Source organism: Propionigenium maris DSM 9537 (assembly GCF_027925155.1).
GTDB lineage: Bacteria > Fusobacteriota > Fusobacteriia > Fusobacteriales > Fusobacteriaceae > Propionigenium > Propionigenium maris.
Map to the genome: position 1 here is coordinate 1 of NZ_BSDY01000004.1, position 115,343 is coordinate 115,343.

General features: G+C 41.5%; 109 protein-coding genes and 3 riboswitches (1 of these 112 running past the window's edge). Of the genes, 36 read left to right on the forward strand and 73 right to left on the reverse strand.

Annotation, left to right across the window (positions count from 1 at the left end; translation table 11 throughout):
* Positions 1 to 361: 361 nt before the first annotated feature.
* The 6 genes from lysS to mutL all read right to left on the reverse strand — a co-directional run bounded on the left by lysS (position 362) and on the right by mutL (position 6,753).
* Positions 362 to 1,858, reverse strand: coding sequence for a lysine--tRNA ligase (gene lysS / locus QMG11_RS04705; RefSeq protein ID WP_281833878.1), 1,497 nt, complete (start codon positions 1,856 to 1,858; stop codon positions 362 to 364).
* A 16-nt stretch (positions 1,859 to 1,874) separates the two neighbouring features.
* On the reverse strand, positions 1,875 to 3,407 hold the full coding sequence (locus tag QMG11_RS04710; protein WP_281833880.1) for a tetratricopeptide repeat protein: 1,533 nt from the start codon (positions 3,405 to 3,407) through the stop codon (positions 1,875 to 1,877).
* Positions 3,408 to 3,490: 83 nt separating this feature from the next.
* Positions 3,491 to 3,853, reverse strand: coding sequence for a DUF1934 family protein (locus QMG11_RS04715; RefSeq protein ID WP_281833882.1), 363 nt, complete (start codon positions 3,851 to 3,853; stop codon positions 3,491 to 3,493).
* Positions 3,854 to 3,867: 14 nt separating this feature from the next.
* Positions 3,868 to 4,251, reverse strand: a complete 384-nt coding sequence (locus tag QMG11_RS04720; RefSeq protein ID WP_281833884.1) for a hypothetical protein — start codon at positions 4,249 to 4,251, stop codon at positions 3,868 to 3,870.
* A 22-nt stretch (positions 4,252 to 4,273) separates the two neighbouring features.
* On the reverse strand, positions 4,274 to 4,762 hold the full coding sequence (locus tag QMG11_RS04725; protein WP_373877213.1) for a 23S rRNA (pseudouridine(1915)-N(3))-methyltransferase RlmH: 489 nt from the start codon (positions 4,760 to 4,762) through the stop codon (positions 4,274 to 4,276).
* Positions 4,763 to 4,800: 38 nt separating this feature from the next.
* Entirely contained in the window at positions 4,801 to 6,753 is a 1,953-nt protein-coding gene (gene mutL, locus QMG11_RS04730) for a DNA mismatch repair endonuclease MutL (RefSeq protein WP_281833886.1), read from the reverse strand.
* A gap of 419 nt (positions 6,754 to 7,172) precedes the next feature.
* Between mutL and QMG11_RS04735 the strand changes: the two genes are divergently transcribed.
* On the forward strand, positions 7,173 to 9,041 hold the full coding sequence (locus QMG11_RS04735; protein ID WP_281833888.1) for a transglycosylase SLT domain-containing protein: 1,869 nt from the start codon (positions 7,173 to 7,175) through the stop codon (positions 9,039 to 9,041).
* 33 nt (positions 9,042 to 9,074) lie between these two features.
* Here the strand turns inward: QMG11_RS04735 and QMG11_RS04740 are convergent, their stop codons facing one another.
* Positions 9,075 to 9,323 carry a metal-sensitive transcriptional regulator gene (locus QMG11_RS04740; RefSeq protein ID WP_281833891.1) on the reverse strand — a complete coding sequence of 83 codons (249 nt, stop codon included), beginning with the start codon at positions 9,321 to 9,323 and terminating at the stop codon, positions 9,075 to 9,077.
* 238 nt (positions 9,324 to 9,561) lie between these two features.
* Here QMG11_RS04740 and QMG11_RS04745 point away from each other — a divergent pair, with 238 nt between their 5' ends.
* Together QMG11_RS04745 and QMG11_RS04750 are read left to right on the forward strand one after the other, a co-directional pair.
* Positions 9,562 to 10,452, forward strand: a complete 891-nt coding sequence (locus tag QMG11_RS04745) for a 5'-nucleotidase (RefSeq protein ID WP_281833894.1) — start codon at positions 9,562 to 9,564, stop codon at positions 10,450 to 10,452.
* A gap of 129 nt (positions 10,453 to 10,581) precedes the next feature.
* Positions 10,582 to 10,863 carry a DUF1540 domain-containing protein gene (locus tag QMG11_RS04750; protein WP_281833896.1) on the forward strand — a complete coding sequence of 94 codons (282 nt, stop codon included), beginning with the start codon at positions 10,582 to 10,584 and terminating at the stop codon, positions 10,861 to 10,863.
* Between the two features lie 88 nt (positions 10,864 to 10,951).
* Here QMG11_RS04750 and QMG11_RS04755 read toward each other — a convergent pair whose 3' ends face one another.
* Positions 10,952 to 11,347 (reverse strand): carbohydrate-binding protein, encoded by a 396-nt coding sequence (locus QMG11_RS04755; protein WP_281833898.1) that lies wholly within the window; start codon positions 11,345 to 11,347, stop codon positions 10,952 to 10,954.
* 211 nt (positions 11,348 to 11,558) lie between these two features.
* Between QMG11_RS04755 and QMG11_RS04760 the strand changes: the two genes are divergently transcribed.
* A complete protein-coding gene (locus QMG11_RS04760) occupies positions 11,559 to 11,825 on the forward strand; it encodes a hypothetical protein (protein WP_281833900.1) in 267 nt (88 codons plus the stop codon).
* Positions 11,826 to 11,894: 69 nt separating this feature from the next.
* Here QMG11_RS04760 and QMG11_RS04765 read toward each other — a convergent pair whose 3' ends face one another.
* The gene (locus QMG11_RS04765) at positions 11,895 to 12,383 is read right to left on the reverse strand and encodes a prolyl-tRNA synthetase associated domain-containing protein (protein ID WP_281833902.1); all 489 of its coding nucleotides are present in this window, start codon (positions 12,381 to 12,383) and stop codon (positions 11,895 to 11,897) included.
* A gap of 178 nt (positions 12,384 to 12,561) precedes the next feature.
* Between QMG11_RS04765 and QMG11_RS04770 the strand changes: the two genes are divergently transcribed.
* Positions 12,562 to 12,825, forward strand: a complete 264-nt coding sequence (locus QMG11_RS04770; RefSeq protein ID WP_281833904.1) for a hypothetical protein — start codon at positions 12,562 to 12,564, stop codon at positions 12,823 to 12,825.
* A gap of 33 nt (positions 12,826 to 12,858) precedes the next feature.
* On the opposite strand, the gene amrB is transcribed toward QMG11_RS04770, so the two are convergent.
* From amrB to amrA, 3 genes are read right to left on the reverse strand one after another with little or no spacing between them, the layout of a single operon-like run.
* The gene (gene amrB / locus QMG11_RS04775) at positions 12,859 to 13,686 is read right to left on the reverse strand and encodes an AmmeMemoRadiSam system protein B (protein WP_281833906.1); all 828 of its coding nucleotides are present in this window, start codon (positions 13,684 to 13,686) and stop codon (positions 12,859 to 12,861) included.
* Entirely contained in the window at positions 13,679 to 14,692 is a 1,014-nt protein-coding gene (gene amrS, locus QMG11_RS04780) for an AmmeMemoRadiSam system radical SAM enzyme (RefSeq protein ID WP_281833909.1), read from the reverse strand. The genes amrB and amrS overlap by 8 nt, the downstream gene beginning before the upstream one ends.
* 9 nt (positions 14,693 to 14,701) lie before the next feature.
* Positions 14,702 to 15,223 (reverse strand): AmmeMemoRadiSam system protein A, encoded by a 522-nt coding sequence (gene amrA / locus QMG11_RS04785; protein ID WP_281833911.1) that lies wholly within the window; start codon positions 15,221 to 15,223, stop codon positions 14,702 to 14,704.
* Positions 15,224 to 15,391: 168 nt separating this feature from the next.
* Between amrA and recJ the strand changes: the two genes are divergently transcribed.
* Positions 15,392 to 17,965 (forward strand): single-stranded-DNA-specific exonuclease RecJ, encoded by a 2,574-nt coding sequence (gene recJ, locus QMG11_RS04790; protein WP_281833913.1) that lies wholly within the window; start codon positions 15,392 to 15,394, stop codon positions 17,963 to 17,965.
* Between the two features lie 43 nt (positions 17,966 to 18,008).
* On the opposite strand, the gene QMG11_RS04795 is transcribed toward recJ, so the two are convergent.
* From QMG11_RS04795 to ruvC, 9 genes are all read right to left on the reverse strand, one after another.
* The gene (locus QMG11_RS04795; RefSeq protein ID WP_281833915.1) at positions 18,009 to 18,590 is read right to left on the reverse strand and encodes a TetR/AcrR family transcriptional regulator; all 582 of its coding nucleotides are present in this window, start codon (positions 18,588 to 18,590) and stop codon (positions 18,009 to 18,011) included.
* A 149-nt stretch (positions 18,591 to 18,739) separates the two neighbouring features.
* A complete protein-coding gene (locus tag QMG11_RS04800) occupies positions 18,740 to 20,077 on the reverse strand; it encodes an OmpP1/FadL family transporter (RefSeq protein WP_281833917.1) in 1,338 nt (445 codons plus the stop codon).
* 224 nt (positions 20,078 to 20,301) lie between these two features.
* The gene (locus tag QMG11_RS04805; RefSeq protein WP_281833919.1) at positions 20,302 to 21,741 is read right to left on the reverse strand and encodes an OmpP1/FadL family transporter; all 1,440 of its coding nucleotides are present in this window, start codon (positions 21,739 to 21,741) and stop codon (positions 20,302 to 20,304) included.
* 399 nt (positions 21,742 to 22,140) lie between these two features.
* Positions 22,141 to 22,635, reverse strand: a complete 495-nt coding sequence (locus QMG11_RS04810; protein WP_309302084.1) for a dihydrofolate reductase — start codon at positions 22,633 to 22,635, stop codon at positions 22,141 to 22,143.
* The gene (gene hydG, locus QMG11_RS04815) at positions 22,598 to 24,016 is read right to left on the reverse strand and encodes a [FeFe] hydrogenase H-cluster radical SAM maturase HydG (RefSeq protein WP_281833921.1); all 1,419 of its coding nucleotides are present in this window, start codon (positions 24,014 to 24,016) and stop codon (positions 22,598 to 22,600) included. Before hydG ends, QMG11_RS04810 begins: the two co-directional genes overlap by 38 nt.
* Positions 24,017 to 24,179: 163 nt before the next feature.
* Positions 24,180 to 24,419, reverse strand: coding sequence for a TM1266 family iron-only hydrogenase system putative regulator (locus QMG11_RS04820; protein ID WP_281833923.1), 240 nt, complete (start codon positions 24,417 to 24,419; stop codon positions 24,180 to 24,182).
* Between the two features lie 3 nt (positions 24,420 to 24,422).
* On the reverse strand, positions 24,423 to 24,887 hold the full coding sequence (trmL, locus tag QMG11_RS04825) for a tRNA (uridine(34)/cytosine(34)/5-carboxymethylaminomethyluridine(34)-2'-O)-methyltransferase TrmL (protein ID WP_281833925.1): 465 nt from the start codon (positions 24,885 to 24,887) through the stop codon (positions 24,423 to 24,425).
* Positions 24,888 to 24,897: 10 nt separating this feature from the next.
* Positions 24,898 to 26,169: a sensor histidine kinase gene (locus QMG11_RS04830; RefSeq protein ID WP_281833927.1), complete on the reverse strand. Its 1,272-nt coding sequence runs from the start codon at positions 26,167 to 26,169 to the stop codon at positions 24,898 to 24,900.
* A 30-nt stretch (positions 26,170 to 26,199) separates the two neighbouring features.
* The gene (gene ruvC / locus QMG11_RS04835) at positions 26,200 to 26,772 is read right to left on the reverse strand and encodes a crossover junction endodeoxyribonuclease RuvC (protein ID WP_281833929.1); all 573 of its coding nucleotides are present in this window, start codon (positions 26,770 to 26,772) and stop codon (positions 26,200 to 26,202) included.
* A 138-nt stretch (positions 26,773 to 26,910) separates the two neighbouring features.
* Between ruvC and QMG11_RS04840 the strand changes: the two genes are divergently transcribed.
* Positions 26,911 to 27,699, forward strand: a complete 789-nt coding sequence (locus QMG11_RS04840) for a sigma-70 family RNA polymerase sigma factor (protein ID WP_281833931.1) — start codon at positions 26,911 to 26,913, stop codon at positions 27,697 to 27,699.
* Between the two features lie 38 nt (positions 27,700 to 27,737).
* Here QMG11_RS04840 and QMG11_RS04845 read toward each other — a convergent pair whose 3' ends face one another.
* From QMG11_RS04845 to QMG11_RS04855, 3 genes are all read right to left on the reverse strand, one after another.
* Entirely contained in the window at positions 27,738 to 28,667 is a 930-nt protein-coding gene (locus QMG11_RS04845) for an NAD(P)/FAD-dependent oxidoreductase (RefSeq protein WP_281833933.1), read from the reverse strand.
* Positions 28,668 to 28,787: 120 nt separating this feature from the next.
* Positions 28,788 to 29,057 (reverse strand): ArsR/SmtB family transcription factor, encoded by a 270-nt coding sequence (locus QMG11_RS04850; protein WP_281833935.1) that lies wholly within the window; start codon positions 29,055 to 29,057, stop codon positions 28,788 to 28,790.
* Positions 29,058 to 29,132: 75 nt separating this feature from the next.
* Positions 29,133 to 29,756, reverse strand: coding sequence for an MBL fold metallo-hydrolase (locus tag QMG11_RS04855; RefSeq protein WP_281833938.1), 624 nt, complete (start codon positions 29,754 to 29,756; stop codon positions 29,133 to 29,135).
* A 212-nt stretch (positions 29,757 to 29,968) separates the two neighbouring features.
* Here QMG11_RS04855 and hydF point away from each other — a divergent pair, with 212 nt between their 5' ends.
* Genes hydF through QMG11_RS04870 form a run of 3 tightly spaced genes read left to right on the forward strand, consistent with a single transcriptional unit; the run spans position 29,969 to position 32,980 of the window.
* Positions 29,969 to 31,216 (forward strand): [FeFe] hydrogenase H-cluster maturation GTPase HydF, encoded by a 1,248-nt coding sequence (gene hydF, locus QMG11_RS04860; protein WP_281833940.1) that lies wholly within the window; start codon positions 29,969 to 29,971, stop codon positions 31,214 to 31,216.
* Positions 31,209 to 32,564, forward strand: coding sequence for an aspartate ammonia-lyase (locus tag QMG11_RS04865; protein WP_281833942.1), 1,356 nt, complete (start codon positions 31,209 to 31,211; stop codon positions 32,562 to 32,564). The genes hydF and QMG11_RS04865 overlap by 8 nt, the downstream gene beginning before the upstream one ends.
* Positions 32,564 to 32,980 carry a septal ring lytic transglycosylase RlpA family protein gene (locus QMG11_RS04870; protein WP_281833943.1) on the forward strand — a complete coding sequence of 139 codons (417 nt, stop codon included), beginning with the start codon at positions 32,564 to 32,566 and terminating at the stop codon, positions 32,978 to 32,980. Before QMG11_RS04865 ends, QMG11_RS04870 begins: the two co-directional genes overlap by 1 nt.
* Before the next feature lie 130 nt (positions 32,981 to 33,110).
* Here QMG11_RS04870 and QMG11_RS04875 read toward each other — a convergent pair whose 3' ends face one another.
* From QMG11_RS04875 to QMG11_RS04895, 5 genes are all read right to left on the reverse strand, one after another.
* Positions 33,111 to 34,508 (reverse strand): APC family permease, encoded by a 1,398-nt coding sequence (locus QMG11_RS04875; RefSeq protein ID WP_281833944.1) that lies wholly within the window; start codon positions 34,506 to 34,508, stop codon positions 33,111 to 33,113.
* Positions 34,509 to 35,179: 671 nt separating this feature from the next.
* Entirely contained in the window at positions 35,180 to 36,076 is an 897-nt protein-coding gene (locus QMG11_RS04880; protein WP_281833945.1) for an ankyrin repeat domain-containing protein, read from the reverse strand.
* Positions 36,077 to 36,081: 5 nt separating this feature from the next.
* A complete protein-coding gene (gene typA, locus QMG11_RS04885; protein WP_281833946.1) occupies positions 36,082 to 37,896 on the reverse strand; it encodes a translational GTPase TypA in 1,815 nt (604 codons plus the stop codon).
* A gap of 20 nt (positions 37,897 to 37,916) precedes the next feature.
* The gene (gene truB, locus QMG11_RS04890; RefSeq protein WP_281833947.1) at positions 37,917 to 38,777 is read right to left on the reverse strand and encodes a tRNA pseudouridine(55) synthase TruB; all 861 of its coding nucleotides are present in this window, start codon (positions 38,775 to 38,777) and stop codon (positions 37,917 to 37,919) included.
* A 68-nt stretch (positions 38,778 to 38,845) separates the two neighbouring features.
* The gene (locus tag QMG11_RS04895; RefSeq protein WP_281833949.1) at positions 38,846 to 39,496 is read right to left on the reverse strand and encodes an HD domain-containing protein; all 651 of its coding nucleotides are present in this window, start codon (positions 39,494 to 39,496) and stop codon (positions 38,846 to 38,848) included.
* Positions 39,497 to 39,799: 303 nt separating this feature from the next.
* Here QMG11_RS04895 and eam point away from each other — a divergent pair, with 303 nt between their 5' ends.
* The 3 genes from eam (at position 39,800) to QMG11_RS04910 (ending at position 42,995) form a co-directional block, all read left to right on the forward strand.
* The gene (gene eam, locus QMG11_RS04900; RefSeq protein WP_281833951.1) at positions 39,800 to 41,056 is read left to right on the forward strand and encodes a glutamate 2,3-aminomutase; all 1,257 of its coding nucleotides are present in this window, start codon (positions 39,800 to 39,802) and stop codon (positions 41,054 to 41,056) included.
* A gap of 150 nt (positions 41,057 to 41,206) precedes the next feature.
* The gene (locus tag QMG11_RS04905; RefSeq protein ID WP_281833953.1) at positions 41,207 to 41,767 is read left to right on the forward strand and encodes an acetate uptake transporter; all 561 of its coding nucleotides are present in this window, start codon (positions 41,207 to 41,209) and stop codon (positions 41,765 to 41,767) included.
* Between the two features lie 304 nt (positions 41,768 to 42,071).
* Positions 42,072 to 42,995 (forward strand): MBL fold metallo-hydrolase, encoded by a 924-nt coding sequence (locus tag QMG11_RS04910; RefSeq protein ID WP_281833954.1) that lies wholly within the window; start codon positions 42,072 to 42,074, stop codon positions 42,993 to 42,995.
* A gap of 71 nt (positions 42,996 to 43,066) precedes the next feature.
* Here the strand turns inward: QMG11_RS04910 and QMG11_RS04915 are convergent, their stop codons facing one another.
* From QMG11_RS04915 to QMG11_RS04955, 9 genes are all read right to left on the reverse strand, one after another.
* Positions 43,067 to 43,348: a cysteine-rich small domain-containing protein gene (locus tag QMG11_RS04915; protein WP_281833956.1), complete on the reverse strand. Its 282-nt coding sequence runs from the start codon at positions 43,346 to 43,348 to the stop codon at positions 43,067 to 43,069.
* Between the two features lie 45 nt (positions 43,349 to 43,393).
* A complete protein-coding gene (locus QMG11_RS04920; RefSeq protein ID WP_281833957.1) occupies positions 43,394 to 46,429 on the reverse strand; it encodes a DUF3427 domain-containing protein in 3,036 nt (1,011 codons plus the stop codon).
* Between the two features lie 72 nt (positions 46,430 to 46,501).
* Entirely contained in the window at positions 46,502 to 46,999 is a 498-nt protein-coding gene (locus QMG11_RS04925) for a type II secretion system protein (RefSeq protein WP_281833958.1), read from the reverse strand.
* A gap of 313 nt (positions 47,000 to 47,312) precedes the next feature.
* On the reverse strand, positions 47,313 to 47,438 hold the full coding sequence (locus tag QMG11_RS04930) for a hypothetical protein (RefSeq protein ID WP_281833960.1): 126 nt from the start codon (positions 47,436 to 47,438) through the stop codon (positions 47,313 to 47,315).
* Positions 47,439 to 47,833: 395 nt separating this feature from the next.
* Complete coding sequence (locus QMG11_RS04935; protein WP_281833962.1) at positions 47,834 to 48,073, reverse strand: hypothetical protein; 240 nt, start codon at positions 48,071 to 48,073, stop codon at positions 47,834 to 47,836.
* Between the two features lie 94 nt (positions 48,074 to 48,167).
* Positions 48,168 to 48,881 carry a DNA/RNA nuclease SfsA gene (gene sfsA, locus QMG11_RS04940; protein ID WP_281833964.1) on the reverse strand — a complete coding sequence of 238 codons (714 nt, stop codon included), beginning with the start codon at positions 48,879 to 48,881 and terminating at the stop codon, positions 48,168 to 48,170.
* Positions 48,882 to 49,012: 131 nt separating this feature from the next.
* Entirely contained in the window at positions 49,013 to 50,257 is a 1,245-nt protein-coding gene (glyA, locus tag QMG11_RS04945) for a serine hydroxymethyltransferase (protein ID WP_281833966.1), read from the reverse strand.
* A 217-nt stretch (positions 50,258 to 50,474) separates the two neighbouring features.
* The gene (locus QMG11_RS04950) at positions 50,475 to 50,681 is read right to left on the reverse strand and encodes a hypothetical protein (protein WP_281833968.1); all 207 of its coding nucleotides are present in this window, start codon (positions 50,679 to 50,681) and stop codon (positions 50,475 to 50,477) included.
* Between the two features lie 407 nt (positions 50,682 to 51,088).
* Positions 51,089 to 51,424, reverse strand: a complete 336-nt coding sequence (locus tag QMG11_RS04955; RefSeq protein ID WP_281833970.1) for a winged helix DNA-binding protein — start codon at positions 51,422 to 51,424, stop codon at positions 51,089 to 51,091.
* 210 nt (positions 51,425 to 51,634) lie between these two features.
* Between QMG11_RS04955 and QMG11_RS04960 the strand changes: the two genes are divergently transcribed.
* Positions 51,635 to 52,276 (forward strand): Crp/Fnr family transcriptional regulator, encoded by a 642-nt coding sequence (locus tag QMG11_RS04960; RefSeq protein ID WP_281833972.1) that lies wholly within the window; start codon positions 51,635 to 51,637, stop codon positions 52,274 to 52,276.
* A 45-nt stretch (positions 52,277 to 52,321) separates the two neighbouring features.
* On the opposite strand, the gene QMG11_RS04965 is transcribed toward QMG11_RS04960, so the two are convergent.
* Complete coding sequence (locus tag QMG11_RS04965; protein WP_281833974.1) at positions 52,322 to 52,522, reverse strand: cold-shock protein; 201 nt, start codon at positions 52,520 to 52,522, stop codon at positions 52,322 to 52,324.
* Between the two features lie 125 nt (positions 52,523 to 52,647).
* Entirely contained in the window at positions 52,648 to 53,553 is a 906-nt protein-coding gene (locus QMG11_RS04970) for a DUF1385 domain-containing protein (protein WP_281833975.1), read from the reverse strand.
* 580 nt (positions 53,554 to 54,133) lie between these two features.
* On the opposite strand from QMG11_RS04970, the gene QMG11_RS04975 reads away from it, so the two are divergent.
* The 4 genes from QMG11_RS04975 to QMG11_RS04990 all read left to right on the forward strand — a co-directional run bounded on the left by QMG11_RS04975 (position 54,134) and on the right by QMG11_RS04990 (position 57,863).
* Complete coding sequence (locus QMG11_RS04975; RefSeq protein ID WP_281833976.1) at positions 54,134 to 54,925, forward strand: amino acid ABC transporter substrate-binding protein; 792 nt, start codon at positions 54,134 to 54,136, stop codon at positions 54,923 to 54,925.
* Between the two features lie 5 nt (positions 54,926 to 54,930).
* Entirely contained in the window at positions 54,931 to 55,557 is a 627-nt protein-coding gene (locus tag QMG11_RS04980; RefSeq protein ID WP_281833977.1) for an amino acid ABC transporter permease, read from the forward strand.
* Positions 55,557 to 56,297: an amino acid ABC transporter ATP-binding protein gene (locus tag QMG11_RS04985; protein ID WP_281833978.1), complete on the forward strand. Its 741-nt coding sequence runs from the start codon at positions 55,557 to 55,559 to the stop codon at positions 56,295 to 56,297. Before QMG11_RS04980 ends, QMG11_RS04985 begins: the two co-directional genes overlap by 1 nt.
* A 264-nt stretch (positions 56,298 to 56,561) precedes the next feature.
* Positions 56,562 to 57,863 (forward strand): Na+/H+ antiporter family protein, encoded by a 1,302-nt coding sequence (locus tag QMG11_RS04990; RefSeq protein WP_281834334.1) that lies wholly within the window; start codon positions 56,562 to 56,564, stop codon positions 57,861 to 57,863.
* Positions 57,864 to 57,956: 93 nt separating this feature from the next.
* On the opposite strand, the gene QMG11_RS04995 is transcribed toward QMG11_RS04990, so the two are convergent.
* From QMG11_RS04995 to rapZ, 10 genes are all read right to left on the reverse strand, one after another.
* Positions 57,957 to 58,826, reverse strand: a complete 870-nt coding sequence (locus QMG11_RS04995; RefSeq protein WP_281834335.1) for an ABC transporter permease — start codon at positions 58,824 to 58,826, stop codon at positions 57,957 to 57,959.
* Positions 58,827 to 58,831: 5 nt separating this feature from the next.
* A complete protein-coding gene (locus tag QMG11_RS05000) occupies positions 58,832 to 59,881 on the reverse strand; it encodes an ABC transporter permease (protein ID WP_281833979.1) in 1,050 nt (349 codons plus the stop codon).
* The gene (locus QMG11_RS05005; RefSeq protein ID WP_281833980.1) at positions 59,871 to 61,397 is read right to left on the reverse strand and encodes an ABC transporter ATP-binding protein; all 1,527 of its coding nucleotides are present in this window, start codon (positions 61,395 to 61,397) and stop codon (positions 59,871 to 59,873) included. The genes QMG11_RS05000 and QMG11_RS05005 overlap by 11 nt, the downstream gene beginning before the upstream one ends.
* Positions 61,398 to 61,451: 54 nt before the next feature.
* Positions 61,452 to 62,267, reverse strand: a complete 816-nt coding sequence (locus QMG11_RS05010; protein ID WP_281833982.1) for a purine-nucleoside phosphorylase — start codon at positions 62,265 to 62,267, stop codon at positions 61,452 to 61,454.
* Between the two features lie 13 nt (positions 62,268 to 62,280).
* Positions 62,281 to 62,892 (reverse strand): GNAT family N-acetyltransferase, encoded by a 612-nt coding sequence (locus QMG11_RS05015; RefSeq protein ID WP_281833984.1) that lies wholly within the window; start codon positions 62,890 to 62,892, stop codon positions 62,281 to 62,283.
* Positions 62,893 to 63,204: 312 nt separating this feature from the next.
* Positions 63,205 to 64,716, reverse strand: a complete 1,512-nt coding sequence (locus QMG11_RS05020; RefSeq protein WP_281833986.1) for a PP2C family protein-serine/threonine phosphatase — start codon at positions 64,714 to 64,716, stop codon at positions 63,205 to 63,207.
* Positions 64,716 to 65,759, reverse strand: coding sequence for a hypothetical protein (locus QMG11_RS05025; protein WP_281833987.1), 1,044 nt, complete (start codon positions 65,757 to 65,759; stop codon positions 64,716 to 64,718). Before QMG11_RS05025 ends, QMG11_RS05020 begins: the two co-directional genes overlap by 1 nt.
* A 15-nt stretch (positions 65,760 to 65,774) precedes the next feature.
* Positions 65,775 to 66,137 carry a response regulator gene (locus QMG11_RS05030; RefSeq protein ID WP_281833988.1) on the reverse strand — a complete coding sequence of 121 codons (363 nt, stop codon included), beginning with the start codon at positions 66,135 to 66,137 and terminating at the stop codon, positions 65,775 to 65,777.
* Positions 66,106 to 67,929 (reverse strand): excinuclease ABC subunit UvrC, encoded by a 1,824-nt coding sequence (gene uvrC, locus QMG11_RS05035; RefSeq protein ID WP_373877217.1) that lies wholly within the window; start codon positions 67,927 to 67,929, stop codon positions 66,106 to 66,108. The genes QMG11_RS05030 and uvrC overlap by 32 nt, the downstream gene beginning before the upstream one ends.
* Positions 67,925 to 68,797 (reverse strand): RNase adapter RapZ, encoded by an 873-nt coding sequence (gene rapZ / locus QMG11_RS05040; protein WP_281833989.1) that lies wholly within the window; start codon positions 68,795 to 68,797, stop codon positions 67,925 to 67,927. The genes uvrC and rapZ overlap by 5 nt, the downstream gene beginning before the upstream one ends.
* Before the next feature lie 139 nt (positions 68,798 to 68,936).
* Here rapZ and QMG11_RS05045 point away from each other — a divergent pair, with 139 nt between their 5' ends.
* Positions 68,937 to 69,230: a hypothetical protein gene (locus tag QMG11_RS05045; protein ID WP_281833990.1), complete on the forward strand. Its 294-nt coding sequence runs from the start codon at positions 68,937 to 68,939 to the stop codon at positions 69,228 to 69,230.
* A gap of 181 nt (positions 69,231 to 69,411) precedes the next feature.
* Here QMG11_RS05045 and QMG11_RS05050 read toward each other — a convergent pair whose 3' ends face one another.
* The 5 genes from QMG11_RS05050 to QMG11_RS05070 form a co-directional block, all read right to left on the reverse strand.
* Complete coding sequence (locus tag QMG11_RS05050; RefSeq protein ID WP_281833992.1) at positions 69,412 to 69,894, reverse strand: GNAT family N-acetyltransferase; 483 nt, start codon at positions 69,892 to 69,894, stop codon at positions 69,412 to 69,414.
* Between the two features lie 448 nt (positions 69,895 to 70,342).
* Positions 70,343 to 70,573 (reverse strand): hypothetical protein, encoded by a 231-nt coding sequence (locus QMG11_RS05055; protein WP_281833994.1) that lies wholly within the window; start codon positions 70,571 to 70,573, stop codon positions 70,343 to 70,345.
* A gap of 49 nt (positions 70,574 to 70,622) precedes the next feature.
* Positions 70,623 to 70,961 (reverse strand): hypothetical protein, encoded by a 339-nt coding sequence (locus QMG11_RS05060; RefSeq protein WP_281833996.1) that lies wholly within the window; start codon positions 70,959 to 70,961, stop codon positions 70,623 to 70,625.
* A gap of 125 nt (positions 70,962 to 71,086) precedes the next feature.
* On the reverse strand, positions 71,087 to 71,314 hold the full coding sequence (locus tag QMG11_RS05065; protein ID WP_281833998.1) for a hypothetical protein: 228 nt from the start codon (positions 71,312 to 71,314) through the stop codon (positions 71,087 to 71,089).
* Positions 71,315 to 71,359: 45 nt separating this feature from the next.
* Positions 71,360 to 71,698, reverse strand: a complete 339-nt coding sequence (locus QMG11_RS05070) for a hypothetical protein (RefSeq protein WP_281834000.1) — start codon at positions 71,696 to 71,698, stop codon at positions 71,360 to 71,362.
* Positions 71,699 to 71,870: 172 nt separating this feature from the next.
* On the opposite strand from QMG11_RS05070, the gene QMG11_RS05075 reads away from it, so the two are divergent.
* Positions 71,871 to 73,331, forward strand: coding sequence for a potassium/proton antiporter (locus tag QMG11_RS05075; RefSeq protein ID WP_281834002.1), 1,461 nt, complete (start codon positions 71,871 to 71,873; stop codon positions 73,329 to 73,331).
* 123 nt (positions 73,332 to 73,454) lie between these two features.
* On the opposite strand, the gene argS is transcribed toward QMG11_RS05075, so the two are convergent.
* From argS to secG, 5 genes are all read right to left on the reverse strand, one after another.
* A complete protein-coding gene (gene argS / locus QMG11_RS05080; protein ID WP_281834004.1) occupies positions 73,455 to 75,167 on the reverse strand; it encodes an arginine--tRNA ligase in 1,713 nt (570 codons plus the stop codon).
* Positions 75,168 to 75,988: 821 nt separating this feature from the next.
* A complete protein-coding gene (gene aspS, locus QMG11_RS05085) occupies positions 75,989 to 77,761 on the reverse strand; it encodes an aspartate--tRNA ligase (protein ID WP_281834006.1) in 1,773 nt (590 codons plus the stop codon).
* 69 nt (positions 77,762 to 77,830) lie between these two features.
* Positions 77,831 to 79,072 (reverse strand): histidine--tRNA ligase, encoded by a 1,242-nt coding sequence (gene hisS / locus QMG11_RS05090; protein WP_281834008.1) that lies wholly within the window; start codon positions 79,070 to 79,072, stop codon positions 77,831 to 77,833.
* 21 nt (positions 79,073 to 79,093) lie between these two features.
* A complete protein-coding gene (locus tag QMG11_RS05095) occupies positions 79,094 to 80,326 on the reverse strand; it encodes a replication-associated recombination protein A (protein WP_281834010.1) in 1,233 nt (410 codons plus the stop codon).
* Between the two features lie 104 nt (positions 80,327 to 80,430).
* Positions 80,431 to 80,655 (reverse strand): preprotein translocase subunit SecG, encoded by a 225-nt coding sequence (gene secG / locus QMG11_RS05100; protein WP_281834012.1) that lies wholly within the window; start codon positions 80,653 to 80,655, stop codon positions 80,431 to 80,433.
* A gap of 141 nt (positions 80,656 to 80,796) precedes the next feature.
* On the opposite strand from secG, the gene QMG11_RS05105 reads away from it, so the two are divergent.
* The 6 genes from QMG11_RS05105 to QMG11_RS05130 all read left to right on the forward strand — a co-directional run bounded on the left by QMG11_RS05105 (position 80,797) and on the right by QMG11_RS05130 (position 87,031).
* Positions 80,797 to 82,104 carry a PhoH family protein gene (locus QMG11_RS05105; RefSeq protein ID WP_281834014.1) on the forward strand — a complete coding sequence of 436 codons (1,308 nt, stop codon included), beginning with the start codon at positions 80,797 to 80,799 and terminating at the stop codon, positions 82,102 to 82,104.
* A 121-nt stretch (positions 82,105 to 82,225) separates the two neighbouring features.
* A complete protein-coding gene (locus tag QMG11_RS05110) occupies positions 82,226 to 83,473 on the forward strand; it encodes a hypothetical protein (RefSeq protein ID WP_281834016.1) in 1,248 nt (415 codons plus the stop codon).
* A 417-nt stretch (positions 83,474 to 83,890) separates the two neighbouring features.
* Positions 83,891 to 84,703 (forward strand): DUF3100 domain-containing protein, encoded by an 813-nt coding sequence (locus QMG11_RS05115; RefSeq protein ID WP_281834018.1) that lies wholly within the window; start codon positions 83,891 to 83,893, stop codon positions 84,701 to 84,703.
* Positions 84,696 to 85,163: a hypothetical protein gene (locus QMG11_RS05120; protein WP_281834020.1), complete on the forward strand. Its 468-nt coding sequence runs from the start codon at positions 84,696 to 84,698 to the stop codon at positions 85,161 to 85,163. Before QMG11_RS05115 ends, QMG11_RS05120 begins: the two co-directional genes overlap by 8 nt.
* Before the next feature lie 37 nt (positions 85,164 to 85,200).
* A complete protein-coding gene (locus tag QMG11_RS05125; RefSeq protein ID WP_281834022.1) occupies positions 85,201 to 86,514 on the forward strand; it encodes an amidohydrolase in 1,314 nt (437 codons plus the stop codon).
* 109 nt (positions 86,515 to 86,623) lie between these two features.
* Positions 86,624 to 87,031, forward strand: coding sequence for a hypothetical protein (locus QMG11_RS05130; RefSeq protein ID WP_281834024.1), 408 nt, complete (start codon positions 86,624 to 86,626; stop codon positions 87,029 to 87,031).
* A 53-nt stretch (positions 87,032 to 87,084) separates the two neighbouring features.
* On the opposite strand, the gene ruvA is transcribed toward QMG11_RS05130, so the two are convergent.
* Together ruvA and murI are read right to left on the reverse strand one after the other, a co-directional pair.
* Positions 87,085 to 87,684, reverse strand: coding sequence for a Holliday junction branch migration protein RuvA (gene ruvA / locus QMG11_RS05135; RefSeq protein WP_281834026.1), 600 nt, complete (start codon positions 87,682 to 87,684; stop codon positions 87,085 to 87,087).
* A gap of 2 nt (positions 87,685 to 87,686) precedes the next feature.
* A complete protein-coding gene (murI, locus tag QMG11_RS05140) occupies positions 87,687 to 88,499 on the reverse strand; it encodes a glutamate racemase (RefSeq protein WP_281834028.1) in 813 nt (270 codons plus the stop codon).
* 183 nt (positions 88,500 to 88,682) lie between these two features.
* Here murI and QMG11_RS05145 point away from each other — a divergent pair, with 183 nt between their 5' ends.
* Complete coding sequence (locus QMG11_RS05145) at positions 88,683 to 89,162, forward strand: hypothetical protein (RefSeq protein ID WP_281834030.1); 480 nt, start codon at positions 88,683 to 88,685, stop codon at positions 89,160 to 89,162.
* Between the two features lie 31 nt (positions 89,163 to 89,193).
* Here the strand turns inward: QMG11_RS05145 and uvrA are convergent, their stop codons facing one another.
* Positions 89,194 to 92,025: an excinuclease ABC subunit UvrA gene (uvrA, locus tag QMG11_RS05150; protein WP_281834339.1), complete on the reverse strand. Its 2,832-nt coding sequence runs from the start codon at positions 92,023 to 92,025 to the stop codon at positions 89,194 to 89,196.
* 203 nt (positions 92,026 to 92,228) lie between these two features.
* Between uvrA and QMG11_RS05155 the strand changes: the two genes are divergently transcribed.
* The 4 genes from QMG11_RS05155 (at position 92,229) to QMG11_RS05170 (ending at position 97,374) form a co-directional block, all read left to right on the forward strand.
* Entirely contained in the window at positions 92,229 to 92,615 is a 387-nt protein-coding gene (locus QMG11_RS05155) for a hypothetical protein (RefSeq protein ID WP_281834032.1), read from the forward strand.
* Positions 92,616 to 92,766: 151 nt separating this feature from the next.
* Positions 92,767 to 92,864: riboswitch (purine riboswitch) on the forward strand.
* 67 nt (positions 92,865 to 92,931) lie between these two features.
* Positions 92,932 to 94,218: an NCS2 family permease gene (locus QMG11_RS05160; protein WP_281834034.1), complete on the forward strand. Its 1,287-nt coding sequence runs from the start codon at positions 92,932 to 92,934 to the stop codon at positions 94,216 to 94,218.
* A gap of 299 nt (positions 94,219 to 94,517) precedes the next feature.
* Positions 94,518 to 95,864 carry a Sapep family Mn(2+)-dependent dipeptidase gene (locus QMG11_RS05165; RefSeq protein WP_281834035.1) on the forward strand — a complete coding sequence of 449 codons (1,347 nt, stop codon included), beginning with the start codon at positions 94,518 to 94,520 and terminating at the stop codon, positions 95,862 to 95,864.
* 4 nt (positions 95,865 to 95,868) lie between these two features.
* Positions 95,869 to 97,374 carry a YfcC family protein gene (locus QMG11_RS05170; protein ID WP_281834036.1) on the forward strand — a complete coding sequence of 502 codons (1,506 nt, stop codon included), beginning with the start codon at positions 95,869 to 95,871 and terminating at the stop codon, positions 97,372 to 97,374.
* Between the two features lie 64 nt (positions 97,375 to 97,438).
* Here QMG11_RS05170 and nhaC read toward each other — a convergent pair whose 3' ends face one another.
* The 9 genes from nhaC to ord form a co-directional block, all read right to left on the reverse strand.
* On the reverse strand, positions 97,439 to 98,866 hold the full coding sequence (nhaC, locus tag QMG11_RS05175) for a Na+/H+ antiporter NhaC (RefSeq protein WP_281834037.1): 1,428 nt from the start codon (positions 98,864 to 98,866) through the stop codon (positions 97,439 to 97,441).
* A gap of 96 nt (positions 98,867 to 98,962) precedes the next feature.
* Positions 98,963 to 99,141: riboswitch (Lysine riboswitch) on the reverse strand.
* A gap of 111 nt (positions 99,142 to 99,252) precedes the next feature.
* Positions 99,253 to 100,323: an ornithine racemase Orr gene (gene orr, locus QMG11_RS05180; RefSeq protein ID WP_281834038.1), complete on the reverse strand. Its 1,071-nt coding sequence runs from the start codon at positions 100,321 to 100,323 to the stop codon at positions 99,253 to 99,255.
* A gap of 15 nt (positions 100,324 to 100,338) precedes the next feature.
* Positions 100,339 to 101,709, reverse strand: coding sequence for a GlmL-related ornithine degradation protein (locus QMG11_RS05185; protein WP_281834040.1), 1,371 nt, complete (start codon positions 101,707 to 101,709; stop codon positions 100,339 to 100,341).
* 39 nt (positions 101,710 to 101,748) lie between these two features.
* Positions 101,749 to 103,968 carry a D-ornithine 4,5-aminomutase subunit OraE gene (gene oraE / locus QMG11_RS05190; protein ID WP_281834042.1) on the reverse strand — a complete coding sequence of 740 codons (2,220 nt, stop codon included), beginning with the start codon at positions 103,966 to 103,968 and terminating at the stop codon, positions 101,749 to 101,751.
* A complete protein-coding gene (locus QMG11_RS05195) occupies positions 103,968 to 104,345 on the reverse strand; it encodes an ornithine aminomutase subunit alpha (protein WP_281834044.1) in 378 nt (125 codons plus the stop codon). The genes oraE and QMG11_RS05195 overlap by 1 nt, the downstream gene beginning before the upstream one ends.
* Before the next feature lie 48 nt (positions 104,346 to 104,393).
* Positions 104,394 to 105,257 carry an arginase gene (locus QMG11_RS05200; RefSeq protein ID WP_281834046.1) on the reverse strand — a complete coding sequence of 288 codons (864 nt, stop codon included), beginning with the start codon at positions 105,255 to 105,257 and terminating at the stop codon, positions 104,394 to 104,396.
* Positions 105,258 to 105,329: 72 nt separating this feature from the next.
* The gene (gene ortB / locus QMG11_RS05205; RefSeq protein WP_281834048.1) at positions 105,330 to 106,733 is read right to left on the reverse strand and encodes a 2-amino-4-oxopentanoate thiolase subunit OrtB; all 1,404 of its coding nucleotides are present in this window, start codon (positions 106,731 to 106,733) and stop codon (positions 105,330 to 105,332) included.
* A complete protein-coding gene (ortA, locus tag QMG11_RS05210; RefSeq protein WP_281834050.1) occupies positions 106,733 to 107,035 on the reverse strand; it encodes a 2-amino-4-oxopentanoate thiolase subunit OrtA in 303 nt (100 codons plus the stop codon). The genes ortB and ortA overlap by 1 nt, the downstream gene beginning before the upstream one ends.
* A gap of 12 nt (positions 107,036 to 107,047) precedes the next feature.
* Entirely contained in the window at positions 107,048 to 108,097 is a 1,050-nt protein-coding gene (gene ord / locus QMG11_RS05215; protein WP_281834052.1) for a 2,4-diaminopentanoate dehydrogenase, read from the reverse strand.
* 303 nt (positions 108,098 to 108,400) lie between these two features.
* Positions 108,401 to 108,583: riboswitch (Lysine riboswitch) on the reverse strand.
* Positions 108,584 to 109,904: 1,321 nt separating this feature from the next.
* On the opposite strand from ord, the gene ald reads away from it, so the two are divergent.
* On the forward strand, positions 109,905 to 111,041 hold the full coding sequence (ald, locus tag QMG11_RS05220) for an alanine dehydrogenase (protein WP_281834054.1): 1,137 nt from the start codon (positions 109,905 to 109,907) through the stop codon (positions 111,039 to 111,041).
* A gap of 240 nt (positions 111,042 to 111,281) precedes the next feature.
* On the opposite strand, the gene QMG11_RS05225 is transcribed toward ald, so the two are convergent.
* Complete coding sequence (locus tag QMG11_RS05225) at positions 111,282 to 111,869, reverse strand: FMN-dependent NADH-azoreductase (RefSeq protein WP_281834056.1); 588 nt, start codon at positions 111,867 to 111,869, stop codon at positions 111,282 to 111,284.
* A gap of 194 nt (positions 111,870 to 112,063) precedes the next feature.
* On the opposite strand from QMG11_RS05225, the gene QMG11_RS05230 reads away from it, so the two are divergent.
* The 4 genes from QMG11_RS05230 to QMG11_RS05245 form a co-directional block, all read left to right on the forward strand.
* Positions 112,064 to 113,389, forward strand: coding sequence for a sensor histidine kinase (locus tag QMG11_RS05230; RefSeq protein WP_281834058.1), 1,326 nt, complete (start codon positions 112,064 to 112,066; stop codon positions 113,387 to 113,389).
* A gap of 47 nt (positions 113,390 to 113,436) precedes the next feature.
* The gene (locus tag QMG11_RS05235) at positions 113,437 to 114,300 is read left to right on the forward strand and encodes an FMN-binding protein (RefSeq protein WP_281834060.1); all 864 of its coding nucleotides are present in this window, start codon (positions 113,437 to 113,439) and stop codon (positions 114,298 to 114,300) included.
* A 3-nt stretch (positions 114,301 to 114,303) separates the two neighbouring features.
* Entirely contained in the window at positions 114,304 to 114,960 is a 657-nt protein-coding gene (locus QMG11_RS05240; protein WP_281834062.1) for a Crp/Fnr family transcriptional regulator, read from the forward strand.
* A gap of 235 nt (positions 114,961 to 115,195) precedes the next feature.
* A protein-coding gene (locus tag QMG11_RS05245) for a hypothetical protein (protein ID WP_281834064.1) crosses the window boundary here: on the forward strand, positions 115,196 to 115,343 show its start. 230 nt of this gene lie beyond the right edge of the window; 148 of the gene's 378 nt are visible here — the first part of the coding sequence; its start codon is at positions 115,196 to 115,198; its stop codon lies beyond the right edge, outside the window.

The window sequence follows — 115,343 nt, forward strand, 5'->3', positions numbered from 1 at the left end:
GGAAGACAAAGTTGTTTAAAACAAAGTCTACCTGGGCTGAACGTTTTTTCAAAGCCTTTGGGATTAATCCTTTAATTTGTCGTAAGTGCAGCTCTCACCTGCACTTACTTGAAATCTTTCATGTTAAGTATGGCATCATCCAATATAATGAATACTCTCCATGATAATATGCGCATAATAGCCTTACAAGCCGTATCCCTCAATACGGTATTTTGTAATGCTTAAATATATGCATCAGATCTATTTTATACTATATCTGAAGTTTTTTCCAATCCTAAGCCTAAAAAATCTAGGTTTTTAATTCTATACTTTCCTTAACAATAAAAAACACCAGAGGTTATCCTCTGGTGTTTTGTTTTATTTAGTCTCTTCTTCTCATCTGTGGGAATAAGATTACGTCTCTGATAGATGGTGATCCAGTAAGAAGCATGATTAGTCTGTCGATTCCGATTCCTAATCCTCCTGCTGGTGGCATACCATACTCAAGAGCCTCTACATAATCGTCATCGATTACTGCATTTGCTTCCTCGTTTCCAGCTAGAGCCTCCTCTACCTGTGCCTCAAATCTACCTCTCTGATCAGCTGGGTCATTCAGCTCAGAGAATGCATTTGCATACTCTCTTGCATCGATGAATAACTCAAATCTGTCTGTAAATCTTGGGTTCTCTGCATTTCTCTTAGCCAGTGGAGAGATCTCTACTGGATGCCCGTATACAAATGTAGGCTGAACTATTCTTTCCTCACACTTCTGCTCAAAGAACTCATTGATTATGTGTCCTACAGATTTCATGTGTGGAGCTATCTCTACATGGTGTTCCTTAGCAAGTGCCTTTGCTTCCTCTAGAGTTACATCCTGCCAGAAGTCCACTCCTGTAGCCTCCTTTACTGCATCTACCATGTGTACTCTTGCAAAGTTCTCTAGCTTCAGTTCCTTTCCATTATACTCTACAGTAGTTGTTCCAAGTACTTCCTTAGCTGAAGTAGTTATGATCTCCTCTGTAATATCCATCATGTCGTTGAAGTCAGCATAAGCCTGGTAAAGCTCCATCATAGTGAACTCAGGGTTGTGTCTAGTTGAGATTCCTTCATTTCTGAAGTTTCTGTTGATCTCATATACCTTGTCAAATCCACCTACTATAAGTCTCTTCAGGTAAAGCTCTGGAGCTATTCTCAGGTATAGTTCCATATCCAATGTGTTGTGGTGAGTAATGAATGGTCTTGCTGATGCTCCACCTACGATTGGGTGCATCATTGGAGTTTCAACCTCTAGGAATCCCTTGCTGTTAAGAAGGTTTCTGATTACGTTGATGATCTTAGTTCTCTTGATGAAAGTATCCTTTACCTCTCTGTTTACAACAAGGTCCAGGTATCTCTTTCTGTATCTGATCTCTACATCTGTAAGTCCCTTGTGCTTGTCCGGTAGAGGTCTGATGTTCTTAGATAGGAATGTGAACTTTGTTCCTCTAAGAGTAAACTCTCCCTTACCAGTTACAAATACTGTTCCCTCTATACCAACTATATCTCCGATACTTGTCTTCTTAAGAATCTCAAACGCCTCATCTCCGATGGCATCCTTTCTTACATATATCTGAACTGTTCCACTTTCATCCTCAAGGTTAGCAAAAACTGCCTTTCCTGCAGTTCTGTATGTCATGATTCTTCCAGCAGTTACAAAAGTTTCCTCTGTTAATGTTTCCTCTTCTGATTTAGGAGCGTGTTTTAAGATGTCTCCAACCATGTGCTTTTTGTCGAATTTTCCACCGAAAGGTGCTACTCCTGCTTCCTTCAGTTCATTTACCTTTTCCCACTTATCCATTATAATGTGGTCGTTTGCTACTCTGTCAAAGTACTTTTCCATTCCACTTCTCCTTTATCTATTCTTTTCTTAATCTTATTATATATATCATGGATTTTTTAGCCCAGCTCGTTTCCGGGTAATCTTCTACTATCTTTTGGAAGTATTTCAGGCTTTCCTCCCTATTCTCTCCCCTATAGTAACTCATTGCCACATAGTAGTCGGCTTCCAATCCCTTATATGAATCCTTAGTTGTTTCCTCTACCCTCAGAAGGTGCTCAACTGCCTTCTCATAATCGAAGAGGTTGTAGTAACTCATTCCAAGATCTAACTCCACTCCAAGTTTCTCAGAGATCTCAGGATTTCTCCTCTTGGCTCTGTCAAAGAAGAGAATTGCCTCCTGGTAGTTATTTGATTCAAATCTTATCCTTCCAAGCTCTAGCTCCCTCTCTACCTCTATGGTTTTAAGGATCTTCTTTTTTTCTGCAGTAAGGGCACCTTGTCTGCTCCTATCTACCTTGGAAAGAGTTTTATCAAAGAGTTCTATCTCCCTGCTTTTCAGATAGATCCTGCATATCTTCTCATAGTCCCCAGCATAGGCCAGATACCTCAGGGCTTCTCCCCTATCTCCTGCCTCTGCGTAGTAATCTCCTATGATCTGTGCTGTCTTCTTTGAGTGGGTCCTTCTATACTCACCCTTTAAGAGTTCTAAGTCTCTCTTCTCCAACTTTACACCTGTGTGCAGGTAGGTAAGGAGTTTCTTCTTCAGATCCCCTGTCTTCCTGTTTTTATAGAGATAGTTCTTCCATACCCTGCTTCCCTTTTCAAGGGTCTTCTCCTCTAAGAGGATGAGCTTTTCATCTTCAGCTGCTGTAAGCTTATACTCTCCCCTTATCCTGTGGATGCTTTCCCTGGCTTTCCCATACTTCTTAAGGGCTATATACAGCTCTGCCTCCATAAAATAAATATCCCTTATGGCAAAGGAATTTGGATAGGATAGTATAAATAATTCTTTCGCCGGTAAAAATACCTCTATATTCTTAGCACGGTAACTGTTCAATATTATATCATAGTTTTGTTTCTCAGTAAAATTATATTTATGTTTAACCCGTACCTCTACCACCCTCTTGTTTTCTGATTTATCCTCTACCTCTATGAGATAGTCTCCCTGGTAGTACGTTTCGAAAAACACCACGTTCTCCTTAATAAAAGTCTCATTCTCCGACATGTATGGATATTTAATAAGCCTTACCTTAGCGGGATTCATTGCATTTATCCCCAGTATCTCACCGGTATATGCCTCATAGTAGTCTCCAGTATAGCTTTCTGGATACCTCCTTACAAGAGCAGTGCCATCTCTGTCTGAAAGCTCCCTATATAGTCCCCCTATATTTTCTTCATTTACAATAATATCTGGCTGCTCCAGAGGTTTTACCACATACTCCTCTGCCTCTTTCTCTGCAGCCTCCTTCTCCCTCAGTCTGTCCAGGCCCTCGCTTGCCTCTTTAGGCCTCTCCTCCATCCTCTTTCCGCTCATGGAATAGGCCCTTTCCGGTGTGAGATTTATAAGTGAAGCATAGATCAGTCCAATTAAAAGTATAATTTTCTTCATTCAACCACCCTTACATAATAAAAATAGAGCAAGCTCCTTGCTCTATTATATCAGATTTTTATTCTTTTAAAGAAATTTAATTCCTATACTTCCCTTATAACAAGCTTTATCTCATTTATTTTTTCCTGCTCCTCGTAGATAGAGTAAAGAAGCTCTACTCCCTTCTCATCTCTCTTGAGGTAGTCGGTCTTCAGTATAAAGTTTTTTACAAGGTAAGGAGTCCTATAGATAAATCTCGTGTCCTCATCCACTCTGAAGATCTGGTTGCTGGTAATTGAACCCTTCCTCATCACCTGAACCCTGTCTTCCATAATAAATATCTTGGACTCCCCAAGTTCATTCTTGTAGGAATATTTAATTCCCTTTTCACTTACTTCCTTTGTGCACTGCACCCTTTCGCTGCTCTTTTCTCCATAGCTGTCTGCTGTCTCTACTACTAGCTCCATTCTTCCTCCTAGCTCTATTCTCCGCCTAATAGTCCGCTTATAAATGAATCTACATCCTCATCATATTCCTCTAAGCCGTCTACCTCAGCGTAAGACTCCTCTGCTGCTGCGCTGTCTTCTCTATCGTAATACTCGTCATCTTCCCAGTCACCTATATCGGTAGAAGCTGCTCCGTTATACTCCATCTCCCAACGTTCCATTACTTCCAGAGCCTCATCCTCATCCTCTATATGGGATAGCTCCTCTTCATTTTCATCGTAGATAAAGGCATGCTTCTCTCCGTCAAAGTCCTCTGCTATTATATATTCCTTTCCACCTGACATAAGATCTCCTATCACATGGAGTTCATATTCCTCTTCAAATATCTCATGATAAAACGTTTCACCTACTGCATACATATCAGACACCTCTTCCTTTTAATTACTTATGATATTTACTGTTCCCCAAAATACTAAACCACCTATAGACCTGTTCTAAAAGAATCAATCTCATCAGCTGGTGAGGGAAAGTCATGTCTGAAAAGCTTAATCTTAAGCCCGATATTCTTCTTACTTCATCAGAGACACCATAGGATCCGCCAATAATAAAGTTTATGGTACTCATTCCTCTTACAGTGATCTTCTCTATCTCCTTAGCCATCTCTTCAGAGGAAAGCTTCTTACCACCTATATCCAAAAGGACGTTAAATCCCTTGTGTTTCTCTGCCATTTTTATTATCTCAGATGACTCTCTTTCTATAGAACGCTCTCTGTCGCTGTCATTACCATCTTCTTTTAGTTCAACAATTTTCACCTTAGCGTAAAGATTCATTCTCTTCAAAAATTCTTCCATACCCATCTTGATGTACTTCTCTTTTATCTTCCCTACGCATATAATGTTAATATTTACCACTACTGCTCCTTTATCCACCTCTTTACACTCTCTTTACAAGGAGAGCCATGGATTTCCTATCTTCTTTTAAATTTTTTTTCCAGCTCCTCCAGGGGTAGCTTCACTATTATGGGTCTTCCGTGAGGGCAGGTATACTTCCCTATATTATGGAGCTTTTCTATGAGTATCTCCATCTCCCTGTGGTTCAATGGTTCCCCTGCTTTTATAGAGTTTCTACAAGACATGGATATGAGTATCTTCTCCCTGAAGTCCACTATACCAGTATCCTCTCTCAGCATCTCTATCATATACCTGAAGGTATTTTCTATGCTTGTTCTAAAGTCAAATACCGGAGCACTTCTGAGAAGTACTTCTCTATCCCCAAAATCCTCTACTTCAAAGCCGAACTCATCTAGCAGCTCTCTGTGCTCATCTACGATTCTTTTTTCCTCATAGTCAAGGCTAAATTTTAGAGGCACCAGCATGCTTTGCTTACCTATACTTTTGTTGTAGTGCTTTTCCTTTAATTCCTCGTAGAGGGTTCTCTCCTGGACTATATGCTGATCATATATCTCCAGAGTCCCGTCCCTCTCCACAAGGATATAGGAGTTATAAAACTGTCCTATAACCCTGAAATCCTTCTCCCTTTTCTTCACAGGTTTCTCTGTAGCCGAGACAGGTTTCTCCCTCTCTACACTCTGGGGCTCCTCAGGGACCTCATCCCTGTAGATCTCACGGCCTCCCTTGGGAAGCTCCTCCCTCTCTATAAGGGGGATCTCCTCGGTCTTTATAACCTCATCCTTAAAGGTTGGAGTATAGGTAAAGGGTTTCCTCTCCTCCATTACCTCAGAGGGACCTGGTTTTTCTGGAGTACTCTCTGCCTTTTCAGGCCTTTTCTCATAGCCCTCCTCGGGCTGAGATGCCTCCCATGAAGTCTCCTCTACTGTCTCCACCCCTTCTTCATCGGCCTCCTCTGAGGACGACTTTTCTCCCTCTCCCAGAAGATCGGCAAAATCTGAAAGGTCGATAGTGGTGGAGCTTTCCGTTGTGAGAACGGGGGATACTATCTCCTCATCCTCCTCCATTACCTCCTTGATCCTTTCAAGGACCTCTTCATAGATGGTATTTCCCTCTGAAAACTTTACCACCTTCTTGGAGGGGTGAACGTTTACATCTACCTCGTGGGGATCTATCTGAAGAAATATTATCACAAAGGGATAACGTCCCTTGGTGAGCTTGGTATAGTACCCGTCTATTACCGCTTTCTCCAGGAGGGCTGATTTTACATATCTTCCATTTACATAGGTATAGATATGATCCCTTGTAGCCCTTGTAAGTTCTAGGTTCCCAAGGTACCCCAGGGGAAATTCCACAAGATTTTTAAGGGTATTTTTATTAAAGAGTTCCAGGATAGTGTTCTGCATACCTCTTCCACTGGTCTTTATTACCTCTCTTCCGTCCAGGTAGAGGGTAAAGGCCACCTCTGGGCTCACAAGAGCTTCCTTTAACACTATCTCCTTAATCTTAGCATACTCTGTTCCCTTCTTTCGGAGAAACTTCAGTCTGGCTGGAGTATTGAAGAATAGCTCTCTTACCTCTATCTCCGTTCCCCTGTTCATGCTTCTCTCCTTGTGGCTGGTCACCTTACCTCCCAGGACTGTGATGGAGTTCCCACCCTCATCCTCCTCCCTCTTTGAGGAGAGCTTAACCTTTGAAACTGAAGCTATAGAAGCCAGTGCTTCTCCACGAAAACCATAGGTATGAAGATTAAAAATATCGTCCTTGGTGAAGATCTTACTGGTAGCATGCCTCTCTATTGAAAGAAAGAGATCATCCTGAGACATCCCCACACCGTTATCCGATATGGTTACATCCCTTCCGCTGTTCCTTACCTCTATCCTGATGGCACTACTTCCAGCATCCAGGGAGTTTTCCAAAAGCTCCTTTATCATACTGGCAGGATTTTCTACCACTTCTCCTGCTGCTATTATATTGGATACCGTTTCATCAAGTATCTTTATCCTTCCCATTATGGCCTCCCTAAGCTGCAGAGACATCCTAACTGATTTTAGATACTCTACCAACATAACTAATTTATTAAAAAACTATAAAAAGGCAACTGAAATTCGGTTGCCTGTCTAAAATCAGTCTTTATTTGCCAACTGATTATAGCAGATTTTTTTTCAATTTTCTACAGTATTTTTATAAAATACTTGAATAAGTCATCTTTATTTCATATGAATTTTCACCGTATGAAAACTTTCATTGGTCCAATTTTAACTATTATTATTCTTTTATACCATAATACTTTAAATTACAAACCTTAAATTTTATACAACTCTTACCTGTCCCTTAGTTCATTATTAGCATTACTCTATTGCTAGGTTGCTCTTTTATAGTTTTTTTGTAATAATAAAATGTGAATGAAAAAAATCAAGGGGTGAATAACTTGAAAAAAATACTACTTATTCTTCTTTTTTCCACTGTCCTTTCACTTACCTTTGCAGAAGATATAGAGGACTACAGATCCTTTGCAAGGGGAAGGGAACTCTTTACAGAGGGAAACTATGGAGAAGCAAAAATCGAATTTGAATTTTTACTTAGAAACTTCCCAAATTCTCTTTTATTCGTCAACAAGTATGCCAACTACTATATCGGTATGAACTACTATAAACTCAAGGATTACAATAAAGCCAGATACTACCTGGAGCAGGCTGTGTATGTACCTAAGGAGTTTAATGACAAAACCGGATACTTCAGAGTAAAGAGAAATCATTTTTTTGAATATGAGAGAAACTACCACCTCGCTCAGATCTACCTTAAGCAGGGAGAGGAGGAGGAGGGGCTTAAACACCTGAAGTTTCTTATAAAGGATTACTACAGCCACAACCTCTCAGACTTTGAGTCCAAAGCCCTGAAGCAGCTGGCCCTCTATGAGCCCTACTATGAAACCCTCTACAAGATAAAGTATGAAAACAATATAAGTCTCCTTCCCTCACTGAAGGAGGAGGACCTGAAGATGGTTGGAGACTTCTTTGTTTCCAAGGGACTCTTCGACAATGCTGTCAATGCCTACACCCTTCTGCTAAAGGATTCTGATTCCAAGGATATCCGTCTGAAGCTTCTGGAAGCCCTCACCAGGGGAAAGAGGTATGAGGATGCTATGAGGGTATCCACAGAGTATCTCAGAGAAGATACCGACAGCGCTTACTACTACTACAGGGGAAACGCCTACAGAAGGAAGGGCATGACGGACTACGCCCTCAACGACTTCAAGCGGGTTAAGGATGGTAGCTTCTTTAAGAGAGCAAGATACGATACTGCCAGACTTCACTACCTGAGAGAGGAGTATGGACAGGCAATAGAGATATTGAGGAGGTCCTCAGATGCAAGGTCCCACACCCTGCTCTTGAACTCCTACCTTGCCCTTGATATGACAGAGGAGTTTACCTCTTCAGCACTAAACTATATAAAAAACTACCCCTACACAGATGAGGCTGCCTACTACAGGTTCCTCCTCTATAGGAACAGTAAAAATGAAAACTACCTCAGATGGATTAAGAAGTACAATATGAATACCTACTACTATGAGGTGGCTCTCTCTATAAATAACACAGCTTATGAACTGAAGGAGTTCCCCTTAGAGGCAAAGCTAAAGAAGTATAAGGGTATCATCACAAAGCTGGAGAAACTATCCAGACTGGGAGACAGCGAACTGCTAAAGATGAACTTTGAGAATCTTAACCTTCCAGAGGATGACAAGGCCTTTGAGGGATACCTCATCTCCATGATCTACGAGGAGGGCTACTTCTATAACCAGGCTATGAAAAACTCCAGAAAATACAGCAGGCATATATCTCAGTACTCAAACCTTTTAGATATCCTCTATCCAAGATACTATAGTTCTCTGGTAGAGGAGGCTGCAAGAAGATATAATATAGACTCTGCCCTTATCTATGCAGTTATTATGAAGGAGAGCCTCTTCAGCGACGATATCATCTCCCGTTCAGGAGCTTACGGCCTTATGCAGATAATCCTTCCCACAGCTAAGGATATGAAGAGGGACGTCACTCCAGAGGAACTTATGGTTCCCAGTATCAACATCGATCTGGGAACGAGATACCTGAAGATCCTCCTAGACAAGTACAAGGGTGATGTAACTAAGACCATAGCTGCCTACAATGGAGGTATGGGAAATGTGGATCGTTGGAGTGGTGAGGGACAGCTGGATATAGAAGGTATCCCATTCCCTGAAACCAAGGAATATACCAAGGACGTTTTAAGTAACTACTATAAGTATAAAAGGCTATACGATTAACCTATAAAGAGGAGGTGCACCTGCACCTCCTCTTTACTTTAAAGTCTTCTCTATTATCCTTATTAGCTCTCCCAGAGACTCCTGATCACTTCCTACATTAATCTCCTCTGCATAACCTTCAAGAAGCAGCCTTCCAACACTGCTCAAGGCTGATTTTGCAGCACTTATCTGAATTAAGATACTGTAAAGCTCTGCCTCATTTAAGATGAGCTTCTTTATCCCCCTTACCTGCCCCTCTACCTTACTGAGCCTCACTATGGAGTCCTCCTGTTTCACTGCCATTCCCTGCCTCCTATTTAAATCTTCTCATAAAGTCCTCTAGCTTCCCCATATCCTTAAAGAGATAGTAGAATAAATTCATCACTCTAGCATATAACTCTTCTTTTTATATGAAGGTATGTTCATGTATGATTGTATGTGTGATTTGTGACAGCTATGTGGCATTATATTAAAAGTTTTTATAGATAATTCATGGGTTTAAAATTATAATTATATTAAGAAGGTACACAAGGAGGACCCTATGCCATATGATTTACAGGATAAATTAGTTATCGCCATCTCTTCCAGAGCCCTTTTTGATCTCGAGGATGAAAATCAGATCTTTGAGGAGAGGGGACTGGAGGAATATATAAAACATCAGCTGGAACACGAAGAAGATCCCATCCCCAAGGGAACAGGATACCCCCTCATCAAGGCTCTCCTTGATTTAAATAAAAAATTTGAAAACCCCATAGTGGAGGTGATCATCCTTTCCAGAAACTCTCCTGAAACGGGAATGAGAATCTTTAACTCAATAGATGCCCTGGGACTGGATATAATAAGGGGAGGATTTACAGGGGGAGAGGACACCTCAAAGTACCTTGAGGCCTTCGATGTGGACCTCTTTCTCTCTAAAAATGAGGAAAATGTCAAGAGAGCTTTAGACAGCGGAAGGGCTGCCGCCCTCATCTACGACCTCCCCCAGGACTATCAGCCTGCAAAGGACCAGATAAGAATCGCTTTTGATGCAGATGCTGTGGTTTTTTCCGATGAATCTGAAAAGATCTACCAACGAGAGGGACTGGAGGCATTCCTGGAACACGAGAGAATAAATGCTGAGAAGGTTCTCCCAGAGGGCCCCTTTGGAAAGCTATTGAAGCTCCTTTCCAAGATAAAGGAGAGGGACAACTCCCTTATAAAGATTGCCATTGTAACGGCAAGAAACAGCCCTGCTCATAAGAGGATCATCCTTACCCTCCGTGAATGGGGGGTAAAGGTAGATGAGATCTTCTTTTTAGGGGGAGTGGAGAAACGAGAGATACTGAAATCCTTCAATGCCCACATCTTCTTTGATGACCAGGATACCCATGTGAAGCCTGCAAGTGAGGTAATCCCATCTAGCAGGGTTCCAAACTCCATACACAAGAAATAAGAGTGACCCTGATAGTCTCTATTTAATTAAGAGTATCTTTTACACTCTTTCATAGAACCTTGTTTTGAAGGAAATAATTGGGAAGTGAGTATATCTAAGATATTGGGAGAGAATGGAGGAGAGTAAGATATGGAAATGACAAGAATCTTTGACTGTAATGCTGAAAACTGTGTTTATAATAAGGATAAGAAGTGCCACACACTTGCTATTAATATAGGAGATGATATTCCATGTTGTGATACATTTATGTCTGGATCTAATAAGGCTGGATTTAACGATGTCTCCGGCGGAGTGGGATCATGTAAGGTAGATTCATGTTCCTTCAATAGATCTCTTGAGTGTACTGCAAAGGGAATTCACATGTCTGTAGTTGGAAATCAGGTTGACTGTCAAACTTATCGTAAAAAATAATTATTCTCTCTCCCAGAGCTGCTTCTAAAGCAGCTTTTTTAATCCCTTAAATTAAAAAAGCCCGGCTGCTATGCAGCCGGGCTACTATCTACCACTGAGGGGTAAATGTAATCTGTTGAAGGTGAGGTATCGCAGTTTCCCTGCTGATTACCAGGGTGTTCACTCCACTGTTGAGAAGAGTGCTCCCCACCACAGAGGTCTCTATCCTTGTCCATCCATTGGTACTTTTTGCCAGAGCCCTATCTGTAATTAGGTTCCCATTGACATATACTGAAACTGGCCGGATCTCATCAGCTGCATAACAGATCTTCAGCTCATACTCCCCTGGATCTGCATAGAAGTGATAGACAAGCTTTTGCGGCAGCTGCTCATTATCTTTCTCACTGTTAGTCACCAGATCGTTAAAAGCGTGGTTAACAAAGATATTTACCGATTCTTCTCTGACAAAATCTGTCGCCGAAAATTGAACTAGAGCACTATGCATATAACTTCCTCCCTTTCTATTAATCTAAATTGACACCAAAAAATAGGCTTTTAATCTTCTTTGCGTGTAAAGGTCTTCTATAATGCATATACTGGAAAAAATCAACATCCCCTGTAAATTAATGGTGGTACTCTGGGAGTTCTCCTCCAAAAATTGATTTCCACATAGGGGAAGGTTATAATTAAATAAACAATGTAAGGGGAGTGATAGTATGAAGGAAAAGCTTATCTCTAACCTTAGAGATGAATTTAACTCCAAGGGCTTTAAATTGATTGAAGAGGATGGTTCCTTTAAAGCAAGTGAAATTAGGTATGAGTTTAGCGACGATAACAAGCTTCGCCTTAAGTATCGGGAGTCCGACCACAATAAGATCATGGAACTTCTTACCTTCTTTGTGCTCTTTTACCCAAAACCAAAACTTGATATTGTAGAGGTTACAAGCAACTCTACTGGTTATTATATGTGGTTAAAGTTTTAATCTGTGCCCCTCTCATTCCCAGAAGGTAGAGGGGCACTTTTAGTAAAATATACTGAATCCTATAATACCCTAAACCTCTATCCACCTTACCTCTCTTCCCAGAGACTCTATATACCTCATAAACCCCTCCATCTCTAAGGTCATAGTTACAGTATTTGTATTTGGGTGAATGCAGATCCTGTGACTTCCCATAAAACTCCTGTCCATGCAGAACTCCACTGTTCCGGCTAAATCATTGATTAGCCCCATGGGAGATACTGCTCCCCTTGTAAGCCCAAGACATTCCTCCAGCTCCGCTTCACTTCCAAAGGTAATCCTCTTTACTCCAAGCTGCTCACCGATACTTTTTAGGTCAGCCTTCTTGTGAGCCACAAGGGATACAAGAAAATACCTCCTGCCCTTCTTGGACTTCAAAAATAAGGTTTTACAGTCGCTTCCGTCAAGGTCAATATCCAGTTCATTAGCTTCCTCCATGGTATATACCGCCCTATGCTCATACCTTGAGTATATCTCCACTCCTGCTTTCTTCAGATAATCATATACCTTTTTTTCCTTCATTGTTCCCCCCTATCTTCCAAAGCTATCTATTTTTTTAAATAAGTATACCTCCTACTACCTTAAAGAACAATCCCCCACTTATTTTTAAGCTCTGACAATCCCCCTATACAATATGCTGTTTTGCCATTGAGCAATTTTTATGGCAGACTTAAATATCTTTATTACAGGGAGTGATAGTATGAATGAAAAGATTATAGTCGACCTTAAAAAGCTATTGGCATGCAAGGAACTGAGACTGATTGATGGAGATAGAACCCCTGATACAAATGAGGTTAAATATGATTTTACAGATGAACACAGCCTTCAGCTAAAGGTTCAAAAGGATTCCTTTAATATCGTCCATAGCCTTCTGTCCCAAAGGGAGTATAAGATTACCGGCAGTGCTACCTACCCATCTGGCCACTATATCTGGCTGGACTTTGATACTCCTTCCATCCCTTAATAAACTATTTAAAAAGGAGGCTTATAGCCTCCTTTAAGCATCTACAGCTATGAGGGATACATAGTCAACTACCTGATCCTCATTGTTTATCTCTCCAGAGTCCCCCCTGGCCACTACTCTCATCCTTGGATTTTTTGCAGCAAGCTTCAGATACTCCATAAGGACCATTATAGGCCCAAAACCACAGATAGATATATCCCTCTCCCTTACCCTCTTGGAAAACTCCTCTGAATCCAGATCTTCTATAGCTTCAAGGGCATAGTTATCCAGCTCCCTTCCAACCTCTCTGGTTTTAAAGTGGGTAAAGTCCGAGGAGGCTATTACAAGTATTCTTTTTCCACTCTCTGCCCCTGCCTCATAGAGCTTCTTAGCAAGAGCCCTTGCTGTGCTATACCTGTGATCCATTATACAGATGGGAAGAAGCTTAAACTCAGACTTTATAAAATATTTTAGATATGGAAGGATTACCTCTGCTGAATGCTCAAACTTCTGTGAAAGCTCCCCCACCTCTATACTCATCTCATCTCTCAGCTGGGCATCTATCTCCACCTCTCCAAAGGGGGTCTTCCAGAATTCATTTTTGTCTATCTCCACCCCGTGACCATACCCTGTATGGTTGGGATTCAATAGAACCACTGTATCATAACCTTCCTCATTTCTCCCTATTATCTCAAAGAGGGGAACTCCTATCCTGGCACAGTAGATATACCCTGCATGGGGGGCTACTCCCCCTATGATTCTTCTCTCTCCCAGAGTGTAGTCTATCTCCCTGTCCTTAAGGCTCTCCTGGAATATCTCCTCTATCCTTCTTGCAGACTCTGGATAGAAGCTACCCTGGGCAAAATTTTTCCTTCTACTCATATCCCTCTCCCTCCAGCTCTCTTCCACATCGGTAACACCTTCCGCCAACAGCTCCACTATAGTTTATCTCATACCTTCTCTCTATTACCCTGCTTCCACAGCCTGGACATATGGTGTCCCGGCCAAGCTCCAGTCCTACATTTCCTATATATACATGGTTTACATACTCCCGTGCAATCTCAAAGAGTTTTACAAGGGTTTCCACTGGAGTGGGATCGATAGTCATCCTATACTGAGGGAAATACCTGTTTATATGGAGGGGAACTCCCTCCCCTACCCTATCTCTGTACCACTCCATGAGTTTTCTAAACTCCACCTCATCATCGTTGTGTCCAGGGATAACCAGATACTCCACCTCCAGGTGGCGGTTGCTCTTAGCTATGATCTCCAGGGTTTTCTTTACAGGAGCAAGGGTAGACCCTGTGATCTCCTTGTAGAACTCTTCACTGTATCCCTTGAGATCTATACTAAAAGCATCTATTACCTCCATGAGCTCCCTGAGGGGTCCTTCCTCTATATAGCCATTACTCACCATTACATTTTTGAGCCCTGCCTTCTTGGCTTCCACTGCTATATCCCGCATATACTCATACCAGATTATGGGCTCATTGTAGGTATAGGCTATCCCAATATTATCATCATCCATAAATCTCAGAGCCTGTTCCACCACAGTCTTAGGTGAGGTCTTTCCCGCTCTCTCAAAAACATGGGAAAAATCTCCCTGGGCTATAGTATGGTTTTGGCAGTACTTACACCTGAGGTTGCACCCTACACTTCCAATGGAGAAGATAGTTCTTCCAGGGTAGAAGTGGTAGAGGGGCTTCTTCTCTATCCTATCCAGATTTCTCGCTGATAGAATTCCGTAGTTCATACTTATAAGCTCACCATCTATATTTTTTCTCACATGGCATATACCATAGTTTCCATTATTTATAAGGCAGTTATGGGGACATAGTTTACACCTCACTCCCCCGCCTTCCCTTTCATAGTAATCAGCTCTATACATAACTTCCTCCTAGTGGTACCTCTTAACCTTAAACCTATATAACTCAACTTCCTCCTGAGCTCCTATTCCAGCCTTACTCATGGCTATCTGAATCTGCTCATCTATATCTGTCACCCCTGGAAGGTCTGGGAGAAGTACTCCCCGCCTTACTCCCTTCTTTACTATTACCCCGTATACCTTGGGATCCAGCTGGCTCCTCTTCTCTATTCTTTCAGGTTTATCAAGTATATCCACAGATACCTCTATCTCCTCTACCTCCTCCCTGGTCAGAGGGGGAAATCTTGGATCTCCAAAGGCAGCTGATTTGGCGTTTCCTATAATCTCCTCCATGAGGTTCTCCCTATAAGGCTCCAGGGTTCCTATACACCCCCTGAGATCGCCATTTTTCATATGAAGGCTCACAAAGCAGGCTTTCTGTGCCATGAGCTTCTCCTCGGAATTGAACTCCTCCCTGTACTCCCCTTTTCCTCCTAGATTTTCCAGGATACTCTTCATAGCCAGCGATGTGTAGATACTCTTTCCTCTATACATTGTTCCTACCTCCCATGACTTCCTCTCCTCTATTTATTCTGTCCACTTCCACATCTTCCTTTCCATAAAAGTAATTCTTCCAGTTGAGTTATCCTATCTTATGGTATAAGATAGTTATAGAATTACATGAGAACAAAGTTTAAGAGCAGATATAAAGGACGGTGACCTATGAATAATACTAAATGGATATATAGAAGTGACTATATACCTCAAGAGACCTCCCTTCCCTTAGATAAGGATATCTTGAATATCCTCTACAACAGAGGGATTACAGAGGATGAGGAGATAGAGGAGTTTCTCCACTGCTCCCTTGAGGATATTGCAGACCCCTTTGAGATAGCAGATGTAAGAAGAGGTGTAGATAGAATAATAGAAGCAAAAGAGAAGGGAGAGACCATATGGATCTACGGGGACTATGATGTAGACGGTATTACATCCACATCCCTTTGCTACCTGGCCCTTCGTGAGATAGGAGTAGAGGTAAGGTACTACATCCCCCTGAGAGATGAGGGATATGGTCTGAATAAGGAAGCCCTTACGTATATAAAGGAGCAGGGAGGAAGCCTGGTGATCACCGTTGACTGCGGTATCTCCTCTGTGGAGGAGATCGATCACGCCAATGAGATAGGTCTTGATGTAATCATCACTGACCACCACGAGATCAACAACAACCTTCCTGCTGCCTATGCAGTTATAAACCCCAAGAGGGAGGACAACACCTATAACTTCCCATACTTTGCAGGAGTGGGAACAGCTTTCATGCTCCTTATGGGTCTCTATACTACCCTGGAAAGGAAGGAGGAGATCTTTAAGTACCTGGATATAGTGGCCATTGGTACAGTGGCGGACATCGTTCCCCTCACAAAAGAAAACCGTATCTTTACCAAGTATGGTCTGAGGCTCCTTGAGAAAACCCAGCATGAGGGACTCAGAACCCTCCTAAAGGCCCTCTACCCAGATACTCCTGAGAAGATCTACAACACCTATGATGTAGGCTTTATCATCGCCCCTGTATTCAATGCAGCTGGTCGTCTCGAGGATGCCAAGAAGGGGGTTGAGCTTATGACCACAGATTCCCACAAGGAAGCTATGGAGGCATCTGCAAAGCTAATTGGTCAGAACAATGAGAGGAAGGAGATCCAGCAGAGTATCCTGGAGAAGGTAGAGGATACCATAGAAAAAAATGACCTGGCATCTAAGAATGTAATAGTTGTAGCTGGTGAGGACTTCCACCATGGGGTTATTGGTATTGTGGCTTCCAAGATTGTAGACAAGTACTATAAGCCAACCATTGTAATGGAGATAAAGAGGGAGGAGGGTATTGCTGTAGCTTCCTGCAGAAGTATCGAAAACTACAACCTTATAGAGGGATTAAATACCATGTCCGAGATCTTCACTAAGTATGGAGGACATGCAGGGGCTGCAGGTTTTTCCATCCCCATAGAGAATATCTCCACCTTTGCAGAGAGGATAAATGCCCATGCTGGGATGTACCTGGATGAGGGGGATTTTCAGAAACCTGTTAAGATAGATAAGGAGATCTCCCTCCACAAGGTAAGCTATGAGTTCCTTGAAAAGTTGAGCCTTCTAGAGCCCTTTGGATTTGGTAATCCTACACCACTATTTTCCATGAAAAACTGCCTCTTTAAGGATCTGAGACTTATCGGTAAGGATAAGAACCACATGATGCTTACTGTGGTAAAGGATGGAAATGAGGTAAGAAACTGTGTGTGGTTTGGAAGCGGACACAACTTCGAGGAGCTGGTAAACCTCAGGGAGATAGATATCGCCTTTAAGCTTAAGAGGGAAACCTACAGGGATAAGTATATGAATAAGATCTATATAGAGGATGTGGCTCCATGTGGCAGCGAGAGAAACTACCTCAAGGAGAATATAGATCTCTACGATACACACTTTCCCATGGAAGCTGTTATCTACAGCAGAAGGCACCCTTCAGACTCCCCTATCTACCTAAACTATGCTGATGGAGTCGATATCCTTCAGGACAGAAGGGTTCTGGGATACTTAGATCCTGCAACAGCTTCCCTCATAAAGAAGCTGAACTACACCTTTAAGTTTAACTTCAGGGTTGAGATCGAAAGGGTGGTGGAGAAGAGTGAAAACTTCAATATCCATATTAAGATCCACAGAAACAACACCTTTGAAACCCTTGCCTTTAAGAAGGGAGAGGTCTTTAAGGAGATAAAGAACTTCCTCATAGGGGACCTCCCATACAACAATATGCAGAAGAGGGTTCTCTCCTCTATATATAAGGAGGAAAGAAACACCCTTCTGGTAACAGACCCAGGAAGGGGAAGTGGAACAATAATAAAAAATATCTCCCTCTTCAACACCTTTATGGATAGGAAGACCCTTATTGTAACCAAGGAGAAGCTTCCAGCTGTATACAGGGAGTTTGCAGATATCGCACCGGAGTATATAGAGGGCTACCACAGTTATATCTTTATCAACTTCATACCAGAGGTAGAGGTGCCTCAGGGAAGGGCTCTTGTCATCTCCAGGGAGGAGCTGGACCTTAAAGATTACAACAAGGTGGTAGACCACTTCCTTGTTCCAGATAATATTCACATCTATACCGAGGAGGAGCTCCTGAAGATATGGGATTCCCACCTCACCTTCTATACCAAGAAACTTCCACCAGAGGAGAAGCTGGAGATCTTCAAAAATATAGATAAGTACCACAAGATACTCTCCACAAGGGATATAGCGGTATTTTTATAGACAACAAAAGGGACGGATCTACATCCGTCCCTTTACCTTTACTCTATACTATTTCCGCTGTCTGAGTCTTTATATCATCCAGTCTTCTATAGATAATATTAGCCGCTCCAAGCATAAGTCTTTCCCTTATAAACTCATCGCTTCCCTCAAAGTATCCTGTACAAACAAGGGTTCCCAGTCCGTGAGCATAGGTCCAGCAGTCTATAAAGAGTGCTTCCTTTATCTCATCTGGAAGATCATCAAATCTTTCATCTGCAGCGATCTCCTCTTGAATTATCTCCTTAAACTCCTGGATAAGTCCTGCATAGGAATTTTCCCTCAAAAAGATAGATCTGAATAGCTGCTTTTCCTCTCTGGCAAAGGTAACTATACCTACCCCGATATTTAAAAACGGAAGTTCCGTCTTTTCCCTCTTAACATAATCTAAGAAAAGATCCTTTGCTCTATCGATAAGCTCCTTCTTTAATTCATCCATGGAGCTGAAGAAACCATATATAGGTGCTGGTGAAGACTTTAAAGCCTTAGCCAGATTTCTCGCTGTGATATCCTCTAATCCCTTCTTTTCAAGCATTTCAAATGCTTTATTTATAATTTGTTCCCTTGTGAAGATGGCTTTTTTAGGCATCTCGACCTCCTAACCCTTTAATAAAATTACACCTATAATATAACATCCTTTTATTTTTTTTTCAAGGGGGAAACCCTTAATTTTATGTTCAACTGACATTAAATACACCTGTTTTTATAACAAAAGGGAGGCTATAGCCTCCCTTAAATTTAAAATTTCTTTGTCAGTGAAATTCCACCTGTTATGTAGTCCTTCTTATAAGTTACATTTTCATATGCAGCTGATCCCTCACCCTTAGCTGAGTCGTACCAGTAATTAGCTATCGATACCGTCCACATAGTTGTAGGATTTTGCATATACTTGAATCCTGTTCCCAGCATAAATGAATTCAATGCAAACTCAGAATCATTGTAGGAATCTCTGTTAGCGCCAGTATCTGCATAGTTAGCTCCCACTAGCCAAGCCCACTTGTTGTTCAGCCAGTATTCAGACCCCACAGCTACCTCCCATCCATTGTCATAGGTTCTGTTCCCCTTATACTCCCTGTCCATATCGGCGTCTTTATTAAAGTAGTAGTTTGCTGAAGTATACACAGCCCACATGTCGGTTACCCTATACTGGGTTCCCACAGCTAGGATAGCTGGTAGATCTCTTCTAGATTTATTAAAATACTCTGGATACAGATTCTCTAGGATTCCACCATTGATTCCTCCAGCTCCCCAATCTTTATCCATGGACTTACTGTCTGTTCTAAAGTCCATCTTCACCCTTGTATCATACCTCATTCCAATATTCAACTTCTCTGTGGCAGCATAGTTTAGACCAAACTGACCACCATATCCCCAGGCATGTCTCTCCCCCTCCATCCAATCGGATATTGGTACATTTACTTGAATATCATCCCTTCCAGGAATTGGGTTTGGAATTCTTCCATCAATAGTTCCTTCTGCTCTTACATCTAAGTTTCTCTGACCGTGGATTACTCTACCAGCTGCTGATAGAGATAGTTTTTCTGTTACAAACCAGGCTCTTCCTAGAGTAGCCTGGATATAGGTGTTCGATCCCTCTGCCCAGTTTTCCCTTACTTCCGAGTCTGGACCTACAGTTATTCCTGCACCTGGAATACCTGCTCCTTCTATAAGACCAGGTATCTGACCGATCGTAGGTACCCCGTTCTTATACTCCATCTCAGCTCCGCCAGCTAGCCCTCCAAAGGTGAAGTACCATGCTCTTTCATCGGTTTTATCCACAAACATTATATTTGGAATTACATCAAAGGAATCAGCCTCATAGGTCTTCCCATCATTTTTCTGTTTCTGTTTCCCGTAAGCTCCCTGTGCCCCTACCTGGAAATATCTTCCATTTTCCAGTTGCATAAGCCCTGCTGGGTTGTAGTATGCCGATGTCCCCGGATTAATTGCTCCATTTTGTGCAGGATTTGCTGTGTACTCTGGCGTGTAGTGTTGGATATGATCTACAGATGCTCCATATCCTACATTTCCCAGTGCCAATATAAGAGCTCCAATCCCTAATCTCTTTAACTTCATCTTTCTCATTTTCTCCCTTAATACCTAAAATAAATTACATATGTTACAATACCGATGTAACTTATCACTTTTTTGTAATTTTATCAATATATATTTAGGGTTTTAAGTAAACATTAAGGTGAGTGTTTTCAATTATATTTACTGAGAATACCTTAAATAATTCAGGCTATTTGGTCCTTTGCTGTGTATTTCTATCACAATAAAAAAGGAAGGCTTTCGCCCTCCTAGTTAAATCTCTTTGTTAAAGATACTCCAACAGCTGTTATCTGCTTATCATATCTTGCATTGTCCATTCCGTATTCCTTGCTATAGTGAGTTCCGTCTGCTGAATCATACCAGTAGTGACTTACTGCTACTACCCACTCAGTATTCTCATCCTGTCTGTACTTTATACCTGTTCCCAGCATAAATGAATCCAGTGCATACTCGATATCTGAATATGTTTCTTCATCTGCTCCAGTTACAGCATAGTTAGCTCCTAGCATCCAAGCTATCTTTGAGCTTACCCAGTACTCCGATCCAAGGGATACCTCCCAACCATTGTCGTACTCTCCGTGAGTATAATCATCGTCCATCTTAGCATCCTTGTTGAAGTAGTAGTTACCTCCTGCAAATGTTGTCCACCTGTCTGTAACTTTATATGAAGCTCCCAGCGCTAGGATAGCTGGAAGATCTCTTCTGCTCTTTACACCATCTGCATACTGACCATAGATACTAGAGAAACCTATCTTCATAGGATCCTGTCCAGGTACTGGTATCTCTACCTGCTTCTCACTTGCATCTGCTTCAAAGTTCATATTTATTTTAGTGTCATATCTCATTCCCAGGTTTAGTCTCTCTGTGGCTCTGTAGTTCAGACCAAATACTCCACCATATCCCCAGGCTGTTCTCTCTGAGTCTATATTTGCTTCAAGCGGAGATCCTGCTAGCTCTCCCTTGATGTCACCCTTCAGTTCTCTAGATCCGTACACCACTCTACCTGCTGCTGACATAGATAGCTTTTCCGTCAGGAACCATGCTCTTCCCAGTGTAGACTGAATATACTTATTGGATCCCTCTGCATATTGATCCGTTACATTTGTATTATCAGATGCATTTTTTCCAATTGCATCAATTGTTGCTTTATTGTCACTAACAGCCTTAAGCCCTGCTAAATTAGCTTGAGCATCTGTAGCTCCCTGATCCTTAGCTGCATTAAATCCACCTTGATAGAATTTTGCTGTTGCTGCTGCTGAAGCTGCTGCCCCTACTCCAGGCTTTAATTGATCCTCTATTAATGCTACTCCTGCTACTCCATCCTTATACTCTAGCTCTCCACCACCAGCTAGCCCTCCAAAGGTCCAGTACCAGGCTCTGTTATCATTCTTGTGAACGACTGAAATATTTGGAATTACATCCATCAGATCTGAATCGTATGTCTCCCCGTCATACTTCATCTCTTCCTTACCCATAGCTGCCTGAGCTCCTACCTGGAAGTAAGTTCCATTTTCTATATGCATCAGACCTGCTGGGTTATAGTAAGCTGATGTACCGGCATTTATCGCCCCTTGCTGTGCCGGGTTTGCATTATACTCTGGGGTATAGTTCTGTATATGATCTATCGATGCTCCATATGCTGCTCCACCAAGCACAAGCATCAGTGCCCCTAAACTAATCTTTTTCAAACTCATCTCTCTCAGTTATCTCCTTATTGTACAAAAAATAAAATTACACTTATAATATCACCCGTGTAATATAACAATTGTTTTTTAAAATTAAATTAAAAAAAAATTAAAAACTTTTAATAATTTAAGGTTGGAGAACCCTTGTTTTCGATCCCATCTAATCTATACCAATGGTATTAGATACTAGAGCTCCTCTGTCCAATCTGCCTTCTATTTAAGATTTTCTTAAAATAAAGTTAAATAGTGTAGCATAAACTATAGTTTTAAACATCTTTTGAACAAGGGTTTATTAATAACCATAAAATAACACCCTTCAAAAAGACAAAAAAAGGGATGTTTGATAACATCCCTCCTTCCTTGTGAGAAAATTCTGTAATTTTATTTTTCTTATTCAAGACACTAGGCCCTTACATACTTAACAAAGTCAAAGTTTTCATAGCTTTCAGTGACCTCAGTCCTCCACTTATTCAGGTCCACTTCTGGAAAATAGGTATCTCCCTCATAGCTTCCCTTAATATGTGAGATATACATGGTATCCACAAGGGATAGCACCTCATTGTAGATAGCTCCTCCCCCTATAAAGAAGATCTCCTTGTGAAATACGCTGGCCTTTCTTAGAGCATCCTCTATACTGTTAAATATAAAGACTCCCTCTGCATTATAACTCTTATTTCTAGTCACCACCATATTTATCCTGTTGGGCAGGGGCTTTCCTATACTCTCATAGGTTTTTCTTCCCATTATTACAATGTTTCCACTTGTAAGCTCCTTAAACTTTTTCAGATCCTCGGGAATCCTCCAGGGAAGATCTCCCCCATTACCTATAAGTCTGTTGTCGTCGTAGGCTACAATTAAATTAATAATATAGATCCCTCCCTCCAGATCTAATCTTATCCAGCTTCTCTCTAAGGGTAGATTTTACATTTTCCGTAAGGTCACTTGACTCTACCTCTCTGAGGATGAGACCATATCCTACTTCCTTGGTTTCCTCGCTTGCATAGTCCTCCAGGTACTCAGCCAGGGTAAGTACAGCATTTGGAGTACAGTAGTGGTGGATAAATCCAGGCTTACTGAATTCCATAAAGTGCTCTCCAGTACGCCCTAGTCTGTAACAGGCTGTACAGAAGGAAGGGGTAAAGCCGTTGGCCATTAGCTCCCTCATTACCTCATCTAGGGATCTGCTGTCCCCTATCTTAAACTGCTCCTTCTCAAGCTCCTGCTTCTCCTCCTTGGCCTTCTTACTGTATGCCTGAAGTTCGATCTGAGTTCCTGCATCTATCTGAGATACACCCAGCTCCATACACTCCCTACGAAGCTCTGGATTTTCTCTTGCAGTTAGAATTAGCCCTGTGTATGGTACAGCCAGACGAAGGATAGCTATAATTCTCTTTAGCTCCATATCTCCTACCAGGTATTCAGGATCTCTCACTGCTCCTGTAGCTTCATTCAGTCTAGGGAAGGAGATCGTATGAGGCCCCACTCCAAACTCGGTCTCTAAGTGCTTTACATGCTGCATAAGCCCCATTACCTCAAACTTCCACTTATATAGACCAAAGAGGGCACCTATTCCCACATCATCAAGTCCCGCTCTCATAGCCCTTGTAAGACCAAAGAGCCTCCACTTAAAGTTGGATTTCTCTCCCCTTGGATGAACCCTTTTATAGGTTTCCTCGTGGTATGTCTCCTGGAAGATCTGATAGGTTCCTATCTCAGCTTCCTTTACAATTCTGTACTCCTCCTCAGCAAGGGGGGAGGCATTTATATTCACCCTTCTTATCTCTCCATTCCCCTTCTTTATGGAGTAAGCCTTTTTCACTGTATCTCTTATATACTCTGGAGTATAGTCTGGGTGAGTTCCATATACCATTATAAGTCTCTTGTGTCCCTCATCTACAAGAGCCTCTACTTCACAGCTAAGCTCCTCCATATTCAGAGTCTTTCTTCCTATCTGGTTATCCACCTTAAATCCACAGTAGGTACATGAGTTTGTACACTTATTTCCAAGGTATAGAGGTGCAAATAGTACCACCCTGTTACCGTAGACCCTCTTCTTTATAGAGCTAGCCAGATTAAATATCTCCTCTACCCTTTCCTGCTCCTCGGAATTTAGCAGTATAGCCACATCCTCCAGGGAAAGCTCCTTCTGCTCTGCAGCCTTGGCCATAACCTTGTCAAACTCATCCCTGCTGGGATTCTTCGTTGCTTCCAGGACCTTTTCAGTCATCTCCCCATCTATAAAACTTTTTTCCTCTACCTCATCCTTCCAAGTTAACATCGCCTCTACCCCCTACTTTAATATATAGCTATAAATTTTAATAAAAAAATCTCCCTGACGGGAGATTTTAAATAGTTATCCCTTTAATTTTAGGTACTCTAAAATAGGGGTAGCTGCTATTTAAATCTCCCTTCCGCTCAGGTTCCCCCTTACAGTCAGGTATCTATTTTTTCATTGCTGTCTTTACCGATATTCCCTTTAGGTTACCAATCTTACCTGAAAGAGCTCCTATCTTGTCGGTATCACCATCCAAGATCAGAACTATAACCGATAAGCCCCGCTCCCTATAAGGAATTCCCATCCTTGAAACTATTATATCTGAATACTCCATGAGTATTTCATTTGCCTTTATTATACTCTCCCTCTCATCTATAAAGATGGACATGGTAGCTACTCTGCTCATAGATTACTCACCCTCTGCAAAGGGAAAGTCATTCTGCCTCATAGCCTCATATAATATTATTGCCGCCGAGTTAGAAAGGTTTAACGATCTTCCCATCTTTATCATTGGAATAGTTATACAGTTCTCCTTATTGGCCTCCAGCATCTCCTCTGGGATCCCTCTGGATTCAGGTCCAAACATGATGAAGTCATTCTTTCCATACTCCACATCTGTATATCTCTGCTTTGTTTTTGTAGTGGCCATAAAGAACTTTGATTCTGGATAAGCTGCCACAAGCTCCTCAAAACTCTCCCAGATATGAACCTCTACCTTATCCCAGTAGTCCAGTCCCGCTCTCTTTATCTGTTTCTCATCCAGGGAAAACCCCAGTGGTTTTACAAGGTGAAGGGGCGTATTTGTAAGAACACAGCTTCTCCCTATATTTCCCGTATTATATGGTATCTCAGGATTAAATAATACTATATTCATCCTCTTCCTCCTAAGCTTCTATTATTATTCTCGTATACTGCCCCTCTGCCGACTCCGCTGTAACACTTCCGCCATTCTTCTTCAGGGCTTCCTTTACTATGGTGAGGCCTAGGCCCGTTCCATTTATCTTTGTGGTAAAGAAGGGATCAAATACCTTCTCTACATTTCTCTCCTTTATGCCGCAGCCATTGTCCTCTATAGTGAGTTTACCTCCACTGTCTTCCAACTTTATGAGAATATACTTATTTTCCTTGCTGTAATCTACATTTTCAATGGCATTTTTTAATATATATCCAATGAGACGTCCAAACCTCTCCCTGTTCCCCTCCTTGCTCCAGGATTCATCTCCTACAAAGATTACCTGAATCTGAAGAAGTTCCAGGTTGCTTCTAAACTTCTCCACCTCCTGCCTGAGGATCTCCATAACATTAAAGGTAGTTTTTTCCAGAACTCTCTCCTTCAGGCCGGCATACTCACTTACCTCCTGAGACATATCCACTATCCTGTTGGCTTCCTTTATGATGTTGTCCAGATACTCCCCCACCTTTGCAGGATCATGAAGCTTATTTTTTGCAAGGGAAGCCAGCCCCTTTATCACCGATATGGGAGTTTTAAACTCGTGAACTATGGAGTTGGCAAAGTGCCCTATGGTCTTCAGTCTCTCATTTTCCATCTCATTTATCTCCAGCTTTCTGTTGTAGAGATACATGGAAAGGTTATACTTAAAGAGATCTATTATCTCCTTTTCCTTACGTTCAAACCTTATGAACTTTCTGTTACCCGCTAAGATAATTATACCGTATTTCTTCTTCCCATAGCAAATAGGAATTACAGTATAGTTTTGCAGCCTGTTTAAGAACTCATAGGGAGTATGAAACTCACCCTTCTTTATGCTGTACCTTGGCTGGTTTGTAGTAAGCACCTCATTTAAAAAACCAACCCTCTCTATATCCATCCTTTCCTGTGCCAGAGTATAGATCCTCTCCAGCTTGGAATCGCTTATCCTTCTTAGATCAAAGTAGCCCTCCTTGTAGGTAAGGCTCTTCTCTGTGCTGTCATAGCTGAAGTAGTAGCTCTCCACATACCCAAGATCCAGTTTAGTGGTAAGAAGGAGCAGAAGACAGAAGATAGCTCTCTCCTCATTCTTTTCCCTGTAGATCACCGACACCATCTTATCCATGGATTCCAGCTCTTCCAGCATATGGGATATCCCCTTTTCATCGTCCTTTAACTTTTTTACAAGAAATTCTCTGTCAAGCTTTTCATGCTCACCCTTTAACATAGCCCACTCTCTCTTCCTAAACTATAAAAGTTATTTTAGTTGTAGTAATTCTCTGTACTCCTTTGCTGACAGTCTTCCTTTTTTTACACTACTCTCCGGTATCTTTTCAACTTTCTGCAGGCTGTAGCTGCTGGAATTTAATGCATTTATATGAGTTACTGCTATGGCCAGAGCATCTGCTGCATCATCTGGTTTTGGGATCTCCTTCAATTTAAGTACCTTCTGTACCATAAGCTGTACCTGTTTCTTTTCAGCCTTTCCATACCCTGTAATACCCATCTTAACCTGAAGAGGGGTATAGTCAGCTAGGGGGATATCCTTCCTTACTCCCTCTAATAGTATTACTCCCCTTGCCTGACCTACACTTATTACTGTTTTATTGTTTTTAAAATAAAAAAGCTCCTCTACAGCCATGTGATCTGGCTTGTATTTTTCAAGGAGGCTGCTCATATCCTCACTTATCTTCAGGAGCCTTTTGGGCATAGGTAGATCCTTGTGAGTATATATACACCCATAGTCCACTACCTCGTATCTATTATCTTTAAAATCTATAATTCCATAACCCACTATTGCTGTCCCCGGGTCAATTCCAATCACTCTCAAGTATATTCACCTCTCAATTTTAAGTTTAACACAATTCAAAAAAAAATTCTATAAAAAAGGATTTTCCAAGGGGAATAGTATATTACTGTAGGAATAAATGTTGAGTGGAAGGAGGAGCCGGTCAGGCTGTTTTAATCTATGAATATATCTGAATATTTAAAGGAAATCAGCTATTATCCTCTTCTCTCTAAGGAGGAAGAGATCGATATAGCAATAAGAGCACAAAATGGCGATGAAGAAGCCAAGGACAGACTGGTTATCTCCAATCTGAGGCTTGTTGTAAGTATCGCCAAAAAGTATATAAACGTAGGCATCCCTGTTTTAGACCTGATCCAGGAGGGAAATATCGGTCTTATCAAAGCAGTCGGTAAATTTGATCCCACCATGGGGAGAAGGTTTTCCACCTATGCCACTTTTTGGATTAAGCAGAGTATCTTGAGATATATCTCCTCCAATCGTGGGGTTATAAGGTATCCCACCTATGTCTATGACAACATCTCTAAGATCAATAAGTTTGTACAGGAATATAAGACTGCAAACAATACCCTCCCTACCCTTGAAGTAATTGCTGAAAAGCTGGAGTTCAAGGTGAAGGATGTGGAGAAATACTTAAATATCTTTGAGCAGAACCTCAACTCCCTCGAGGAAAGCTATGGGGAAAATTCCGATCTTCACAGCATCATTCCCAGCGAGGAGGTATTTGAGGAAAGCATCATAAAGAAGAGTGTAAATGAAAACCTCATCGAGTCCCTTAAGACTCTCAACCCCAATGAGAGGAGTGTCATCATCTACAGGTTCGGACTCTTCAATAAAAATATTCTTACCCTGGAGGAGATAGGGAACAACCTGAACCTCACCAGAGAAAGGATCAGACAGATACAGATAAGAGCTATCGACAAGCTGAGAGACAAGATTGAATACAACTAAAAAGAAGAGTCCAAAAGACTCTTCTTTTTATCTACTTTTTATTTAGCTTCCTTCTTCTTCTTAAGAATGTACTTAGTAGCCTCCATAGAAGCTACAGTTCCGTCTGCCACTGCAGTGGTCACCTGTCTTACAAGCTTGGATCTGATATCTCCCGCAGCATAGATTCCCTCTACCTGAGTCTTCATATCCTCACCGGTTATAAGGTATCCATTGGAATCCAGGTTTGCTACCCCTGCATAGAGTTCCTCTGAACTCTTGGTTCCCAGATAAAGGAAGGTGTAGTCCAGATCATACACTCTTTCGCTTCCGTTTTCCTTGACAGTAACTTTTTCCACATAGTTACTTCCCTCTATCTTCTTAAGCTTACTGTTAGCTACTATCCTCACATTATCGTGCTTAGCCAGGGCATCCTTCAGCTCCTCGTGGCACTTAAGCTCTCCCTCTGGAGCAAATACCAATATCTCCTTGGAGTAACGGGTAAGGAATAGAGCTTCCTCAGCTACTTCATCCCCCTGTCCAAAGAGTCCCACAGTAAGGTTTCTTGTGAATGCTCCGTCGCAGGTAGCACAGTAGGATACTCCCCTTCCTACAAACTCAGCTTCCCCCTCTATCTTCTTCTCATTGTTTTTAGGCCAGCCGCTGGCAAGGATAACCGTATGGGTATGATAGTTCTCCACATCGGTTTTTACCACTTTGGGATCTGAGAAGATATCTAGCTCTAAGAAGGTCCCCTCCACTATCTCTACACCATATTTAAGTGCCTGCTTCTTCTTCAGCTCATAGAGCTCCCTTCCAGATATTCCCTCTGGAAATCCCGGATAGTTATCTATACTGTGAGCTATTAGCAGGCTTCCGATCTCCCTCTTCTCTATCACAAGAACATCCAGATTGGCTCTTCCTGCATAGATGGCTGCTGTAAGCCCTGCAGGCCCTCCCCCTACTATGACCATGTCATATACTCTTTTCATAATCTACTTCCTCCACTCTGTGTTTTAATCTATTAAGTCCCCTAGAGAACTTCCTTTTCTGCCAACAATGAGAAATAAAATAGACTGCCTTCCCAGAGAGTCAACAGTCTTTTTGTATAATTAATCTTCAAATTCAAATTCATTTATTAAGTTCAGTATATCCTGATCAGCTATATTATAGCAGACATTCTTCCCCTTCTTCTCGCAGCTTAATACCCCTGAGTTTCTCAGGTGTGCCAGGTGCTGACTAGTACTAGACTGAGACGACCCCACAGCCTCCTCTAAACTACTCACACACAGCTCTCCCCCATCTGAAAGGTGCTTCAATATCTTTAGTCTTATTGGATTACTCATCATTTTAAATAACATTACTGCCCTATCTATCTTCATACTTCACCCTCTATTTTTTCTTTCTACCACTTATACTATACTACTATCCCCTAATTCTGTCAAATATTCTAAAGGTTAGATAAGACCATTGGCAGTAAGAAACCTCTTCTCAGCAGCTATTGTAGTTACCTCTGTATGACCACTATATACCTTAGTTTCCTCTGGATATTCACATAATTTTTTCAGACTTTCAAAGAGTACCTTGGAGTTACCTGTTGGCAGATCAAATCTTCCATAGCTTCCTCTAAACATTGTATCCCCTGAAAAGATCACCTTCTCTCCCTCGTGATAGAAGCACTTGGATCCCCTTGTGTGTCCTGGAGTATCAATAACCTTAAACTCCCCTATCATATCTCCCTCTTTAACTGTAACAGCTTCCCCCTTAAACTTAAAGGCAGTACCATTTAGCATAGTGGAAAGGCTAAGGTCTGCATTAATAAGGAAGTCCTTCTCCTCCTCACCTATGTATATCTCTATATCGCTCTTATATTCAAGGATCTTATTTATCCCTGCTATATGATCATAGTGTCCGTGAGTCAGGATTACCTTCTCTAAATTTAGGCTATGAGTTTCAATAAAAGCTATTACACCCTCAAGGTTTTCCCCTCCACAGTCAAAAAGTACAGCCTTCTTATCCTCTCCCCATACCAGGTATGCACACGACATCATCTGTCCCAGATAAAACATCTTTATTTCCATTGTTACCTCCATCAGTCATTCTATAAATTTAACTTAATTATAAGGTAGAATGTCCATTTTGTGAACCACCTTTCACAACTTCTATCACAAAACTATCAAAATCCTAACTTATAATAGATACATCCTCATTTATAAATTGCACAACTTACCCATACATATTATAATTGATGTAGATTATTTAAAATGTTATTAAGATCTTTAAGGGGGAGTTTATGTCGAGTTTAAACAAGACGCCTAGTGCAAACAGGCTTCATATAGGAATATTTGGTAAGAGAAATATGGGAAAGTCCACCCTTATAAATGCCCTCACCGGGCAGAACCTGGCAATAGTATCTGAGTATGCAGGTACTACTACAGACCCGGTATATAAAGCTATGGAGATCCTTCCCATAGGACCCTGTGTAATTATAGATACTGCCGGCCTTGATGATATAGGTGATCTGGGAGAGCTGAGGGTAAAGAAGAGTCTGGAAGTAATCAGAAAAACCGATATCGCTGTAGTCACAACTACAGGGGAGGGTTTTTCAGACTTTGACAGGAATATAATATCTCTATTAGAGGAGAAGTCCATTCCCTTTGTGGTAGTTGTAAACAAGGTGGATACAGTAGAACCTAGGGAAGAGTTCCTAGAGGAACTCCAGAGATTAAGTTATGAGTATGTACTTATCTCTGCCATTGAAAAGAGGGGTATCTCGGAACTGAAGGAGCTCCTCATAAAGAACTCACCCAAGGAGTTTGAGCAGCCTACTATCCTGGGAGACCTTATAAAACCAGGAGAGAGTGTTGTTCTGGTTATCCCAATAGATACAGGTATGCCCAAGGGAAGGCTGATCCTTCCTCAGGTACAGACTATGAGGGATATCCTTGATAACGACGGGGTATTCCACGTTTGTAAGGAGAGGGAGCTAAGGTGGACCCTTGATAAGCTAAGGGAGAAGCCTAAGCTTGTAATAACAGATTCCCAGGAGTTTGCCAAGGTAAGTGCTGATACACCAGAGGATATACTCCTTACATCCTTCTCCATCCTCTTTGCCAGATACAAGGGAGATCTCTTCAAGCTGGTACAGGGGGCCAAGGCCCTTAAGAACCTCAAGAAGGATGCTAAGGTCCTCATTGCAGAGGCATGTACCCACCACGCCCAGCCAGATGATATCGGTAGGGTTAAGATTCCAAGGTGGATAAAGCAGAATATCCACTCGGATATCCACTTTGATTTCTGTGCAGGAAGGGACTATCCAGACAATATAGAGGAATATGACCTTGTCATCCACTGTGGAGGGTGTACCCTTAACAGGAAGGAGATGCTCTCAAGGATAGAGGCCAGCAATGAAAGGGGAGTTCCCGTGCTGAACTACGGTCTGTGTATCGCCACATTAAATGGTATATTGGACAGGGCACTAAAACCATTCCCAGAGGTTTACTTCGACTGGCTGGAGAACGAGGAGGGTGATTATGAGTAATACAGAAAAAAACTATAGAATCGAGAGGGATGGTATCGGGGAGTATAGAGTCCCTAGTAGCAGCTACTATGGTATCCATACTGCCAGAGCTCTGGATAACTTCTTCCTCAACAACTGCAAGATAGTAAATCCTGAGATAATAAAGGGGATTGCCATTGTAAAGCTGGCAGCCGCCAGAGCCAACTCCATGGAGAAGAAGCTGGATTCAGCAAAAGGAACTGAGATCAAGAAGGCCTGTGAAAGGGTATTTAACGGGGAGTTTATGGATGAATTCCCTCTTCCTGCTATCCAGGGAGGAGCAGGGACTTCTACCAATATGAACCTCAATGAGGTAATAGCAAATATAGCCATAGAAGCCATGGGAGGAGAGAAGGGAGATTACTCCCTCATCCACCCTATAGAGGATATAAATATGAGCCAGTCTACCAACGATGTTTATCCTACCGGGGTAAAGATCGCTGCAATAAAAGTTCTTAGAGAACTTGTAGAGGAAGCTATGAAGCTCCAGGAGGTATTCCAGGAGAAGGAGCACGAGTTTGCCCACGTATATAAGCTGGGAAGAACTCAGCTACAGGACGCTGTTCCCCTTACTCTGGGACAGTCCTTTGGTGCCTTTGGGGAAGCTATCTCCAGAGACAGGTGGAGGCTCTATAAGATAGAGGAGCGTCTCAGAAGAATAAACATCGGAGGAACTGCTGTGGGAACAGGAGTAGGAGCTTCCCTCAAATACAGATACTATGTGAGCGAGGAACTGAAGAGAATCACAGGTTACGGTCTTGCAAGGGCCGAAAACCTCATCGATGCTACCCAGAATCTAGATGTATTTGTTGAGGTGTCTGGCCTTCTTAAGACCATGGCTTCCTCCCTGAATAAAATCGCAAATGACCTCAGGTTCATGTCCTGTGGTCCCCTGGGAGGAATTGGTGAGATAAACCTTCCTGCTATCCAGATGGGGTCCAGCATCATGCCAGGGAAGATAAACCCTGTGGGCCCTGAGTTCATCAAGCAGATCTTTCACAAGGTACAGGGGAACGACCTCATCATCTCTGCTGCTGTAGCCGATGGTGAGTTGGAGCTAAACGCCCTCACTCCTCTAATTGCAGAATCTCTACTGGAAAACTTAGAGCTCCTAAGAGATGGAGTAAGGATGTTTTCTTCCAAGGTAATTCCAGGGGTTACAGTCAATGAGGATGTCTGTGAGAGGATGCTGAGATCCAGTCTCTCTACAATCACAAGACACATCGACACCCTTGGATATGACGAGCTCAGCAAGATTTTAAAGGAATGCGAAAAAACTGGAAAAACCTATGAAGTTATATTAAAGGAAAAAGGATTATTGGAGGAATAATGAGAAGGTTAAACCTTATTTTTATAGTACTACTCCTGGTTATCCTGACTGGATGTTCGTCTACATCCACCAAGAAAACCAACGAGTATTCCAGAAGGCATGCCCTAGCAGGTAAGGCTTCCTGGTATGGAAAGAACTTCCACGGAAGGCTAACTGCCAGCGGAGAAAAGTACAGTGTGAGAAAGTATACTGCTGCACACAAAACTCTACCATTTGGTACCATTGTCAGAGTAACCAACACCAGGAACAACAAGAGTGTAGATGTTAAGATAAATGACAGGGGACCATATGTCAAGGGAAGGGTTATAGATCTATCTCCAAAGGCATTTAGTAAGATAGCCCATACAAATGAGGGAGTAGTCCCTGTAAGGATACAGATCCTAGATGACAGCAATACCTTCAGATATAAACATTAAATAAAAAACAACGTGACATTGCATTCGAATAATCATTTGGAAGTATCATTACTTCACGTACTATTTTATAAATTCTATACTTTCATTAACAATAAAAAAAGCAGCCTCTATGGCTGCTTTTTTTATTTCCCTATCTCCCCAATATAAGATAGCTCAAGTGCCCTTCATCAAGACTTCTGTACCCCTCTCCATACTTCTTATATAGAGCTACTCCCAGAATACTCCAGACTATAAGAACTACATAGGATGGTGCTGAGATAGATCCTGGAAATATCGGCAGTAATAGAAGCATCATAAATATCACTCCTGCCACTCCTCCAAATACTCCCGTCGCCTGTATAACTTTATTTCCTTCCTTCTTTGCCTGAACATAGGCTGAAAGACTTGTATAAAGGTACCCAATAGCAGCTCCTATAGAGGACATATCAACTATCCACAGAAGAACCCTTCTTCCCATCCAAGGAGCTATAAGGGACATTAACATTACAAAGATTATAGCATTTCTAGGTGTTTTACTCTCATCATCCAGCTCCTCAAACCACGCTGGTATAGCCTTGGCTCTAGCCATGGAAAATATCAGTCTGCTGGAAGCCATGTAGAAACCATTTATTCCTGCCACTATGGCCATAAGAAGGGATAATCCTAAGGAATAAAGACCTATTCTACCAAATAAAAGTTCTATAGCATCTCCCGTAGCCCAATTTACCTTCTGAGTCAGAAGCATCTCCTGGGTAAATACAGAGGAGGTAATAACATTTAGTATCGTGTATATTACAAGTCCAGCTATGATAGATACCACTGCCAGATGGGATGCCTTCTTTGCTTCAAAGTTAAACTCCTCTGCTACCTGAGGAATACAGTCAAACCCTATATAGGCCCATGGAGCTATTGCCACTATTCTGAGAATATTTCCAATGTTTATCTTACTCACATCCAGGTGTCCTGTCATAAGAGTCATATTAAATTCTGGTCTTGTCATAAAAAATGATGCCATATAAAGGATTATCCCCAGTAGTGCCAGAGTCATAACCGTCTGGAATGTAGAGGCCATCTTTACTCCCTTAATATTCAGCCATGCAAAGACAACTAGAGCAACTGTAGCTGTCATAGCTTCAGCAAAGTAGATATTGTATCCTGCAATTGAATATAGGAGCCCCTTCTCCAGTAGTCCCGGGAACATAGTTTTAGCTATAAGAGCCAAAGCTGTTGCATTTAGAGGTACGATACATATATAAGCCAGGGATAAAAACCATCCACAGATTATTGCATGTCCCCTTCCAAAGGATTTAAAGGTAAATGCATACTCCCCACCTGCAACTGCATCCTTAGATAGGAGAAAACCATAATTTTTTTCTATTATTATCATTATCATCGCTCCAAGAGACATCCCGATAAAGGTATTCACCACTCCTGTTTCCTTTATAAATAGATCTCCTGGTAGTACAAAGGCTCCCCAGCCTATAATGGCGCCTATAGCAAGGGATAATACATCTAGCATCCCCATATTCTTTTCTAATTTTTTCTTCATTATTCCTCCCTTATGGATCTTTCTTTTATTTTAAAGAATTAATTTCAATCACTCCTCGCTTTAAAATATAAAGCCAAAAGTTCACAATTTATACAACTTCTCTATAGATTTCATTTTCTTAAAATTACTTTTGTTTCACTTATGTTTTCTAATCCCTTTATAACTGTTAATCTAGCATCCCTCCTTTAGTCATTTTTAAGTTATAAAAAAAACACTCCAACACTACTATCAAAAAAAATTGATAATAGAGTTAGAGTGTTTAAGTTTCGCCTTCTAGACTCACTTTATACCACAAATAGTAGTATAATTCATTGCCTCCAATAGAGACCCTGAATAAACCCCAGTTCTATAAATATTTTTCAGTTGAATTTTCCCTTCTTCGACAAGTTTGAATCTACACTACCACTTCCAATTTACCGAAAGGGCATTACAGACCTCACTAGCCAGGTAATCACTCAATTTACTTCATATTAGTTATATTTATCATGACTATATTACCATACTTTTAACACTCTGTCAACTTTAGAACACTCACCTAAATTCCACAGTACAACTTCACTACACTTTTCGCTTTTCAGCCTTCACTTTCCTTGACTTTTTAAACAATAATTTAAATATACCTTTTTTAAAATAAAAAAGGCTGCAACTTTATAGCTGCAGCCTTTCTATCTCTATTCCACTGCTCCCCTACTCTCAAGTAGGTAGAGCATCTCTGCATCCTTATTCTCACGAGCTAAGGTCACAGCTGTATCTCCATAGGACATGTAGTTTACATCTATTCCTATGTTCAAAAGCCTTTCTACCTCATCTAGATAGCCATTGGCTACACACTTCAAATATACCTCTCCCATGACCCTTTCACCATCGGTATTTCTATGGGTAAGATCATAGTTTTCATTTATAAGAAGGGATATCACCTCTTTATTGTAGGCATAATAGACTGCATAGTTTCCCTTGGCATCTCTAAAGTTCATGTCTGCTCCTGCTCCAATGAGCTTCTCCACAACGTTCTTCTGATTATTTACAGAAGCCCAGATAAGGGGAGACCACATCTCACTGTCTGCTACATTCACCTTAACACCCCTGTCTATAAGAGTTTCTATATAGGGTTCAGGCTTATATTTTATATAATCTATGAGAAGGGGTTCTCCCTTGCTGTTTACATAGTTTATATCAGCTCCTCCATCTACTAGGATTTCAAGAGCTTCCTGACTTTTCACAAAGTATAGAGGAGTTTTTCCTGCCACCTCTATATCCGTATTTCTTCTAATATATGGATATGTTCCCCTGTTAAGGGAAGCTTTTCTCTCTACAAGGAGATCCAGTACCTCTAGGGAGTTACTCTTCACTGCCTTTATCACAAGGGTTTCCCCTGCTTCATCCACTGTATCCACAGGGAATCCATTATCTAAGAAAAGCCTTACACTATCTACATCATCTAAGAGAATAGAAGTGTAAACATCTTCTGGTGTTACTGCTATATTATCTACTAAAGTATTATCACTCTTTTTTGTATTGCTACAAGCTATTAGGATTAAAGTTAAAAATAATATAAACACCTTCTTCATATCAATTACCCCTTAGCGCTTGCTCTAGCCGCTCTTTTTCTTTCACCTTCATTAAGAAGTTTCTTTCTCATTCTGATGCTCTCTGGAGTAATCTCTACAAGCTCATCGTCTCCGATGTACTCAAGAGCCTGCTCTAGAGTAAATAATCTAGCTGGTGCTAACTTTGTGATTCCATCTGAACTTGATGTTCTCATGTTAGTAAGCTGCTTTCCTCTAGTTACGTTTACAGTAAGGTCGTTTTCTCTGTTGTGCTCTCCTACGATCATTCCCTCATAGATCTCTACACCTGGTTCCATGAATAGAACTCCTCTGTCCTGTAGGTTAGCAAGGGAGTAAGCTGTAGTTGAACCAGAATCGATTGAGATAAGTACTCCTCTGATTCTTGTAGGAACCTCTCCTCTATGCGGCTCGTAGTCGTAGAATGAGTGGTTAAGTACTCCAGTTCCTCTAGTTTCTGTCATGAATTCATTTCTGAATCCGATAAGTCCTCTAGCTGGTACCTTAAACTCGATTCTTGTGTATCCGTCTGTACCCTGGATCATGTTGATCATCTCACCTTTTCTAAGTCCCAGCTTCTCGATTACTACTCCAGTAAACTCATCTGCAACGTCGATTGTAGCAAGCTCGATTGGCTCACAAAGTACTCCGTCGATCTCCTTCATGATTACCTGCGGCTTAGCCACCTGGATCTCAAATCCCTCTCTTCTCATGTTTTCAATAAGGATAGAAAGTTGAAGTTCTCCCCTTCCCTTTACGATGAAGGCATCTGCAGAACCAGTTTCCTCTACTTTCATAGATACGTTGTGGTCAAGCTCTTTTTGTAGTCTGTCCCAGATATTTCTAGACGTTACAAACTTTCCTTCTCTTCCAACGAATGGAGAGTCGTTTACCATGAATGTCATCGCAAGAGTAGGCTCATCGATGTCGATTAGCGGAAGTGCCATTGGGTTTTCTCTAGAAGCGATAGTTTCTCCGATATCTACCTTTTCAAGTCCAGCTACAGTTACGATATCTCCAGCTTTAGCTTCCTCCATCTCTACTCTCTTCAGTCCCTCTGCACCAAAGATTCTAGTGATCTTATAGTTGATTGTTGAACCGTCTCTCTTCATAAGAGTTACTTCATCGTTCTTTCTTACGATTCCGTTATGGATTCTTCCAGTTCCTAGCTTTCCAAGGTAGTTGTCTGGAGCGATGTTTGTTACAAGCATCTGAAGTGGTGCTTCAGGGTTACCGTCTGGAGCAGGTACGTGCTCTAGGATAGTGTCAAATAGAGGGATCATGTTTAAATCCTCATCCTCTAGCTCGTGCTTAGCAAATCCGTTTTTCGCTGAAGCGTATACTACTGGGAATTCCAGCTGTGTATCGTTTGCCCCTAGCTCTACAAACAGGTCGAATACAGAGTCCACTACTTCCTCTGGAGTTGAGTTTGGTCTGTCGATCTTGTTTACTACTACGATTGGGTTTAGTCCGTGCTCAAGAGCCTGCTTAAGTACGTACTTAGTCTGAGGCATTACTCCCTCAAAGGCATCTACAAGAAGTAGTACCGAGTCCACCATCTTAAGTATTCTCTGTACCTCTCCACCGAAGTCCGCGTGTCCTGGTGTATCTACGATGTTGATCTTGTGATCCTTATAAGTAAGGGATGCATTCTTAGAGAAGATAGTTATTCCTCTCTCTCTTTCTAGATCGTTGCTGTCCATCACTCTTTCATCTACAGCTTCGTGCTCTCCAAATGTACCAGACTGCTTTAGCATTCCATCGACTAGTGTTGTCTTTCCGTGGTCAACGTGAGCTATAATAGCTATGTTCTTTATATTCATATTTCTCCTTTTCGTCTCTCCTAGACGTTATAATATTTATATCCTTTTAAACGGTTTCTTACAATGGTTGCAAGTCCTAAAAACTTACCTTCAGAATAAACCCTGTACTTACCGTCGGCCTTTCTGTATACCACTGTGTTACCATTGTTAAATAATTTAATGTTTTTCTCTCCAGTAAGCTCTATCTCTGGATACTGGAAGCTCTCCTCTACTCCCTTGTGGAAGCTCATATCTCCAGCTTCTGCCATCCTCTCCATCTCATCGATGGTATAAGCAGTTGATAGATCGTAACCTCCTACCTGGGTTCTACGAAGGCTTGTCATCACTCCAAATGTTTTAAGCTCCTCACCTATGTCATAGATCAGAGACCTTATATATGTCCCCTTGGATACCTCACAGAGAAGGGTTCCCTTCCTTCCGTCGAAATTCACCAGTTCAAGCTTATCTATAGTAACCCTTCTGGACTTTCTCTCTATCTCCACTCCCTCACGGGCCAGCTCATAGAGTCTCTTTCCGTCCACCTTAAGGGCAGAGTACATTGGAGGTACCTGATCGATCTCTCCTCTGAATTTTTCCAGGATTCCTTCTACTTCCTCCCTTGTTACCAGCACATCAGATCTGTCCACTACCTCTCCCTCTATATCATAGGTGGTAGTCTTATATCCCAGCTCGAAGCCTGCCACATAGGTCTTTGCTTCTCCCTCTATGGACTGGGCCAGCTTTGTTGCCCTTCCAGTACAGATTACAAGAATTCCAGTTGCCAGGGGATCCAGGGTTCCAGTGTGTCCTACTTTTCTCATCTTCAGTATCTTCTTTACCTTCCTTACTACATCGAAGGAAGTCATTCCAGAAGACTTGTCTACATTTATAATGCCGTCCACTCTTTTCTCCTTACTCCAAAATTAAAGTTTACCCCAAATTATAACATAATTGTCCCCTTTAGCCAATACTAAGCTTTACCTTCCCACTCCAAAAGAAACTCCCTGAGAAACTCCTCCATAAACTCATGCCTTCTCACAGCTCTCTTTCGGGCTGTTTCAGTATAAAAACCGTCCCTAAGTTTCAGAAGTTTTTCATAGAAATGATTTATAGTGGAGCCATTATTTTTTTTGTACTCCTGTAGATCCTTGAATTCTTTAGGCTTATCAAGAGGGTCATGCATAGGTCTGTCCCTGCTTCCCCCATAGGCAAAGGCTCTTCCCACTCCAATGGCTCCTATACTGTCCAGCCTGTCTGCATCCCTTACTATCTTCCCCTCCAGGTGATCAAACTCATACCTGTTGGTTCCTCCCTTATATGAAAGGTTTAGTATTATCTCCTCTATTCTTTCCCTTGTTTCACCAAGGATCTCCAGCTCATCTAATACCTCTGCCAGCTTTCCCTCCTCGGTATCCCCTGGTTCAAGAAACTTATGGTCTGCCACATCGTGAAGAAGGGCTGCCAGGGAAACTATTTGAAGATCTCCCTCCTCAGCCATACAGATCTCCCTTGCCAGCTTATATACCCTCATCATGTGCCAGTAATCGTGGGCATCTCCCCTGTCTAAAAACTTTTCCCTTAAGTAGTTCTCCACTCTCTCTATTACTTCTCTATCCTTCATATATCCCTTCTCCTTACATCCTTGCTTTTAATCAGACTAGCAGACCCTTCCTTAAATTTTCAAGGAAAAATTTTTTCTTCTCCAATAATTAAATGGGATTTAAGGAAAATTTATGAAAAATTTTATATACACCATTTCTAGTTATTATATAGACCATATATATTAGTCCCTCGTAAGATATACATCCGCTATCCCATTTGACATAATCATATATTTGATATATAATATTAAGGTATATCGTCTATATATAATTTTTGTGGAGTATAGACTACTTATATTTGATTATAATCAGGAGGTGCGAATTTGAATAAAAAACGTGAAATTTCTCTAAAGAGAGCTGAGGAACTTAAATCTAGAATTGATGATTACCTTGTGGCAAGAGATTCTATTGCCAAGGGGATGGATCCTGAGGTACAGGAGCAATATAATAGATCAAAGGAAATACTTATGAAGCATTTTAATGCTACTGAAGAGGATTGGAAGAGCTATAAGTGGCAGCTTGTTAACAGAATCTCAGACGTTGTGACTCTTAGTCTTATTATCGACCTTACAGATGAGGAGAAGAAGCAGATCGAAGAAGTTGGTAAAAACTTCAGATGGGCTATCTCTCCATACTACGCTTCCCTTATCAACCCTGCTGATAGGTATGACCCTATCAGATTACTTTCGGTTCCTACTGGAGTAGAGATCCAAGCTCTAGAGGGAGATGCTGACCCAATGGGTGAGGAGTTTACCAACCCTGCAGGTACTATTACAAGAAGATACCCAGACAGACTTATTATAAACACTACCAATGAGTGTGCTATGTACTGTAGACACTGTCAGAGAAGAAGAAATATCGGAGAAAATGATACTCATACAAATGATGCAGCTATCATGGAATCCATCGAATACATTAGAAGTAATTCTGAGATAAGAGACATCCTTCTTACTGGTGGAGATGCTCTATGTCTTTCAGATTCAAGACTTGAGTGGATCCTAAAGGAGCTTAGATCTATTCCTCATGTTGACTATATCAGACTGGGAACTAGAACTCCTGTAACTATGCCTCAGAGAGTTACTCCTGAACTGGTAGAGATGCTTAAAAAGTATCACCCAATCTACCTCAACACACACTTCAACCACCCTAAGGAGATCACTCCAGAGGTTAAGGAAGCTTGTGAGAGACTTGCAAATGCAGGTGTACCACTAGGAAACCAGGCAGTTCTCCTAAACGGAATCAACAACGATAAGTTCGTAATGAGACTTATGAACCATGAGATGCTAAAGATCAGAGTAAGACCTTACTACATCTTCCACGCTAAACATGTAATCGGAACTACTCACTTCAATACATCTGTAGATGATGGTATTGAGATCATGGAATACCTGAGAGGGTATACCTCTGGTATGGCTGTTCCTACATATATTATCAATGCACCTAAGGGTCAGGGGAAGACTCCTATTGCACCACAATATATGATCTCTAGAGGTACAGACTATGTTAAGATCAGAACTTGGGAGGGGAAGGTTATCGACTATGAAAATCACCCAACTAAGAATATAAAGGATTTAATCTAATCTATCTGGACAGCCATAGGCTGTCCTTTTTTATTGCTTTTTATCTTATTTTTTCACATTCAAAAATTAAAAAAAATTAAAAGTTTTTTAATGTTCTTTTTTATTTCCCTTGCTATAATACTCCTTGTTAAAAAATTAGGAGGTAATATCTTGGAAAACACATTAAAAAACAAGTTAGCTAACCCTGCCCCTCTGGGACTTGCCGGGTTTGGTATGACAACAATCTTACTTAATCTACACAACGCAGGATTTATAGAGCTGAGCGATATGATCCTTGTTATGGGAATCTTCTACGGAGGATTTGCTCAGATCATTGCTGGTATCCTTGAGTTCAAGAAGGGAAATACTTTTGGTACCCTTGCCTTTACATCATATGGATGTTTCTGGTGGTCTCTTGTAGGTATTATAGTTATGAGTAACTTCGGGTTCATGGTTGCTAGTCCTGTATCTATGGGATGGTACCTGCTTATGTGGGGAATCTTCACACTCTTCCTATTCTTTGGTACTTTAAATGGTCCTAAGGTTGGACAGGGAGTATTCCTTACTCTGACAATTCTCTTCTTCCTTCTTGCTGCAAGCGAGTTTACAGGAAGCGCAGCTATCCACACATTTGCTGGATATGAGGGAATGGTATGTGGAGCCCTTGCTCTTTATGAGGCTATGGCTCAGGTATTAAATGAGAAGTACGATAGAGTGGTTCTTCCTCTATAGGTTTATAACTAAAAGCTGTCCAAATGGACAGCTTTTTTTATTAATGAGCATTATTATTTTATTAATCTGGTGTCACCCCTTCCCCACTACCTCTTTCTTCAAATCCCTTAAAATAATAGAGGATTTCCCCGGGGAAGTTGAATTTATAGAGTAAGGGAATTAGTGGGAGAAGAAACCAATAATAGGAGTTCAGTCCTCTTGGTTATGCCAATAACTTCCCAGCTGATTTCATAAGAAAAAACACTTAGAAGGAATAAAATTAAGCTCAAATAGATTATAAAAAACGGCAAACATCGGGGGTCATATGAACTTTAAAAGAAAAGGTAAGAATAAGGTTGCCTCTAAAAATAGAAGACCTTTTGATATGTATATAGATTACTTCTTTAAAAGGGATAGAAATAAAAATCCCAGCTTATATGAAAATCGGAAGCTGGATATGGAGGAGTTTCATAGGAAGGAAAACGCTTTTATCCTTCTTGGACACTCAACTGTACTCTTTAAACTAGATGGCAGAATATTCATTACAGACCCTGTTCTGCGGGACGGGAGAGTTGGTCCCCTTGGAATCGGTCCAAGGAACTTCAAGTACAGAAGGAAGTATCGTGTGGAGGATATACCTTCCAGGATAGACGGGGTATTGATCTCCCACAACCACTACGACCACCTGGACTATAGCACCATAAGAAAGCTGGATAGTAGGGTGGAAAAATACTTTGTTCCTGCTGGAGTGGGAACGCTCCTTATAAAGCAGGGGGTAGATAACGAGAAGATAGTGGAGCTTAGATGGGATAAAACTTCTACCTTCAATGGATTGGAGATATCCTTCACACCAACAAGACACTTTAGCGGTCGGGGTCTCTTTGATGGAAATAGGAGTCTCTGGGGCTCATGGATAGTTAAGGGAAGTAAAACCCTTTTCTTTTCAGGGGATACAGGCTACTGGAAGGAGTTTAAGAGGATAGGAGAGGAATATGGTCCCTTTGATATAACCTTTATAGAGTGTGGAGCTTACTCAAAGTACTGGCCCAATGTCCACCTTATGCCAGAGGAAACAGTGGATGTAGGGATAGATCTAAGAAGTAATTTAATAGTTCCCATCCACAATAGAAAGTATGACCTGTCCCTCCATAGATGGGATGAACCCCTCATCAGGTTTGAAAAGAAAGCTAAGAAAATTAAAGGCTTAAAATATAAGGTTCCAGAGATAGGGGAAGTAACAGAGTATTAGAGGTTTATTTCTATTTTTAATGAGGCTGCTCCAGTAATTTAAAATGAGACCTGCATCTGCAGGTCTCATCTTTATTTCTTTTTATTTAGGTATTCTTCCTGTACCTGCTCTATTACGCTCATCATCTTCTTTTGAATATGATCATATCCCACATCCTTAGTGTGAGGCAGCAGACAGCCTGAGCAGTCCTTTATACCGTGATCTGTATATTTAAAGTTTCCTCCACAATCCTCTCCCATCATATATAGGGGACAGTAGCAGAAGAGACAGTTAAACTTCTCTGTATCCTTCATATCATGACATGGAAAAAATTCACACTTGCTGTTTTGTACAAACTTGTAGTTGTTACCCATACTTCCTCCCTTTTTTAACCTTTGATAATAGCTATCATACTCCCATCAACTGGTTAAATCAAGAAAAATTTTGTCGGGAACTTTTTTGTGTAACCTCCACTTTATATACATTGGCTTATCACCATAACTTGTGTGGTAATCTGCCTCTCCCAGATAGATGAAGTTCCTGGTAATACCCTGACCCTCTCTGGATCTTCTTATAAAGATATGAACTCTTCTTCCCTGCTCACTATGCTTTACAAACATCTCTCCCACCTTAGATGAATGGGATGTCTTATTCTGACTGATCCACTGAACGATCTCCTGATCGTCAAAGTAGTTGTCATATAGTAGGTGCTCCTCTGTATCTCTATCCTTTTCCATGGTTATGAAGAGACATATCTCATCGTGAGCTACAGCATATCCTGCTCGCCACGACCCCTTAGGTACCTGAGAATCTAAGAGTATTTGAAGCTCCAATCTGGAATATTCCCTGTGGACTTCAAGACCTCCATCCTGCAGATCAAACTCCCTCTCATACCTGTGAAGGGCATACTCTAGCCTGTTCTCAACCATCTTATAGATCTGCTTATCCTCTAGGATCTCCATCACTTCCTCATCTGCTATAAATCCATCCTCCACTCTTCCAAAGGACCAATCCTGCTTCTTATATTCCTCAGCCAGTTCTTTGAATGCTCTCTCTATCCTCTGTTCCTGAATCCCTCTCCTTCCCCTTCCTATTATTTCCACAATATCTTCTATTTCTATACACTCTCTTCCCTTTAGTAAAGCTTCCTTGAGAATAAGAGTCTCATGAGGTCTCTTTATAGGCATCATAGAATCAAGTCTCTCCAAAAGCTCAAGAGCCCTTCTCTCCTCAACCATCTCCCCTTGTGAAAGATCCCCTGCAGCTTTCTTGGCCAGGCAAAAGCTTCCAAAGGAGGCTACAAGCCTCTCAAAGGTATCCCCCTCATAGAGGAAGTCCATAGGCTGTAGAGGCCTATCATACTTGGCTCTTACCTCTAAATACCTCTCCTTGAGATAGTTTTTAGAGGTATATTTTATACTTCCTATCTTATCCAGTATCCTTCTCTGACATATCCTGTCAAACTCTATATAACTACTTCCTGGAAGACCTCCAAAGCCCTCCTCTATATTTTTTCTTATTCCCTCCTGACTCTCTCCCAGCTCCCTTGTAATTGCAGTTGCTCCCACAAAGGACTTGCTGTAGTTCCCTATAAAGTCCAGTATAGTTACATAACTTTTATTACCGTGCTTTCTAAGTCCCCTTCCAAGCTGCTGTATAAATATTGTGGAAGATTCTGTAGGTCTTAAAAATAAAAGAAGGTTTACCTGAGGGATGTCTATTCCCTCGTTGAATATATCCACTGTAAAGACGATCTCTATCCTGTTTTCCCTGAGGTCTTTCAGGATTCTGGCTCTCTCCTTCAGAGAGGTATCTGCCAGAATAACCTCACTCCTTACTCCCCTGGACCTGAACTCCTCACTCATATATCTTGCATGATTTTTATCCACACAAAAACTCAGAGCACACATATCTTTTCCATCGTAGAGATACTCATCTATCTTACTTAAGATAAACTCCACTCTTGTATTTATGCTCAGTTTTTCGCTCAGAACCTTCTCCACAAGATGTCCATTTTTCTCGGGTATCTCGGTATAGTCTGTAGTATCATCAGCTATACCAAAATAGTGGAAGGGAACCAGCAGCTCCCTTGAAAGGGCTTCCTTGAGCCTGATCTCTCCCGCTACATTATAGTCGCAAATCTCCAGTATATCCTTACCATCCATCCTCTCTGGGGTAGCTGTAAGTCCAAGGAGAAACTCTGGTTTAAAGTGGTCTATTATCTTCATATAGCTCTCTGCAGCTGAGTGGTGAAACTCATCTACAACGATATAATCAAAGTGCTCCCTGGAGTACCTTTCCAGGGACTCATTTTTAGAAAGAGTCTGTACTGTGGCAAAAACATACCTACTGTCATAGGATTTTTCATTCCCTGTAAGATATCCCATCTCCTCCCTAGGAAAAAACCTTTCATAGGTAGCCATGGCTCCCCTTAATAGTTCCTCCCTGTGAGCAAGGAAGAGAAGTCGCTTAGGAGAAAAGTTGGCCACATCAAAGGCTGAAAGATAGGTCTTTCCCGTACCTGTAGCCGCAATTGCCAGAGCTCTTACTACTCCGCCTTTCCTCATCTCCTCCAGTCTTTCCAGGATCTCTCCCTGCATGGAGTTGGGATGTATCTCATTTCCACTTCCTCTACTCTCCAGAAAGTCAAAGGTGAAGTCTCTGCTCTCCTTAAAACTGTCTCTGAACTTTTCATACCTTTCTATGATACCTTCATCTACCTCTATAGCTTCCTCGCTGCACCACAACTTTTCAAAGTGCTTCAAGGAATCCTCCATCACATCTCCAGTGGACTCCCCAACCTTTATATTCCACTCCTCCCCACAGAGAAGTGCCTGGTGGCTTATATTGGAGGAACCAACTATTGCTGTCCCCAGTCCGCTATCCCTTTTAAATATATAGGCTTTAGTATGGAAGCTATCCCTGTGGGCATTGTATATCTTAACCTCTATATTGCTAAACTCCATGAGCTTTCTCAGAGCTTTGGGTTCAGTTATATTCATATACACCGAGGTAAGTACCCTTCCCCTTACTCCCCTTTTTTCTAACTCCTTCAACTTAGATATAAGGAGCTGCAGCCCTGAATATCTTATAAAGCTCACAACAAATATAAACTCATCACATGTGGACAGTTCCTCCTTTATACTTTTGAGCATACTCATATTTTTCAGCCTTTCATTTAATATGAGCCTGTCCTCCTCTATGATCCCCCTGTGTTCTCCCTCTACCTCACCTGCCACTATATTTCTAAGGGGGAGTTCCAGATCTATTCCTCTGCTTTCCTCCACAAAGTTTACTGCCTTATCGTAGCTTCCCCCTCTTATATACTCATCTATCTTCCTGTTATTTTCCCTGTTTATCTCTCTTTTGAGCACTCTGGAGTACTCCTCTAGGGGAAGCTTTACCTCTACTCCCCTGTCATACTCCTTTCTTCTCCTCTTCAGTTCCTCATGCATAACTATCTCCTAATATATTATTTCTTAGATTATCTCATACTTTTCCATATAAAAAAAGGGAGGCAACTCCCTTTAAAATTCTTTCCAGTCGATACCTCCATCATAGGTATTAGATTGTAAGTAAGCATAAATCTCTTTCAAAGTAGATGTTGAGCCCCCTGCATCTGGGGTCGAATCAGCCCAAAAAGCAAATTTAGCTACAGTTGTAGAGTCTTGATTAGCTTGATTAAAGTCTCTATTATCTAGAGGTCCATAAGTTATTCCTACTTTTTCATAAGTTAAATTTTTTCCAGGGACAATTCTCGGAACCCTTCCCTTGGAGTAAAACTCTTGAAATTCTGGTCTCACATTTTCAGTATTTATATCAAACATGTCATGTACATTTGTATTTCCAGTCTTCACCACAAACATTTGAGCTGCTGTTCTAAGATTTGCTAGATTCCCTTGAACATTGGCCACCTTAGCATCCTCAGTCACACCTGTAAACCTAGGCAGGGCTATTGCCGCCAGAAGACCTATTATGGCTATAGTTACCATTAACTCTATTAAAGTAAAACCTTTCCTTTTCATTCTGTACCTCCAAAATAATATCTAAAATTTATTCCTGCCTACTCTCTGTCCATATACCTCTGTAGAGAGTTAAATCAAAATTATAACTACCCAAAATATCCATTCTTTTATACTTTTCATTAGAATGCAAGTTTTCTTCAACTGTGGATTATATCATCCCCTCCAGAGAGTATCAATGGATTTTTTAAACTATTTAATTAAATTTTTCATAAAAACAACATGACGTTGCATCCCAATAATCAGCTGGAGCACTCATTACTTTACTCAATTTTATTAACTCTATACTTTCATTAACAATAAAAAAAGACTCCCATTAAAGGAGTCTCGTATTTTCTTCCATCTTAGACCTATACTCTGAAATTATCTCATCCACTTCATCATAGGGTCTAGCCAGATATAATACTACTACAATAATAAGTAAAACTATAAAGAAATTCAAGGTTCCTCCTAAGCTTTTAAGCTACTGAACCCCACGTACTACTAGATTATCTGCCTCTGTGAGGTTAAAAAATATGCGACAAAATTCCCAACATTCAGCTTCATCATCTTAACCCCTCCTTTCGTGATTTAAAAAATTCGATAACTCTACTTCCCAAATACCTCGACCGTTAGATTATTTTTCATAAAAATAATGATCACCTCCTTTTTGCTGCAACAAAGTCTAACTTATTTTTATAGCATATGCAAGAAAAAAAATCAAAAAGGAGCGTGACACTCCACCCTTACTAACCTTATGTAATTATTTTTTTATAAAATCAACCTATAATTTTATACTTTCCTTAACAAGAAAAAGCCCTTCTCTTTGAAGGGCTTTTTCTAAATCAATTATTTATATTACTTTAAAAGATCATTTTCCTCTATATATCTTTCCAGAAGCTCTATCACCAGACTGTGTCTCGTTCTTTTCTTAGGTCCCGATGCTATATTCATCAGATCTCTCAGATACTCCACCTCTGGCTGAGGCCCCTTTATCTTTATATCCTTAGTAAGATTGGAATCATAATCCCTGTATGCTGGTTTCCCTTCCTTCTTTCTTAACTCACTCACTCTTGATTTTACGGCTTTCTTCTCCATCTATATCATCTCCTTTGGGGTACTGTGTCAAAATAAAGTAACAATCTATTCTACCATAAATCCCGAATATAGTTTACTTTAAACTTTGCTCCCTCTAGTACTCCCCCTTCTCTCCAATGGGCAGAAGCCCCTTATAGATTATATCTCTACCTACCAGTTCAAACTGCAGGGGATATATCTCCACTCCCCTCTCTATTGCTTCATAGAAGGTATCACTGAACTTCGGGTCCGTTTCCCACTTTGGTCTGAAGTAATCGGAACTTCTGAGAACAAGAAGAACTACAGCTGCCCTGTTCCCAGCCTCCTTCAGTTCTATGAGCTCATTTAGATGCTTAACTGCCCTTACACTGGGGGCATCTGGGAAAGCTGCAACCCTGTCCATGGAAAGGGATACTCCCTTTATCTCTACCCAGATCTTATCACCATCCTTTTCCAAAAGATAGTCGATCCTGCTCTTTCCATACTTTACCTCTGCCTTGAGGGAATCCACTTCTCCAAAGGGAGACACTTCCGGGTCATTCAGGAGGTTTTGAGAGATATACCTGTGATGGGCAGAGTTTATAAGTATATCCTCCCCATCTGAAGCCTCAGCACTTATCATATCCCACTTGGTTTTCCTGTTGGGGTTTTCTGCCCTTCTTATCTTTACACTGTTCTCAGGAAAGAGAAGCTCCTGCAGCCTCCCTGAATCATGTACGTGTACTATCTCCTCCCTTCCGTCTTCTAACCTCACATTTGCCACAAACCTGTTTGGCCTGTCTATAAACTTAGCCTCTGTATCCCAAGGCACCTCATATATCTTCTTCACATCCTACTCCTTATAAACACCTTAATCGCTTATAATAACTATACCAAATATCTCACAAAACATAAAGGCAAGGCCATAAGCCCCTCCAAAGAAAAAGCTGCCCCTATAGGCAGCTTCTACCTGCTTTTCCTCTACTTATACAGGGGAAACCTCTTAGCCAGCTCCCTTACACTCTCCCCTATATCCTCTACTATCTCCATATCATCGATATTGTTAACCACCTCAAGGATATACTGGGCAACTTCCCTCATCTCCTCCTCCTTCATCCCTCTTGTTGTAAGAGCAGGAGTTCCTATCCTTATTCCACTTGTAACCATAGGGCTCTCTGTATCATAGGGAATCCCGTTTTTATTCACTGTAATGTGTGCCCTTCCAAGGACCTCCTCCAGTTTCTTTCCTGTAATCCCCTTCTTCCTCAGATCCACCAACATCATATGGTTGTCTGTACCGCCACTCACTATATCCAGGCCGCCTTTTTGGAGCTCCTCTGCTAGAACCTTGGCATTTATTATAACCTGCTTCTGGTACTCTACATATTCAGGGGTGAGAGCTTCCTTAAGAGCTACAGCTTTTGCAGCTATAGTATGCATTAGTGGCCCCCCCTGTATTCCAGGGAATATTGCCTTGTTTATCTTTTTGATTATCTCCTCATCGTTGGTCATGATCATTCCTCCACGGGGACCACGAAGGGTTTTATGGGTAGTGGTGGTTACTACATGGGCATAGGGAATAGGGCTGGGATGGACTCCAGCAGCCACAAGGCCTGCTATGTGTGCCATATCCACCATGAGGTAAGCTCCCACTTCATCTGCTATCTCCCTGAATCTTTTAAAATCTATGGTTCTTGAGTAGGCACTTGCTCCTGCTATAATAATCTTTGGCTTATGCATGAGAGCCAGGGTCTCTACCTCTTTATAGTTTATCCTTCCGCTTTCCTCCTCAACACTGTAGGATGCCACCCTGTATTCCTTTCCTGAAAAGTTCACACTCTTACCGTGGGTCAGATGTCCCCCGTGATCCAGCTTCATTCCAAGGATGGTATCTCCAACTTCTATGAGGCCCTTATATACAGCCATATTTGCCTGGGAACCTGAGTGGGGCTGAACATTTACATACTTCACCTTAAAGAGTTCCTTAGTTCTCTCAATAGCAAGTTTTTCTGCTACATCTACATACTCACATCCCCCGTAATACCTTTTATCGGGATACCCCTCAGCGTATTTATTGGTCAGTACACTCCCGGTTATCTCCATTACTGCTTTAGATACAAAGTTTTCAGAGGCAATGAGCTCTAAGCCATACTCCTGCCTGTCCTCCTCCCTCTTTACTGCATCGTATATCTCCTTATCTATCCTCTTTAAATTTTCAAAATTCATTCTATCTCCCCCTTAAAAGAACCTTTAAATATCAGTTACGGAAATTTACTCCTCTTCCTTTTTTAAGTTCTTCTTACAAGTTTGTACTGAGTACACCTACATTATATATAGTTTACAGGATAAGTCAAGTATACTTTCTAAGCAAAATAAAAGAAGCTAGTAAAGATTTTACTACCCTCTTATATTCTCATATTATAAAATCAGCCTGAAATTATACCTACATAAGTGTAGAACATGTTTTTGCCTTTATTGTCATCAGCTTCAAGCTCTTAAAGTACTCCCTAATAATCACAATGCTCCATTCATCCAGTAATGCCCAGTCACTGCTATAGGATATTACCTTTGGATGGTTGGCATATCTCAGTTCCCATATTCCTGTTTTGCCGTTGTGGCTTATCTTTATACTCTGTCTCCTCACATCCATAAGCTTTCCCTCCCAATTTCAGTTATTTTCCAGGCTGATTTTAATATAATAATAGGAAGGTTAGGGATAATTTCCTCTTAATTTTAAAATTTCTTCTTAAAAAAAGAAGGTAGGGTTTTCTTGGAACCCTTACCTTCCCTCTGAATACTATTTAAAATCTACTACCTTTTCTTCACCTAAAAATATCCTCACTTCCTTGGGCTTCGTCTGGGAGACTACCCTTCCCTTTCTGATAGAGTACATTACGCTGGATAGTCCTTTGATTTTGTCGACCTTCCCTGAAATTTTTATTTGAGCTATGGTTAATTCCCTCTTTTACTAGGATTTTCTTGTCTTCTGTGCCTTTCACCTTAAAAATTTTACTTTTTCCATAGAACCTCCACTCTTTCCTAGCTCCCTAAATGTGATTAGTTATTCACTAGAAAACATAGGTCCCCCTCTAATTCCTCCATTATGTCTCTAAATACCTCTCTATTTCTTAGGACTATTCTTCTTCCCCTGGAAGTTATTGTATAAAATTTTTCCACCTTAAGAAGAAACCCCGCCTCTATCATCTTTTTCATCGTTCTGCAGATATAGCCCCTGTCCCTGATCAGTATCTCCTGAAGCTCCTTTATCATCCTGGGCTTATTAAAGATAACCTCTAAGATAAGCGCTTCATTAAAGGTTATATCAACATCCTCCTCACTGAAGATAGTCCTGCACCTGCTATAGATCTTATTCATCTCCAAAACTCTTTCCACTTTTTCTCCCCCAAACACACAAATTAACGCTATCTTCTTCCAAACCTATTATATACCAAATAAAAAATCATTTTTGTATACTTTATTGACATTCAAGGAAAGGAAAAATTATGTATCACCTGTATAATTTTTCTGACCATTAAATTTATTTTTTTGCATATATGCTGCAGATTATTAAATAGATTTTAAGTTATATTTAAGGAGGTGGATATGAAAGATCGATTAAAGATTTTAAAAAGTTTTCTCCCCCCTGAAGCCTCTGAAAGACTAAGGATCAAAAAAATTTCTCAGGGAGAGCTCATCCTCCCCTCCCTTGATGGGAGTATCTTTTTTATTCAAAAAGGTTCCATAGGTGCTATAAGCCACTATGAAAAACGTGAGTACTTTCTTCCATTAAAATTTAGACCTGGAGATATTGTTGGTTTGCTTAAAAGCATTTTTGTTGAAAAAAGCTGGTGGGAGTTTATAGCTATCACAGATGCAGAGATTATCCTATTTCCCAGAGATATTGTGGATAACTACCTCTTAAACAACTTCGCTGCCTATAAGCACCTTACAAGGGAAGGGATTTATATTACCGAAAGATTAGCCCAAGCCCTTCATATACAAGTTCAGGGAGGTGCAAGAGCCCTCTTTGCCTACGGCCTTGTAGAATACTCTATTAACAATGAATACAAGTATATAAAATATGAAAATGTGGCTAAAACCCTTAATATTACCAGGGCCAGACTCTATAAAATAGAAGAAGAATTCACTAAAAAGGGACTCATAAGGAAGGAACGGAAAAAGATAATCATATTAAATAGGGAGGGGCTTAAGGATTACTACCGGGAGTTTCTCTTTATGGAATAATCAAAAAAAACAAAAAAAGCCTGCCAGCCGGCAGGCTCAATGAGCTTATCTAGGTGTTACGTTAGAAGCTTGTGGTCCTTTTTGTCCTTCAGTGATCTCGAAAGTTACTTCCTCGTTCTCCTCAAGAGTCTTGAATCCAGGCTTGTTGATCTGAGAGAAGTGTACGAATACATCGTTTCCTTCCTCACAAGTGATGAATCCAAATCCTTTTTCTGCGTTGAACCATTTAACCGTTCCGTTTACCATTTGTAAATCCCTCCATAATATTCTTAAAAGTGTATTTAGAGTCGAAGTATATCCACTCTAAATTAATGCTAGGAGTATACCACACCTTTTACCCTATGTCAATTTTAATAGATAGATCATTTTTCCTAACTTACCTCTACGGCATTGTCTACCTCATGACCCATAGCCACCTTAAGAGCTACTATAGCTACCTCCAGCTGATCCATATCCGGTTCCTTGGTGGTAATCTTCTGAAGGTTAAGCCCAGGGGCTGCAATAGCCTTCACCCAGCCCTTATCCAGGTTTTTACTGCTGTACCTCTGGAACTCATAGGAGATTCCAGCTATAAGAGGCATAAATGAGATTCTCAGAACTACTCTTAACCCTAACTTTCCCAATAGTGTCACTGGCGTCGGAAGGATGAAGTCTAGAGCTGTAAATGTTAAGATTGAACAAAACATTACAATCAAAAGAAAACTCGTTCCGCATCTGGGATGAAGGGTTGTATATTTTTTAGCATTTTCAGGAGTAAGATCCATACCATTTTCAAAGGTATAGATAGATTTATGCTCCGCCCCGTGATACTGATACACCCTCTTTATATCCTTTGAAAAGGAGATAAGCCATATGTAGAGCACAAAGAACGCCAGTCTAAGCACCGCCTCTAGCAGGTTGGCTTTAACGGTACTATCTGCAAATAGCCACCCACCTATAAGAGATGGAAGAACCATAAATAGTCCTATCCCCAGAAGAAGGGCTCCACCCACAGTAAGGATTAGCTCCTTATCTGAAAGCTCCTCCTCGGTATCCTCTGCCTGGTTGGCTGAAAAGGTAAGCTCCTTGGTCCCCTCTATCATTGTATTAAATAGAAGAATTGCTCCCCTGAGGAAAGGTATCTTGGATAGCTTACTTCCGTTTTTTTTCTGTGTATTTTTTCTATATACTATACTTCCGTCGGGACGACGTACAGCTGTAGCCAAGGCTTCAGGGCCCTTCATCATAACCCCTTCAATTACAGCCTGTCCCCCCACTGTTACTTTCTTTTCACTCATATCATCACCTATTCTTTACTAGTTTTAGTAAGGAAATTATACCACATTATCCGTTTTTTTCATAGATTCCTCCCTTCCCCTGAAATTCTCTCCCATAACTCTATAAGTCTAACTTACACTTCCCCTACCTTCTATGGATTTTTTATAAAATTCAATCCATCCACCAGTCCCTGTATTTTCTAACATTGGAGGCTACTTTTCTTTACTATACCATTATTTTTTCTAATTATTAAAAAAAATAAATTTGACATCTGTCTAAATTAGGTGTACCATTATCTCAAATAAACAAACAAAGGGAGGATAAAGATGTTTATAAAAATTTCAGCTATTTCAACTACAATCCATCAACACCATCATATATAAGGTTTGTGTCTTAGGTTCATCATAGATACAGACCCATGTTGCGTTTCACTTTAAAACCTGGGTCTCTATCTATGATGGGTAGCTGTAAAACATCTTTTGTTCACTTAGCCATCTAGATAATTTCTAGATGGCTTTTTTTATTTTAAATTTCCTGGCCAGGAAAAAAGTTATCTGGAAATACTGATGCTTAAAAAATAACTTTAATGGAGGGAATATTATGAAAAAATTAGTTGTATTTTTATTGGGAATTCTTGTTCTATCAACTACCGCTCTTGGATTCTTCGGAGGAGGGAAGGATACCCTGGAAAAGATAAAAAAAGAGGGAAGATTTGTAGTGGGACTGGACGACACCTTTGCTCCCATGGGATTCAGGGATGAAAATGGAGAGATCGTAGGTTTTGATATAGACCTTGCCAAGGAAGCTGCCAGAAGGATGGGAGTAGAGGCTGAGTTTAAGCCTGTTGACTGGGATGGTGTAATATTCGAGTTAAAGAGCAAGAAGATCGACATGGTATGGAATGGAATGACTATAACTGAGGAGAGGAAGAAGCAGATTGCCTTCTCCGATACCTACTATACAGGGGAGCAGATTGCTATCACAAGGGCTGGCTCTGATATAAAGAGTATCTCAGACCTTGCTGGAAAAGTGGTGGGAACTCAGATGGGAAGTACATCCTACTTCGCCCTTGAAAAGAATCCGGTATTCTCCAGTGTTAAGGATGTAAAGAAGTACACCTCCAATGTAGAGGCACTGCTGGATCTTGAAGCTGGAAGGATAGAGGCTGTTATCATCGATTCCATGGTGGGTAGATACTATGCTACAAAGAAGGAAACTAAAGAAGGAAAGGATATCTTTGCCTTTGTTGATGATTCCCTTGCTGATGAGTATGTGGGAATTGGTATAAGAAGGGAGGACCAGACCTTGGTTGCCGAGATAAACAGAGTTATGGACGAGATGAAGGCAGATGGTACATTTGACACAATCTATGCAAAGTGGTTTGGGAGGTAGGAGTTATGGACAATATGCTCATCTATATAGTTAAGGGACTGGGGATTACAGGAAGGCTTTATGCCTTCACTGCCCTCCTCTCCCTCCCCCTGGGAGTCATCATGGCCCTTGGGCAGACATCTAAAAATAAGATATTAAAGAGGAGTATCACTCTATATACCTGGATATTTAGAGGTTCCCCCCTCCTTCTTCAGTTGTTCTTTGTGTATTACGGACTTCCCGTTATGGGTATCACCTTAGGACCCCTTACTGCAGCTACCCTTACCTTTGTGCTGAACTATGCTGCTTACAACTGTGAGATATTGAGGGGGGGCATCTCCGGAATAGACAAGGGCCAATATGAGGCTGCTAAGGTATTAGGGTTTGGTTACTGGCAGACTATGTTTAAGATTATCCTGCCCCAGTCTATGAGGACCTCTCTACCGGCCCTCTCCAATGAAGCAATAGCTCTTGTTAAGGATACAGCTCTGGTCTCAGTCATTGGAATAGGGGAGATCCTGAGAAACTCCAGGGAGATAGTTACAAGGGATTTCACCATTATGCCCTTTATCCTTTGTGCCCTGGTTTATCTTCTCCTCTCATCTGGAATAGTTCTTATCTTTAAATATATGGAAAGGAGGGTGGCAATCTAATGATCAGTGTAAAAAAACTCTATAAATCCTTTGGGGATACAGAGGTCTTAAAGGATATTAACTTTGATGTGAAAAGGGGAGAGGTTGTCTCCTTTATAGGCCCATCAGGAAGTGGAAAATCAACCCTCCTAAGGTGCCTTATAGATCTGGAGGAGATAAATTCCGGAAAGGTTACCGCAGATAGCAGCCCCCTCTTTCAGGATGATATCAATATAACAAGGGAGAAGAGGAGGGAGGTCCTCTCTCAGATGGGAATAGTCTTCCAGTCATTTAACCTCTTCCCCCACATGACTGTCCTGGAAAATATAACTATGCCCCTTATTACTGTAGATGGATGGAAGAGGGAGGAGGCCAAGAGAGAAGCTGTTAGACTATTAGAGGTAGTTGGACTTTCAGACAAGGCAGACTCCTACCCCAGAGAGCTTTCTGGAGGCCAGAAGCAGAGGGTAGCCATAGCCAGAGCTCTGGCTAAAAATCCCAAGATTCTTCTCTTCGATGAGCCTACCTCGGCTCTGGATCCAGAGATGGTCAAGGAGGTCTTGAATGTAATCTCCTCTCTGAAAGATCTTGATATCACTATGCTCATAGTGAGCCACGAGATGGAATTTATCAAACAGGTTTCAGACAGGGTCTTCTTTATGGAGGAGGGAAGAATCCTTGCAAGTGGATCCCCCAACTCCCTCTTTAAGGATGCAGAGAGTGAGAGAGTTACTCAGTTCTTAAACTGCTTAAACTTTTAATTCACTTGAATTTATCTATATTTCCCCTATATTTTCCACATATCTCCTTTATATTAGCTTTATATTTTTTATATAGTATACTCTTAGAAATCTTTTGGGAGGGAACTATAGACAGAAAAAAGGAGGAGCTTTCACAGGGAGGGGGGATAGAAGTTTAAAGGAATATATTTAATTAATCTTCCCTTGGAGGTGGCCCCTCCAAGGGAAATTTCTGTTCTTTTTGAACACTAGCTACAATCACTATAAAATACTTTAGGAGGATTCATCATGTTTTTTAACCCCGTTTTAATATCAGTACTCACAATGATTGTACTGTGCTTACTTAACTTAAATGTTATCCTGGCAATACTTGCCTCAGCCCTAGTGGCAGGAGTGGTAGCAGGTATTCCTGTATCGGAGACTATGAATATTTTAATTGCCGGAATGGGAGGGAACTCCGAAACCGCCCTCAGCTATATACTCCTTGGAGCCCTTGCAATGGCTGTAAATAAAACTGGTCTGGCTACCATCCTGGCTCAGAAGATCTCATCCATAGTTGGAGGAAGAAAATCCTTCCTTCTCTTGATTATAGGGCTTATAGCCTGCTTCTCCCAGAACCTGATCCCTGTGCACATTGCTTTTATTCCAATACTTATCCCGCCCCTTCTTAAGCTTATGAACCTTATGAAGATAGACAGAAGAGGAGTGGCCTGTGCCCTTACCTTTGGATTAAAGGCTCCCTATATAGCTCTTCCTGTTGGGTTTGGACTGATCTTCCACACGATAATCAGGGATCAGATGACTGCAAATGGTATCGAGGTTTCCCTGGATATGATCTGGAAGAGTGTATGGATCCTTGGGTTTGGAATGTTCCTGGGGCTGATCACAGCTGTATTCCTATCCTATAGGGGGGACAGGGAGTACGCTGAAGCTCAGTTTGAGAAGGAGGAGGAGATAGAGGATCTCAAGATGGGGAAAAGCCACTATATCACCCTCTTAGCTGCTATCCTAGCCTTTGTGGTTCAGCTTACAACAGGCTCTCTACCCCTGGGAGCCATCTGTGCACTGGCTATTATGACTGCTACCAAGGTTCTTGACTGGAACAAGCTCGATGATATCGTTGCAGGCGGAATTGGGATTATGGGATTCATAGCCTTTGTTATGCTTGTAGCTGCAGGCTTCGGTGATGTCCTTAGAGCTACAAACTCCATTGAACCATTGGTTGAGGGAGTAGTGGGAATCGTTGGAGGAAGTAAGCTCTTGGGAGCTGGTCTTATGCTTCTCATAGGTCTCTTTGTTACAATGGGAATTGGTACCTCCTTTGGTACTATCCCTATCCTGGCAGCTATCTACTGTCCCCTGGCTTCAAGCCTTGGGTTCTCCCCAGCTGGAATAATTGTCCTTATAGCAGCTGCAGGAGCCTTGGGAGATGCAGGTTCCCCTGCTTCAGATTCCACCCTTGGACCTACCTCTGGTCTAAATGCCGATGGACAGCACAACCATATTTGGGATACCTGTGTTCCTACCTTCCTCCACTACAATATCCCCCTTATAGTATTTGGAGTAGTAGGAGCAATCCTATTCTAAAGCAACAGAAAAGAGCTTCCGGAATCTTCCGGAAGCTCTTTTTTATTTAAATCCTTATAATTTTAAGCTTATGAATAAATTCTTTATAAAGTTTTAGTGAGTCGAATCATACGGCTTACCAGATGCACTTGGTGCCACTGCCTTACCTACTACTCCAGCTAGAGCTAGAAGAGTTAGAACATAAGGTATCATCTGGATAAACTGTGGTGGAATGAAGTCCACATACTGCTGGATAAGTGTCTGTCCAGCATCTGCAAATCCGAATAGTAGACTTGCTGCAAGTACACCCTTTGGTGTCCACTTACCAAATACAAGGGCTGCCAGGGCGATGAATCCTCTACCTGCTGACATCTCCTTAGTAAACTGTGAAAGAGCTCCAATTGAAAGGTATGCTCCTCCTAATCCTGCAAGTACTCCAGACATTACCACACTGAAGTATCTTACCTTAGCTACATCGATTCCCACTGTATCTGCAGCTAGAGGGTGCTCTCCTACTGCTCTCATTCTAAGACCTGTCTTAGTCTTATAAAGGAAGTAGTGAGACCAGAAAGCCACAACATAGATCAGCAGTACAATTATAGAGATATTTCCTATAGTTCCTACCTTAGGAACAGTAGGAGTATTTCCAGACTGGTTAAATAAAACTCTCAGCATAAACACTGTAAACCCTGAAGCAAACAGGTTAATTGCTACTCCAGATACAGTTTGGTTACCCTTATACTTAATACTTAGTACTGCGTGGATAAGAGCCATTAATCCTCCAGCTATCATTCCACCTAAGATACCGATATATGGGTTCCCTGTATAATAAGAAACTACCGCCGCTGAAAAGGCTCCCATCAGCATCATTCCCTCTAGTCCTATATTTACAACTCCTGCTACCTCAGAAAACATTCCACCTATAGCAGTGATGAGAATAGGTGCTGCCTGTCTGATCGTTGCCATTAACAAACTAATTAACATATGCACTATTCACTCACCTTCTTTCTCTCTAATATTACCTTAAACATATTCTCTGCCGCAATTAACAGGATTATTATAGCCTGTAAAATAATTACTATCTGACTTGGTACCGTAGTATTAAACTGCATTGCTCTTCCACCAACTCTAAGAGAGGCAAATAATATTGCAGCTAAAACTGCTCCAACTGGATGGTTCTTTCCTAGAAGGGCAACTGCGATACCGTCAAAACCGTAGGATGCCATGATTCCCTGTCTGTAAGTATACTGACCTACACCACCAAGGATTCTCTCTGCTCCACCTAGAGCAGCAAGGGTTCCTGCTATTCCAAGGGATAGAGCTGTTATCCATGAAACGTTGATTCCGGCATTTTCCGCTGCTGTAGGATTGTTTCCTACTGCTTTTATCTCATATCCTAAGATCGTCTTTTCCATTATAAACCATACAGCAATTACTGCCAGGATAGCAACGATAAACCCTACATTGAATGCTTCTCTTGTGTGAGGCATAAGTTGAACAAGTCTTGCCGATTCAAATACTGGCGGTGTCTGAGGACTTGGTCCACTCGGTCCTCCCGCTTTTAGCGGATAGTTAAGAGAGTACTGCTCAAAGTTCATAGCTATATAGTTAAGCATGATTGTTGAGATTACCTCGTGCACCCCAAGCTTTGCTTTAAGGAATCCTGCAATTGCAGCCCACGCAAAACCTGCAGCACCTGCTAGTATAAGAATAACGAATACATTACTTACACCTGCATTCTTTACAAAGGCTCCTACAGCTGCTGCTATAAGTCCTCCCATTATTACCTGTCCCTGTCCTCCGATATTGAACATCCCAGCTTTAAAGGCAAATAGTACTGAAAGTCCTGTAAATATCATTGGGGTAGCTTCTAGCAGTGTTCTTGCTATTGCTCTCTGCCCTACAAAAGCTCCTGTAAACAGGTAGTAGTAAGCGTTTAAAGGATTTTCTCCCAGGTAACCAATTATCCCTGCTCCAATTATTAGAGCTATAAATACCGCAAGTACCGGTATTAGCATATCTTTTACTTTATTTTTCATCTAACTTACCCCCTGCCATAAGAATTCCAATCTTTTCTTCCGTTGCATCGGCTCTATCAAGAACTCCAGTCACCTTTCCTGCACACATAACTGCAATTCTATCGGATAAGTTCATTATTTCAGAAAGTTCTGCAGATACTACAAGTACTGCCTTTCCACTTTTCTTTTCCTCTAGTATCATCTTGTGAATAGACTCTATTGCCCCGATATCTACTCCTCTTGTAGGCTGAGCTATGATTATGAACTTGTGCTCCTTCTCAAGCTCTCTTGCTACGATTATCTTCTGCTGGTTTCCTCCAGATAACCTTCCAAATCCTACATTTATCTCTCTAGGTCTTACATCATATTTTTCCATGAAGTTCTTAGCTTCTTCTGCCATCTTAGCAAAGTTTAGAAGGAACTTGTTCTTAGAGTACTTTTCCTTGTGTACTCCAAAGGCAAAGTTATCCCTTACAGAGAACTCAGAAACTGCTGCTCTCTTAAATCTGTCCTCTGGAATATGTGCTACTCCCTCAAGGGTAATCTGCTTAGGTGTCTTTCCTAGTAGCGGAACCCCGTCTAGTACAACTGTTCCAGCTTCTGCCTTCATAAGACCTGTTAGAGCCTCTATAAGCTCCGTCTGACCAGATCCTTCTACTCCGGCAATACCAAGAACCTCTCCCTCTTTTATGCTGAAGCTTACCTCATCTACAGCTATTATACCCTTGTGGTTTTTCACTAGAAGGCTGTCTACATTTAGAAGTTCCTTACCCATTTCCACTTCAGGCTTTTCAGTTGTAAATAATACCGGTCTTCCAACCATGGCATTGGCTATCTTTTCCTTAGTTGCTTCTACTGTAGGGAAGTTAGCTACATCCTTTCCTCTTCTGATAACTGTGATGTTATCAGATATATCAAGTACCTCTTGAAGTTTGTGAGAGATAAAGATAATTGTTTTCCCCTCTGCAATCAGGTTATCCATTATCTTATATAGCTCCTTTACCTCTTGAGGAATAAGAACTGCAGTAGGCTCATCAAATACAAGAAGGTTTGCACCCTTAAATAGTATCTTTAAGATCTCTACTCTTTGCTGCATTCCTACAGAAAGATCAGAGATTGTTGCATCTGGATCTATCTCCAATCCATACTTTTCAGATACTCTTCTTACTTCCTCCCTAGCTGTAGCTAGGTCTAAGCTCATTCCCTTCTTAGGCTCTACTCCCAGTACCATGTTCTCAGCTACAGTTAGTGTAGGTACCAGCATAAAGTGCTGATAAACCATTCCTATTCCTAGCTTAGCTGCCTCTCCTGGACCGTGGATATCTACTTTTTTTCCGTGGTAATAAACCTCACCTGAAGTTGGCTGATAAAGACCATTTAGTATCTTCATAAGGGTAGATTTTCCAGCCCCGTTTTCTCCTACGATGGCGTGCTTTTCTCCCTTTTCTATTTTCAAAGTGATGTCATCATTTGCAACAACCTTTCCCCCAAGGAAAGTTTTTCTGATGTTTTTCATCTCTAAGATATATTCACTCACCTGAAATCCTCCTAATTATCTTCATTTCTTGTTTCACTTATTTCTTTTGAGTTTCTATGACATTCTCTTTACAGTTTCAGCCACCCAGTTACAGAAGTTTTTACCAGTTCTCTTAGCTATCTCCACCACTGCTTCATGGGAGTGAGATTCCTTAGCTATTCCTGTAGCCATGTTTGTAATACAAGATATTCCTAATATCTCCATTCCAAGGTAGTTTGCCACTGTAGCTTCTGGTACTGTAGACATTCCTATAGCATCTGCTCCAAGCATGGTGAATGCTCTTACCTCTGCTGCTGTCTCGTAGCTTGGTCCAGTCGTTCCAAGGTATACTCCCTCTCTATACTCAATTCCCATCTCCTTAGCTGTTGCCTTAGCCAGCTCCTGAAGATCTTTGTTATAAGTGTTTGTCATATCTGGGAATCTAGGTCCAAATCTGTCATCGTTTCTTCCAATTAGTGGATGTGTCCCAAAGAAGTTAATATGGTCTGTGATAAGCATAAGTGTTCCCGGCTCAAAGTCCTTGTTAGATCCTCCAGCTGCGTTACTTACTACAAGCTTCTCTATTCCAAACTGCTTCATTACATAGATCGGATAAGTTACCTGTTTCATCTCATATCCCTCATAGAAGTGGAATCTTCCCTTCATTGCAAGTACCTCTACTCCACCGATCTTACCGAATACAAGCTTTCCAGCATGACCAGCAACTGTAGATACTGGGAAGTTAGGGATCTCCTCATAGTCGATCTCAACTCTTTCCTCTATATAATCTACTAGGTCCCCTAGTCCAGATCCTAAAATTATAGCAACCTTTGGTCTATACTCAACCTTATTTTGAAGATAGTTAACTGTTTCCATTACCTTATCGTACATGATTCCCTCCATATTAAATAGTTTTCACATATTCGTTTTCTTGTTTTTTTACAAACCCCATCTTTTCAAGATATTCAGCGTGATCCTTAGTTTTAGCCCTTGCATGAAGTTCCTTATATCCCTTAAGCAGAAGGCTGGTCTTATTCTTTTCTAGGAAATGCCTTGCTATCTTGAAATCTCTATATTCTTTTGTAACATAATCCATCTCTATATAAAAAGCTTCAGTACTTACTGCTTTCCCCACTAGTACTCCTGCTATATTATTGTTCCTTAGAAAATAATATGCCACCTTATCCTTATCCTCAGAGATATCGTAGTATTCCTCTATCTCCTCAATATTGCTATCTATAAAGTGTTTAAAGTACTTTGAATCCATCTCTGCTTCCACCATTGCAAAGTCTTCCTTCTTGGTATAGATAATATACAGATAATATATATCTATAAAAACTATTCCCAAGTTTAGAAGCCCCGTGGGCAGAGATCCTATCATAAAACCAAAGGTAGAGAACATTGCCCCGCCAAATAAGTTAATCCACCTCAGCTTTACTATCGAACTCATAGTTAAAGAAACCAATATGACTACTGAAGCCATGTAGCCAAACCAATCAATCCAGTTAATAGACATTTTACTCCTCCATTTACCAAGACTGCATCTTAAATTATATAAAAATCTTAAGATTTAGTCAATGCTATTTGTAATACTTACCTACATATATATATGCAATAAATACGTTTTCCTTTTATATATTATCACACTTCCAAAAAAACAATATGCCTTCTGTCCTATTTGTTCTATTTTTAGCTTAAAAACTCTTTTATAGCACAGAAAACACAGAAGTAGTGAAGAGGGATCAAAAAAAAATAACAGATCCTCAGCCTTTATTTATTTTTGCCAAAGTATCTGTTATTTTATGTCTAATTCTAATATTTGAAGTAATTATTCAGTATTTTTAAGGACCACAAAGGTCAGATCGTCTACCTGCTCATAGTCACCTCTGAAGACGTTTACAGCCTCTAGAATAGCTGCCTTTATCTCCTCTGCATTTCTGTCCTTATTTTCAAGAATTACATTTTTAAGTCTGTCTATACCAAACATATCACGACTGGAGTTTTCAGCCTCTGTAATACCGTCTGTATAGTAGAGAAGTACATCTCCCTTGGAAAGTTTTACCTCTCCCAGCTTATACTGGTAGTTAGGTACAAAACCAATGGCCACTCCCTTTACATTGTGTTCCACTACTCGCCCCTCATCAGCCTTATAAACTATAAGAGGGTTGTGTCCTGCATTGGAGTAATAGAGAGTTCTCGTAGAGTACTCATACTTACTGTGGAAGAGGGTTACAAACATATCCTCAGTTATATCTGGATAGATAATATCGTTCAGATCTGTAAGCATCTCCGATGGGTAGATATCCTTAATATTCAGTGTTTTAAGTACCGACCTTATAAGGGCCATCAGGAAGGCTGCTGGTACACCCTTACCGCTGACATCTGCTATTGTAACGGATACCCTGTTGTCATCCCTTACACAGTAGTCGTAGTAGTCTCCTCCGACCTCCTTGGCCGGCTCAAAGTAGTTGGCTATCTCTAGACCAAACACCTTATTTATCTCCTTTGGAAGGATTCTCTTCTGGATTCTGGATGCTACCTCCAGCTCCTGAGACAGTCTTTCCTTTACAAGGAGCTCAGCATAGATCTGGGCATTATTTATAGCACTGGCCACCTGAATAGCCAGAGCAGAGATAGTTTCCTCATCGCTATCCACAAGTTTTTGCTTGTCCTCAATGATATAGATTACCCCTAGCTCCTTCCCCTTAACATTCAAGTCGGAGATTATTACCGTCTCCTCTGCATCTACCTTAAATCCCTTGGAAAGGTCCTCATAAATATTTCTGTAGTCCTCCCTGTTAAACTTCTCAAGGGTTTCCTGTGGATAGCTCAGGTTCCCCTTAAACATTATATTACCCTTGGTTTTCTTGTTTACCAGTTCCCCCTCTTCCCAGAGGTAGAGGGATATCTTCTTGGCACCAGTAAGCACAAAGTAAGCATCCAGTATTATATCTATTATTCTTTCCAGCTCTATTATTGAAAGAACTGTTCTGGCCACTGCATTTAGGTTGGAGAGGTTGGCTACTCTCTTTTCCAGGATCTGGTTACTGTACTCAAGCTGGGTGGATTTTTTTATGAGGGTATCATAGGTTATATCCAGTTCCTTTCTGTACTCCCTCAGCTCATCTATGGAGTTTTCCAGTTCCCTGTCCTGCTTTCTTATCTGATCCAGGGTAGATTCATACTCCTCCTGTACCTCCTCGGAGCCGTGTTCAAGCTCCTCCTTATCCCTAAGCCTTTTCAGCATAGTCAGCATCTCATTGTTATATCTCTGATGTATCTTTCCTGCCACTACTCCTAAAATTACAATCCAGGTAAATGTCACCAAGACAAATAGCATTACTGAATCCCCCAATCTAAGCTTCTCTGCTTCTTAACTTCTTTCTTTTCCTCTATTCCACGGGCTTTTACCTGAGTTCTTTCAAGAACATCCTCTAAAAGTATTCCCTCCTCTATGATCACAAGGTTTTCAAGGGTCGTCTCTGTTATCCTTATCCTCATATCATAACCCTTGTAGTATCCTCTCAGGGTATCTCCTCCGTGGTAGAATACATATTCCCCGTCACTTACTGTATATCCCTTTAACCTGCTGCTCTCAAGGATCAGAATAGGGGTAGCAAAATCTCCTCTTACTGCCACTAACTCCCTTATATCCTTTTCATCTAGGTTTTCAAGGTAGAGAGGCTCCTCTATACTCTGAAGCTCCCTTGAGATTCCAGTTGGATTAAAGAGATCTATCTCCTTTGAGGCCCAGTATCTCTCTCCCTTGCTGTGATCTGCATAGGGATCATCTATCTTCACCACAAGGCTGAGCCTCATGGCATTGAGCACCTGGAAGAACTCCTTCCTCTCGTTTCTTACTTCCTCCATGAGTCTCTGCTTATCCAACTCAGTATAGATCTTATTTCCGTCAAACTCACCCTCTTTGTTGGTTACAGTAAGCCAGAAGTACACCTGCTTATTTAGGTAGGACTGAATACTTCCGCCCCTTTCAGTAACTGCCACATCTATACTACTGTCGATCTCTGCTCTCTGGAAGGTATCTAAGTCCGAAGCAGTCTTTATATAGAGCTCCTCATCATCTAGGAACTCTCCCCTTTTAAACTTTTCCAGGGAAGCATAGAGCTCCTGAGATACAAGGAGGTTCAGACTCTTATTTTCAAGAAGCATCTTCTTTCCTGCCAGCTCAAAGGCCTTGAAAAACTCTATTCTTTCATAGTAGTTTTCTGGAAACTCAACCTCATAGAGGTCTATATTGTTTCTTCCCTCCACTATCTTTTCATCCTTAAACTCTACCTTTTCATAAAGATCCTGCCTGGGGATAAAACTCTTACACCCCATTAAACTTGCCGTAATAGCTACAATTAAAAGTATTTTTTTCATATCCATCCCTTTCTCTTAAGATATAACCTCTACTATTCTTTCACTCAAGTAATCTATATCAAAGGGTTTTGGTATAAACTCCTCAATCTTTACTCCAAGGTTATCAATTACATTTTCCATATGGCTAAAAGCACTCAGCATAAATACTGGAACATTAGCATCTATCTTTCTTATCTTCTGTATTGCCTCTAAGCCATTCATCTGGGGCATCTGGATATCCAGTATAATAAGGTCCGGTTTCATGGTACTCACCATATCCAGACCTACTATGGCACTCTCTGCTTCTAAACAGTGGTACCCGATGTCCTCTATCACCTCTCGCAGGAGAAACCTTATGCTCATCTCATCATCTATTACCAATACTTTCTTCTTCGACATTCTTCCTTAGCCCCCTATACACTTCTTCAGCTACACTTAAAGGAACAACTTCTGCCAGCTCCTCTATGGTAGCTTCCCTTATTTTTTTTACCGACCCAAATCTCTTTATTAACTTTTCCTTTCGTATCTTTCCTACTCCAAGTATATCATCAAGTTCACTCTTTAAAACCCTCTTGCTTCTAAGGGTCCTGTGATATGTTACTCCAAATCTGTGAGCTTCATCTCTCAGCCTCTGAAGAATCCTCAAACTTTCATCGTTATCTGCAAAAATATATGGCACATTTTCACCCAGCTTAAAGATCTCCTCCTCCCTTTTAGCAATACTTATTATATCCAAAAAAACTTCCTTTTTCAATCCTTTGAGTATTTCTCCTACAGAACTCAGTTGCCCCAGTCCACCATCTATAAGGATTAGATCTGGAAGTTCATGCTCCTTGAGCTTGGAGTATCTTCTAATCATGACCTCCCTCATCATATGGAAGTCATCTGGAGTATCCTTGGTCTGTATCTTAAACTTCCTGTACTCCCTCTTGGCAAGTCTTCCCTCTATAGCCACAGACATGGAGCCCACAGCATCCTTTCCCTGGATATTGGAGATATCGAAACACTCTATCCTTCTGGGAACCCTTCTCAGCTCAAGGACCTCATAGAGCTGCATAAGCCCCTTTTCAAGGACACTCTTCTTCAGATAGTGATCCCTTATATCCTTCTCCAGGTTAAGATGGGCCATATTCAGGAGATCCAGCCTCCGGCTCTTTATCTTGGGAAAGTGAAGCTCTACACTCTTTTTCCTCTTACCTTCCCTCTTAAGGTTAAGCCATGAGGAGATGAGCTCTTCCTCCTCCTTATACTCCCCCTGAAAGGTTATATTGTCTGGTATGCCGTGCTTGGAGTAGTAGTCGGTAACTATCTCCTGGAAGAGATCTTCATAGATCTTTCCCTGAAGGTCTGTAGTAGAAGAGTTCTTCCCCAGTACCTTCCCCTCTATTATATTTAATACACAGAGGAAGAGCCTCCCTCCCTCAAGGGAGAAGATAAATATATCCTCCTCTATAGCCTTGCTGTACTCGGTAACCTGATTCTTCATCGCTGTTTCCAGCTCCTTCAGGTGATTCCTGTAGATGATCGCCTCCTCAAACCTCATCTCCTCAGAAGCTTTTCCCATCCTTACTCTTATATCTTCAATTACCTCTCCGCCCCTTCCCTTGAGAAGCTTCTTGGCATTTTCCACCTGCTCCCTGTATCTATCGCCGATATTCTTATAGGTACAGGGTCCCGGACAGAGATCCATAAAATATTTAAGACAAGGCCTGTCATAGGTCTTAGTCATATCCCTGTTACAGTCCCTTATCTTAAATATCTTTATAAGGGCTTTCTTCAGTTCCCAGACCCCTGCAGGATAGGGGCCAAAATAGTACCCGCTCTCTGTATTCAGTGCCTTTGTAGTTCTTATGACACTTATCTTGGGAAACTTCTCCTTGGAAAACCTTATATAGGGATAGGTTTTTTCATCCTTTAAAACTATATTGTACTTGGGAGTATACCTCTTTATGAGGTTATTTTCCAGGACCAGTGCATCCAGTTCTGTGTTGCATACTATGGTCTCTATAGCTTCTATATTTTTTACAAGCTCCCTTGTCTTTTCATCTCTGTGCTCCTTGTTAAAGTAGGAGTAGACCCTCCTTCTCAGGTTCTTGGCCTTTCCAATATAGATTATCTTATCCCCTTTTTTCATGAGATATACTCCTGGTTCAAGAGGGATATTCAATTCCTTCACATTTAATCTGCTAATCCCAATTTCCCCTTTCTTCCTCTCTGTGGCTCTTTATTACCTTGAGCCTGGAATTTTTACTGAACCTTTCAAAGAGATAGTTAATAAATGTAACCGATCTGTGCTTTCCGCCGCTACATCCTACTCCTATGGAAAGGTGGTTCTTTCCCTCTATGATAAAGTTTGGAATAAGAAACTCCAGCATATCCACCATCCTGTTGTAATACTCCTTGGAAACCTCTGGTTTCATCACATAGTCCCTCACCACCTGATCATTACCGGTTTTAGGTCTCAGCTCCTCTATATAGTAAGGGTTGGGCAGACACCTTACATCAAACATCATATCCAGATCGCTGGGGCTCCCATACTTAAATCCAAAGGACTGAAAGTGGACCACTATCTCCTTCCCCTCCTCTAGGGATATTACCTCCTCTATATTCCTTCTAAGGGTTACAGGTCTCGTATAGGATGTATCTATTATAAGATCCGCCTGGGCCCTTATATCGCTTATTAGCTCCCTCTCCCTCTCTATACTCTTGAGAAGGGTTTTTTCCGATACAGGATGTTTTCTTCTGCTCAGGTTATATCTGTTTAATATCACATTATCTTCAGCGTCCAAAAATATCACTGTATAGGTAACTCCATATTCCTTCATCTTCTCTATAACCTTATCAAACTCATTGATATCCTCAAAACTTCTGATATCCATTCCCAGGGCTAGCTTTTTTTCATTTAACTCTCTCTTCTTCACAGACTTGAGAAGCCTACTTCCCACAAGGTAAGGTACATTATCCACCACAAAGTAGTCCATATCTTCCAACGCATTGAGGGCTACAGTTTTTCCGGCTCCACTCATCCCTGTGACTATCACTACCTCTATACCCTTCATCTATCTCCCCCTGTATTTTGTAATCACTTAGATTTTAACAGATTAAATGGGGGGATTCAAGGGAACCTTGGTAAGGTATGTAATTATTTAAGAGGAAATTTCTATATCAGAGAAAAAATTAAATTAGGGAGGTGATTTATTGAAGAGCTTAGATAAGGTCATTAAAAGGATAGAGGAGGGATTCTTAGATACTCCCGTTGAAATCACCTTGATCTCCACCGAGTTTAGTATCAGAAGGCTTATCTATATAACAGGGGTTGAGTTACGGGGAGGGTCCCTGCACCTGACCACAAATAAAACAAACTATGCCTCCCTTCTGCTGGATGCAGTGGAAGAGGTTCACTACTATGGACCGGGATCCCTGGTATTTATAACTAAAAAGGGAGCCACTCTGACTCTGAGGCCAGCTGAAGATATCTTAAAGTTTGAATAAATTCAAAAAATTAAAAAAGGTGAAGAAGGGCGTCTTCACCTTTTTAATTGGGGCGTTTCATATTTCTATGAAACTTGAGAGAGTTTATTGCTTGCTACAGGTGTATAATACTCCCTCTTTGTGTTTTTTATGTGTTTTTGTAGTGTAGTTTTATATTTTTTTAAATTATTTCACTTCCCTCTTAAACCCTTCCCTTGAGGTAGTAGACCTCTCTGAGGCTTCGGCCCCTCAGGGAGCCGCATTGAATATAATTAAATCCAAGTTTATTTAAGAAGCTCTGGGAAACATCTATGCTTTCACGCCCTGCAAGGAGTATTCCTGCTCCGGTCCCCTCAATGGCATACCTGACCATATACCTGGTGATCTCATAGATCCTGCTCCTCCACTCCTCCCTTACATAGAGATCTACCTCATATATCCCTCTGCTTTCATCATAGGCTCTCAGTCCGCAGACCCCTATCAGCACCCTTGTCTCTGTGTGGAAAAACGGATAGTAGATCTCACCGCAGCTCCTTCTGTCCCATACATCCCTCAATAGCTTTATCTTCTCTCCCACACACTCTTCTACTCTGTAATCTCCCCACAGCTCCATGGCAAGCTTCCTATCCTCTATCTTCCAGACTGAAAAAGGTATCCTTCCCAAATTTTCTTTTCTCTCATCCATCTCTATTCCCCCTATCTCAAACTTCGGTCTCTTATAGTTATTTTACTCCCTCCCCACTACCCACTCCTTCTTTATATCTTCATTTTCTTCAACAAAAAATAACGTGACGTTGCATCCTGTTAATCATCTGGGCTCCTCATTACTTTAACCTAAGTTGCTACTTAAAGAAATGACCGCTAGAAAATCTTAAAACCAAAGTTTTTTAGTCACGAATTTACACGAATTTTCTAAATAAAAGCACTTTAGCCAATTGAACAAAATCGAAAAGACATCATTTGTGAAAATGCTTCCCACTTGTTTTACATTCTAATTTGTGTCATTAGTGGCAAATGTTTTGAATTTCATCTAAAGGTAGTAACTTAAGTTACTTTATGTAGTTTTTTATAAATCCTACACTTCCCTTAATAATAAAAAAGCTGCAGATAATCTGCAGCTCTAAATCTATCTATTATATGGTCCAGCCGAAATAGTCCAGGGTATCCAGAATAAGTTTTCCTGTAAGGATAACTCCAATCCCCGCGTAAGCTATAAGTATAAGGGAGCAGGTCCACAGGAGCTCCCCCTCTGAAGCCTCCACATCAAGGGAAGTTTTCTCCGGTCTTACTGCCTTTACCTCTTCCTCAGCCTTCCTTCTACTATCTTCTCTATTTAAAAGTTCAAAGTTTGATCTATCCTTCATCTCTTCCTCCTCAAAATAATCTTAATCTAATCGTTTTTAAGAAGGATCTTTAATTCCTGAGAACCCGGTATCTTTCAATTGCCAGGCTCCTGTAAACTTGTTGCTTTTCACTCTTTACCCTTAACCTTTCAGGTTTTCTCCTGAAAGCTGCTACTGCTGGTGTCGGTGCTGTTCCCAGGGAGGGCTGTCCCTCTACAAGGCTCTGTTGCTCCGAGGATGACCTGAGGACAGATATTAATGCATCCTCGCTTTTGCTGTCTAACCTTCGTATCTGACTTTCTGCAAAAACCCCTTCCCTTACAGAGTAATCATCTCTATGAGTTACCGTATAGGAGAAAAAGGAGTAGACCAGAGCTAAAAAAACTCCTAAAACTTTGAACTTTGACATCTTATTTACCTCTAAATAATAGTTGATAGGTAGATATTCTAATTCTTTTCCTGTTTTTTTTCAACACTTATTTTAAAAGCTATAAAGCCAGTGGGCAGTAAGGGACTCCTAAATAAGACCTCCCCCTAAAAGTACCCCATAAGGTATTTAACTATCTCTAGGATGAGTTTCACTCCCAGGAGGATACCCATCCCTACATAAGCTGTTAAGATTAGGGAGACATTCCAGATGGTCTCCCACTTGGTGGGCTCCATATCCAGTACACTTCCTTTATCTATATCCCTCTCCGTCACCGCTCTGTTTATATTCTTTCTACCGCTATCTATAAGTTCAAAGTTTTTTATTTCTTCCATCTCTTCCTCCTCGATATTTTAAGCTATAAATATTAAGAAGGTATTTTAATTTCTAAGCACCCTGTTCCTTTCAAGGGCCACTCCCCTGTAAAACCATTGCTCACTACTCCCTAGATTAACCTCTACCCTGTCTCTTTTAGGCTGTTCCAGGGAAACTTCTTCAACTTTGGGCGGGGATCCCTCACTGTATATTGTAGTGGTTCTCTCCTCAGCTGCTCCCCCGCTTAAGAGGGTCTCTGTCTGGGTTTTCTCCTCTAACTTCCGTATCTGACTTTCCCTGAAGGATATCTCCTTCAGGAAAAAGCCGTCCCTGTGATTTATCGTATTTAGAAGGAATGAATAAATCAGGGCCAGGAAAACCCCTAAAACTTTGAACTTTAACATATTATCTCCTCTAATCAACTGGTCTATCCGGCATAATAATACTTTAAAAGGAATTTATCAAGTTTTTTAATATAAACTTAATGCTGTTAATTCATTTTTAATCCAAGGAGTCTAAAAAATTATGATATAACTTAGATACCCTTATAAAAAATTAGCGAATAACGGAGGTCCTATGACTATAGAAAAAGTATGTATAATCCTGGGAGTACTGATCCTTTCCAGTATCTTTTCCCTTAAACTTTCAAAAAAATTTAATATTCCCACCCTCATTATCTATCTGGGGATAGGAATGCTTGCAGGTTCAGAGGGGATCGGGGGAATTGCCTTTGATAACGCTCCCCTGGCCCAGTTCATCGGTAGCCTGGCACTCTGTATCATCCTCTTCTCTGGAGCCTTCAACACCAATATAGGTGAGATAAGGGATATCAAAAAGGAGGGTTTAGCTCTGGCAGTTATAGGGGTGTTCTTAAATACTCTCTTTGTAGCTGTACCCATATACTTCTTTACTCCCTTTGAGTTTCTCCAGGCCCTTCTCTTTGGAGCCATTGTTTCCTCCACAGATGCATCTGCTGTAATGTCCATAATAGGCTTTAGCGGTCTTAATATCAGAAAAAAGGTAGGAGGTATCTTAAAACTTGAGTCTGGTACCAACGATCCCATGGCCAATGTCCTCATCATACTTCTCCTTGGGGTTATCTCCTCGGGGCGGTTTAGCTTCCCCAGAGCTGTCCTCTTTCTTATTGCCCAGGTGGGGCTAGGGATACTCTGCGGTTACCTCATCTTCAGACTTGCCCTCCTTGTTCTGGAGAGGTTTGAGTTGAAGATGCAGGAGCTCCACCAGCTGATCATAGTAGGTTTTCTTCTTACAACCTATGGCCTTACTAACCTTGTGGGAGGAAATGGATTTATGGCCATCTATATACTAGGGCTCTCCCTGGGAAACAGCCCCCTGAGGTACAGGAAAAATATGAATCGTTTCTTCTCCTCCCTTTCGTGGTTTGTAGAAGTAGGAATGTTTGTTATGCTCGGGCTTCTGGTCTTCCCAATGCAGCTTATGGAGATATGGAGGGTAGGTGTTCTGGTTTCCATAGTCCTCATATTCTTAGCAAGACCCCTCAGTGTCTTCCTCACCCTTATGGGGAGCAGGGTTGAAAACAGGGAGAAACTCTTCATCTCCTGGGGAGGATTAAAGGGAGCCGTTCCAATTATCTTTGCAACCTTTCCTCTCATAGAAGGTGTAGAAAACTCGGAGCTTATCTTCAACCTGGTATTCTTCGTTGTAGTTATCTCAGTGATCTTTCAGGGAGTCACCCTCCCCTTTATGTCATGGTACCTAGGATTGGAATCTCACGAGGAATCCCCCTTCCAGGAGGGAGATCTTGAGAAGATGGAGTACCTCGAGGAGAGGGTGGTCAAGATAAGGGTTTCCTCTGAAGGAATTCTTGCAGGAAGGAGGGTCCATGAGCTGAACCTTCCCAGGGAAATACTTCTCATCCTTATAAATCGTCAGGGAGATAACCTTCTCCCAAGGGGAAATACCCTTATAAGGGAGGAAGATGAACTCTACCTCCTTTCAGATAACCTCCATACAGTGAGAAGCTACTTCTCCCACACAGAGGATATAGTCAACTAAAAAGGAGCGTGAGGCTCCACCCCTTTTAACCCTATACAATGAACTTTTATGATGGGACTAATCTATAATTCTATACTTTCCTTAACATTAAAAAAAGAGCTGACAATGTCAGCTCTTTTATAATTACATTCTGTCTACAGTTTTTATTCCTAGAAGATCTAATCCTTCCTTCAGTACCTTAGCTGTTCTCTCAGCAAGAAGCAGTCTAGAGTAAAGTACCTCATCCTCCTGATTAAGGATCGGACAAGAGTTGTAGAAGGTATTAAACTTCTTAGCCAGCTCAAATAAGTAGTCTGTAAGTAGGTTTGGCTTGTATGTCTCAGATGCTTTCATAGCTACATTTGGAAGCTGAGTAAGGAATAGTGCCAGTGCCTTCTCTGCCTTCTCTCCAAGGTTTACTGCTGTATCCTCCCTTACTACCTTGCCATTCTCCTCACCCTTTCTCAGGATAGACTGGATTCTAGCATATGAGTATTGTAGGTATGGAGCTGTATTTCCTTCGAAGCTAAGGATCTTATCCCACTCAAAGATTACAGCAGATTGTCTGTTCTGTGAAAGGTCAGCATACTTAATAGCTCCCACTCCAACAACCTCAGCAATATTTTCCTTCTCTTCAGCAGATAATCCAGGATTCTTTTCCTCTACTACAGCTAGAGCTCTCTTCTTCCCTTCATCTAGAAGCTGCTCAAGTCTGATTACGTTACCCTTTCTTGTAGAGAAGATTCCCTCAGCAAATCTCATAATTCCAAACCAAACGTGGTCCTTCTTTACATCCCATCCAAGCATATCAGTTATCTTGAAGAACTGTCTGAAGTGATCCTGCTGTCTCTCATCAGTTACATAAACAAGCTTGTTTATATTGTAGTTTTCCTTTCTGAACTTAATAGTAGCTATATCTGAAGTGGAGTATAGGAAAGCTCCGTCCTTCTTCTGTACGATACAAGGGTGTAGCTTAGTCTCCTCATCAAAGAACACCACCTGTGCTCCCTGATCCTCTACAGCTATTCCCTTATCTTTTAGCTCCTCTACTACCCCTGGCATCATATCGTGGTAGTGAGACTCTCCGTAGTATGTATCAAACTTTACATCCATTCTTCCGTAAAGCTTGTTGTACTCATCCAGAGACACCTGGATAAACTCCTTCCAGAGTCTGTTGTTCTCCTCGTCTCCGTCCTGAAGCTTCTTAAGCTCCTCTCTTGCAAGGTCCTCTAGGCTAGGGTCCTCATCTGCTGCCTTGGCAAACTCCACGTATACTCTCTCAAGTTCCTCGATGGCATTTTCCTTGTATGCATCCTCGTTTAGCCACTTTCTGTATCCGATAATAAGCTTACCAAACTGAGTTCCCCAGTCTCCGATGTGGTTGTCAGAAACTGTGTTGTACCCAAGGTAGTTGTAGATTCTCTTTATTGAATCTCCGATGATAGTAGATCTCAGGTGACCTATGTGCATCCTCTTGGCGATATTAGGTGATGAGTAGTCGATTATTACGTCTCCCTCTGTATCTAGGAATGAAAAATCATACTTCTCCTTGGAGATAGTCTTTACAACCTCTCCTAAAAACTCCTCCTTCAGGAAGATATTTATAAATCCAGGTCCTGCAATTTCAACCTTTTCAATAAGGTTGTTTTCTACAAGGTTATTTACTACGTTTTCAGCAATGGCTCTAGGGTTGCTCTTTAGCACCTTTGCGTTTACCATGGCAAAGTTTGTCTGGAAGTCTCCAAACTTTTCATTTGTTGCCATAGTTATATCGATAGCTCTAAGTTCCTGCTCTCCATAAAGAGCGTCTACTGTTCTTTTAAATATATCGGCAATCTGCTTTTCTATTAGTATCATCCATCTATCCTTTCTAAATTTAGTATTGTTACTTTTCTCTTGTACCCCAAGGGCATTTCTTCCCTTTGGTCAGTGCAAAAAAAAGTAACCAAAAGTTCAAGGTCTGTTCAAAAATAACTATTCCATATTCTCAAAGTTTTGAAAAGGTCGAAACTCCCTTTGCTCAAACAGTCGAGCATTTTATAAAACTTTAATTCATATTCCATTCACGCTATTTTTGAAATGACCGCTCTTAGATCTTGACTATAAGGTTATATTTATATTTTATCACATGATTTCCAGTTGACGGCACTTTGTACCTTCAAATTTACTAGACCGTTATGCAGATTAAGTTCCGCAGTGTCCTGCATTATTCCTGTCTCATAAAACGAGGACTGTAGCTCACAAAGGTCGTAGGTTATTATTCTACTTTGAAAACATTGGAACCCATGGCAGTTTTTCTTTGATTCGTTTCTTTTGACTGTTAAAAGAAATGAATAATTAAACAATAAAAAAAGGACTAAAGATTAGTCCTAAGAAAAGAAAACCGGTCTACCGCCACCTGTGTAGTTTTGGTCGCCGAGTACTATAAGTGGTAGTCAGATACTAACTGGCAACCAGGGTCCGTAGGGGCTCGTTATACCCTCGTGACCTTATTGATTACCGCTAGCAGCGCCAACCCCGTGACGACCTTAGGCCCAAAACATCAAGGTAGATGCAAATAGACCAGTAGTTCTTTCTCTTAGATAAAGTATATCACTATATATTCATTTTTTCAAGCCTTTTAAGGTTATTTTCCGGCTTTTAATTTTACATTTCTTTGGTTTTAGTACAAAGTATTCTTATTTCGTCTCTTCAACGAAGGTACTCTTAAGGAAAAGCTCCTCCAGCTGATCTTCCTCTACCTTACCAGGTGCTTCAGTCATTAGACACTGCCCCTTGTTTGTCTTAGGGAACGGCATTACGTCTCTGATAGACTCCTCCTTCATCATTACCATCAGCCATCTGTCGATACCAAATGCTAATCCTCCGTGAGGTGGTGCACCGTATTTAAATGCATCGATAAAGAATCCAAACTTCTCTCTTGCTTCCTCATCAGATAATCCTAACTGCTTAAATACCTTAGCCTGTACATCCTGGTTGTGAATTCTTATAGATCCTCCACCGATCTCAGAACCATTTAGAACCATATCATATGAGTTCGTTCTTACAGATTTCATCTCTCCTGCTAAGAATGCTTCCATATCCTCTTCCTTTATAGAAGTGAATGGGTGGTGCTGAGCCTTGTATCTCTCCTCCTCTTCACTCCACTCAAACATAGGGAAGTCTACGATCCACAGGAACTTGAACTCATTCTTATCGATAAGGTCTAGATCCTTTCCTAGTGCTAGTCTAAGAGCTCCAAGACCGTCATATACTACCTTCTCCTTGTCAGCCAGGATCATGATTACATCTCCAGCCACTGCTCCTGTTCTTTCAAGGATTGCTGCCATCTCCTCCTCTGAGAAGAACTTAGCGATTGGAGAGTTTACGCCCTCTTCCGTTACCTTGATCCAAGCCAGTCCCTTAGCTCCAAAGTAAGTCTTTACATAGTTCTCATAGTCTCCCAGTACCTTTCTTGAGAAAGACTCGGCACATCCTGGTGCTACTACTGCCTTTACAAGTCCACCTGAGTTTGCAACACCTGAGAACGCCTTGAATCCGCATCCGGCCATGATGTCTGTAAGCTCCTTAAGCTCTACACCAAATCTTACATCTGGCTTATCCGATCCGAATCTCTCCATAGCTTCAGCATATGGCATTCTTTCAAATGAGTAGTTAGCTTCCTCACCTGTAACTCCTGCAAATACTTTTTTAGCAAGTCCTTCGATCTCATTCATTACATCATCCATAGTTACAAAGGACATCTCGATATCCAGCTGAGTAAATTCAGGCTGTCTGTCTGCTCTCAGGTCCTCGTCTCTGAAACACTTAGCTACCTGATAGTATCTCTCGATTCCTGCAACCATTAACAGCTGCTTAAATAGCTGTGGTGATTGAGGTAATGCATAAAACTCTCCACTTCTGCTTGGTACAAGGAAGTCTCTTGCTCCCTCTGGAGTTGACTTTGTAAGTAGAGGTGTATCTACGTCCATAAATCCTTTTTCATTCATATATTCTCTAATAGCAGTCATCATGTTATGTCTTGCTCTCAGGTTTCTTGCCATCTGATTTCTTCTGATATCTAGGTATCTGTACTTTAATCTGATAGTCTCAGATAAGTTCTCATCTCCAGTAACCTGGAATGGAAGCACGTCGCAGTTGTTCAGGATCTCCATCTCCTCAACAAATACTTCGATATCTCCAGTAGGCATATTCGCATTCTTAGAGAATCTCTCCTTTACTTCACCAGTTATCTTTATTACACCTTCAGTTCTGATTTCATTTGCAAGTTTTGCTACCTCTTCACTTACATTGTCAGGGAATACTATCTGAGTTACTCCCTCTCTGTCTCTAAGATCGATAAATGTAAGCCCTCCTAGGTCTCTCTTAGTTGCTACCCAACCAGAAAGAGTTACCCTCTTACCTATATCTTCCTTCCTTAGCTCTCCAAGGTTATGCGTTCTGTACGTCATCCTTCTACCACCTTTATGATTATTATATTATTAATTTTTTTATTTCTTTAAGTCTGTGTAGTCTTTAAATTACTTTAAAAGCTCAGCTACTGCCTCATCTACACTAAGTGTTTCCTGGGTTCTTTCAGCAAGGTTCTTTAGAACTACCTTGTTCTCTGCCAGCTCCTGATCTCCAATAATAATAGCATAGTTTACCCCAAGTTTATCAGCCTTCTTCATGCTGGCCTTCATAGATTTCTTTACAAACTCTATGTTAGTCTTGATTCCTGCACTTCTCAGCTTATCTGCTACACCAAAGGCATAGGCCTCTGCTTCCTCACCCATCCACACGATGTGTACCTCTGGAGTATTTGAAGGGTAGTCCTCAAGAAGCATCATGATCCTCTCTATTCCTGCAGCAAATCCAAATGCCGGAATCTCCTTGTTTCCTAGCTGAGTAAGAAGACCATCATATCTTCCTCCTCCCAGAACAGTTCCCTGAGCTCCCAGCTTGTTTGTTACTATCTCATATACAGTACTTGAGTAGTAGTCCAGTCCCCTTACAAGGTTTGAGTTTTCCACATACTTTACTCCGAAGATATCCAGGTATCTCTTTACCTCTTCGAAGTGAGCCTTCTCTTCATCATTTAGTGCATCTGTAATCTTAGGAGCCCCTACGATTACCTCCTTACACTTAGGGTTCTTACAGTCTAGAACTCTTAGAGGGTTGTTTTCATATCTTGTTGCACAGTCCTCACACAGCTCCTCCTTTACAGGAGTTAGGAAGTTAATAAGGTTCTCCCTGTACTTGGTTCTCGACTCATTTCCACCGATGGAGTTTATATTTACCTCAAGATCTGTAATTCCAAGCTTCTCCAGAAGCTTGTATCCCATTGCGATAACCTCTGCATCTAGAATAGGTGATGCCTCTCCAAGGGCTTCTACTCCAAGCTGGTTAAACTCCCTCTGTCTTCCAGCCTGAGGTCTCTCATATCTGAACATAGATCCCATGTAGTAGTACTTTGTAAAGTCTTCCTTACCGTAGATCTTGTGCTCTAGGTAGGATCTTACAACTGCTGCAGTTCCCTCTGGTCTAAGAGTAAGACTTCTCTCTCCCCTGTCTGTAAAGGTATACATCTCCTTGGAAACAACATCTGTTCCCTCTCCTATTCCTCTCTTAAAAAGGCTTGTCTCCTCAAAAATAGGAGTTTTAATCATAGAGTATCCATAAGCTTCGAATACTTCTCTTGCTGTATTTACTATATAGTTGTACTTAGCTGCATCTTCTCCGAAGATGTCCTTGGTACCTCTCACTGCTTTCAGTAGTTTCATCCTATCACCTCGTCCTTTCTATCATTTCTTCCATAGCTTCTCCAGCTTCTGCTGGATCATCTTTTCATTCTTATTTTCCCCGGGAATATAGTATTTCCCAGGCCTTTCCATATAGGCCTGCTCCACAAAGTTACCTGCGTAAGCATGGGGGTATTTATACAGGTGCTCCCCCTGTTTGGTCAGATGTACAGGAACCTCCTGAAGGTTTCCTGCTCTTATATCTGCAAGGGCAGCGTCTATTGCTGCCTCGCTGCTGTTACTCTTACTGGATATAGCAAGATATATCGTTGCTTGAGCCAGGATTATCCTTACCTCTGGCATACCAATCTTTTCAGTACTTGTAATAGCTGCATGGCAGATTAGAAGAGCCTCTGGATTGGCCATCCCTATATCCTCGCTGGCATGGACCAGAAGCCTTCTGGCTATATATCTGGGATCCTCTCCGCCGTCTAACATCCTGGCAAGCCAGTAGATAGCAGCATCGGGGTCGGAGCCCCTTATACTTTTAATGAAGGCGGATATAATGTTATACTTATCCTCCTTCTTGTGGTACCCTTCCTTCCTCTTCTTAAAGAGCTCCCTTATCTCCTCATCTGAGAGGGTGTCAGCAGTATTACAGTAGAGCTCTACATAGTTCAGGGCTGTTCTGGCGTCTCCCTTGGCAAGGTCTAATATCGTCTCCATCATATCCTCGGAGAGTTCCTTCAGCCCCAGCCTCTCAACTCCTGCTTTCACGAGTTTTTCTATATGAACGGTATCTAATTTTTTAAATTCAAATACCATACATCTAGAAAGCAGGGCATTGTTCAGGGTATAGTAGGGATTTTCCGTGGTGGCTCCTATTAAAACTATAAGGCCATCCTCTGTATAGGGAAGAAGGGCATCCTGCTGCAGCTTATTGAACCTGTGAATCTCATCTAGAAAGAGAAGGGTTCTTCTGTTTTCCATCTCCACCCTTCTTTTTGCCCGTTCAACTACCTCACGGAAATCAGAGAGACTTGCTGTGGTGGCATTTAACTTTTCAAAGGTGTAGTCTAACTCGCCTGAGATAAGTTCAGCCAGAGAGGTCTTTCCCGTTCCTGGAGGTCCAAAGAAGATGGAGTTTACTATCTTTCCCTTATCTATAAGGTTACGAAGTACGCTTCTCCTTCCGATTACCTCCTCCTGTCCCACATATTCATCTAAATTTTTCGGCCTCATCTGATAGGCAAGGGGTCTTATCCTGTCAAAGTTCCCCTGAAACAGGCTTCTCATAAGCTTCACATCCAATTTTTACACATCAATAATTTTAAACTTCCCATTTCATTCTTTTTCCTAGTAGAAAAAAAGGCATGTTGAACTACAACACGCCTCCTGACCTATTTTATTAGGTAAAGTAATAGCGCCGTCACAATAAACAGAGCAGCAACAACTTCTGTAATCTTAGCTAGTGGTCCCCCGTCCTGAGATACACCAAATACAGTATTTGTTCCTCCTGAACCCATACTTCCTGACATTCCACGGCTTCTATCTGGTTGAATCAGCACTAATATTATAAGAGCTAGTGCGAATACAAATAATAATACTGTCAATAATCCTGCCATCTCATCCTCCCGAATTAACATATTTTTCCAACTTTATTATAATATATCCAGCCCAAAATTTAAAGGGAAACTTTAAAAAGGAAATGCAATTGTTTATTCTAATAAACCTTACATACAAAATACCGTAAGGGAGTGAGACAAATGAGAAAAATTTACATACTCGATACCAATGTATTGATACACGATCCCAAGGCTATGCTGAATTTTAAGGGCAACGAAGTTGTTGTTCCCATATTTGTAATAGAGGAAGTGGACAAACTGAAGAAACAGCCTGTTACAGGACCTCAGGCCAGGATCGCCTCCCGTACAATAGACAGTTTCAGACAGATTGGCTGCCTTGCCAAGGGAGTTCATTTAGATAATGATATCTTTTTTAGAGTTGAGCTAAGAAACGACCCATCTCTTCTACCCCCTTCCCTAAAAAGGGATGTAGTGGATAACAGAATCCTTTCTACTACCCTGGGAATACAAAAGGAGAACTCCGATAAAAAGGTGGTTCTGGTATCAAAGGATATAAATATGAGGATAAAAGGAGATGCCCTGGGGGTACATGTAGAGGACTATGAAACAGACATGGTTGACTACTCAGAACTCTATGACGGAAGTCTTCCCGTTGAGGTTCCCGAGGATATATATAAAAAGTATGTTAAAACTGGAAGGCTTAAGCTAGAGGAGGCAGGTCTAGAATCTCCTCCTGCAAATACCTTTATAAGACTAAAAAACGGCGAAAAGGAAGCCCACGGAAAGTTCAACGCCAACAAAAAAAGGATTGAGAGGCTCGTATTCGGAGATGCCAATGTCTGGGGAGTGAGGGCAAAAAATGACGAGCAGAAGTTTGCAGTGGACCTCCTCATGGATGAAAATATAAAGGTTGTTACCCTTGTGGGAAAGGCCGGTACAGGTAAGACTCTCCTAGCAGTAGCTGCAGGACTGGAGCAGGTGGTAGAGAGAAGGCTGTATAAGAAGCTCCTCATCGCAAGACCTATAATGCCTATGGGTAAGGATATCGGTTACCTTCCTGGCTCTGAGAAGGATAAGCTTAAACCATGGATGCAGCCTATCCACGACAATATAGACTTTCTCTCGGAAAACAAGGAGGAGAAGGCCGGTGACAGGGTGGTAGCAGGACTGGAATCCATGGGTCTGCTAAAGATTGAGGCCCTTACATATATAAGGGGAAGAAGTATCCCTGCTGGATTTATAATAATCGATGAAGCACAGAACTTGACACCACTGGAGATAAAAACTATCGTTACCAGAGCCGGGGAGAATACAAAGATTATCTTCACTGGAGACCCTCAGCAGATCGATAACCCTTACTTAGATGCCAACACAAATGGACTTACCTACATGGCTGAAAAGCTTAAGGGGGAGGAGATCTCAGGACACATAACCCTAACCAAGGGAGAGAGGTCTGCTCTGGCTGAAATAGCTGCAAAGCTATTATAAGAAGTTATACACGGGAGCTCGTAGGGAGCTCCCCTTTTATCATTTAATCTCCATTAATTTGAACCTTTTTAATGTTCTGTGCTAATATCTATACATAAAAATAGTGTAGGAGTGTCTCAAGATGAAGATAGGAATAATAGGACCCAGAGATTCAGCTGAAAATATTGCTGAGAAGCTGTCTCGGGTAGATGAAAATATTCAGTGTAAGTTTTATATACGAGAGAAGATCTCTAAGGTAGGGGAGGTCATCGATAGATGTGAAGATGAGGTAGACGGTATAATCCTTACTGGGGCCGGAGTCCATGCTACCCTCGAAGGGATAAGACCCCTCACTAAACCCTCTACATATATCCACCGGACCACCCTGAGCCTTGTCTCGACCCTCTGGAAGGCCAGAGAAGGCTTTAAAGATCTGAACAGATTTAGTGTAGATGTTGTTTCTAAAGATGCCTTGGATGAAGCTGTGGAGGAGTTAAACCTCCAGGGAAAAGATATCAGGCTCATGCCCTTTTGCTCTACGTGCAGCGAGGAGGACTATATCAAGTGGCACATCAAACTCTTTAAAGAGGGAAGGACAGACTTTATCCTTACAGGTTTTGGAGATGTCTATACGAGATTAAAGAGGGAGGGATACCCTGTATACAGGCTCTTCCCCACCTACTCCCAGGTTAAGGAAGCATACAGGGAGATCCTTCACAAGGCTCAGATATCCAAGCTAAAATCCTCCCAGATAGCTGTCCAGGTAATAAAGGTCACCAAGAAGATCAATAAGAACTACTACGAGGAGTTAAATATCCAGAACAGACTCCAAAGGGAGATCATCTCCTATGTAAGGGAGGTCCAGGGAGCTCTCTATACCTCAGGGGGGGATGAATATGTAATCTCGGGAACCAGGGGATCGTTTAAGGACAGCATAAGAAGCTTTATGAAGCTCCTCTCCAATGTTGTAGTAGAGATAAGCTCTGGGATAGGGTATGGAAGTACCGCCTATGAAGCTGATGTCAATGCCAGAAATGCTCTCCTAGCCTCTATAAGGGATGGGGGATTATTTGTAATAGATGAATGCGGAACTCTCAGAAGGCCTGTTGCCCCAAGAAAGGTTTCGGGGGAGAGCAGAAGTAAGAAGATAGAGATCATAAGCAAGGTAACCAAACTTTCCCCTGTTTATATCTCCAAGATAATGACCCTCCTGGAAAGAAAGGAGGAGCTCAGAGTGGACTCCAAGGAACTTGCGGGATATCTGGAGATCAGCGAAAGAAGTGCCAGAAGAATAATTAATAAGCTCATAGAAAATAACTATGGCTCCCTGGAGACAGAGGAAAAGGTCTCCAAAGGGAGGCCTAAAAACATCATAAAGATAACCTTCTAGATAGAGGACCATCATGGTCCTCTATTCTTTTTCGGACAATTTATCTGTCACTATTTCTCCTACCTATTCATAGAATGTCCATATAAAATTTTATAAATCCATCCTACTATCTCCACCTATTATTTTTACATTCAAAGTGTTTCATATCCACGACATTCGTCCCCTCTTTTTCATTTCTTATCCTTTTTTAAGTATATTTTAAGTAATTGTACTGTTAAAGTGACCCAACTCTAAAACCCTTGTAATTATTAGTGTATCAAGGGCTCCATAAATTGTATATCTTTAATAATAATAGAATTAAATATACTATTTTAAAATTAAATGTTCTTTTGTTTGACGAAAAATATTAATTGTGATATAAATTCAACTATAAAAACGGACAATGTCCAAAAATAATTTTTAAGGAGAGTTATCACAATGAAGAAACATATTTTAAACACCTTTGCTGTCGTTTCAATTATCTCTTTAGTCTGTGAGATGATTGGAATGGTACAAATAGGAAAAGTGGCTATCTTCCCAATGCTTTATGCAGTATTAATAGGAATGGCAGTTACTCCAGACCTACTTGGAAAAAAGATTACAAAACTCAAGGAAAAGATTACAGCCAAGGAGATGGGACTGGCTGGAGAGATGGTTATGCTTATCCTCCTTATGTTGGGAATTAAACTGGGTACCTTTGTTGGACCTAATATCAATCAGATTATTCAGGCTGGACCTGCATTTATTGCCCAGGAGTTCGGACATATCCTTGCCCCACTGATTGCAGTGCCTCTTGCTCTTAAGCTTGGATTAAGAAGAGAAGCTATAGGAGCAGGTTCAAGTATCAGTAGAGAAGCATCTCTTGGGGTTATCGGTGAAAAGTACGGAATCGCTTCTCCAGAGGGAAGCGGAGTACTGGGAGTATACCTTGCTGGTACAATTGTTGGAACTATCTACTTTGGTATCCTTGGATCCCTTTCAGTATACACTGGTATCCACCCACTGGCTCTTGGAATGGCTTGCGGAGTAGGAAGTGGAAGTATGATGACTGCTGCTGCATCGGCTCTGTCAGCAGTTGTAGACCCTCAGTATGCTGACCAGGTATTTGCATATGCATCTACAAGTAACATGCTTTCAGGAATTACAGGAGTTAACATCCTTGTGTTTATCTCACTACCATTTACCGAGTGGTACTATAAGAAGTTAGAAGGAAAATTCACTAAGAAAGAGGCAGGTATTCAAAATGCATAGAATTGATATTAAAAAATATATAACTTACTTTCTACTAATGTCCACAGCAGGGATCATTATCCTAGCTGGTCAGGCTGTAGGTCTGCAAAAAGAGTTTATCGGAGCTGTTCCCGGGATGCTTTTAATCATCCTTCTGGCTCTGCTGGCTTTCTCTATAAAGGATATCTTTCCTAAGTTTCCACTGCCGGCATATGCCCTGTCTACAATTATAGGCATGATAGTGAGCCTTGAGGCTCTTCCTATCTCAAAGTTCTTTGCTCCCAGTATCGGAAGCGTAGAGTTTATGCCAATGTGTACCCCCCTTCTTGCCTTTGCAGGGATCTCAGTTGGTGATAAGATAGAAGAGCTTAAGGAGATGTCTTGGAAGATCGTTATTATTGCAGTGGTAGTATTCACAACAATATTCTTCGCATGCGCACTGATTGCTCAGACAGTATTAAAGATTCAGGGTAAGATCTAATTTATAGAGGATAAAATATTATTAAGGGGGATACAGGATGAATAAGCAGGAGTTAAAGAAGAGAATAATAGAGGCTATCGATGCCAACAGGGATTCTATCATCAGAGCAGGGAGGGAAATCTACTCTACCCCTGAGCTGGGGTATAAGGAGGTGGAGTCCACTAAAACAGCTGTGAACTTCCTTAAGGATCTTGGACTGGAAATAGAGGAAAACATCGCAGTTACAGGATGTAGAGCCAGACTAAATGAGGAGGCAAAGGGACCTAAGGTGGCTATCCTGGGAGAACTTGACTCTGTAGCAGTAGCTGATCATCCAGATGCTGCTGAAAATGGAAATATGCATGCCTGTGGTCACAATATCCAGATGGGAGGATTACTGGGAGCTGCCCTTGGACTGGTTAAGTCGGGAGTTTTAAAGGAGCTAGATGGTAGAGTGGACATCATGGCTACTCCGGCTGAGGAGTTTATCGAGCTGGAATACAGGGAAAACCTGAGAAAAGAGGGGAAGATAACATACTTTGGAGGTAAGCAGGAGCTTATCAAGAAGGGTGCCTTCGACGATGTGGATATGTCTATGATGTTCCATGCACTGGACCTCGGAGAGAACAAGGCCCTTATCGGACCAGAGAGTAACGGTTTCATAGGAAAAAAGATTAAGTTTATAGGAAAGGAGTCCCATGCAGGTTCTGCTCCTGAAGAGGGAATCAATGCCCTAAACGCTGCAATGCTTGCTATGAACAACATCCATGCCCAAAGGGAGACCTTCAAGGACTCGGACAGGGTAAGAGTTCACCCGATCATTACAAAGGGAGGAGACATTGTAAATGTAGTTCCTGCTGATGTAAGGATGGAATCATATGTTAGAGCAAGAACTGTAGAGGGGATGCTCGACTCAAATACAAAAGTTAACAGAGCTCTTAAAGCTGGAGCTATGGCTGTGGGAGCTGAGATCGAGATCACTGAGATTCCTGGATACCTTCCTATACTGAGATATGAAAATATGGATGAGATCTTCAAGGGGAACCTGGAGGAGCTTGGACTTGCTGGAAGGATCGTAGAGGGAGGAGACTTCACAGGATCCTTTGATTTTGGAGATGTATCCCACCTGATGCCCACCCTGCATCCTATGATCGGTGGTATAAAGGGATCCCTTCATACAAGGGAGTTCCAGATTACAGATGAGGAGCTGGCATATATCGTCCCTGCCAAGGCAATGGCTATGACTGTGGTGGACCTTCTCTTCGACGGAGCAAAGAGGGCCAAGGATATCCTGGCTAACTTTAAACCAGTGATGACCAAGGATGAGTACCTTGAGTTTATGGAAAGTAACGACAAGATAATAAAAGCATAGAAAAAAGACCGAAACCTATAAGTTTCGGTCTTTTATTTTTAAAGGATAGAATGAGTTCTCCTCATAAACTATTTAATAGAAACATCTTACTTCTAAGGAGGAAAAGTCTATGAAGAAGACCTTGCTTTTTATCTTTATTTTAATGACCTTTAATATTTCAGAAGCTGCCTTTACAAAAACAAATAACTCCCATTTAGCTGCAGAAAATATCTACTCCTTTAACTTCGGAAAAATCAAACTGGAAAACTGTCTCTTAAACCGTAAGAGAGGAGATTACCGAAAGTTCCAGGGAGTTATAGAAAACAGAGGAACCACCGACTTAGAGTGGATTGAACTTGAGTTCTACTTCAGAGATTCCAACTTTAACCACGGAAGATACTCCTTAGTTTCCACAGAAGTTATAAAAAAGATTCCAGGAAGATCCCACAAGGAGTTTAAGTTAAGGATACCTGTGGGAAGCATCGACGGAAGGGACTTTAAGGTTAAGATGTCAGATTACAAGATAAAAGGGGAGTAGCTCTGCTCCCCTTCCAAACAAAAAATCCCCAATCCCGGAACCTTTTCTATAATTTATTTCTTCTGCATCTTCTTAAGGACATCCTTTATGGCATCCTCTATACTCTCATAGCCTGCTATATCTTCCTTTGTTACCAGCTTCTCTATATCCTTCTTGCTGTATCCAAGAGCTTCCAGAGCCATGTACAGCTCCTCCTCTATAGCCGCCACCTTACTAATGCTGCTTCCTCCATCTGCAAGATCCATAAGCTGAAGTCCCTTGAGCTTGTCCTTAACATCCACAATAAGCTTTTGGGCTTTCTTCATTCCAAGCTTAGGAACCTTTGTAAGAAGTTTTACATCCTCCCTTGCAACTATCTCCTTTATATCACTTACACTGAAGGTAGAAAGGATGGCAAGAGCCAGAGACATCCCTATTCCATTTACATTGATCAGGATCTCAAAGAGATCTCTCTCTCTTTCCTCAGCAAACCCTATGAGTTTAAAGGCATCCTCCCTGATATAGTTATATATAAAAAGCTTTCCTTCCTCTCCCAGAGTTAATTTTTCATAGGTCTTCAGAGAAATATTCACCCTGTAACCTATTCCATTTACATCTACAGCTACATAATCCAGTTTTTTTACAGCTATCCTTCCACTTAAGTATTCAAACATCCCTAACCTCTCCCATACTCTTCTAAGTTTATCTTCTGAACCTTTTCTATCTCACTTCCCAGAAACATCTCTCCCAATTCCCTAAAGTGATTAGGGGAGTCGCTCACATAAAACTCATCGTGAACCTCTGCCATATCCGACAGCTGATCCTCTTCTTCAAGAAGTTCCTTGAGCTCCTTAGCCACCTCTATAGCCGGATTGACAACCTCTATGCCAGTCCCATCAAGATACCTTCTTATAATATCTCCCAGGATAGGGTAGTGGGTACATCCCAGGATTAGCGAGTCCACCCTTCCCTTGAAGTTGGAAAGGTATCTCTCTATCACCATCTTCGTTATCTCATCCTCTATCATTCCCTCCTCTACCAGGGGAACAAAGAGGGGACAGGAATTTGCATAGACCTCTACATCAGCTTTTATCTTTTTTATCTCCCTCTCATAGACTCCGCTGTTTACAGTGCCCTTGGTTCCTATGACACCTATCCTGCCTCCTGAACTCACCTTGAGAGCACCCCTGCTTCCGGCACCTATTACCCCTATTACAGGAAAGTCATACTTTCCCTGAAGGGCTTCCAGAGCCATGGCTGAAGCTGTATTGCAGGCAATAACCAGAGCCTTTATATCCTTTGTCTTTAAAAATTCTGCTATTTCCTGGGAGTAGTTTACTATATTTTCCCTGGACTTTGAGCCATAGGGTAACCTGGCCGTATCACCAAAGTAATATACCTTCTCCCCAGGGAGTATCTTTTTTATCTCCTTAAGAACTGTGAGACCTCCGAAACCAGAGTCAAAAATCCCAATTCCTCTATTATCCATATATTCACCTCATTAAAATTATATCATATTTCCCCCCATAAAAAAACGGTCCTACCATGGACTTATTCCATCTATTACCTAATCCCCCACTATTTCCTCCTTTTTTAAAAAAACTGCTGCTCCCATCACAAAATCAACACCTTTTCTTCATATAATTTGAAGAAAACACAAGGAGGAACTACCGTGTCCCTAGATCTATTTCTCAAGGTGGGAGGAGGCTTCTGTATCTTCTACTCCCTCTACCTTTACCTTGAAAACTTCAAATTAAAGAAGCAGATACGTGCAAACAGCTGGTTAAACTATCACAGGGTCACCTCGACAGCTAAAACCCTGGAGGAGGTCATAGCTCTCTACAAGAGTATCCACAGATCTAACCTTAATACCGAGGTCCTGGAGCCCCTCATCAGGGTGGACTCCCACACCACAGAGTTCTCCAAGGGAATCATCCATCAGATCCAGATGTATGAGCCCTCCTTTGAGGAAAAGGATTTTTCCAAGTGGCACACCGAGGGGAAGATCAACAACTCCTCTCTAAGGGTGTTTAAGGCTATCAAGCTTACAAACCCCGAAAGGAAGCCTATCTCTGAGAAGTTCAGGGGATGGCTGAGAAAGCAACTCTTTAAGGAAAAGAAGGTGGAAACTCCCACTTCCACTGAAAAATAAAAGAAAAGCCGGAGGAGTCCTCCGGCTTTTTTTATTTAGCTAATATCTTCTTTAGATACTTTCCCGTATAACTTACATTGGACTTAGCTACCTTTTCAGGGGTCCCCTGGGCTATTACCTGCCCTCCTTCGTCTCCCCCTTCAGGCCCTATATCTATTATGTGATCTGCTGTCTTTATCACATCCAGGTTGTGTTCTATGATAACCACAGTGTTACCCCTCTCCACAAGTCTGTCCAGTACCTCCAGGAGCTTTCTTATATCCTCAAAGTGAAGTCCCGTTGTAGGCTCATCCAGGATGTAGATTGTGTGTCCCCTGCTCATCTTGGACAGCTCCGTTGCCAGCTTTATCCTCTGGGCTTCCCCTCCTGAAAGGGTTGTTGCAGGCTGTCCCAGTTTAATATAATCCAGTCCCACATCCATAAGGACCTTCAGCTTCCTCTCAAGGGACGGGATGGCTTCAAAAAACTCATAGGCCTCTCCCACACTCATCTCCAAAATATCCGAGATATGCTTACCCTTGTAGTGCACCTCCAGGGTTTCCCTGTTATATCTCTTACCCTTACACACCTCACACTCAACATATACATCTGGAAGGAAGTTCATCTCTATCTTTATTATTCCTGCTCCCTGACAGGCTTCACACCTTCCCCCCTTTACATTAAAGGAGAACCTTCCCTTGCTGTATCCTCTGGCCTTAGCTTCCTTTGTTTCAGCAAAGAGTGCTCTGATATCATCAAATATCTTGGTATAGGTTGCCGGGTTGGATCTCGGTGTTCTTCCTATGGGACTCTGATCTATATCTATTACCTTATTTAGCTTCTCTATCCCCTCTACTCCCTTGTTTTCCAGTGGGTAGAGCTTTCCCTTGTTAAGGGTATTGAAGAGTTCTGGAAAGAGGGTCTGGTTGATAAGGGTGGATTTACCACTTCCGCTTACCCCGGTAATAAGGGTCTTTACTCCCAGAGGTATCTCCACCGTCACATCCTTCAGGTTGTTTCCCGTGGCCCCCTTGATCTTTATCTTATCCCTGATCTCCCTTCTCTGGTTGGGAACCTCTATGGCAACCTCTCCCTTGAGGAACTTACCAGTCATGGATTTTTTACTCTTCATTACCTGCTTAGGAGTTCCCTTGGCTACTATATCTCCCCCGAACCTTCCTGCTCCAGGTCCTAGATCCAGAAGATAGTCTGCCTGGAGCATGGTATCCTCATCGTGTTCCACTACGATAAGGGTGTTCCCCAGCTCCTTTAACCTGTTTAAGGTAGCCAGAAGCTTGTCGTTATCTCTCTGGTGAAGACCGATACTTGGTTCATCCAGTACGTAGAGTACCCCGGTAAGACCAGAACCTATCTGGGTAGCCAGCCTGATCCTCTGAGACTCTCCCCCTGAAAGGGTCTTAGTCTCCCTTGCAAGGTTCAGGTAATCTAAGCCTACATTTATCATAAAGGAGAGCCTCTCCCTTATCTCCTTGAGGATCTCCTTGGCTATGATCTCCTCCTTAGGGGTAAGGATCAGTTCCTCAAAAAATCTCAGAGCATCCTTGATGCTTATGGTACAGAGTTCCATGATGTTTCTTCCTGCTACAGTTATGGCAAGAACCTCGGATTTCAGCCTTCTTCCCTTACACTCCTTACACACCCTCTCTACCATATACTTATTCTCTATCTCCTCCTTCATGGAGTCGGAGGCTGTTTCATAGTACCTTCTTTCAAGGTTCTTCACAGCTCCCTCAAAGGTTTTAAACCCGTGGTACTGAAAATCCCTTCCGCTGTAATCCACCCTGAACTTCTTACCCTTGGTTCCGTAGAAGATTATCTCCCTCTCCCTCTTGGTAAGCTTTCCCACAGGCTTATGCATATCTATCCCCACAGACTCTGCCATGGAGGTAAACACCGCCCAGCTGTATCCCTTTCTTGCCTGAGCTCCCGGGATATATATCCCCCCCTCAGCCAGGGAAAGGCTGTTATCTATGATCAGCCTGTTTTCATCTACCTCCAGGTTCTTCCCCAGTCCGTTACACTCAGTGCAGGCACCGTAGGGGGCATTGAAGGAGAAGAGTCTCGGATTGATCTCCGGGATACTTACATCCTCGTGAGTAGAGCAGGCAAAGTTTTCACTGTAGTTATAGTCCATCCCGTCTATATTTACAATGATCCTTCCCTCGGAGAGATCCACTGCTCCCTCTACCGACTGGGTCAGCCTGGAGATAAACTCCTTGTCACCCTTCTTGAGAACCAGTCTGTCCACTACTACCTCTATAGTATGCTTCTTATTTTTATCCAGGTCTATCTCATCCTCCAGGTAGAGGATCTCCCCGTCTACCCTTACCCTTACATATCCCTTCTTGAGAAGATTTAAAAATAAGTTCTTATGGGTTCCCTTCTTCTCCTTCACCACTGGAGCCAGAAGGATCATCTTGGCCTTCTCCTCAAACCTGGTGACTATCTGCTCCACTATCTCCTCTATACTCTGCTTCTCCACAGCCTCTCCGCAGATTGGACAGTGAGCCGTTCCTATATGGGCAAAGAGAAGTCTCATATAGTCATAGACCTCAGTCATAGTTCCCACAATGGATCTTGGGTTTCTATTTGTTGTCTTCTGCTCGATGGAGATAGCCGGCGACAGCCCCTCTATACTGTCCACATCTGGTTTCTGCATCTGACCGATAAACTGTCTGGCATAGGCACTAAGGCTCTCTACATACCTTCTCTGCCCCTCTGAATATATGGTATCAAAGGCCAGGGAGGACTTCCCGCTTCCGCTCACTCCCGTTATTACTATAAACTTATTTTTAGGAAGCTCTATATCTATGTTTTTAAGGTTATGCTCCCTGGCTCCCTTTATCACTATCTTATTTAGCACTCTTACACCTCCGTAGATCGCTATCTTTTCACTCATCAAATTTCTTACTAAACTTCTCAACTAATTATATCACCTTAAGAGGTATTCTACAATTTCATAAGTTGAGGTAATTTAACTTTTTTTTAATCCCTCCCCCATATAACCATCACAATTGGGTGATACCCTTTCTATGTAAATTTATTTTTAAGAGAGGAATGTAAAAAATGAAAAAGTTATTGTTAATTTTTATGCTTATACTTACTGTGAATACCTACTCCAGAGTTGGTCTTGGAGTTGGAGTTGGTTCCGAGACCGAGATACTCATCGGGATAGAAGACTATAATATAGGAATCGGTCTGGAGGATGATACCTCTCTCAGGCTGGATAAACACTTTACCGTTCCAAATACTCCACACTTCTACTGGGGTGTAGGAGGTAAGGTCTCCGAGGATGATGATCACAGGTTGGGAGCCAGGGGAATAGCCGGCCTTAACTTCTTTCCTGAAAGGGAGATCGAGCTATATGCTCAGATAGTTCCAACCCTTTACCTCATAGAGGATACCCACTCGGATATCGAGTACTCCTTAGGGATCAGATACTGGTTAGATTAAGTCGTATTTTTGAATATATCGCCTCCCATAAAATATCTCCCACTCGGGGAGATATTTTAATTTTCTATGAATAATCAACTGTTCCTCTCCCCTCCCTGCTATATCAAAAACCATTTGTAACTTTTAGGTAAAAATGATATAATTTCCAAAATATTAATAATTAAACAAAGCTTATATAAATTTCGGATATGGCGAAATGTTTCTACCGGCTACCTTAAATAGCTGACTATAAGAATTATGTTGTTGTAGTAAAAGCTCTGTTTTCATATATGAAAATAGGGCTTTTTTACTTAACTTTTAAGGGGAAGGTGAATCAATGTTAGAAAAATTGTTTAAACTCAGCGAGAGGGATACCTCTGTGAAACAAGAGGTTCTTGGTGGAATTACTACTTTTATGACTATGTCATATATCATTTTTGTTAATCCTGCTATCATGTCGGATACAGGTATGGATAAGGGAGCCCTTATTACCATTACCTGTCTCTCAGCAGCTATCGGTAGTCTTATTGCAGCTTTTTGGGCAAATGCTCCCCTGGGGCTGGCACCTGGAATGGGACTTAACGCTTTCTTTACATATACACTGGTTATCGGAAAGGGAATCCCTTGGGAAACAGCCCTTGGAGTGGTATTTATCTCGGGACTATTCTTCCTGGTTATGTCCATCGGAGGAATAAGAGAAAAGATCGCCCAGGCTATCCCAGTGGAACTGAAGATAGCTTCCACAGCAGGTATCGGTCTCTTTATAGCCTTCATAGGTCTGAAGAGTATGGGACTTATCGTAGCTAACCCTGCTACCTTTGTATCCCTTGGTGAGTTTACTCCCACTGTAGTTCTTGGGGTTATCGGTATCGTTATCTCTGCTCTCCTTGAGATGAGAGGAGTAAAGGGAGGTATGCTTGCAGGAATGGTGGCTACCACAGTACTTGGAATGCTTATAGGAGTTGTGGAACTTCCTACAACAATAATGTCTATGCCTCCATCTATAGCTCCTATCGCTTTCAAGCTGGATGTTTTAGGGGCCCTTAAGTTCTCACTGATCGGTCCTATCTTCTCATTTATGTTTGTGGACCTGTTCGACTCATTGGGAACACTTATTGCCTGTGCCAAGGAGATGGGTATGGAGGATGAGGATGGTAATATCCTTTCCCTCGGAAGGATGATCCATACAGATGTAGCTTCTACCATAGTAGGTTCCCTTCTTGGTTCAAGTACAGTTACTACCCTTTCAGAGACTACTGCAGGTATAGCTGCAGGGGCTAGGACTGGTCTTGCATCTGTTGTTATAGGAGGGCTCTTCCTTCTGTCGCTGCTATTTACTCCAATAGTTGGAATTGTACCGGCATATGCCACTGCACCGGCTCTTATCATAGTAGGAATCTACATGTTTAAGAACCTCAAGGATCTGGATCTGCATGACTTTAAGACAGCTCTTCCTGTATTTGCCACAGTGATCATGATGCCGCTGACATACAGTATCAGTACTGGTCTTAGCTTCGGATTCCTTTCATTTATCGTTGTCCATGCAGGAAGCGGGGAGCACAAGAAGGTTTCACCGGTACTTTGGGGGATAGGAGCACTATCCATGGTAAATCTAATCGTATAGTTAAAAGATCGGGAAGTTTCTCCCGGTCTTTTTTTATTTCCACCAGCTCTCCCCTTCTTTAACATATATTCCACTAATCTTCTATAGAACAGCTTACTCAAACTTTAAAAAAATCCACTTTCTCATTTTTTGATTTCTACCATATAACAAAGATTTTACAAGGCCTGCAAAATCTATTTTTAATTTAATTTTCTATTTTTATAGTATCATAGTTGAATTTTGTGTTTTTTAATGGTACTATCAGAGCATAGATAGGTCTTTTGTTCATAATTAAAAGAAATGATAATGGGGGAGGAAAAATGAAAGGCAAGTTAGATTTAATATGGGATGATTTTTTATCCGACCTGGGTAGAAGTATCAGTATCCCGAGTATTTTAAAGGAAGATGACTCTAAATATCCCTTTGGGCAGGATATTCAGAGAGTTCTGGAGGAAACTGTGTCTCTGGCTGAAAGGCTTGGATTTAAAACCTATACAGATCCAGAGGGGTACTATGGTTACGCTGAGATCGGTAAGGGAGAGGAATTGGTAGGAGTTTTAGGACACCTGGATGTAGTTCCCACAGGAGATCTCTCCAAGTGGAATACAGACCCCTTCAAACTGGAGGTAGTAGAGGATAAACTCTACGGAAGAGGAACCAAAGACGACAAGGGGCCCCTTCTGGCAGCTCTCTACTCAGCTCACCTGTTGATCAAGGAGGGACATGAGTTCGGCAGAAGACTTAGGTTTATCTTCGGGACCGATGAGGAAAACCTCTGGAGGGGAATCTCAAAGTATCTGGAAAAAGAGGAGATCCCTTCAATAAGCTTCACTCCAGACAGCGGTTTCCCAGTAGTATATGCTGAAAAGGGACTGGTTCAGTACTCCCTAGAGGGTAAAAATGAAAGTAATATCTCAATGGCAGGGGGAGATGCTCTAAACTCCACTCCAAGCAAGATGGTCTACTCAGGGGAAAAGATAGAGGAGATAATGAGTGAACTGGATAAGTTAAACTTCGAGTATATAAAAGAGGGGGAATCCCTGGAGGTTAAGGGGAAATCCGTTCACACTAAGATTGCTCCCGAGGGTATAAACGCCATCGCAAGACTCCTTATGGGAATGAAAAACTGCGGATTCCAGTCAAAGGTTATAGACTTTGTGGGAGACCTTGTGGAAGAGGATGCTTACGGAACCAAGATCTTCAATGGTCTAGAGGATGAACCTACAGGTAAGCTTACCTTCAATATAGGTAAGATCTCCCTAGATGAAACAACTGAAAAATTAGGGGTAGATATCAGATTCCCTGTAGTTGATACGACTAAGGAGGATATCTTCAACCTTCTGAATAAAAAGGCCAGGGAGTATGGTTTAGAGGTCAAGGAGATAGACTACCTTAGACCTGTATATATGCCCCTTGACTGCGAGCTAATTAAAACTCTACTTGAGACATACCAGAAAAAAACAGGTGACTACACTACTCAGCCTGTGGCTTCTGGCGGGGCTACCTATGCTAGAGCTATGGAGAACTGCGTGGCCTTCGGACCTGCATTCCCTGACAGCGTAAGTACCGAGCATAAACCAAATGAGTTTATCACCCTTAAGGAATTAAAGCTCTCCATGGAGATCTACTACAATACTATTAAAAAACTTACTGGAAAAGGAGAATAACACCGTGAAAGCTAAAAAAGGATTTAAGATGCCATCATCTGTGGTAATTATACTGTCTATTATATCTTTATTCGCAATCTTATCTTGGATCGTTCCCAGCACAGAGTATATAAAAGCTACTGGAGAGTTTGTACCTGGAGAAACTAAAAATCTCGGACTTTCCGACATAGTTATGTCTGTTGTAAAGGGATTCAGAAGCAGATCTGACCTTATAGTATTTATAATTGCCCTAGGCGGGTTCATGGGGATTACCATGAAGACTGGTATGCTGGAAGCACTAATAGGTTCCCTCCTAAAGAAGCTACAGGGAAAGGAGATCTGGCTGATCCCTATCCTTATGTTTATCTTTGCCATTGGAGGAACTACATTTGGACTGGCTGAGGAAACTATCGCCCTTGCTATAGTTATTATTCCTGTATTTGTTCTGGCTGGATTTGATTCAGTTACCGCTTTAATGGTTCTTCTATATGGCCCATCCATAGGATTTAGAGCAAGTACTACAAATCCCTTTGGACTGGGAACAGCTATCGACTCTGTAAATAAGTCCTTAGCACCAATTATCGGAAAGGAAACCTTTATAACACTGGGAGACGGTATGCTCTACAGAGTATTTGCCTTTGTTATACTCTACGCTCTATTTACAGGAATCACCATCTGGTATGCCCTCAGAGTTAAAAAGGATCCGTCAAAGTCCCTTACAAAGGAGCTAAATGAAGCTATCAAGGAAAAGGCTCACCAGCAGTTTGATCTGAGCCAGATTCCAGAGTTCACGCTAAAAAGAAAGATTACTCTGGGAATCTTCATCGGTTCCTTTACCCTTCTGGTATTAGGAGTTGTTCCTTGGGAAAACTTTGGTATCACTATCTTCTCAAATATCCACACTTGGAGCCAGAGCAACCCTGTGGGAATCTTCTTCAATGGAACTACTGCTGCTCTTGGACACTGGTGGTTCAATGAGCTCACTATGCTCTTTATAGTAAGCGCCATCATCCTTGGAATTGTTAACGGCATGAAGGAAAATGAGATCATCTCTGAGTTCTATGCAGGAGCTAAGGATCTCTTTGGAGTTGTTATGATTATAGCAGTAAGTGCAGGAGTTGGAATTATCCTTACCGACAGCGGAATGCAGTACACGATCCTGGATAAGTTGATCTCTATCCTAAAGGGAACTCAGGGTGTGGTATTTGTTGTACTAAACTACATATTCATCATACCTCTGTCTCTGCTTATTCCATCATCTAGCGGTCTGGCTGGGGTTATCTTCCCGATCCTTGGACCTACAGCACATGCTCTGAATAGTTCTCCGGACTTTGTTTCCCTTGTGGTAACAAGCTTCTCCCTTGCAATGGGAACTATCGATTCCCTTTCACCTACCTCATCGGTAGTTATGGGACTATTGGCTATCGCCGCTATTCCATTTGAGAAGTGGGCTAAGATGGCTCTTCCTCTATCTATAATAGGTTTCTTTGTAAGTATAGGGATGATCACCATCTTTGAGTTTATGATCTAAATCACTTTAAATTAAAAAGAAGCAGGGACACAAGGTGTCTCTGCTTCTATAAGTTCTTTAAGATTTAGTCTGCCAGTGCGTCGGCTTTTAATTCCTTTGCAGTTTCCTCATCTAGTGCCTCCATAGTGATTCCTGTATATCCGTAGAATACAGAGATTACTGGGTTTAATAGATTTAGGAAACAGTATGGTACATATATCCATGGAGCTATTCCAAGAGTAGCTATCATATATGCTCCACATGTGTTCCATGGAATAAGTGGTGATGTCAGAGTACCTGAATCCTCAAGAGCTCTTGAAAGGTTCTTAGGATGTAGTCCTCTGTCAGTATAAGCATTCTTAAACATTCTTCCAGGTACAACTATAGATAGGTACTGGTCTCCTGCTACTGTATTTACAAACATAGGAGTAAGCACTGTAGATAGTACTAGCTTACCTGTAGTGTTTGCTCTCTTTAGTATAACTGCTGCAACAGCTCCTAGCATTCCTGTTCTCTCCATTACTCCACCAAAGAACAGAGCACAGATAATAAGGGAGATTGTCCACATCATACTGTCCATTCCACCTCTAGATAGTAGAGAGTCAACCATCTCGTTTCCTGTAGCAGATTCAAAACCATAGTGTAGAGCTCCAAATACATCTCCTACACTAGCTCCCTGGAACATCATTGCAAAGATTCCTCCAAGTAGTGCCCCACCAAATAATCCTGGTACAGCTGGTACCTTCTTTACTACCATTGCTATTGTAAGAACTGGTACTAGGAATAGTACTGGGTTGATGTTAAAGTTTCCAGAAAGAGTTCCTAGGATCTCATTTATTGAGTTTATATCAAGAGCTGCCCCTGCATACTTCATTCCAAGGAAAGCAAATAATACTAATGAGATAATGAAACTTGGTGTTGTTGTGTAAAGCATGTGTCTAATGTGATCGAATAACTTCGCCCCTGCCATTGCTGGTGCTAGGTTAGTTGTGTCTGAAAGTGGTGAAAGCTTGTCACCCATATACGCTCCAGATATGATAGCTCCCGCTGTCATCTGAGGAGGAATTCCAAGACCTGTTCCAACTCCCATAAGTGCAATACCTACTGTAGCTGCTGTACTCCATGAGCTTCCAGTAGCAATAGAAACTATAGCACATATAATAAGTGTTGCTGGTAGAAATATTGCCGGAGATATAATTTTAAGACCATAAAATATCATAGTTGGTACTACTCCAGAAAGTATCCACGTTCCAACTACCATCCCTATAATCATAAGGATCAATATTGCTTCCATCGACATCTTTATTGTATCTACTACACCCTCTTGTATATTTTTCCACTTATAACCCAGTCCAAATACAGCTACTCCAGCAGCTACTATTCCAGACATGAAGATTGGAAGGTGTGGATCTAACCCTGCAAATTGAATTGCATAAACCAAAGATCCAATCAAAAACGTTAATGGTATCAGTGCATGGGACAACTTTGTTTCCTTTACGGTACTCGAACTCATCAAATCACTCCCTTTTTTATATGTTAAAACAATAAAAATTTTTAAAATAAAATAAGACCCCAACTACGGCGTCTTATACATTAAATGAATAATATAATCACCGATAGCTCACCATTAAAATTTAATGACAGTCACATGGATCTTCTCCAATATGCCCAGGTACCAATCTTTAGAGCGATATAGTTCCTTCGGCAACAAAACCTTTCATATTTCTTCTCTGCCCCTCTAAAAGCTCCAAAATATTAGTAATTTTTGCTGCGACCTCTACCTAGTTCTTTGCAATTTCTTATTTATAACATACATTATATCTATAAAACGTACATTTGTCAATAAAAAAAACATTACAAGAACCTAGATAACTAAATTTTCATGATGAAGTAGTTCTTTTATTTTTCTATAAAATCCTTGCCTATATAATTTGATGTCATTGCTTTTAGTAGTGCTCCGTATTCCAGATCAAAGGACAGGATATCCCCTATTTCATAATTATTTTCACTTTCCTCTACATCCATTATCAGGTGGTCACTGCTGGCCCCTATAACTGTTATATTAGGATCTCTTGGGATAAGGCCGTCTGGATCTATATCCTGCCTCCCCACTGCCAGTATAGCTCTCCTTCTTACTCCCCTATCCTCAAACTGAGGCTTGTTTCCAAAGGCATCCATCCCTATCTCACCGGTCGGAATGGACGGTTTACTCTTGAGCTCTATTATTTCAGCTTCAAGTACATAGGAATCTGAACTAGCTCCCTCTACCCTCTCACCGTAGGCAGTTTCCCTTCCAAGAAGTATAGCTTCTCCCAGTCTCAGATTATTTATTCCCTCTGGCATCCTTCCCTCATCTATAAGGTAGAGGCTGCTGGAATTCCCTCCTGATATTATTTCTAAGTTTATTCCGTATTCCTTTTTTATTACTTCAGCCAGGTTAAGCAGCTCTCCCAGGTTGCCCTCACTTGGAATTACTCCCCCATAACATGTGAGGTTTACTCCCAGTCCTGCCAAGCTTATGTTATCTAGCTTTACCACTTCATCTACCACTGTCCTCAGGTCCTCTGGCAGGATCCCCTCTCTCAGGTCCCCCAGCTCCACCATAAGGATTATCTTATGTATCCTTTCCAACTTTCCTGCAGCCACATCTATGGCTCTTATTGTCTCTATCTCAGAGTTAAGACTTATATCCACCAGCCTTACAAGATCATCGATCTCAGACTTCATAGGCAGTCTAAGCAGCACCTTGGGAACCTGATATTCTGCCACCTTTTTAATGTTGTCTATTCTGGAGTCTGCTATATAGGATATTCCTCCCTTTACCATAGCTTCCACCACTCTAGGCTCTGCACAGAATGCCTTGGTTACCCCCATGATACTCAGGTTGTTACTGCTACACTTTTCCACCAGGAGTTTTGTATTCATCTCCACTTTATGTAAATCTATTACTACTCTGGGATATCTATTCAAAGAGCATCCCTCCTTTTAATCGATTTCTAAGCTTCTCTTTAGCAGGATAAGGGCAGCTTCCTTATTTACCTTGGACAGTACTCCAAGAGATGCCATGATATAGTCATTATCTATGGCGATTGATGCTTCTGAAGTAGGAAGAAGCTTATCTCCCTTGTTTGACAGGGCTATCTTCTTTAGAATCTCTCTTCTAGCTGGAAGTCTTGTCAAGGCTCCTCCAGTTCCAACTATCCACTTTACTCCAGTAAGATCCTTACCTACAGCCAGGGTTCTTGTTGTCCCTCCAAAGTAGGTTTTAAATCCTCCTGCATGTCTGTCTGCCGATATTTTTACTGCTGTACAAGTAAGCTTTTCTACAAATTCCAGTTCCTTCTTAGTTTTTGGAATCGCCTTATATTCTAACATTAATTCCTCTAACTTATCCACTGTAAGGGCTAACTTCTCTCCCAGCTTCTCCCTGCCTATCATTCCAACTATATTTTCCATATTTACGTAGACTCCGAGATCTCCCTCCACCGTTCTCTTAGCTTCTGGTTCTGGATCCAGGAGTATTCTGTTTATCTCATCTGTCCCAGCTGTTACAGAGTGAATATCTGTAGTAGCTCCTCCCACATCTATGGTTATCAGATCCCCTATATCCTCCTTGAGTATCTTTGAAGCCTCCATTACAGCTCCAGGTGTAGGGATTATAGGCCCTGAAACCAATTCTCTTACCCGGCTCATTCCCGGCGCATGGGTTATATGCTCCTCAAATACATCCTGTATAACCTTTCTTGTTGGTTCTACATTGAGAGTATCTATCTTTGGGTATACATTGTCCACAAGATAGAGAAGCTCCTCCTTTCCATACTCCCTGAATATAAGCCTTACTTCCTCCTGGTTTTCTACATTTCCTCCGTAGATCACAGGAACCTCCAGGGGAAGCTTAGCTATAGCCTCTGCATTGTATAGGGCTGTATCCCTCTCTCCATAATCCACTCCTCCTGCGACGAGGATTATATTGGGAGATATCTCCATTATCTTGGCCAGGTCTGTTCTCCTGAGCTTTCCTGCAGTTACCATGTGAAGGTTAGCTCCGGCCCCTAGAGCTGCTTCCTTGGCTGCCTTCACAGTCATATCATATACCAGACCGTGAACAGTCATCTTTAGCCCCCCTGCAGCACTGCTTGTAGCCAGAAGTTCATCGTATTCCAGACTCTCAACCTCAAGGTTTGCCTCCAGATCCTTTATGGCATTAGCAAGCCCTATATTTACATCCCCTTCAAGGACAGTGGTACTCCACTGTCCCTGACCTATAAAATGGGGATCTTCTGTATCCAGTCCTACAAAGGCATTTACCACAGTGGTGGTACTTCCTATCTCTGCCACCAATACATCTACTTTCATAAGAACCCATCACCACCTCTTTAAAGATCTACTGCCTTTTTAACCTTCCCACTGGCCGCTTTCAATGAGCTCCTTCTTTCTCTTAACAAAGAATGTAGCTACATTTACTCCCTTGTCGTGCTTTCCAAATCCTTCATCCATTCCCTGCTCCCTTGCAAGTTCAGGAGTTACCTGAGTTCCTCCAGCACAGATTATTACCTTGTCTCTGATTCCCTTCTCTATTGCTAGCTCATGAAGTCTCTTCATGTTTTTATAGTGGATATCATCGTGAGAGATGATAGTAGAGGCTAGTATTACATCTGCATTGAGTTCTACAGCTGCATCGATAAGCTTCTCACAAGGTACGGAAGTTCCTAGGTACTCCACTTCCATTCCGAACTTCTCTATTCCTCCGTGCTTTATATCTATTACTTCTCTTAGACCTACTGAGTGCTCATCCTCTCCCACAGTAGCTGCTACGATCTTAAATGGATGCTCATCCACAAACTTTCTTATCTCATCGTCTGTCATTACCTCTGGCTTTGGAGGAATTACAAGGTCGTTAAGGTCTATGTGGAAGTCCACCTTACCCTTTAACTGTACCCTTGTTCCCTCGCTTGGATGCATCATCTCTGAGTGAATCACCTCTGGCTCAACTAGGTTCATCTTCTTAGCAAACTCTACCGCTGCAAACTCAGCTGTTCTCTGCTCTACTGGCAGGAATACCTCTATCTGTACAGTACCGTCTGCCAGCCACTCTACCTCTGGCTTCACAAGGTTGGAGTTTCTGTAAGCTTCAGTCTCCTCCATTCTTGTATTTACATTGTCCACCTCATCCAGCTCATCTATATAGACGATCTTAGATGGAACTTCAAGGGTAGAACCTCCGATAAGTTCAGCTGGATTTTCAGCATTTCCTCCATACTGCTCCACATTGTTGTCTCCGTAGTGGGCTGTTACTGGAGCCATGTAGTCTGCCTCTCTCTTATATACAGCTCCTGCTCCTACTCCGCCTTCCTGCTTTCTTCCGATTCCGTCTCCGTTTCTCTCTGGATAGTATCCTGAGTCAACAAAGAATCCCTTCTCCACTGCTTCAAAGTATCCGTCAGCTTCTAAGATCTCCTCCATGAATAGAACTGCTCTCTCCTTAAGCTCCCTAACTTTTTCAGGAAGGAACCCTTCAGTTTTCAGCTCCACCATATCCATAAGGCTGTCCATTCCCACAAGGGTCTGCTTAGCTGTGTCACAAGCCTCTATATTGTATACATGCCAAGGAACATTTCTTCCTTCATCTGGAGTTATTGTAGACTGAATATCTGCACTTGTAAGTCTAGAGATAAGCATATTCATAACGTGAGTTACTGTAGCTTCTCTGGAAGATGAAGTTATATATTTGGTATTCATCTGAGCTCTCATCTTATACTCAGAGAAGAAGTCTCTTAGAGCTACTGCATATGGTAGGTCAAGCTTCATACAAGGTGCCGGAGCCGATGTAGGAGGTACTGTTGAAAGACAGATATTTTCCTTCTTGATCCCCACCTTGTAAGAGAAGATAGAGTTCAGTGCGTGCTGCACCATAAGTTCTGGCATTACCTTCCATGCTTCTCTAGCTGTAGCGTTGGCATTGTGCGCTCCGTCTATTTGAGCCATATCAGACCATGCCATAAGCTTCTTAGATTCCGCTGCATCTATAAATGATCTTACCATGTTTACATTTCTATAGAGTACGTTGTACTGAGGATCCTGGTGAGCTCCGTTTACACCTTCCTCAGCAAACATTACTGCGATGTCTGGACCTGCTACTCCACTTACATATGAGTGATAGTTGATAGGTCTTCCTACCTCATCCTCTATAAGATCGCAGGCCTTTCTGTGTGCCCTTACCTGTTTTCTGGTAATAGGTACCCCTCCGATTCCCTGAGGAGATCCCTCTATAAGACCGTCAAAGTGAGACTGTCCCGCTGTTCTTATTACCATCAGGTGGTCCGCTCCGTGCCATGCAGCCATCCTCATTCTTCTTATATCATCCTCAAATCTACCAGAAGCTATCTCTGTAGTGATTGTGTTGTTTGGCTGAGGATCGATATTGTCAAAGTACTTTGCTGCAGGAATTCCTATTCCGTTCTTCAGTGAAGGACTGCAGTCCTTTAACTCAAAGGCACCTACCTTAAGGTTGTCTACCTTCTCTCTCCATGCCCATCCCCTTCTCTTAGGTGTATAGCTTTCAAGGTCTGAGAGAATATTTCTTACATCCATCTTTTCATTGGCCTTAAGTTTCATTATCTCTCACCTCCTTTGAATGTCTCTACCAGATAGTCCCAGTGATTACCCTCTATCATCTGAACTCCAGCTTCCCTTATAGATAGGTTCTTATCCTTAGATACCCTGTAAACAAGGTGACCCACTCCGTGACCCATAAGTCCCCTGTCTATTGCTCCGTCAACAAGAGGTTTTACCTCAAGACTGGAGAATCCCATTCTTAAAAGTACCGATCTCTCTATAGATGGTGTAGTGTGTGTTTTTGCCAGCTCCAGCATTGGATCTACTACCCTTCCAGCCAGCTCCCAGAATCTAGCCTTTAGCTCCTCATCTGATAGGTTTCTCAGATGTTCCCTTCTCTTATCAAAGTCATCACTTCTCTTTAAGTATCCTTTCATCCTGCCCCCTTTTCTATCTCTACACTTTTCTTTTAAACTATAATTAAACTACTGTGCCTCTATGCGCTTGATTAACTCATCCACATATTCAGCAGTTTCCTTTCTCTCCTCATAGAGAGGGTTGTACTCCACTATGTCCACGGAACTTATATTGTGGTTCCTGAACATGTACCTGAAGATCTCCTTCCCCTCCTCCCTGCTTATTCCGTCCTTAACTGGAGTGCTTACCCCTGTCACCTCAAGGGGATCCACTGAATCCAGATCAAAACTGATGTGAATATCCAGGTTATTCTTAGCCAGAATCTCACTTGCCTCAGCAATACATACCTCAAACCCTCTTTCAGCTATCTCACTGTACTTATAGCATCTAACTCCAGCTTCATTGATAAGCTTCTCCTCATCTTCATCTAGAGACCTTATCCCAAAGAGCACTACATTTTCCACCTCAAGCTTACTTCCCTCATAGTGACAGTTTGTAAGCTTATCCGTTCCATATCCTAAAGAAGCTGCTAGAGGCATCCCGTGGATGTGCCCAGATTCTGTAGTGTCCTCTGTGTTAAAGTCTCCATGGGCATCCACCCAAAGAACTCCTATCTTCTTCTCCTTGCTTACCCCTGCGATACTTCCAAGGGCTATAGCATGGTCTCCTCCCATAATTATTGGAAGTTTACCCTCTCTCACCGATCTTTCCGTTCTCACAGCCAGTTCATTACAGGTTTTACTTATGGTATTTAAAAATTTCAGCTTCTTATTTCCAAAATCTTCTTTTTGAGGCTCTACCTCTACAATCTCTATCCTCTTCTCATACTCTGGACATATCTCCACCAGGCTCTCTATTCCATACTCTATTCCGCACCTGCTAGCTCCATAGTGTAGAGGCACCCCTATTAAATCTATCTTTCTACCTTCCATATCCACCACCTGTTGTTACTTTTTTTATTTGCCGGGGAGCTCCTTTTATTTGAAGCTCCCCGTCTATTCCTTTTACTTAAGGGACTCTATTACTTCCATTACAAATTCCTCATTGGAACCTGTATCCTCTGCTAAAAACTCGATATCCCTTCCGCTGACTTCACTTACTGTTGCCAGGGCATTTTTTATGAGAGATCTTCTTATCTTGTCCATATCCAGATCCACTGTCTTTATAAGTCTTGGATCCTCTGGAAGCACGATGCTCTCTCCTGGTATCTCCTCTGCAGGGTTCCCAAAGTGTATATTTATACCATTTTCCCTTGCAAATGACAACTGTGGTCCTATGTGCTTACCTGCTCCTGTATACTCTGTTTCCTGTACCACTATTATCTCATCCTCATTCATCTCCTGAGCCAATGAAAATGCTGCTGCTAGAGATGTGTTTCCAGCTGGTCCCCTCTCAAGACCCTCTAGCTGAGCCAGGGCTTCAGTCATATAGAATACCTCTCCCTGGTTAACAGTTACATACCTGTCCATATATCTCAGTGGTCTTGCTGCAGATCTCGGTACATCGGATCTGTCTGGCCATGTACAGAATGGGATTCCAAATCCAGTATGACCAGTGGTAAATGACTTCTTGTTAAATTGAGTGTCACTTGCCATGTGAAGTCCCTTAAGATTCACGCTGGCTCCAACAACCTTAGTGTCTACAGCTCCTATCTTTCTAAGTCCCCTTGCTGTACCTGTGAGGTTTCCTCCCCCGGCATTGGTACAAACAACGGTCTCTGGATACTTTCCAGTCATATCCTTTACCTGGTTAGCAAGCTCCCATCCAAGAGTCTCTACCCCTGCAATACCAAATGGAGTATAGAGGGATGCATTGAAGTATCCTGTCTCCTCTAGAAGTTTTAAGAAGGTGTAGAAGAGTTCAGGACCTACACTTAGCTGTACTACCTCAGCACCGTAAGCCTCACACTTTCTTGCCTTCTCTACTATCTCAGGTTGTCCGTGTCCCTTGGAGTCGTAGCACTCCTGAACTATGATACACTTAAGCCCCTGCATAGCTGCCTGGGATGCCACTGCTGCCCCGTAGTTTCCACTGGTAGCTGCAATTACTCCCTTAAAGCCGTTTTTCTTTGCATGGTACACAGCGTTTGCTGCTCTTCTTGCCTTGAAGGATCCCGATGGATTACTTGCCTCATCCTTTAAGAATATCCTTGCTCCCTTTCCCTCTGGAGCATATTTTCTGGCAAGGGCTGTGAGGTTTTTCAGTTCCAGTACTGGAGTATTTCCAACCCCCACAGATCTCTGGATATCTATCATCTCCTCCAGAGTATAACCTGTCTCCACCATCATCTTCTCATAGTCGAAGGTCAGTCCCTCTCCCTCAAATCTGCTGTAATCTATTCCCAGGGCATTTTTCATTATCTCATTACTTCTGCCCATTACTCCCTTATAGGACATATCCTTTTCCACTAGCAGTCACCTCCAAAGAGTATTCCTCTAAGTTGCTTTCCGATCTCTAAGATCTCAGGGATATTCTTTCCAAAGGAGTGATCGTAGCATGGTTCTACCTCTACCAGCTCACCAGCCACTCTTCTGCCAGTTACTGTTTCCACCTCTACTCTCTCTCCTACCTTGCCATCCTCTGTGATGAATCCCTTTACCCACATCTCAAGGGGTACCTTGGAGGTATCTTCAGGCACCTGAGGAGCTCTTTCCTCTGAGGTCAATACTATGTTATATATCTTTACCCAGTCACCCTTTCTAGCTAACATATTGCGTCCTCCTTAGTCTTCTAGCATCTCCCTCATATCTCCCATGATAGCTCTAGGCACGGGAAGGTCTATCATAGTCTTAAGTCCTGCTCTTGCATTAATTACATGCGGGATCATATTTACACACATTGCGATTGTTCCAAGTCCTCCCTCTACCTCTGGAGTTATTGCCATGCTGATGTCCGGTGTTCCCTTAAGCTCGATGTAGTCCCCTGTAGAAACTCCCTCTAGCTCAGGCTCGATCTGCTGCGGGTGAATCATATCGATCTTTACCTCTCCATTTACATAACCCTGTCCAGTCATGTTTACCCCTGCAAGAGTTCCTGCTGCTGCAAATCCATATGGAGATTTTCTGTCAACATTTGTAATGATAGGCTTCATCTGTTGCTCAAACTTGCCAATGTTCCAACCTATTGCTTCTGCAATCATCCCTACACTCTCAGCAAAACCAACGTGTCCAGCTAGGGAGTCAGCTTCAAGTCCCTTCTCAAACTCATCTACTGATATTCCTACACCCTGCTCCTCCATTACTGCTTCTCCAAATGGTGACAGGCTGTTTACTCTCTTACACATAACCGACTCGATATCCACCATAGCTCCTGAAAGGGTAACTGCAAGAAGGTCCATCATAAGTCCCGGGTTGATTCCAGTTCCAAGGATAGTTACTCCGTTCTCCTTAGCTATTCTGTTAAGCTCCTCTGCCTCCTCTGGGCTCTGAGCTTTAGGATAAGCCATCTCCTCTGCAGTTGATACTACATTTACTCCCTGCTCAAGTACATACTTCAGTCTTGGGAATGCCACCTTAGTGTATGAGTCTGTTGCACACAGACACACATCGCAAGATCCCTTAGTAAGGATCTCTTCGATCTCACTTCCAATGATTACATCTGCTCTATCTCCTCTCTCAGCTCCAAGAACCTCGAACATGCTCTTTCCTACTCTCTCAGGATGTCTGTCGCATACTCCTACTATGTCCACTCCCTTTTTCTTAAGAAGCATCTTTGCCATCCCGCTTCCCATTGCTCCAAATCCCCAGATTACAACTTTAATATTATTTTTCATCTCTAACCCCTCCTTATATTTTCATTAAAAGTCATATTTTTTGGTAAAAAAAATACCGCTACCCTTCAGAACAAGTTTCCCTTCATTAAAGAATATTTAAATTCTTCCCTACAAAGCTCCTATAATCTGAAAACCACCGGTCTTCTCTTTTCATAATTTTTTCCTTTAAATTATGATATTGTTGTTATTTTTTACAGCATCCCACTTCCTGTCAGATGCTCTCGTTATTTTTTTGAACATAAAAAAAGATCCATTCTCTAGAAGCTATACTAATACCTACAACTGCAACTATAAACGCCCCTAGGCTAAAATAGCTCACCATGGCAAAGCCATGACAGTTGCCACAGGTTTCTGTGACACCCAAGGAACAATCCTAATTTGGACAGATTCTTCCCTTCGGCAGATAAGTTCTTCGCCTAAGATATTGGGAGTCCCTTCCCTTAGCACCCTTAGACTACCTCCATTAAACGCACCTCTATTTTATAAAAATATTATAATCGGAAGATCTCTAATCTTCTTCTTTTCATAATTTTTTTATCATTTTTTCTTTACAATGTGATCATTTATTTATCACTTTGTTCTTTCTGATAGAATGTTACCCCCTAATTCTTTCCTTAGTCAACCCTTGTAAGATTAATCACATATATAATTTGCATTTTTTCTCATCATCCAGGAAACTTCGTGCTTTTTTTCGCAATATATATGTGGGGCTCTATACACCTTTTTTAAAGGACTATAAAGGAAATGAGCATTTTTTTTACCCCTCATAATCATTCACCTCATTCATCATTTCTATATATAATATATAAGTTAAAAAATATATCCAATATATATTTTTTTGTTTTTTTGAACTTATTGTTCGATATCAAGTGTAACTCTTGTTTTTTATTTGTTTATTGCAACTTCCTGCTGGATAAAGTTTAAAGAGCAAAACCTTTCATTTTCTTCTTTTTCAACCATATACACATTATGATTATTAAGTTATATATATCTTTCAAGGATCACACCATACCTTGCCTTACTTTGCCTCCCTAAATAAATTGTTTGATGAAAGGTAGTCCCCTCCTTCCTATTCTCCCTATCTTATCTACTTCTCTATATTAACTTATCCTTTTTTCATTTTTCTCATCGCTGCACCTATAACCAGCGAACTGGATATGATCTCTTAAAATCCCCTGGATCTAAATTCATCTTTTTAAAAGTTATTAAGCATCGGTCTTCTACGCTTCCCCTTATACTAAAAATGAGTGTGACGCTCCCACCTTTTGACTTATACAATGGATTTTTATTATGGCATCAACCTATAACCCCTTACCTTGTTAATAGAAAATCTCTTTTCAACTGCCCCCCTTCTGGCTGACTCTTATAATTTTTTGTGAAACTTTATATAGTTATCGTGTCCCTTTATTTCCGATAAATACCTCCTTCGTCAACTTAAAACAAAATAGATATTTTTTATTTTTCTTATTTTCTCATTATTCACAAGGAACGGTATTTTTTTCACGCAACCCCCACATCTCTTCAACCTCTTGCTATATCTAGAACTCAAGCTCTGTCTTCTCCATTTTTTCAATGGTAGTATTATTTATTTCATTCATCAATTCTATATATATTTTATAATGAACCCCTATATTTTATATATAAATCCTCTTTATTTGATACTTTTTGTTCTAATTTTAGTACTTTCATCCTGAAAAAGTGAATAAAATATTTTTTATTGCTTTTTTTTTAAAGCTCAAGTATAAACTTATTACTAAATCAAAATTAATTGATCAAATCAATGAATTTTAAAAAGGGAGGGATTAGATTGGCAAGAAATATTGTAGTAGGAGTACCTGGGGAGATCAAGCCACAAGAGAACAGAATCGCATTAGTACCTGGAGGAGCAGCTGAGTTTATCAACAGAGGACACAGAGTTGTAATGACTTCTGGAGCAGCGGCTGGAATCGGACTTACAGATGAAGACTATAAGGCAGTTGGAGTAGAAATCCTACCAACTCTTGAGGAAGTTTATGCTGTATCAGATATGATCATCGGAGTTAAAGAGCCTCAACCAAGAGAGATTGCTCTAATTAAGCCTGGACAAATCCACTATAGATACCTTCACCTAGCTCCTGACTACGATCAGACAATCGGACTTATGGAAGCTGGAGCTACTGGAATCGCATTTGAAACTGTTGAGTTAGAGGACAGATCTCTTCCACTACTAGCACCAATGTCTGAGGTTGCTGGAAGAGAGGGAACTATCTTCGGAGCAAACATCCTTGCTAAGCACATGGGTGGAAAAGGAATCCTTCTTGGGGGAGTTACTGGAACTAAGAGAGCTAAAGTTGTAGTAGTAGGAGCTGGAGTTTCTGGACAAGCTGCACTTAAGATGGCTGTTGGACTAGAGGCTGACGTTACTATCCTAGACGTAGACGTTCCTAAGCTTAAGTACCTAGATGATATCTATGGAAACAAGATCAAGACTCTTTACTCAAACGCTGGAAACCTAGCAGAAGTTCTTAAGGACGCTGACCTTGTTATCTCTACAGTACTAATTCCTGGAGCTAAGTGTCCGCACCTAATCACTATGGATATGATCAACTCAATGGAAGCTGGATCTGTAATCGTTGATATCTCTATCGACCAGGGTGGATCTACTCCTGTATCTAAGCCTACATACCACGAGAACCCTACTTTCGTAACTGAGAACGGTGTAGTAATGTACTGTTGTGCAAACATGCCAGGAGCAATGCCTAAGACTTCATCTTACGCACTAGCTAACGTTACTCTTAAGTACGGACTTGCTATCGCTGACCTTGGAGTTGCTGGAGCTATCGAAAAGTACCCTGAGCTTGCACCAGGTGTAAACACATACGAAGGAAAGCTTGTTTACAAGCCAGTTTGGGATGCATTCCCTCACCTAAAGCTTGATGACCTTAACGAGTCTATGGCTGGATAATAGATATTAACTGGAATCTTAAGATCAACTACTGGAAGAACTTATATAAGTAACTTCATAAAATAATAGAGAGCATTTTAGATTCTTAAATATTAAGCACAGGAGAGATCCTGTGCTTTTTTATTTTCCTCTTTTAAATTTTAAAAGCTCGTAGATTTCAAACATTCTCCCCTCCAAATCCATTATCCCACTAACTCCTAAGGATACCTAACTTTGGACAATACAGCTGCCGAAGGGCACCTAAAACCTTCTTGCATGACTCCTTACCCTTTCCAGAGTTTTTTCAAACCTCCTAGCTGTCCTTTCTGGACTCTGATCTATCCCGTCCAGAAGAAATTCCTTAAACTTCTTTATCCCTATAAACTTAAGTATAAACTTTACATAGGATATATCATGGGCAAAGAGGGAAACTGGGAAGGGGTAATATCCTCCCCTGGTTCCTATATAAAATATAGATTTGTTTTTCAGGAGCCCCGTGGGAATCCCTACCTTATTATATCTAAAGGTAACCCCGCTTACTACAATGTGATCTATATAGGATTTCAGAGCCGATGGTATCCCAAGATTCCACATGGGAGCCCCTATAATATACTTATCATAGGATTTAAACTTCTCTGCTTCCTCTACCATCCTTCCTCTTCCCTCATTAAGAGCCTCCTCTATATCCTCTGAACTTAAAGGGGGATAGTGATTTTCATAGAGGTTCAGCATATCCACTGTATCCTCTGGATTATTTTTCTTGTACTCCTCCACAAAGGCCTTTATCATCCTTCTTCCATAGGATCTCTCAAGGGGTTTGGGGGTACTCTCTATACACAACACTTTCATAGTCTTCCTCCTTATCTTATTCTAACTATAATTTACTCCCTCTATCCCTATTCCCTCCTTGAAAATTCTCTTCTTTGTTACACTTTTGTAATAGTTTTGTGATAGAATTAATTATCCTATGAAAAAAGCTTCTTTGGGAGGATAAACATAGGAAAAAATAATATAACTGAGAGGGAGAGGATACAGGTTGATAGATGAAGATTAGATTTAAAATATACCTTATTGCCATAACTACATTTTTACTGGGGATAGGGGGATTTATTTTTATAACAAGATCCCTGGAAGATCCCTACTATATATATAGAAAGAAACAGTTACTGAAAAAACAGGAAGACCTCATAAGAGATGAAAAACAGGAAGTTATTCAGTCGGTCTCTGTAAATAAATTTTCCCCAGATGGATCCCTGAAAGTTATTAAAGAGGAAACAGAAGGAGAAACCTTATATCTCCCTTCAAAGGAATACAGAGATCTCTACTCTTCAGAGGAGCTGGAGAAGATTAAAGAAGGAAACTCCCTTTCCAGAGTGCTCCATAGGGATGGAGATACTCTTCTAATAAGGAGAATCTTCCTTGAGGATGAATACTATATCCTGAAAACAGACCTCTCTCCTCTGGGGAGAAACTTCAACCTTTCCAGGGAGTTAGATATAATTGCCTTCATTATTATAATGACCATTCTTTCTACTATATTTATTGTCTATTCCAGGATAGTAGCCAAGAAGATCGATGAGGTTAAGTCAAACCTCACCCATGTTAGGCACAGAGAGTTCGACAAAGTTAAGACTATGGATTCTGATGATGAAATAGGGGAGATCTCAAAACTGATTTCAGAGGTTGGGGAGGAGACCAGGAAAAACCTTATCCACTTCCAGGGAAAGGCCGAGGAGCAGAAGGAGTTCCTGAGAAACTTTGGCCACGAGATAAAAACTCCCCTTACCATAGCAAGTGGATACACGGATATTCTCAAGAAGAGGTCTCCCGAAAACAATCACCTGAAGATCATCTCCAAGGAGCTTGTGAGAATCTCCAGGATTACCAGGATGTTTCAGGAGTTCTCAGCTGGAAAGAAGGATCTTTTCATAGAGAAGCTTCCCCTGGCAGATCTCCTGGATATCGGCAGGATCTTTGCTGAAAACAATACATCCACTACCTACAGGGAGTCCCTTCAAAACCTGGAGAGAAGCAGGATCTCTTGTGATATAGAGCTTGTGGAAAGCCTCTTCTACAACCTCTACTCCAACGCCTTTAACTACTGCAAAGAGAGGGTAGAAACTCTTCTCTACCTAAAGGGAAACTCCATCCTCCTTACAATAGCCAATGACACCACTTCTCCCCCGGAAGAGGACATCTCCAAGTTGTGGAGACCCTTCTACAGGGGAAGCGAGGTTCCAAAGGCCAAGGGGACGGGATTGGGTCTCAGTATAGTGAGGGATATTGCCTCTAAGCACAACTGGAGGATATACCTTAAAAATTCAGAAAATCTCTTCCAGGTTACCATAGAAATACCAATTGAAAATTGATATCATAGAGGTATATTAAGAATAAAAAATAAAGAAGGAGTGTTTCAATGGACAAAAGATTTAAGGTTCTACTTATATGCGTTCCCCTTCTGCTGGCTGCTCTTATTGGGAATCTCTATAAAAACAAGGATTCCTACTGGAGTGCTCTTCCAGAGGAGGGGATGATTTCAGGGGACTACTACAGGGTGGAAAAGATTTCAGATACCGGGAAGAGTGCCTCCCTTGAAGCTGTAGTAAGGGATTCACAGCTGATTAAGGTAGAGTACAATGAGGTGGGAGGAAGAGACTCCTCCAGAAGATATAACCAGGGGCTTTCCAAGCGTTTTTCAGAGTATAACTTCAATATGATGGAGCACGGGGATGAAGGGGTATCCTGGGCTGAAGTCATCCTGGATATCGAGAAGCAGATGATTGAAAAGCAGTCCCTTACAGGGGAGTTTGATATGATTGCCGGCTGTACCCACAGTATAGAGCTCTCCATGCTTCCTCTGGCTGAGAAGCTGGAGAGGAAGATGGAGGATTCCAGCAGCCTGAGATACTATGAGCTCACTAAAAACCTTGGAGGAGGGCTATACGGTAATCTGAGAATTATAGTAGAGGGAGAGAGGATCATCTCCTGCAGATACGATGAACTCTTTGCCCCTAAAAAAAATGATATTATCTACAAGGACCTCAAAAGGTTTTACAGGCAGTCCAAGTATAATAGTATGGAGTATGGAGATCCATCTGGTATTGGATTTAATATGCAGATGGATGAGCTGAATAAAAGAGTGGTTTCAACTCAGAATATGCTGGATATCCAGGGACTTCCAGCTACTACAGATAATCCCGAGAGAGGAAAGAAGCGTAATGTGGCGTGGGACAACTATATTGTCCTTGCTAAAATACTCTCAAAGGAGATGGGGAGGTAAGGTATGACAATGTTAAGGGAAGCAATGAAATCTATATCATTTGATGAGTTCATCGGAACTAAGTTTGAAAAGTATTTTTCACTGAGGGAGATGAACAAAAAAAATATTTGGAGTCTCTACGGAGAGCCTGGAGACAGAGCTTTCTATGTACTGGATGGAAGGCTTAAAACCTTCTCCTACTTCTCCGATGACAGGGAGTTCAACTGGGAGTTTGAGGAGGGGGCGTGGATGGCCCTTGAAACTGTAATCTCAGATATGGAGTATGACTTCGATATAGAGGCTATTACAGATGCTCTGGTCCTTGAGGTTCCACTAAAAAAGATCCTAGAGGAGCACCCCGATCTTGAGTTTTACAAGAAGGTCATGAGTATAATGTCCGACTTCATTATCTTCCATGCTACCAAGGCTTCCCTCATGATCAATTACAGTGGTGAGGAGCTCTTTATGAAATATATGGCCCTCAACGACTACTCCATCGAGGGAAAATCCATATGGGAAATTGCCTTCTCCCTGAACCTAAAGCTCAGAACCTTCCAGAGAGTTCTTAAAAAGTTAACCGACCTGGGAATAATCCAAAAGGAAGGGAAGAGGATCTTTGTTAAGGATATGACAAAATATGAAAAACACCTGAGAGAGTTGGAGATCTCAGAGGAAGTTTAAAGATAAAAAACTCAGTTCACTCATTGAACTGAGTTTTTTTATTTCCCTTCCAAAACCTTCCCTTAAAATCTTTCTTTTTTTATCTGAAAACATGCCACCTTGCACCTTTCTCCTTCTTTATTCATGTTATATTTTTCCTGGGCAATGGAGGGGGACAACAGCCTTCTCCCGTGGAAATGGTTAACACTTTAGAACTTCCTTTTGGGAGGTTCAGAGCTTCTTAAGGAGGAGTATTATGAAAAAAATAGTTATAGCAATGTTTTTACTTTTATCTCTCATTTCTTTCGGTAAGGGATCTTGGAAGACTGCCGACCTTGGAAGGTATCAGGTTAAGCCAGTTTCCCTGGAAAAACCCCTTAAAACAGAGTATCTCTTTGAATTTG

Bases quoted from the DNA above. Each gene is read 5' to 3' on its own strand.
- lysS (WP_281833878.1), bottom strand. From the start codon at position 1,858: ATGGAAAAGTACTTTGACAGAGTAGCAAACGACCACATTATAATGGAT.
- QMG11_RS04710 (WP_281833880.1), bottom strand. From the start codon at position 3,407: ATGAAGAAAATTATACTTTTAATTGGACTGATCTATGCTTCACTTATA.
- QMG11_RS04715 (WP_281833882.1), bottom strand. From the start codon at position 3,853: ATGGAGCTAGTAGTAGAGACAGCAGACAGCTATGGAGAAAAGAGCAGC.
- QMG11_RS04720 (WP_281833884.1), bottom strand. From the start codon at position 4,251: ATGTATGCAGTAGGTGAAACGTTTTATCATGAGATATTTGAAGAGGAA.
- mutL (WP_281833886.1), bottom strand. From the start codon at position 6,753: ATGGGAAGGATAAAGATACTTGATGAAACGGTATCCAATATAATAGCA.
- QMG11_RS04740 (WP_281833891.1), bottom strand. From the start codon at position 9,323: ATGGCAGTGAAACAGGAGGACTCCATAGTGAGGCTCAGTAAGGTAGAG.
- QMG11_RS04745 (WP_281833894.1), top strand. From the start codon at position 9,562: ATGCCATATGATTTACAGGATAAATTAGTTATCGCCATCTCTTCCAGA.
- QMG11_RS04750 (WP_281833896.1), top strand. From the start codon at position 10,582: ATGGAAATGACAAGAATCTTTGACTGTAATGCTGAAAACTGTGTTTAT.
- QMG11_RS04755 (WP_281833898.1), bottom strand. From the start codon at position 11,347: ATGCATAGTGCTCTAGTTCAATTTTCGGCGACAGATTTTGTCAGAGAA.
- QMG11_RS04760 (WP_281833900.1), top strand. From the start codon at position 11,559: ATGAAGGAAAAGCTTATCTCTAACCTTAGAGATGAATTTAACTCCAAG.
- QMG11_RS04765 (WP_281833902.1), bottom strand. From the start codon at position 12,383: ATGAAGGAAAAAAAGGTATATGATTATCTGAAGAAAGCAGGAGTGGAG.
- QMG11_RS04770 (WP_281833904.1), top strand. From the start codon at position 12,562: ATGAATGAAAAGATTATAGTCGACCTTAAAAAGCTATTGGCATGCAAG.
- amrB (WP_281833906.1), bottom strand. From the start codon at position 13,686: ATGAGTAGAAGGAAAAATTTTGCCCAGGGTAGCTTCTATCCAGAGTCT.
- amrS (WP_281833909.1), bottom strand. From the start codon at position 14,692: ATGTATAGAGCTGATTACTATGAAAGGGAAGGCGGGGGAGTGAGGTGT.
- amrA (WP_281833911.1), bottom strand. From the start codon at position 15,223: ATGTATAGAGGAAAGAGTATCTACACATCGCTGGCTATGAAGAGTATC.
- recJ (WP_281833913.1), top strand. From the start codon at position 15,392: ATGAATAATACTAAATGGATATATAGAAGTGACTATATACCTCAAGAG.
- QMG11_RS04795 (WP_281833915.1), bottom strand. From the start codon at position 18,590: ATGCCTAAAAAAGCCATCTTCACAAGGGAACAAATTATAAATAAAGCA.
- QMG11_RS04800 (WP_281833917.1), bottom strand. From the start codon at position 20,077: ATGAAGTTAAAGAGATTAGGGATTGGAGCTCTTATATTGGCACTGGGA.
- hydG (WP_281833921.1), bottom strand. From the start codon at position 24,016: ATGTTAACTTGGAAGGATGAGGTAGAGGAAAAAAGTTTTATAGATGGG.
- QMG11_RS04820 (WP_281833923.1), bottom strand. From the start codon at position 24,419: ATGAGCAGAGTAGCTACCATGTCCATCTTTATAGATGAGAGGGAGAGT.
- trmL (WP_281833925.1), bottom strand. From the start codon at position 24,887: ATGAATATAGTATTATTTAATCCTGAGATACCATATAATACGGGAAAT.
- QMG11_RS04830 (WP_281833927.1), bottom strand. From the start codon at position 26,169: ATGTTAAAGGGTGAGCATGAAAAGCTTGACAGAGAATTTCTTGTAAAA.
- QMG11_RS04840 (WP_281833931.1), top strand. From the start codon at position 26,911: ATGAATATATCTGAATATTTAAAGGAAATCAGCTATTATCCTCTTCTC.
- QMG11_RS04845 (WP_281833933.1), bottom strand. From the start codon at position 28,667: ATGAAAAGAGTATATGACATGGTCATAGTAGGGGGAGGGCCTGCAGGG.
- QMG11_RS04850 (WP_281833935.1), bottom strand. From the start codon at position 29,057: ATGAAGATAGATAGGGCAGTAATGTTATTTAAAATGATGAGTAATCCA.
- QMG11_RS04855 (WP_281833938.1), bottom strand. From the start codon at position 29,756: ATGGAAATAAAGATGTTTTATCTGGGACAGATGATGTCGTGTGCATAC.
- hydF (WP_281833940.1), top strand. From the start codon at position 29,969: ATGTCGAGTTTAAACAAGACGCCTAGTGCAAACAGGCTTCATATAGGA.
- QMG11_RS04865 (WP_281833942.1), top strand. From the start codon at position 31,209: ATGAGTAATACAGAAAAAAACTATAGAATCGAGAGGGATGGTATCGGG.
- QMG11_RS04870 (WP_281833943.1), top strand. From the start codon at position 32,564: ATGAGAAGGTTAAACCTTATTTTTATAGTACTACTCCTGGTTATCCTG.
- QMG11_RS04875 (WP_281833944.1), bottom strand. From the start codon at position 34,508: ATGAAGAAAAAATTAGAAAAGAATATGGGGATGCTAGATGTATTATCC.
- QMG11_RS04880 (WP_281833945.1), bottom strand. From the start codon at position 36,076: ATGAAGAAGGTGTTTATATTATTTTTAACTTTAATCCTAATAGCTTGT.
- typA (WP_281833946.1), bottom strand. From the start codon at position 37,896: ATGAATATAAAGAACATAGCTATTATAGCTCACGTTGACCACGGAAAG.
- QMG11_RS04895 (WP_281833949.1), bottom strand. From the start codon at position 39,496: ATGAAGGATAGAGAAGTAATAGAGAGAGTGGAGAACTACTTAAGGGAA.
- QMG11_RS04910 (WP_281833954.1), top strand. From the start codon at position 42,072: ATGAACTTTAAAAGAAAAGGTAAGAATAAGGTTGCCTCTAAAAATAGA.
- QMG11_RS04915 (WP_281833956.1), bottom strand. From the start codon at position 43,348: ATGGGTAACAACTACAAGTTTGTACAAAACAGCAAGTGTGAATTTTTT.
- QMG11_RS04920 (WP_281833957.1), bottom strand. From the start codon at position 46,429: ATGCATGAGGAACTGAAGAGGAGAAGAAAGGAGTATGACAGGGGAGTA.
- QMG11_RS04925 (WP_281833958.1), bottom strand. From the start codon at position 46,999: ATGAAAAGGAAAGGTTTTACTTTAATAGAGTTAATGGTAACTATAGCC.
- QMG11_RS04935 (WP_281833962.1), bottom strand. From the start codon at position 48,073: ATGGAGAAGAAAGCCGTAAAATCAAGAGTGAGTGAGTTAAGAAAGAAG.
- glyA (WP_281833966.1), bottom strand. From the start codon at position 50,257: ATGAATTTTGAAAATTTAAAGAGGATAGATAAGGAGATATACGATGCA.
- QMG11_RS04950 (WP_281833968.1), bottom strand. From the start codon at position 50,681: ATGGATGTGAGGAGACAGAGTATAAAGATAAGCCACAACGGCAAAACA.
- QMG11_RS04960 (WP_281833972.1), top strand. From the start codon at position 51,635: ATGAAAGATCGATTAAAGATTTTAAAAAGTTTTCTCCCCCCTGAAGCC.
- QMG11_RS04965 (WP_281833974.1), bottom strand. From the start codon at position 52,522: ATGGTAAACGGAACGGTTAAATGGTTCAACGCAGAAAAAGGATTTGGA.
- QMG11_RS04970 (WP_281833975.1), bottom strand. From the start codon at position 53,553: ATGAGTGAAAAGAAAGTAACAGTGGGGGGACAGGCTGTAATTGAAGGG.
- QMG11_RS04975 (WP_281833976.1), top strand. From the start codon at position 54,134: ATGAAAAAATTAGTTGTATTTTTATTGGGAATTCTTGTTCTATCAACT.
- QMG11_RS04980 (WP_281833977.1), top strand. From the start codon at position 54,931: ATGGACAATATGCTCATCTATATAGTTAAGGGACTGGGGATTACAGGA.
- QMG11_RS04985 (WP_281833978.1), top strand. From the start codon at position 55,557: ATGATCAGTGTAAAAAAACTCTATAAATCCTTTGGGGATACAGAGGTC.
- QMG11_RS04995 (WP_281834335.1), bottom strand. From the start codon at position 58,826: ATGTTAATTAGTTTGTTAATGGCAACGATCAGACAGGCAGCACCTATT.
- QMG11_RS05000 (WP_281833979.1), bottom strand. From the start codon at position 59,881: ATGAAAAATAAAGTAAAAGATATGCTAATACCGGTACTTGCGGTATTT.
- QMG11_RS05010 (WP_281833982.1), bottom strand. From the start codon at position 62,267: ATGTACGATAAGGTAATGGAAACAGTTAACTATCTTCAAAATAAGGTT.
- QMG11_RS05015 (WP_281833984.1), bottom strand. From the start codon at position 62,892: ATGTCTATTAACTGGATTGATTGGTTTGGCTACATGGCTTCAGTAGTC.
- QMG11_RS05020 (WP_281833986.1), bottom strand. From the start codon at position 64,716: ATGCTATTTGTCTTGGTGACATTTACCTGGATTGTAATTTTAGGAGTA.
- QMG11_RS05025 (WP_281833987.1), bottom strand. From the start codon at position 65,759: ATGAAAAAAATACTTTTAATTGTAGCTATTACGGCAAGTTTAATGGGG.
- QMG11_RS05030 (WP_281833988.1), bottom strand. From the start codon at position 66,137: ATGTCGAAGAAGAAAGTATTGGTAATAGATGATGAGATGAGCATAAGG.
- rapZ (WP_281833989.1), bottom strand. From the start codon at position 68,797: ATGAAGGGTATAGAGGTAGTGATAGTCACAGGGATGAGTGGAGCCGGA.
- QMG11_RS05050 (WP_281833992.1), bottom strand. From the start codon at position 69,894: ATGGATGAGAGAAAAGAAAATTTGGGAAGGATACCTTTTTCAGTCTGG.
- QMG11_RS05055 (WP_281833994.1), bottom strand. From the start codon at position 70,573: ATGAAGGATAGATCAAACTTTGAACTTTTAAATAGAGAAGATAGTAGA.
- QMG11_RS05060 (WP_281833996.1), bottom strand. From the start codon at position 70,961: ATGTCAAAGTTCAAAGTTTTAGGAGTTTTTTTAGCTCTGGTCTACTCC.
- QMG11_RS05065 (WP_281833998.1), bottom strand. From the start codon at position 71,314: ATGGAAGAAATAAAAAACTTTGAACTTATAGATAGCGGTAGAAAGAAT.
- QMG11_RS05070 (WP_281834000.1), bottom strand. From the start codon at position 71,698: ATGTTAAAGTTCAAAGTTTTAGGGGTTTTCCTGGCCCTGATTTATTCA.
- QMG11_RS05075 (WP_281834002.1), top strand. From the start codon at position 71,871: ATGACTATAGAAAAAGTATGTATAATCCTGGGAGTACTGATCCTTTCC.
- argS (WP_281834004.1), bottom strand. From the start codon at position 75,167: ATGATACTAATAGAAAAGCAGATTGCCGATATATTTAAAAGAACAGTA.
- aspS (WP_281834006.1), bottom strand. From the start codon at position 77,761: ATGACGTACAGAACGCATAACCTTGGAGAGCTAAGGAAGGAAGATATA.
- hisS (WP_281834008.1), bottom strand. From the start codon at position 79,072: ATGAAACTACTGAAAGCAGTGAGAGGTACCAAGGACATCTTCGGAGAA.
- QMG11_RS05095 (WP_281834010.1), bottom strand. From the start codon at position 80,326: ATGAGAAGCCTGTTTCAGGGGAACTTTGACAGGATAAGACCCCTTGCC.
- secG (WP_281834012.1), bottom strand. From the start codon at position 80,655: ATGGCAGGATTATTGACAGTATTATTATTTGTATTCGCACTAGCTCTT.
- QMG11_RS05105 (WP_281834014.1), top strand. From the start codon at position 80,797: ATGAGAAAAATTTACATACTCGATACCAATGTATTGATACACGATCCC.
- QMG11_RS05110 (WP_281834016.1), top strand. From the start codon at position 82,226: ATGAAGATAGGAATAATAGGACCCAGAGATTCAGCTGAAAATATTGCT.
- QMG11_RS05115 (WP_281834018.1), top strand. From the start codon at position 83,891: ATGAAGAAACATATTTTAAACACCTTTGCTGTCGTTTCAATTATCTCT.
- QMG11_RS05120 (WP_281834020.1), top strand. From the start codon at position 84,696: ATGCATAGAATTGATATTAAAAAATATATAACTTACTTTCTACTAATG.
- QMG11_RS05125 (WP_281834022.1), top strand. From the start codon at position 85,201: ATGAATAAGCAGGAGTTAAAGAAGAGAATAATAGAGGCTATCGATGCC.
- QMG11_RS05130 (WP_281834024.1), top strand. From the start codon at position 86,624: ATGAAGAAGACCTTGCTTTTTATCTTTATTTTAATGACCTTTAATATT.
- ruvA (WP_281834026.1), bottom strand. From the start codon at position 87,684: ATGTTTGAATACTTAAGTGGAAGGATAGCTGTAAAAAAACTGGATTAT.
- murI (WP_281834028.1), bottom strand. From the start codon at position 88,499: ATGGATAATAGAGGAATTGGGATTTTTGACTCTGGTTTCGGAGGTCTC.
- QMG11_RS05155 (WP_281834032.1), top strand. From the start codon at position 92,229: ATGAAAAAGTTATTGTTAATTTTTATGCTTATACTTACTGTGAATACC.
- QMG11_RS05160 (WP_281834034.1), top strand. From the start codon at position 92,932: ATGTTAGAAAAATTGTTTAAACTCAGCGAGAGGGATACCTCTGTGAAA.
- QMG11_RS05165 (WP_281834035.1), top strand. From the start codon at position 94,518: ATGAAAGGCAAGTTAGATTTAATATGGGATGATTTTTTATCCGACCTG.
- nhaC (WP_281834037.1), bottom strand. From the start codon at position 98,866: ATGAGTTCGAGTACCGTAAAGGAAACAAAGTTGTCCCATGCACTGATA.
- QMG11_RS05185 (WP_281834040.1), bottom strand. From the start codon at position 101,709: ATGAAAGTAGATGTATTGGTGGCAGAGATAGGAAGTACCACCACTGTG.
- oraE (WP_281834042.1), bottom strand. From the start codon at position 103,968: ATGAAACTTAAGGCCAATGAAAAGATGGATGTAAGAAATATTCTCTCA.
- QMG11_RS05195 (WP_281834044.1), bottom strand. From the start codon at position 104,345: ATGAAAGGATACTTAAAGAGAAGTGATGACTTTGATAAGAGAAGGGAA.
- QMG11_RS05200 (WP_281834046.1), bottom strand. From the start codon at position 105,257: ATGGAAGGTAGAAAGATAGATTTAATAGGGGTGCCTCTACACTATGGA.
- ortA (WP_281834050.1), bottom strand. From the start codon at position 107,035: ATGTTAGCTAGAAAGGGTGACTGGGTAAAGATATATAACATAGTATTG.
- ord (WP_281834052.1), bottom strand. From the start codon at position 108,097: ATGAAAAATAATATTAAAGTTGTAATCTGGGGATTTGGAGCAATGGGA.
- QMG11_RS05225 (WP_281834056.1), bottom strand. From the start codon at position 111,869: ATGAAAGTGTTGTGTATAGAGAGTACCCCCAAACCCCTTGAGAGATCC.
- QMG11_RS05230 (WP_281834058.1), top strand. From the start codon at position 112,064: ATGAAGATTAGATTTAAAATATACCTTATTGCCATAACTACATTTTTA.
- QMG11_RS05235 (WP_281834060.1), top strand. From the start codon at position 113,437: ATGGACAAAAGATTTAAGGTTCTACTTATATGCGTTCCCCTTCTGCTG.
- QMG11_RS05240 (WP_281834062.1), top strand. From the start codon at position 114,304: ATGACAATGTTAAGGGAAGCAATGAAATCTATATCATTTGATGAGTTC.